The 113,668-nt window shown below is 63.7% G+C and carries 100 protein-coding genes, 1 pseudogene and 1 riboswitch (1 of these 102 only partly in view); of the genes and pseudogenes, 64 read left to right on the top strand and 37 right to left on the bottom strand.

Features of this window, described 5'->3' with window-relative positions:
- The first annotated feature begins 31 nt into the window (after nt 1–31).
- The 8 genes from C8C98_RS16145 (at nt 32) to C8C98_RS16110 (ending at nt 7,857) form a co-directional block, all read left to right on the top strand.
- Nucleotides 32–529 (top strand): DUF2938 domain-containing protein, encoded by a 498-nt coding sequence (locus tag C8C98_RS16145; RefSeq protein WP_121455111.1) that lies wholly within the window; start codon nt 32–34, stop codon nt 527–529.
- A 46-nt stretch (nt 530–575) separates the two neighbouring features.
- Nucleotides 576–1,175 (top strand): flavodoxin family protein, encoded by a 600-nt coding sequence (locus C8C98_RS16140; RefSeq protein WP_121455110.1) that lies wholly within the window; start codon nt 576–578, stop codon nt 1,173–1,175.
- Nucleotides 1,172–1,417: a DUF2798 domain-containing protein gene (locus C8C98_RS16135; protein ID WP_121455109.1), complete on the top strand. Its 246-nt coding sequence runs from the start codon at nt 1,172–1,174 to the stop codon at nt 1,415–1,417. The genes C8C98_RS16140 and C8C98_RS16135 overlap by 4 nt, the downstream gene beginning before the upstream one ends.
- Nucleotides 1,418–1,499: 82 nt before the next feature.
- Nucleotides 1,500–2,267 carry a molybdate ABC transporter substrate-binding protein gene (gene modA, locus C8C98_RS16130; RefSeq protein ID WP_121455108.1) on the top strand — a complete coding sequence of 256 codons (768 nt, stop codon included), beginning with the start codon at nt 1,500–1,502 and terminating at the stop codon, nt 2,265–2,267.
- Nucleotides 2,268–2,296: 29 nt separating this feature from the next.
- Nucleotides 2,297–2,977, top strand: coding sequence for a molybdate ABC transporter permease subunit (gene modB / locus C8C98_RS16125; RefSeq protein WP_121455107.1), 681 nt, complete (start codon nt 2,297–2,299; stop codon nt 2,975–2,977).
- Nucleotides 2,978–2,979: 2 nt separating this feature from the next.
- Nucleotides 2,980–4,107, top strand: coding sequence for a molybdenum ABC transporter ATP-binding protein (modC, locus tag C8C98_RS16120; protein ID WP_121455106.1), 1,128 nt, complete (start codon nt 2,980–2,982; stop codon nt 4,105–4,107).
- A 233-nt stretch (nt 4,108–4,340) separates the two neighbouring features.
- Entirely contained in the window at nt 4,341–6,050 is a 1,710-nt protein-coding gene (locus C8C98_RS16115; protein ID WP_233574570.1) for an EAL domain-containing protein, read from the top strand.
- 106 nt (nt 6,051–6,156) lie between these two features.
- The gene (locus C8C98_RS16110) at nt 6,157–7,857 is read left to right on the top strand and encodes an AarF/ABC1/UbiB kinase family protein (protein ID WP_121455105.1); all 1,701 of its coding nucleotides are present in this window, start codon (nt 6,157–6,159) and stop codon (nt 7,855–7,857) included.
- Between the two features lie 245 nt (nt 7,858–8,102).
- Here C8C98_RS16110 and C8C98_RS16105 read toward each other — a convergent pair whose 3' ends face one another.
- From C8C98_RS16105 to C8C98_RS16090, 4 genes are read right to left on the bottom strand one after another with little or no spacing between them, the layout of a single operon-like run.
- Entirely contained in the window at nt 8,103–8,963 is an 861-nt protein-coding gene (locus tag C8C98_RS16105; RefSeq protein ID WP_233574569.1) for a molybdate ABC transporter substrate-binding protein, read from the bottom strand.
- A gap of 6 nt (nt 8,964–8,969) precedes the next feature.
- Nucleotides 8,970–9,797 (bottom strand): extracellular solute-binding protein, encoded by an 828-nt coding sequence (locus C8C98_RS16100; protein ID WP_121455104.1) that lies wholly within the window; start codon nt 9,795–9,797, stop codon nt 8,970–8,972.
- A complete protein-coding gene (locus C8C98_RS16095) occupies nt 9,794–10,495 on the bottom strand; it encodes an ATP-binding cassette domain-containing protein (RefSeq protein ID WP_199726663.1) in 702 nt (233 codons plus the stop codon). Before C8C98_RS16095 ends, C8C98_RS16100 begins: the two co-directional genes overlap by 4 nt.
- A gap of 50 nt (nt 10,496–10,545) precedes the next feature.
- A complete protein-coding gene (locus C8C98_RS16090; protein ID WP_121455102.1) occupies nt 10,546–11,283 on the bottom strand; it encodes an ABC transporter permease in 738 nt (245 codons plus the stop codon).
- Between the two features lie 50 nt (nt 11,284–11,333).
- On the opposite strand from C8C98_RS16090, the gene C8C98_RS16085 reads away from it, so the two are divergent.
- From C8C98_RS16085 to C8C98_RS16075, 3 genes are all read left to right on the top strand, one after another.
- Complete coding sequence (locus tag C8C98_RS16085) at nt 11,334–12,461, top strand: substrate-binding domain-containing protein (protein WP_099655001.1); 1,128 nt, start codon at nt 11,334–11,336, stop codon at nt 12,459–12,461.
- Nucleotides 12,462–12,643: 182 nt separating this feature from the next.
- Nucleotides 12,644–13,264 carry a TRAP transporter small permease subunit gene (locus C8C98_RS16080; RefSeq protein ID WP_121455101.1) on the top strand — a complete coding sequence of 207 codons (621 nt, stop codon included), beginning with the start codon at nt 12,644–12,646 and terminating at the stop codon, nt 13,262–13,264.
- A 27-nt stretch (nt 13,265–13,291) separates the two neighbouring features.
- Nucleotides 13,292–15,070 carry a TRAP transporter large permease subunit gene (locus C8C98_RS16075; RefSeq protein ID WP_121455100.1) on the top strand — a complete coding sequence of 593 codons (1,779 nt, stop codon included), beginning with the start codon at nt 13,292–13,294 and terminating at the stop codon, nt 15,068–15,070.
- A gap of 449 nt (nt 15,071–15,519) precedes the next feature.
- On the opposite strand, the gene C8C98_RS16070 is transcribed toward C8C98_RS16075, so the two are convergent.
- From C8C98_RS16070 to xseB, 4 genes are all read right to left on the bottom strand, one after another.
- Nucleotides 15,520–16,602 (bottom strand): TRAP transporter substrate-binding protein, encoded by a 1,083-nt coding sequence (locus C8C98_RS16070; protein WP_099740753.1) that lies wholly within the window; start codon nt 16,600–16,602, stop codon nt 15,520–15,522.
- A 313-nt stretch (nt 16,603–16,915) separates the two neighbouring features.
- Entirely contained in the window at nt 16,916–18,796 is a 1,881-nt protein-coding gene (gene dxs / locus C8C98_RS16065; protein ID WP_121455099.1) for a 1-deoxy-D-xylulose-5-phosphate synthase, read from the bottom strand.
- Between the two features lie 103 nt (nt 18,797–18,899).
- Entirely contained in the window at nt 18,900–19,832 is a 933-nt protein-coding gene (locus C8C98_RS16060; RefSeq protein WP_121455098.1) for a polyprenyl synthetase family protein, read from the bottom strand.
- A complete protein-coding gene (xseB, locus tag C8C98_RS16055) occupies nt 19,829–20,071 on the bottom strand; it encodes an exodeoxyribonuclease VII small subunit (protein ID WP_121455097.1) in 243 nt (80 codons plus the stop codon). Before xseB ends, C8C98_RS16060 begins: the two co-directional genes overlap by 4 nt.
- A 298-nt stretch (nt 20,072–20,369) precedes the next feature.
- Between xseB and C8C98_RS16050 the strand changes: the two genes are divergently transcribed.
- From C8C98_RS16050 to flhC, 5 genes are all read left to right on the top strand, one after another.
- Nucleotides 20,370–21,500 carry an aromatic ring-hydroxylating dioxygenase subunit alpha gene (locus C8C98_RS16050; protein WP_121455096.1) on the top strand — a complete coding sequence of 377 codons (1,131 nt, stop codon included), beginning with the start codon at nt 20,370–20,372 and terminating at the stop codon, nt 21,498–21,500.
- Nucleotides 21,501–21,793: 293 nt separating this feature from the next.
- Nucleotides 21,794–22,705, top strand: a complete 912-nt coding sequence (locus tag C8C98_RS16045) for a DMT family transporter (protein WP_121455095.1) — start codon at nt 21,794–21,796, stop codon at nt 22,703–22,705.
- A 139-nt stretch (nt 22,706–22,844) separates the two neighbouring features.
- Nucleotides 22,845–23,744, top strand: a complete 900-nt coding sequence (locus tag C8C98_RS16040; protein ID WP_121455094.1) for a sulfurtransferase — start codon at nt 22,845–22,847, stop codon at nt 23,742–23,744.
- A gap of 244 nt (nt 23,745–23,988) precedes the next feature.
- Entirely contained in the window at nt 23,989–24,315 is a 327-nt protein-coding gene (gene flhD / locus C8C98_RS16035; protein WP_121455093.1) for a flagellar transcriptional regulator FlhD, read from the top strand.
- Nucleotides 24,316–24,363: 48 nt separating this feature from the next.
- The gene (gene flhC, locus C8C98_RS16030) at nt 24,364–24,912 is read left to right on the top strand and encodes a flagellar transcriptional regulator FlhC (protein WP_121455092.1); all 549 of its coding nucleotides are present in this window, start codon (nt 24,364–24,366) and stop codon (nt 24,910–24,912) included.
- 154 nt (nt 24,913–25,066) lie between these two features.
- Here the strand turns inward: flhC and C8C98_RS16025 are convergent, their stop codons facing one another.
- Nucleotides 25,067–25,636, bottom strand: coding sequence for a FlgO family outer membrane protein (locus tag C8C98_RS16025; RefSeq protein ID WP_121455091.1), 570 nt, complete (start codon nt 25,634–25,636; stop codon nt 25,067–25,069).
- Nucleotides 25,637–25,676: 40 nt separating this feature from the next.
- Entirely contained in the window at nt 25,677–26,438 is a 762-nt protein-coding gene (locus C8C98_RS16020; protein WP_121456317.1) for a hypothetical protein, read from the bottom strand.
- 171 nt (nt 26,439–26,609) lie between these two features.
- On the opposite strand from C8C98_RS16020, the gene C8C98_RS16015 reads away from it, so the two are divergent.
- Nucleotides 26,610–28,973, top strand: a complete 2,364-nt coding sequence (locus tag C8C98_RS16015; protein ID WP_158600175.1) for a bifunctional diguanylate cyclase/phosphodiesterase — start codon at nt 26,610–26,612, stop codon at nt 28,971–28,973.
- A 348-nt stretch (nt 28,974–29,321) separates the two neighbouring features.
- On the opposite strand, the gene C8C98_RS16010 is transcribed toward C8C98_RS16015, so the two are convergent.
- Together C8C98_RS16010 and ppc are read right to left on the bottom strand one after the other, a co-directional pair.
- Entirely contained in the window at nt 29,322–32,729 is a 3,408-nt protein-coding gene (locus tag C8C98_RS16010; RefSeq protein WP_121455089.1) for an IPTL-CTERM sorting domain-containing protein, read from the bottom strand.
- Between the two features lie 460 nt (nt 32,730–33,189).
- Entirely contained in the window at nt 33,190–35,979 is a 2,790-nt protein-coding gene (ppc, locus tag C8C98_RS16005; RefSeq protein ID WP_121455088.1) for a phosphoenolpyruvate carboxylase, read from the bottom strand.
- Nucleotides 35,980–36,227: 248 nt separating this feature from the next.
- Here ppc and hemC point away from each other — a divergent pair, with 248 nt between their 5' ends.
- From hemC to C8C98_RS15960, 9 genes are all read left to right on the top strand, one after another.
- Nucleotides 36,228–37,145: a hydroxymethylbilane synthase gene (gene hemC, locus C8C98_RS16000; protein ID WP_233574694.1), complete on the top strand. Its 918-nt coding sequence runs from the start codon at nt 36,228–36,230 to the stop codon at nt 37,143–37,145.
- Nucleotides 37,146–37,163: 18 nt separating this feature from the next.
- Nucleotides 37,164–37,979, top strand: a complete 816-nt coding sequence (locus C8C98_RS15995; RefSeq protein ID WP_121455087.1) for a uroporphyrinogen-III synthase — start codon at nt 37,164–37,166, stop codon at nt 37,977–37,979.
- On the top strand, nt 37,976–39,100 hold the full coding sequence (locus tag C8C98_RS15990) for a uroporphyrinogen-III C-methyltransferase (RefSeq protein WP_121455086.1): 1,125 nt from the start codon (nt 37,976–37,978) through the stop codon (nt 39,098–39,100). The genes C8C98_RS15995 and C8C98_RS15990 overlap by 4 nt, the downstream gene beginning before the upstream one ends.
- Before the next feature lie 62 nt (nt 39,101–39,162).
- A complete protein-coding gene (locus C8C98_RS15985; protein WP_121455085.1) occupies nt 39,163–40,440 on the top strand; it encodes a heme biosynthesis protein HemY in 1,278 nt (425 codons plus the stop codon).
- Nucleotides 40,441–40,816: 376 nt separating this feature from the next.
- Nucleotides 40,817–41,392, top strand: a complete 576-nt coding sequence (locus tag C8C98_RS15980) for a cytochrome b (RefSeq protein WP_199726603.1) — start codon at nt 40,817–40,819, stop codon at nt 41,390–41,392.
- Between the two features lie 59 nt (nt 41,393–41,451).
- Nucleotides 41,452–42,021 carry a YceI family protein gene (locus C8C98_RS15975; RefSeq protein WP_121455083.1) on the top strand — a complete coding sequence of 190 codons (570 nt, stop codon included), beginning with the start codon at nt 41,452–41,454 and terminating at the stop codon, nt 42,019–42,021.
- 78 nt (nt 42,022–42,099) lie between these two features.
- On the top strand, nt 42,100–42,675 hold the full coding sequence (locus C8C98_RS15970) for a YceI family protein (RefSeq protein ID WP_121455082.1): 576 nt from the start codon (nt 42,100–42,102) through the stop codon (nt 42,673–42,675).
- Nucleotides 42,676–42,815: 140 nt separating this feature from the next.
- On the top strand, nt 42,816–43,439 hold the full coding sequence (locus C8C98_RS15965; protein ID WP_121455081.1) for a VOC family protein: 624 nt from the start codon (nt 42,816–42,818) through the stop codon (nt 43,437–43,439).
- 99 nt (nt 43,440–43,538) lie between these two features.
- The gene (locus C8C98_RS15960) at nt 43,539–44,957 is read left to right on the top strand and encodes a delta-60 repeat domain-containing protein (protein WP_121455080.1); all 1,419 of its coding nucleotides are present in this window, start codon (nt 43,539–43,541) and stop codon (nt 44,955–44,957) included.
- A 38-nt stretch (nt 44,958–44,995) separates the two neighbouring features.
- Here the strand turns inward: C8C98_RS15960 and C8C98_RS15955 are convergent, their stop codons facing one another.
- On the bottom strand, nt 44,996–45,922 hold the full coding sequence (locus C8C98_RS15955; protein ID WP_121455079.1) for a LysR family transcriptional regulator: 927 nt from the start codon (nt 45,920–45,922) through the stop codon (nt 44,996–44,998).
- Between the two features lie 178 nt (nt 45,923–46,100).
- On the opposite strand from C8C98_RS15955, the gene C8C98_RS15950 reads away from it, so the two are divergent.
- From C8C98_RS15950 to C8C98_RS15935, 4 genes are all read left to right on the top strand, one after another.
- Nucleotides 46,101–47,297: an acyl-CoA dehydrogenase gene (locus tag C8C98_RS15950; protein WP_121455078.1), complete on the top strand. Its 1,197-nt coding sequence runs from the start codon at nt 46,101–46,103 to the stop codon at nt 47,295–47,297.
- Nucleotides 47,298–47,534: 237 nt separating this feature from the next.
- A complete protein-coding gene (locus C8C98_RS15945; RefSeq protein WP_121455077.1) occupies nt 47,535–48,806 on the top strand; it encodes a CaiB/BaiF CoA-transferase family protein in 1,272 nt (423 codons plus the stop codon).
- 194 nt (nt 48,807–49,000) lie between these two features.
- Nucleotides 49,001–49,987 carry a tripartite tricarboxylate transporter substrate binding protein BugE gene (locus C8C98_RS15940; RefSeq protein ID WP_121455076.1) on the top strand — a complete coding sequence of 329 codons (987 nt, stop codon included), beginning with the start codon at nt 49,001–49,003 and terminating at the stop codon, nt 49,985–49,987.
- A 267-nt stretch (nt 49,988–50,254) separates the two neighbouring features.
- Entirely contained in the window at nt 50,255–51,844 is a 1,590-nt protein-coding gene (locus C8C98_RS15935; protein WP_121456315.1) for a methyl-accepting chemotaxis protein, read from the top strand.
- 125 nt (nt 51,845–51,969) lie between these two features.
- Here the strand turns inward: C8C98_RS15935 and ppk2 (C8C98_RS15930) are convergent, their stop codons facing one another.
- The 4 genes from ppk2 (C8C98_RS15930) to C8C98_RS15910 form a co-directional block, all read right to left on the bottom strand.
- On the bottom strand, nt 51,970–53,223 hold the full coding sequence (gene ppk2 / locus C8C98_RS15930; protein ID WP_121455075.1) for a polyphosphate kinase 2: 1,254 nt from the start codon (nt 53,221–53,223) through the stop codon (nt 51,970–51,972).
- A gap of 321 nt (nt 53,224–53,544) precedes the next feature.
- Nucleotides 53,545–54,072: a 6,7-dimethyl-8-ribityllumazine synthase gene (locus tag C8C98_RS15920; protein WP_121455073.1), complete on the bottom strand. Its 528-nt coding sequence runs from the start codon at nt 54,070–54,072 to the stop codon at nt 53,545–53,547.
- A 201-nt stretch (nt 54,073–54,273) separates the two neighbouring features.
- Nucleotides 54,274–54,452, bottom strand: a riboswitch (FMN riboswitch).
- Between the two features lie 149 nt (nt 54,453–54,601).
- The gene (locus tag C8C98_RS15915; protein WP_121456314.1) at nt 54,602–55,084 is read right to left on the bottom strand and encodes a hypothetical protein; all 483 of its coding nucleotides are present in this window, start codon (nt 55,082–55,084) and stop codon (nt 54,602–54,604) included.
- A 180-nt stretch (nt 55,085–55,264) separates the two neighbouring features.
- On the bottom strand, nt 55,265–56,233 hold the full coding sequence (locus C8C98_RS15910) for a LysR family transcriptional regulator (RefSeq protein ID WP_121455072.1): 969 nt from the start codon (nt 56,231–56,233) through the stop codon (nt 55,265–55,267).
- Nucleotides 56,234–56,385: 152 nt separating this feature from the next.
- Between C8C98_RS15910 and C8C98_RS15905 the strand changes: the two genes are divergently transcribed.
- The 10 genes from C8C98_RS15905 to C8C98_RS15860 all read left to right on the top strand — a co-directional run bounded on the left by C8C98_RS15905 (nt 56,386) and on the right by C8C98_RS15860 (nt 67,251).
- Nucleotides 56,386–57,399 (top strand): TRAP transporter substrate-binding protein, encoded by a 1,014-nt coding sequence (locus tag C8C98_RS15905; RefSeq protein ID WP_121455071.1) that lies wholly within the window; start codon nt 56,386–56,388, stop codon nt 57,397–57,399.
- 87 nt (nt 57,400–57,486) lie between these two features.
- Nucleotides 57,487–59,268 carry an IlvD/Edd family dehydratase gene (locus C8C98_RS15900; RefSeq protein ID WP_121455070.1) on the top strand — a complete coding sequence of 594 codons (1,782 nt, stop codon included), beginning with the start codon at nt 57,487–57,489 and terminating at the stop codon, nt 59,266–59,268.
- Between the two features lie 88 nt (nt 59,269–59,356).
- Nucleotides 59,357–60,604 (top strand): fumarylacetoacetate hydrolase family protein, encoded by a 1,248-nt coding sequence (locus tag C8C98_RS15895; protein ID WP_233574566.1) that lies wholly within the window; start codon nt 59,357–59,359, stop codon nt 60,602–60,604.
- A 59-nt stretch (nt 60,605–60,663) separates the two neighbouring features.
- Nucleotides 60,664–61,224 (top strand): TRAP transporter small permease, encoded by a 561-nt coding sequence (locus tag C8C98_RS15890; RefSeq protein ID WP_121455069.1) that lies wholly within the window; start codon nt 60,664–60,666, stop codon nt 61,222–61,224.
- 21 nt (nt 61,225–61,245) lie between these two features.
- The gene (locus C8C98_RS15885) at nt 61,246–62,526 is read left to right on the top strand and encodes a TRAP transporter large permease subunit (protein ID WP_121455068.1); all 1,281 of its coding nucleotides are present in this window, start codon (nt 61,246–61,248) and stop codon (nt 62,524–62,526) included.
- A gap of 65 nt (nt 62,527–62,591) precedes the next feature.
- The gene (locus C8C98_RS15880) at nt 62,592–63,350 is read left to right on the top strand and encodes an SDR family oxidoreductase (protein ID WP_121455067.1); all 759 of its coding nucleotides are present in this window, start codon (nt 62,592–62,594) and stop codon (nt 63,348–63,350) included.
- 24 nt (nt 63,351–63,374) lie between these two features.
- Nucleotides 63,375–64,238, top strand: coding sequence for a fumarylacetoacetate hydrolase family protein (locus C8C98_RS15875; RefSeq protein WP_121455066.1), 864 nt, complete (start codon nt 63,375–63,377; stop codon nt 64,236–64,238).
- A gap of 315 nt (nt 64,239–64,553) precedes the next feature.
- Nucleotides 64,554–65,513: a chemotaxis protein gene (locus tag C8C98_RS15870; protein ID WP_099654962.1), complete on the top strand. Its 960-nt coding sequence runs from the start codon at nt 64,554–64,556 to the stop codon at nt 65,511–65,513.
- A 454-nt stretch (nt 65,514–65,967) separates the two neighbouring features.
- Nucleotides 65,968–66,489 (top strand): hypothetical protein, encoded by a 522-nt coding sequence (locus C8C98_RS21595; RefSeq protein ID WP_147436379.1) that lies wholly within the window; start codon nt 65,968–65,970, stop codon nt 66,487–66,489.
- Nucleotides 66,490–66,525: 36 nt separating this feature from the next.
- Nucleotides 66,526–67,251 carry a DUF4124 domain-containing protein gene (locus C8C98_RS15860; RefSeq protein ID WP_121455064.1) on the top strand — a complete coding sequence of 242 codons (726 nt, stop codon included), beginning with the start codon at nt 66,526–66,528 and terminating at the stop codon, nt 67,249–67,251.
- Nucleotides 67,252–67,285: 34 nt separating this feature from the next.
- On the opposite strand, the gene C8C98_RS15855 is transcribed toward C8C98_RS15860, so the two are convergent.
- On the bottom strand, nt 67,286–68,248 hold the full coding sequence (locus C8C98_RS15855; RefSeq protein ID WP_121455063.1) for an SDR family oxidoreductase: 963 nt from the start codon (nt 68,246–68,248) through the stop codon (nt 67,286–67,288).
- 197 nt (nt 68,249–68,445) lie between these two features.
- Between C8C98_RS15855 and C8C98_RS15850 the strand changes: the two genes are divergently transcribed.
- A complete protein-coding gene (locus tag C8C98_RS15850; RefSeq protein WP_121455062.1) occupies nt 68,446–69,516 on the top strand; it encodes a CDP-6-deoxy-delta-3,4-glucoseen reductase in 1,071 nt (356 codons plus the stop codon).
- A 107-nt stretch (nt 69,517–69,623) separates the two neighbouring features.
- Nucleotides 69,624–70,601: a tripartite tricarboxylate transporter substrate binding protein gene (locus tag C8C98_RS15845; RefSeq protein WP_121455061.1), complete on the top strand. Its 978-nt coding sequence runs from the start codon at nt 69,624–69,626 to the stop codon at nt 70,599–70,601.
- 41 nt (nt 70,602–70,642) lie between these two features.
- Here C8C98_RS15845 and folK read toward each other — a convergent pair whose 3' ends face one another.
- The 4 genes from folK to hda form a co-directional block, all read right to left on the bottom strand.
- Entirely contained in the window at nt 70,643–71,149 is a 507-nt protein-coding gene (gene folK / locus C8C98_RS15840; RefSeq protein ID WP_121455060.1) for a 2-amino-4-hydroxy-6-hydroxymethyldihydropteridine diphosphokinase, read from the bottom strand.
- Nucleotides 71,146–72,729, bottom strand: a complete 1,584-nt coding sequence (gene pcnB, locus C8C98_RS15835) for a polynucleotide adenylyltransferase PcnB (RefSeq protein WP_121455059.1) — start codon at nt 72,727–72,729, stop codon at nt 71,146–71,148. The genes folK and pcnB overlap by 4 nt, the downstream gene beginning before the upstream one ends.
- 42 nt (nt 72,730–72,771) lie before the next feature.
- Nucleotides 72,772–73,494, bottom strand: coding sequence for an HAD family hydrolase (locus C8C98_RS15830; protein ID WP_370450413.1), 723 nt, complete (start codon nt 73,492–73,494; stop codon nt 72,772–72,774).
- A gap of 203 nt (nt 73,495–73,697) precedes the next feature.
- Nucleotides 73,698–74,396 carry a DnaA regulatory inactivator Hda gene (gene hda / locus C8C98_RS15820; RefSeq protein ID WP_099654953.1) on the bottom strand — a complete coding sequence of 233 codons (699 nt, stop codon included), beginning with the start codon at nt 74,394–74,396 and terminating at the stop codon, nt 73,698–73,700.
- Between the two features lie 184 nt (nt 74,397–74,580).
- Here hda and purM point away from each other — a divergent pair, with 184 nt between their 5' ends.
- Together purM and C8C98_RS15810 are read left to right on the top strand one after the other, a co-directional pair.
- Nucleotides 74,581–75,633, top strand: coding sequence for a phosphoribosylformylglycinamidine cyclo-ligase (gene purM / locus C8C98_RS15815; RefSeq protein WP_121455056.1), 1,053 nt, complete (start codon nt 74,581–74,583; stop codon nt 75,631–75,633).
- A 25-nt stretch (nt 75,634–75,658) separates the two neighbouring features.
- Nucleotides 75,659–76,786 carry an AI-2E family transporter gene (locus tag C8C98_RS15810; RefSeq protein WP_121456312.1) on the top strand — a complete coding sequence of 376 codons (1,128 nt, stop codon included), beginning with the start codon at nt 75,659–75,661 and terminating at the stop codon, nt 76,784–76,786.
- An 87-nt stretch (nt 76,787–76,873) separates the two neighbouring features.
- On the opposite strand, the gene C8C98_RS15805 is transcribed toward C8C98_RS15810, so the two are convergent.
- A complete protein-coding gene (locus C8C98_RS15805; RefSeq protein ID WP_121455055.1) occupies nt 76,874–77,974 on the bottom strand; it encodes a PHB depolymerase family esterase in 1,101 nt (366 codons plus the stop codon).
- A gap of 272 nt (nt 77,975–78,246) precedes the next feature.
- Here C8C98_RS15805 and C8C98_RS15800 point away from each other — a divergent pair, with 272 nt between their 5' ends.
- The 3 genes from C8C98_RS15800 to C8C98_RS15790 all read left to right on the top strand — a co-directional run bounded on the left by C8C98_RS15800 (nt 78,247) and on the right by C8C98_RS15790 (nt 80,504).
- Nucleotides 78,247–78,831: a cysteine hydrolase family protein gene (locus C8C98_RS15800; protein ID WP_121455054.1), complete on the top strand. Its 585-nt coding sequence runs from the start codon at nt 78,247–78,249 to the stop codon at nt 78,829–78,831.
- A complete protein-coding gene (locus tag C8C98_RS15795; RefSeq protein ID WP_121455053.1) occupies nt 78,828–79,439 on the top strand; it encodes a DJ-1/PfpI family protein in 612 nt (203 codons plus the stop codon). The genes C8C98_RS15800 and C8C98_RS15795 overlap by 4 nt, the downstream gene beginning before the upstream one ends.
- 69 nt (nt 79,440–79,508) lie before the next feature.
- On the top strand, nt 79,509–80,504 hold the full coding sequence (locus C8C98_RS15790; RefSeq protein ID WP_121455052.1) for a GlxA family transcriptional regulator: 996 nt from the start codon (nt 79,509–79,511) through the stop codon (nt 80,502–80,504).
- Nucleotides 80,505–80,639: 135 nt separating this feature from the next.
- On the opposite strand, the gene ppk2 (C8C98_RS15785) is transcribed toward C8C98_RS15790, so the two are convergent.
- Nucleotides 80,640–81,554 carry a polyphosphate kinase 2 gene (ppk2, locus tag C8C98_RS15785; RefSeq protein ID WP_099743260.1) on the bottom strand — a complete coding sequence of 305 codons (915 nt, stop codon included), beginning with the start codon at nt 81,552–81,554 and terminating at the stop codon, nt 80,640–80,642.
- 157 nt (nt 81,555–81,711) lie between these two features.
- Here ppk2 (C8C98_RS15785) and C8C98_RS15780 point away from each other — a divergent pair, with 157 nt between their 5' ends.
- Together C8C98_RS15780 and C8C98_RS15775 are read left to right on the top strand one after the other, a co-directional pair.
- Nucleotides 81,712–82,791, top strand: coding sequence for a transporter (locus C8C98_RS15780; RefSeq protein ID WP_233574565.1), 1,080 nt, complete (start codon nt 81,712–81,714; stop codon nt 82,789–82,791).
- Nucleotides 82,792–82,881: 90 nt separating this feature from the next.
- On the top strand, nt 82,882–83,760 hold the full coding sequence (locus C8C98_RS15775; RefSeq protein ID WP_121455051.1) for a plasmid replication/partition related protein: 879 nt from the start codon (nt 82,882–82,884) through the stop codon (nt 83,758–83,760).
- Nucleotides 83,761–83,942: 182 nt separating this feature from the next.
- Here the strand turns inward: C8C98_RS15775 and C8C98_RS15770 are convergent, their stop codons facing one another.
- Together C8C98_RS15770 and murJ are read right to left on the bottom strand one after the other, a co-directional pair.
- Nucleotides 83,943–84,794 (bottom strand): SirB1 family protein, encoded by an 852-nt coding sequence (locus C8C98_RS15770; RefSeq protein WP_121455050.1) that lies wholly within the window; start codon nt 84,792–84,794, stop codon nt 83,943–83,945.
- 112 nt (nt 84,795–84,906) lie between these two features.
- On the bottom strand, nt 84,907–86,472 hold the full coding sequence (murJ, locus tag C8C98_RS15765; RefSeq protein WP_121455049.1) for a murein biosynthesis integral membrane protein MurJ: 1,566 nt from the start codon (nt 86,470–86,472) through the stop codon (nt 84,907–84,909).
- A gap of 244 nt (nt 86,473–86,716) precedes the next feature.
- Here murJ and rpsT point away from each other — a divergent pair, with 244 nt between their 5' ends.
- Nucleotides 86,717–87,016: a 30S ribosomal protein S20 gene (gene rpsT / locus C8C98_RS15760; RefSeq protein ID WP_044398144.1), complete on the top strand. Its 300-nt coding sequence runs from the start codon at nt 86,717–86,719 to the stop codon at nt 87,014–87,016.
- A 268-nt stretch (nt 87,017–87,284) separates the two neighbouring features.
- Here the strand turns inward: rpsT and C8C98_RS15755 are convergent, their stop codons facing one another.
- Nucleotides 87,285–87,608, bottom strand: coding sequence for a DUF3579 domain-containing protein (locus C8C98_RS15755; RefSeq protein WP_121455048.1), 324 nt, complete (start codon nt 87,606–87,608; stop codon nt 87,285–87,287).
- Between the two features lie 261 nt (nt 87,609–87,869).
- Between C8C98_RS15755 and C8C98_RS15750 the strand changes: the two genes are divergently transcribed.
- The 3 genes from C8C98_RS15750 to C8C98_RS15740 are packed head-to-tail and all read left to right on the top strand — an operon-like array spanning nt 87,870 to nt 90,715.
- Nucleotides 87,870–89,066, top strand: coding sequence for an aspartate aminotransferase family protein (locus C8C98_RS15750; protein WP_121455047.1), 1,197 nt, complete (start codon nt 87,870–87,872; stop codon nt 89,064–89,066).
- Between the two features lie 38 nt (nt 89,067–89,104).
- On the top strand, nt 89,105–90,025 hold the full coding sequence (argF, locus tag C8C98_RS15745; RefSeq protein WP_121455046.1) for an ornithine carbamoyltransferase: 921 nt from the start codon (nt 89,105–89,107) through the stop codon (nt 90,023–90,025).
- Between the two features lie 12 nt (nt 90,026–90,037).
- Nucleotides 90,038–90,715: a hypothetical protein gene (locus C8C98_RS15740; protein ID WP_121455045.1), complete on the top strand. Its 678-nt coding sequence runs from the start codon at nt 90,038–90,040 to the stop codon at nt 90,713–90,715.
- A gap of 95 nt (nt 90,716–90,810) precedes the next feature.
- On the opposite strand, the gene C8C98_RS15735 is transcribed toward C8C98_RS15740, so the two are convergent.
- The 5 genes from C8C98_RS15735 to C8C98_RS15715 all read right to left on the bottom strand — a co-directional run bounded on the left by C8C98_RS15735 (nt 90,811) and on the right by C8C98_RS15715 (nt 95,931).
- Nucleotides 90,811–91,080 (bottom strand): hypothetical protein, encoded by a 270-nt coding sequence (locus C8C98_RS15735; RefSeq protein WP_121455044.1) that lies wholly within the window; start codon nt 91,078–91,080, stop codon nt 90,811–90,813.
- The gene (gene feoB / locus C8C98_RS15730; RefSeq protein ID WP_370450412.1) at nt 91,080–93,017 is read right to left on the bottom strand and encodes a ferrous iron transport protein B; all 1,938 of its coding nucleotides are present in this window, start codon (nt 93,015–93,017) and stop codon (nt 91,080–91,082) included. Before feoB ends, C8C98_RS15735 begins: the two co-directional genes overlap by 1 nt.
- A complete protein-coding gene (locus C8C98_RS15725) occupies nt 93,014–93,352 on the bottom strand; it encodes a FeoA family protein (protein ID WP_121455043.1) in 339 nt (112 codons plus the stop codon). Before C8C98_RS15725 ends, feoB begins: the two co-directional genes overlap by 4 nt.
- Before the next feature lie 305 nt (nt 93,353–93,657).
- Nucleotides 93,658–94,179: a chemotaxis protein CheW gene (locus tag C8C98_RS15720; protein ID WP_121455042.1), complete on the bottom strand. Its 522-nt coding sequence runs from the start codon at nt 94,177–94,179 to the stop codon at nt 93,658–93,660.
- Between the two features lie 12 nt (nt 94,180–94,191).
- Complete coding sequence (locus C8C98_RS15715; protein ID WP_121455041.1) at nt 94,192–95,931, bottom strand: methyl-accepting chemotaxis protein; 1,740 nt, start codon at nt 95,929–95,931, stop codon at nt 94,192–94,194.
- Between the two features lie 363 nt (nt 95,932–96,294).
- On the opposite strand from C8C98_RS15715, the pseudogene C8C98_RS22080 reads away from it, so the two are divergent.
- From C8C98_RS22080 to kynA, 8 genes and pseudogenes are all read left to right on the top strand, one after another.
- Nucleotides 96,295–96,551 (top strand): annotated as a pseudogene (locus tag C8C98_RS22080) (kynurenine formamidase); the annotation flags it as partial.
- A 201-nt stretch (nt 96,552–96,752) separates the two neighbouring features.
- On the top strand, nt 96,753–97,568 hold the full coding sequence (locus C8C98_RS15705) for a MipA/OmpV family protein (protein WP_121455040.1): 816 nt from the start codon (nt 96,753–96,755) through the stop codon (nt 97,566–97,568).
- A 1-nt stretch (nt 97,569) separates the two neighbouring features.
- A complete protein-coding gene (locus C8C98_RS15700) occupies nt 97,570–98,124 on the top strand; it encodes a hypothetical protein (RefSeq protein WP_121455039.1) in 555 nt (184 codons plus the stop codon).
- A complete protein-coding gene (locus C8C98_RS15695; RefSeq protein WP_121455038.1) occupies nt 98,102–98,788 on the top strand; it encodes a response regulator transcription factor in 687 nt (228 codons plus the stop codon). The genes C8C98_RS15700 and C8C98_RS15695 overlap by 23 nt, the downstream gene beginning before the upstream one ends.
- A complete protein-coding gene (locus tag C8C98_RS15690; RefSeq protein ID WP_233574564.1) occupies nt 98,766–100,172 on the top strand; it encodes an ATP-binding protein in 1,407 nt (468 codons plus the stop codon). The genes C8C98_RS15695 and C8C98_RS15690 overlap by 23 nt, the downstream gene beginning before the upstream one ends.
- 140 nt (nt 100,173–100,312) lie before the next feature.
- Nucleotides 100,313–100,954 carry an arylformamidase gene (kynB, locus tag C8C98_RS15685; RefSeq protein WP_121455036.1) on the top strand — a complete coding sequence of 214 codons (642 nt, stop codon included), beginning with the start codon at nt 100,313–100,315 and terminating at the stop codon, nt 100,952–100,954.
- 104 nt (nt 100,955–101,058) lie between these two features.
- A complete protein-coding gene (gene kynU / locus C8C98_RS15680) occupies nt 101,059–102,369 on the top strand; it encodes a kynureninase (RefSeq protein WP_121455035.1) in 1,311 nt (436 codons plus the stop codon).
- 18 nt (nt 102,370–102,387) lie between these two features.
- Nucleotides 102,388–103,275: a tryptophan 2,3-dioxygenase gene (kynA, locus tag C8C98_RS15675; RefSeq protein WP_121455034.1), complete on the top strand. Its 888-nt coding sequence runs from the start codon at nt 102,388–102,390 to the stop codon at nt 103,273–103,275.
- Between the two features lie 142 nt (nt 103,276–103,417).
- Here the strand turns inward: kynA and C8C98_RS15670 are convergent, their stop codons facing one another.
- A complete protein-coding gene (locus C8C98_RS15670) occupies nt 103,418–104,017 on the bottom strand; it encodes a short chain dehydrogenase (RefSeq protein WP_121455033.1) in 600 nt (199 codons plus the stop codon).
- Between the two features lie 127 nt (nt 104,018–104,144).
- Between C8C98_RS15670 and C8C98_RS15665 the strand changes: the two genes are divergently transcribed.
- The gene (locus C8C98_RS15665) at nt 104,145–105,035 is read left to right on the top strand and encodes a LysR family transcriptional regulator (RefSeq protein ID WP_121455032.1); all 891 of its coding nucleotides are present in this window, start codon (nt 104,145–104,147) and stop codon (nt 105,033–105,035) included.
- Between the two features lie 640 nt (nt 105,036–105,675).
- Here C8C98_RS15665 and C8C98_RS21920 read toward each other — a convergent pair.
- Nucleotides 105,676–106,707 carry a hypothetical protein gene (locus C8C98_RS21920; protein WP_199726602.1) on the bottom strand — a complete coding sequence of 344 codons (1,032 nt, stop codon included), beginning with the start codon at nt 106,705–106,707 and terminating at the stop codon, nt 105,676–105,678.
- A 343-nt stretch (nt 106,708–107,050) separates the two neighbouring features.
- On the opposite strand from C8C98_RS21920, the gene C8C98_RS15655 reads away from it, so the two are divergent.
- The gene (locus tag C8C98_RS15655; RefSeq protein WP_233574563.1) at nt 107,051–108,307 is read left to right on the top strand and encodes a nitrate/nitrite transporter; all 1,257 of its coding nucleotides are present in this window, start codon (nt 107,051–107,053) and stop codon (nt 108,305–108,307) included.
- A 127-nt stretch (nt 108,308–108,434) separates the two neighbouring features.
- Nucleotides 108,435–109,304: an ornithine carbamoyltransferase gene (locus tag C8C98_RS15650; protein WP_121455031.1), complete on the top strand. Its 870-nt coding sequence runs from the start codon at nt 108,435–108,437 to the stop codon at nt 109,302–109,304.
- Between the two features lie 237 nt (nt 109,305–109,541).
- Here C8C98_RS15650 and C8C98_RS15645 read toward each other — a convergent pair whose 3' ends face one another.
- The 3 genes from C8C98_RS15645 to C8C98_RS15635 all read right to left on the bottom strand — a co-directional run.
- Nucleotides 109,542–111,173, bottom strand: coding sequence for a SpoVR family protein (locus tag C8C98_RS15645; protein WP_121455030.1), 1,632 nt, complete (start codon nt 111,171–111,173; stop codon nt 109,542–109,544).
- Nucleotides 111,170–112,441, bottom strand: coding sequence for a YeaH/YhbH family protein (locus tag C8C98_RS15640; protein WP_121456308.1), 1,272 nt, complete (start codon nt 112,439–112,441; stop codon nt 111,170–111,172). Before C8C98_RS15640 ends, C8C98_RS15645 begins: the two co-directional genes overlap by 4 nt.
- A 169-nt stretch (nt 112,442–112,610) precedes the next feature.
- On the bottom strand, nt 112,611–113,668 hold the 3' portion of the coding sequence (locus tag C8C98_RS15635; RefSeq protein ID WP_121455029.1) for a PrkA family serine protein kinase. Its footprint extends 865 nt past the window's final position; 1,058 of the gene's 1,923 nt are visible here — the last part of the coding sequence; the start codon falls outside the window, past its right edge — the gene reads right to left on this strand; its stop codon occupies nt 112,611–112,613.

Here is a 113,668-nt window from a genome sequence, read left to right as displayed (position 1 = left end):
GTTCCTGCGTCAACCGTTCAAGGGGTTATTTATGGCTTTTCATTGGCAAGACTTTCTGCTCGCCCTGCCCGTCGGCGTGGGCGCCACCGCCGTCATGGACGCCTGGCTGGTGCTGCTGCGGCACCTGGGCGTGCCCACCCTCAACTTCGCTTTCATCGGCCGTTGGGTCGGGCATCTGCTGCGGGGCCGCATCGCCCATGCGGCCATCGCCAAGGCGCCACCCATCTGGGGCGAGCTGGCCTGGGGCTGGCTCACGCACTACGCCGTGGGTGTGGGCTTTGCCGCCGTGCTGCTGAGCATGGTGGGCGCGGGCTGGGTGCATCACCCCACCTTGCTGCCCGCGCTGGCCATGGGCGTTGGCACTGTGGCCGCGCCGCTGCTGGTGATGCAACCGGCCATGGGCTCGGGCATTGCGGCATCGCGCACGCCCACACCACTCAAAAACTGCCTGCGCAGCCTGGCCAACCACACCGTGTTTGGCTTCGGCCTGTACCTGTCGGCGCTGGCCATCGGCCTGGTTTCACGATGACCGCCCTCACGCTCAACTCCCAGAAACCCTTCAAGGAAACCACACCATGCAAAACATAGCCATCATTTATCACAGCGCCCACGGCCACACCGCCCACATTGCGCAGCAGGTCTGCGAGGGTGCCCAAGGCGTTCCTGGCATCCAGGCCGAGTTGCTTCGGGCCGAAGACCTGGCCCTCAATCCAAATGCCCTGCTGCGCTACGACGGCCTCATCCTCGGCTCGCCCACCTACCTGGGCGGGGTGTCCGGGCCGTTCAAGACCTTCATGGACGCCACTGGCGGCCTGTGGAAAACGCAGCAGCTCAAAAGCCGGCTTGCGGCGGGCTTCACCGTGTCATCGCTGCCTGCGGGCGACAAGCAATCCACCTTGCTGTCGATGTTTGTGTTTGCCATGCAGCACGGCATGGTGTGGGTGGGCAACCCCATCCTGCCCGAGCAGCATGCGGGTGTGCCGTACGACGAAGCCGCTAACCGGCTGGGATCCTGGTCGGGCCTGATGGCGCAGGCAGGCCATGGCTCGCCCGCTGACGCGTTTGCACCGGGCGATGTGAAAACGGCCCGGATGTTTGGCCACCATTTCGCGCAAACCCTGCAGCGCCTGGGGGCTGCGGCCACCCAGCAGCCACAAGACAAGGTCGCCGCATGATCCCCGCCCGCTATGGCCCCGTGCTGTTCAGCCTGATCCTGTCTGGCACCATGTCGCTGCTGGTGTCGGGCATTGCCACCTATCGCACGCTGCCGCTGCACCCAGGCTTTGCAGGCCTGTGGATGAACGCCTGGCTGAGCGGGTGGTTGTTCGCCTTCCCAGCGGTGATGCTGGCCGCGCCGCTGGCCCGCCGGGTAGTGGCCTGGCTCACCCATCCGGATCCTACAAAACTCAGTCCATAGCAATGCGCCCAGAAGGTGATTGCAGGCCAGTGCCTATACTCTCGCTATTCCATTAATGAATAGCGTTTTACGCCGCCACACCATGCTCCATCGCGTCGCGCCCCTGACCCGCCACCTTTTGCTGACGGGGTTCGCCTTCTCTGTGCTTCAGGCCGCGCACGCCGACACCGTCTCGGTTGCCGTGGCGGCCAACTTCACTGCCCCCATGCAAAAGATTGCGGCCGCCTTTGAGGCCGACACCGGCCACAAAACCGAGCTGTCGTTCGGTGCCACGGGCAAGTTTTATGCGCAGATCACCAACGGTGCGCCGTTCCAGATCCTGCTGTCGGCCGACGACACCACCCCCGCCAAGCTGGAGAAGGATGGCAAGGCTTTGGCCAACACGCGCTTTACCTACGCCATTGGCACGCTGGTGCTGTGGAGTGCCCAGCCCGGCTATGTGGACGCCCAGGGCCAGGTCCTGCAGACCGGAGACTTCAAGCACCTGGCGCTGGCCAACCCCAAGCTGGCCCCCTACGGCCTGGCCGCCACGCAAGCCATGGACAAACTGGGGCTGACTGCCAAACTGCAACCGCGCTGGGTGCAGGGCGAGAACATTGCCCAGACCTACCAGTTTGTCGCCAGCGGCAATGCGCAGCTGGGCTTTGTGGCCTTGTCGCAGGTGATGGTGGACGGCAAGATCGCCCAGGGATCGGCCTGGCGGGTGCCAGCGCAACTGCACGACCCCATCCGCCAGGATGCCGCGCTGCTGCTGCCGGGCAAAGACAGTGCGGCTGCGGCTGCGCTGCTGAAGTACCTGCGTGGCGACAAGGCCCGCGCCATCATCCAGGCCTACGGCTATAGTTTCTAGCCCGCCCTCCCCAGCCACCGCCCCACTCCATGCCTTTTTCCAGCGCCGACCTTACAGCCATTGGCCTCACGCTGCGGCTGGCGGGCACCACCATGGCGCTGCTGTTGGTGCTGGGCACGCCCCTGGCCTGGTGGCTGGCGCACACGCCCTCGCGCTGGCGCGGCGCCGTGTCGGCGGTGGTGGCCTTGCCATTGGTGTTGCCGCCCACGGTCATCGGCTTTTACCTGCTGGTTTCGCTGGGGCCCAACGGGGCCCTCGGGCAGTTCACCCAATGGCTGGGGCTGGGCACCCTGCCCTTCACGTTTTGGGGCTTGGTGGTGGGCTCGCTCATCTATTCCCTGCCCTTTGCGGTGCAGCCACTGCAGCACGCGTTCGAGTCCATCGGCAAGAAGCCCCTGGAGGCCGCCGCCACGCTGGGTGCGGGGCCGCTCGACCGATTTTTTACCGTGGCGCTGCCGCTGGCACGGCAAGGGTTCATCACCGCCGCCATCCTGAGCTTTGCGCACACCGTGGGCGAGTTTGGGGTGGTGTTGATGCTGGGGGGCAATATCCCCGGCGTGACGCGCGTGGTGTCGGTGCAAATCTATGACCATGTAGAAGCGCTGGAATACGCCCAGGCCCATTGGCTGGCAGGGGGCATGGTGCTGTTTTCGTTCTTGGTGCTGCTGGGCCTGAACCTCACGCGACGCCAACCCGCCGCAGCGTTTTGACCATGGCCCACGCCCCCCGCCCTGCCCAGGCTGCGCCCGCCCCGCCCATTGAAGTGCGCCTGCAACTGCAGCGCAGCGGCTTTGTGCTGGATGTGGACATGCAACTGCCTGGGCGCGGAATCACGGCACTGTTTGGCCCCTCGGGCTGCGGCAAAACCACCTGCCTGCGCGCCATGGCAGGGCTGGAGCACGCCCCCCTGGGCTGGGTGCGGGTGCATGGCGAGGTGTGGCAAAACGATGGTGTGCAAGACGGCCCGCGCATCTGGCTCCCAGCGCACCAGCGCGCACTGGGCTACGTGTTTCAAGACTCGCAGCTGTTTGACCACCTGGACGTGCGCGACAACATTGCCTACGGCCTGCAGCGCACCCCAGCGGCGCAGCGGCGGGTGGCCGTGGAGCAGCTGGTGGAGCTGCTCGGCATTGGCGCACTGATGGAGCGCAAGCCCGCCACGCTGTCGGGCGGCGAGCGCCAGCGCGTGGCCATCGCACGGGCCCTGGCCACCAGCCCGCGCCTGCTGCTGATGGACGAGCCGCTGGCCGCGCTGGATGCCCAGCGCAAAGCCGAGGTGCTGCCCTACCTGGAGCGGCTGCACAGCGCGCTGGACATTCCCGTGGTGTACGTCAGCCATGCGCTGGACGAAGTGGCCCGGCTCGCCGAGCACATGGTGCTGCTGGAGGTAGGCCGCGTGCGCGCCAGTGGCCCCACCGCAGAGCTGATTGCCCGGCTGGACCTGCCGCTGGCCCAAGGCGACGCCGCAGCCACCGTGGTCACCGGCACCGTCGCGCACCATGCACCGCAGGACCACATCACCAGCGTGGCGTTTGCCGGGGGTGAGCTGCTGCTGGTCAGCCCCCAACCCCGTGCGCCAGGCCAAACCGTCAAGCTGCGCGTGCAGGCCCGTGATGTGAGCCTGGCACTCACCCCACCGCAGGACAGCAGCATTCTGAACATCGTGCCCGCCACCGTGGCCGAGCTGCGCGAAGACAGCCCCGGCCAATGGATGGTGGCCTTGCTCGCTGGCAACACCCGATTGCTGGCCCGGGTCACCCAGCGCTCGGCCCACGCGCTGCAACTGAAACCCGGGCTGCCTGTGTTTGCCCAGATCAAGGGCATTGCCATCGTGAATTGATCCGGGGCCATACATGGCCCCGCCGTCACAAGCCTAGCGCTTGCGGCCCCAACAGCAAAGCGCGCCTCCAGGCGCGACACTCAGCGCCCGTCCTGAACGCCAAGACCCAACCGCGCTGCCTGCAGCCAGGGGGTATTTTTGCGCACCGCTTAAAATGTCAACAAAATGTATCTTGAGCGTTGCGCAGGCACCTCAATTGAAAGTCAATTGCATTCCCGTTGTACCTCAACCGTATGATGGCCGCATCAAACGAAGGTGAACACAGGGTGGAAGTAGTTTCGATCTGGCAAGGCGCCACGCAGGCGTTTGGGGTGGGGTTTCCGCCACTCATGCACAGCCTGCTGTACTGGGGCTTTGCCTCACTGGTCGTTCATGTGTGCCAACGGCTGGTAGAGCACACTGCATTTTCCGTAGACCCGTCCAGCCGCCGCATCAGCGCATCGCATGCGGCGCTGTGCACTGGTTGCATCGTCTGGGCGCTGGATGTGGTGGGCCTGTTCATGTACTCCGAGCTGTCTCACCACGCCCTGGAACTGGGGCCTGCGCTGGGCTGCTTGCTGGTCATGGTCTTCAGCTCCCGACTCACTATCCCGGCGCTGAGCACCAGCACCAGCATCCGCAGCCTAATTCCTGCAGGCTTGGTGCTCGCACTGGGCATGTTGTCAGGGCACTTTTTGCTGGCCCGCAGCTATGTGGCCCATTTTTCCGAGGTCAATGGTTTGGCCATTGCACTGGCCTTCGCCACAGCCTTTGGCGTGGCCTGCTACACCGCCATCCGGCACCGAGCTGCAAAGATGAGCGCACTCACCCCCCGCTACACCCCGCAAAACTGGATGGACAAGCTCATCTGCGGCGGAGCCATCCTGGTACTGCACTGGCTGCTGCTCAACTGCTTTCCCTTGCAAAAGCCAGCCGCGGGTGACCCAGCCAATGGCCTGACATTGCTGGCGGTGCTGCTGGTCTTTACCCTCGCCTTGACTGTGGAGCAGCTTCGCAACATCCGCTCTGACCAGGTTCGCCAGCATCTGCAGCGGCTGGGGTTGTCGCTCATGCGTGTCATCCCGGCACAACAAAAGCCGCCAGCGCACGATATCCAGCTGTCGCTGATTGCCGACCACCTGCCCCGGCTGCTCAACCGCAACAGCCTCACGCTGCACTTTCAGCCCATCGTCAACCTGTATGGTCCCCAAGTTCATTACGAGGCGCTGCTGCGCCTGAATGACCCGCTGCTGGGCCCCCTGAGCCCCGACGCATTTTTTTTGGTGTGCGAATTGCAGGGAAAAACCAGCCAGGTGGACCGGCTGGTTCTGGCCAATGCACTGGATGCCGCCCAGGGTTGGCTAGCCCAGGGCATGCGCAGCAGCAAGGTGTGCGTGAATGTGGCACCCGTCACTCTGCTGGAGCCCGACTTTGCCCAATGGCTGGGCGCCAAGCTCCGACGGCGCGGGCTGCCTTGGGGCATGCTGCAGCTGGAGCTGACCGAGCACGCCATAATTGCCTGCGGCACACACATGGTGCAGGCCATCAACGACTTACGGACGCTGGGCGTTGGCGTGTTCATGGACGACTTCGGGGCCGGCTATTCATCGCTCGGTGTGCTGGCCGACCTGCCCATCAGTGGCATCAAGTGCGACCGGCTTTTTGTGCGACAGCTGCCCCAAGACCCGCGCCGCCAATCCCTGCTGCGCCATGTGGTGCGGCTGGCACGGGACCTGCACCTCGAGGTGGTGGTGGAAGGGGTGGAGACAGAGCAAGAACTGCAGTCGGTGCTGGAGAGCGGCATTGGCAATGTTCAGGGCTATTTTTTCAGCAAAGCCATGCCACCAGAGGCCGTGCCCCAGTGGCACCAGGCCTACCGCCCAGCGCAGATCACGGTACTGCCCCCACGCCCCGCGGTGGCTGCATCGCCGTTTTTGGCAAGCCCTGCACCCATGCCCTCCTGACCTACCCAGTTGGCTCACGGCAGCCCTGCTCCTTGCATGCCACCTAACTAACACCGGGCTGCCCCGGGACAAAGCACCCCCACCACCTGCGCACTATCATCCCGGCATGCTCATCGAGACTCTGGACACCGCGCGCGACCTGGGGCGCCTCAAGGAAATTCTGGGGGTGATGGTGCGCCACGGCTTTGGCGACACCGTGCGCCGCCTGGGCCTGGCCGACAAGCTCGAACGCGCGGGGCAAGCCCTGCACCGCCCCCACGCCGCAGACCTGGCCCGCATCGAGCCCCCGGTGCAGGTGCGTATGGCCCTGGAAGAGCTGGGCCCGACCTTCGTCAAGTTTGGGCAAATTCTGGCGGGCCGCGCTGACCTGTTTGGCCCCGAATTCATCACCGAACTGGAGAAACTGCACAGCCAGGTGCCCGCCGTGCCTTTTGAGGCGCTGCGCCCCCAACTGCGCGAAGACCTGGGCGGCGAGCCCGAAGCCGTGTTTGCCTGGTTCGACACGGTGCCTCTGGCCGCCGCCTCCATCGCCCAGGTGCACCGCGCACGGCTGCACGATGGCACCGAGGTCATCGTCAAGATCCGCAGGCCCGGCATTGCCGATACCATTGCCGCAGACCTGCGCCTGCTGCAGCGCCTGTCCGCCTTGGCCGAGGCCGAGCTGCCTGCCCTCAAGCCCTACCACCCGCAGCAACTGGTGCGCGAGTTTGCCCAGTCGCTGCGGCGCGAGCTGGACCTGGCAGGCGAATGCCGCCAGGCAGAGCGCATTGCCGCCAACCTGAAGACCCTGCCTTGGATCACCGTGCCCCGCGTGTACTGGCACCACACCAGCGAGCGGGTCAACGTGCAGGACTTCATCGCAGGCACGCCCGGGGGGGCGCTGGATGCGCTGACGCCAGAGGCCGGGTTCAATCGCACCGTGCTGGCCCAGCGGGGTGCGCAAGCCGTGCTCAAAATGATTGTGCAAGACGGGGTGTTCCACGCCGACCCGCACCCCGGCAATGTGTTTTACCTGCCGGGCAACCAGATCGCCTTCATCGACTTTGGCATGGTGGGGCGCTTGTCGCAGCGGCGGCGCGATGAGCTGCTGCAGCTGCTGCTGGGCTTGGTAGAGCAGCAGCCCCAAGCCGTGGCCGATGTGCTGCTGGACTGGACGGGCGATGGGCCGGGCACGCCACTGGGCCAGCTGGAAACCGAGATTGAAGCCTTTGTCGACCAGTACCACGGCGTGCCGCTGGCGCAATTGAGCCTGGGCCAGATGCTGGCCGACGTGACGGCCATCCTGCGCGAGCACCACCTGGGGCTGCCCTCTGACCTGGCCCTGCTCATCAAGGCCTTTATCTCACTGGAGGGCATGGGCCGCAACCTCGACCCGGGCTTTCACATGGCATCCGAGGCGCTGCCCCTGCTGCAGCAAGTGGTCAAGGCCCGCTACCAGCCCAAGGCCGTTGCCACGCGCACCTGGCAAACGCTGCGGCGCGCACTGGCCACGGTGGAGCAGCTGCCCGACGACATCTCGCGCCTGCTGCGCAACGCCCGGCGCGGGCACTTGCAGGTGGGCATTGAACTGGCCCACCTCAAACGCGTGGGCGACCAAATCGACCGATCGGCCAACCGCCTGGCGATGGCACTGGTGATTGCTGCGCTCATCATTGGCTCGTCCATCGTGATGACGGTGAAAGGCGGGCCCACTCTGTTCGGCTTGCCCGCCTTCGGCTTTCTCGGATTTTTTGGGGCCGTGGTGTGCGGGCTGTGGCTGGTGCGTGCCATCTGGCGCAGCAGCCACCACCGTGATGATGAGACTTGAAGCAGTCTTAGTGTGGCTAACAAAACTCAGCACAGCGGCCCTGGCTGGGCGTTACGCGGCAGGCGGTACGAGGAGTACGACAAGGCGGAACAACGACGCCAGGGGAGTTTTGTTAGCCGCTCTTGAAACGAAAAAGACACACGCTGCACCCCACCAGGCTGGTACAGCGTGTGCCGTGCAAACTGCCAACGCCAAGCTAAGGCAAGGCGATTGAATCGCCTCCACACGGGGCGATTCAGGACCGTTCAAGGTCGCTCAAAACCCAGCCGCTGCAGCACAGCCTGCGCCGCTGGCTCGGTGAGCGACTGCGCAAAGGCTTTGGCCTGCGCCGAGGCATCTGCGCGCACTGCCAGGCCATAGGCGGCCCCCACCTGCAGCGTTGCCGGCAAGGGCACCACGCGCAGCGAAGGCACCTCGGCCTGGGCCGACACAGCATTGGTGCAGTAGGTCAAAAACACATCGGCCTGGCGCTGCTCCATCACCCACGCGTAGGTGCCGCGCCCTGCAGGTGGCTTGGGCGAGTCGGCCGCCCCCGTGAGCTTGAGCGCCTTGGCATCGAGCACCGCGTAGGCCCCTGGCTGCACAGCGTCGGCCTTGCGAAACAAGGCCCAGGCATAGTCGCCCGAGGGGTCTGCCTTGGGGGTGGAGGTGCCCAGCCGCACATCACTGCGCAGCAGGGTGGGCAGCAAGGTGTCTGGCATGGCGTCGATATGAGGCCCCGTCAGCGCGCACAGGGCGTTGCGCGTGAAGACGACGACAGGCTGCCAGCCCCCTTGGGCGGCCAGGCGCTGTGGGTGCTCGGTGTCTGCTGAAGCGAACACTTGGGCGGGTTCACCCTGCTCAATGCGCTCGCGCAGCAAGCCAGAGGCACCGAACGTGAGCCGCACGGGCTGGCCCGTGCGTGCTTCGTGGTTCAGCGCAATTTCGGTGAGCGCTTCGCGCAAGCTGCCTGCGGCGTACACCGCAATGGGCGATGCGTCAGCCATGGGTGCCTTGGCAGCCGGTGCAGAGCACCCTGCCAACCCCATAGTCAAGGCGGCCATCGCAGCGCAGGCCGACCACGCCGTGGCCGTGCGGCGGCTGTGTAGGGGCGTGCATCCGGGCATGGCCGATCACTTGGCTGCGTTAGGGAAGAACAATTGCTCGCCACCGATCTTGTAGGCGGCAATCACGTTCTGCCCGGCGGGTGACACCACCCAGTCCACAAACTTCTGCGCGTCTTGCGCCTTGACGTGGGCATGCTTGGCGGGGTTCACCACCATCACGCCGTATTGGTTGAACAGGCGGGTATCGCCCTCCACCAGCACGGTCAGGTCCGCACGGTTCTTGAAGTTGAGCCAGGTGCCCCGGTCGGCCAGCACATAGGCACCGCTGGAGGCTGCGATGTTCAGCGCCGGGCCCATGCCACAGCCGCACTCCTTGTAGCCACTGCCCTTGCTGGCTTCGACGCCCGCCAGCTTCCAGTAGCGCAGCTCGGCCGCATGCGTGCCGCTCTTGTCACCGCGCGAGACGAATTCGCCGTTGGAGGTAGCCAGCTTCTTGAGCGCTTCAACAATGTCCTTGCCCTTGGTGCCCACTGGGTCGGCCTTAGGGCCCACCAAGATGAAGTCGTTGTACATGACCGGGTAGCGCTTGACGGCCCAGCCATCGGCCACGAACTTTTCTTCAGCGGCCTGGTCGTGCACGAAGAGCACGTCCGCATCCCCGCGGCGGGCGGTGTCCAGCGCCTGGCCGGTGCCCAAGGCCACCACCTTCACATCCAGGCCACTGGCCTTTTTGAACTCAGGCAACAGGTGCGAGAACAAGCCCGACTGCTCGGTCGAGGTGGTGGAGGCCATGGTGATAGACTGCGCCGACGCGGCACCACACGCTACCAAAACAATAGCTGCCAGCGCTTTATGGACGGGCGCTAGAGCACACAAAAGCTTGAAATTCTTCATACCAATTCTCCTTTGACAAACAAACGGGCGGCCTCTGGCAAGGGGCCGTTGAAAAAGTCATGCACCGGCAGATCGGCCACCAGGCGCCCATGCTCCAGGTACACCACCCGGCTGGCCAGGCGCTTGACCTGCCCCAGGTTGTGGCTGCTGAACACCATGGTCACGGGCTGCGCGCTGGCTAGCTCGGCGTGCCCCTCAGCAAACTCCGCCATCAACGCCTCCACCTCGCGCTTGGCATGCGGGTCGAGGCTGGAGGTGGGCTCGTCCAGCAGCAACACATCGGCGCGCAAGGCCCAGGCGCGGGCCAGTGCCACACGCTGCTGCTGGCCGCCCGACAAGGTGCGGGCGTTTTGCAAGGCAATGGCCTGCAAGCCCACGCGGTGCAGCGCAGCCAGTGCCTGTGCGCGCGCATCAGCCCAGCGGCTGCCGCGCAGCCACAGCGCCAGCGCCACGTTGTTTTGCGCACTGGTGCGCAGCATGTGGGGGCGCTGGAACAGCATGGCCTGCTGGCGCGCGGGCGCCGTGTGGCAGTGCACGGCGCTGGCGGGCACCAGGCCGTGCAGCACGCGCAGCAGCGTGCTCTTGCCGCTGCCATTGGCGCCCACCAGGGCCACACGCTCGCCAGGGGCAATGCGCAGCGTCACACCCGTCAGTGCATGTACACGGCCAAAGCGCACGTCCACCGCCTGCAAATCCATGAGGGACGCTGTCACAGGGGATGTCATGGCGTCCAGGGGCAGGTCGGCCATCATGCGGCCACCCCAACGGGCAGATCGGTGCTGGCACCGTCCACCCGCTCGCGCCAACGCCGCAGCAGCGCAATCACCACGTTCAGCGCCAGCACCACCGCCAGCAAAATCAAGCCCAGCGCCAGCGCCAGGGGCAGGTCACCCTTGCTGGTCTCCAGCGCAATGGCCGTGGTCATCACGCGGGTAAAGCCATCGATGTTTCCGCCCACAATCATCACGGCGCCCACTTCTGAAATAGCGCGGCCAAACGAGGCCAGCAGCACCGTGAGCAAGGCGTAGCGCTCGTCCCATGCCAGCAACAAGCTGCGCAACAGCGGCCCTGCGCCCAGCGATCGCAGTTGCTCACCATGCGCACGTTCGGCATCGTCCACCACCTGCCGCGTCAGGGCCGTGGCCACCGGCAGCACCAGCAGCGCCTGGGCCAGCACCATGGCTTTGAAGCTGAACAACCAGCCCCAGCTGCCCAGCGGCCCGCTGCGCGACAGCAGCAAATACACCACCAGCCCCACCACCACCGAGGGCACGGCCAGCAAGGTGTTGAGCACCGCCAACACCGCGCCGCGCCCGGCAAAGCGCGCCACACCCAGCCAGGCGCCCAGCACCAAGCCCGCACCACAAGCCAACAGGCAGGCGGTGGCGCTGACAGACAGAGATCGGCCGACGATGGTCCACAAAGCGGGGTCGGCAGAGAAAGTGAGTTGCAGCGCTGTGTTCGCGCTTTCGGTGAGGGTGGACATGGATTCGACTATCGTATGCACCCAGCCAATCTCCAGCGATATGAAATCCTGTGCATAGGATCCAACTCCACTACACCTTGAGCCGCGATGCGGGCGACGCCCAGATCCGCAACCCCCTGCCCGAAATGTTGGAAGCCGTGGCGCAGCAGGGGTCCATCTCTGCCGCAGCGCGCACGCTGGGCATGTCGTACCGCCATGTCTGGGGCGCCCTCAAGCGGTGGGAGGAACAACTGGGCGGCGAGCTGATCATCTGGGGCAAGGGCCAGTCCGCCCAGCTCAGCGAGTTCGGCACCAAGCTGCTGTGGGCCGAGCGCCAGGCCCAGGCCCGCCTGGCGCCGCAAATTGCCGCCCTGCACGCCGACCTGGAGCGCGCCTTTGCCGTGGCCTTTGACGACAGCGCCCATGTGCTGACCATGTACGCCAGCCACGACGACGCACTGGCCACCCTGCGTGCCCACGCGGCCACGCCCGGCGAGTCAGGGGCGCTGCATCTGGACATCCGCTTCACTGGCAGCGTGGACGCCATACGGGCGCTGAACGAGGGCCGCTGCACGCTGGCGGGTTTTCATACATTGGAGCAACCCGCAGCCAGCTCACTGGCCGCCCGCACCTACAAGCCGCTGCTGCAACCGGGCCTGCACAAGATCATTGGCTTTGCCAAGCGCACGCAGGGGCTGATCGTGGCCAAGGGCAATCCGCTGGGCCTGCAGTCGTTGGCCGATGTGGCCCGCACCGGCGCGCGCTTTGTGAATCGGCCCCTGGGCAGTGGCACCCGCGTGCTGCTGGAAGACCAACTGGCCCTGGCGGGCCTGACCGGGCAGCACATCACGGGCTTTGACCACGATGAGCCCTCGCACACCGCCGTGGCACAGGCGGTGGTGGCCGGGGCTGCGGACGCAGGCCTGGGCATCGAGATGGCGGCCCGCGCACGCGGGCTGGATTTTGTGCCGCTGGTGGACGAGCGCTACCACCTGGCCTGCCTCAAATCGAGCCTGGAGCAACCTGCGACACGGGCGCTGCGCGCATTGCTGCTGTCGCCCGCCTGGCAACTGCACATGGCCCAGCTGCCCGGCTACACGCCCATGCGCAGTGGCGAGGTTCTGGCGATGAGCAGCGTGCTGCCGTGGTGGCAATTTGCGGGTCCCAAACGCACTTCGACGCCTAGGAAGAAACCCTAATTGCTACACTTTTAGTAGCTAAAGAACCAATACAGCCATAGGGATAACACCGTCACGCAGCTGTCAGACTCGGCTTACAGTGCTCCGTAGAATCGCGCCGTTGTAAAAGTTCGTGCCCCCTTTCGCCCTACCGGGACGAAAGGCCAGCGCGATGTCGGCAAAGCATTTTTATTGGAGACACCATGCAGGCTCTATTGAAGTTATCCAGGGGGATCGACTGGCTTAACACCCAGGTCGGTAAATACGTGGTCTGGCTGATCTTGGCCTCCACGGTCATCAGCGGTGTGAACGCCGTGGTGCGCAAGGCGTTCAACATCAGCTCCAACGCGTTCCTGGAAGTGCAGTGGTATTTATTTGCTGCCTCGTTCCTGCTCGCTGCGGGCTACACCCTCTTGCAGGGCGAGCACGTCAAGGTGGACGTGGTCTCGAGCCGCTTCTCCAAGCGCACCCAGATCTGGATCGATGTGTTTGGCTACATCGCCTTCCTCACGCCCATGTGTTTTGCCGTGCTCTGGTATGGCATTCCCTTCTTCACACGCGCGCTGGCCTCGGGCGAGATGTCAAGCAACGCTGGCGGACTGATCCGCTGGCCCGTGTACCTGATGATCCCCATGGGCTTCAGCTTGCTGTGGCTGCAGGGCATGTCTGAGTTGATCAAGCGCCTAGCGTTCCTCAAGGGCGTGATCGAAGACCCCACCTCCAAGAAGGCAGAAAAGACAGCCGAAGAAGAGCTGGCCGAGTCCATCCGCAACCTGGCCGAAGCTGCCAAGGGCAACGGCAAGAACAAGGCCGAGGCCCACTGAGCGGCCCCATAAGCGGAGACACACACCATGGAATTCATTGCACACAACCTTGCCCCCATCATGTTTGCGGGGCTCATCTGTTTCTTGCTGGTGGGCTTTCCTGTGGCTTTCAGCCTGGGCGCCTGCGGCTTGTTCTTCGCCTTCATCGGCATTGAGCTGAATGTCTTGCCCGAAGCCCTGCTGCAAGCGGTGCCGCTGCGCATCTTCGGCATCATGCAAAACGACACGCTGCTGGCCATTCCGTTCTTCACGCTCATGGGATTGATCCTAGAGCGAAGCGGTATGGCCGAAGACTTGCTGGACACCATCGGCCAACTGTTTGGCCCCATCCGCGGTGGTCTGGCGCTGGCCGTGATCTTTGTGGGCGCACTGCTGGCCGCCACAACCGGGGTGGTGGCGGCGTCGGTGATCTCGATGGGCTTGATCTCTTTGCCCATCATGCTCAGATACGGCTACGACCGCCGCCTGGCAGCGGGGGTGATTGCCGCCTCCGGTACGCTGGCTCAGATCATTCCACCATCGTTGGTGCTCATCATCATTGCCGACCAACTGGGCCGCAGCGTGGGCGACATGTACAAGGGCGCGTTTGTGCCCGGCCTGATGCTCACGGGTTTTTACGCCCTCTATGTGATCTTGCTGGCGGTATTCAAGCCACAGTGGGTGCCTGCCCTTCCCCCCGAAGCGCGCACCCTGCGTGAAGACAATGGAAAGAACGGCCTGCCCTCGTTGCTGGCTCTGACCGTGGTCTGCACGGCAGCCTCTGTCTACGTGGCCAAAAACATGCCAGCCCTGCACACATGGTGGTCTGGCGAAGTGGTGGAAAAGGTTGCGCTGGATGAGACCATCGTGGTGTCCATGTGCTTTGGCGTGGCTTTGGCCTTCGTGGCCGCCAGCATCAACAAGATCACCCGACTGGGCCTGCTGTCGCGCGTTGCAGAACGTGTGACCTTTGTCCTGATTCCACCGCTGCTGCTGATCTTCCTGGTACTGGGCACCATCTTCCTGGGCGTAGCCACGCCGACCGAAGGCGGCGCCATGGGCGCACTGGGCGCCACCATCATGGCCATCCTGCGGGGCCGCTTGAGCATGAGCCTGCTGACCCAGGCAGTGCACACCACGACCAAGCTGTCGTGCTTTGTGGTGTTCATTCTGGTGGGCGCCACCATCTTTGGTCTGACCTTCCAGGGTGTGGACGGCCCGCTGTGGGTGGAGCATTTGCTGTCAGGCCTGCCAGGTGGCCAATTGGGCTTCCTGATCGTCGTGAACATCATGGTGTTCTTCCTGGCGTTCTTCCTGGACTTCTTTGAGTTGTCCTTCATCGTGGTGCCCTTGCTGGCCCCCGTGGCCCACAAGCTGGGGATTGACCTGATCTGGTTTGGCGTGCTGCTGGCCATCAACATGCAAACCTCGTTCATGCACCCACCGTTCGGGTTTGCGCTGTTCTACCTGCGCAGCGTGGCCCCTGCCAAAGAGTACATGGACAAGGTCACCAAGAAGATGATCGCCCCGGTGACCACGCCGCAGATCTACTGGGGTGCCATCCCCTTCCTGATCATTCAGCTGACCATGGTGGGATTGGTCATCGCCTTCCCAGGCATCGTCTCCAGCGGTTTGGACAAAGAAGAGGTCTATGACCTGGACAAGGTGCGCATGGAAATGGAAGCCACCATGCCTGACGCCATGCCCGAAGCCGCAGACCCCACTGCGGGTATGGAAGGCTCGACCAGCACTGAACCCGCAGCACCCGCAGCGGCAGATGACCCGCTGAAGGCCCTGCAAGACTCTCTGGAACAAGAGAAGAAGTAAGGCACAACGAAAGGAGGCGCTGCCAAAACACCAGCGCCTATTCAAGCCCCGAGCCCCGGCAGACGCTGCGTCTGCCGGGGCTTTTTTGTGTATGGCTCCCAACGGTGAGCTACTCAGCCCCAACAGAGCCCACAGGCAGCAACACCGCCATCCTGTGGGGCACCACCTGCAGACAAAAAGTGCTCAATACCACCAGCCCATGCTCTCCACGCCAGGGCAGGAGCCACCCTACTGACCCCACTGGCGGCACTGTTGCATTGCCCCATCCACCGACGACTCCTCAAGCGCCGCTCACGGCTTTCCCAAGTCAGCGCACGGACAGGCCATTGAGGCCATTGCGCCCACCTGGATCAGGACAACAGCACATAAAAAAACCCACTGGCACGGAGTGCCAGTGGGTTCGGGGGCCTCGGCATGCAGGGCACAAAGCCCTGCAGCGCCAGCAACCGTCAGATCTTTTGCGACGACATGAAGGTGTCGTAACGGGCTTCGGCGAAGCGGAACCAAAGGATCTGGTCACGCTGGAACGAGCGCATGGCAGCGTAGATTTTCTTCCACTCTGGGCTCTTGGCGTCGTTCTCGGCGAACACTTCCATCGAAGCCTTGAACGAAGCGTCCATCACGGCTTGCGAGAAAGGCAGCACCTTGGTCTTGGCAGCCACCAGTTGCTTGAGCGCGGTGGGGTTCAAGGCGTCGTACTTGGCCAGCATGTCGTTGTGGGCCACAGCCGATGCGGCTTCGATGATGGCCTGGAACTCAGACGACACGCCTTCAAAGGCCTTCTTGTTGATGAAGAAGTCCACCTCAGGGCCACCTTCCCACCAGCCAGGGTAGTAGTAGAAGGGGGCCACCTTGTTGAAGCCCAGCTTCTGGTCATCGTAGGGGCCGATCCACTCGGCGGCATCGATCGTGCCCTTTTCGAGCGATTGGTAAATTTCGCCGCCAGGAATGCTCTGGGGCACAGCACCCAGCTTCTGCATTACCTCGCCCACCAAGCCGCCACCCAGGCGCATCTTCAGGCCCTTGAAGTCGGCAGGGGTCTTGATTTCCTTACGGAACCAGCCACCCATCTGCGTGCCGGTGTTACCGCCCGCAAAGCTGACCATGTTGTAGCCGCCATAGAACTCGTTCATGAGCTTGCGGCCACCACCGTGCAACATCCACGCATCCATCTGGCGTGCATTGAAGCCAAAGGGAATCGCCGAGCCCAGCGCGAAGGCGGGGTTCTTGCCGTAGAAGTAGTAAGGCACCGAGTGGCACATTTCCACCGTGCCTTGCTGCACACCGTCCACCACGCCAAAGGGAGGCATCAGCTCGCCACCGGCGTGCACGGAGATTTCAAACTTGCCGCCAGACATGGCCTTGACGGCCTTGGCAAACACGTCAGCGCCACCGAAGATGGTGTCCAGCGACTTAGGGAAGCTGGAAGCCAGGCGCCAGCGAACGGCCGCTTGCGCGTGGACAGCGGGCGCAGCACCTGCGGCCAGCACGCCGGCAATGCCTGCGCGCTTGATGATGGAACGACGATCCATGAGGTTCTCTCCGATATTTGATTGCAAAACCCAGCATGCACGCGCGGTACGCAGCCGTGCCGAGGACTTGTTTCAGCCACATTCATTGTAGGAATATGGCCACCCCGGGCTTTGGGGGTTTTCCCGCGAAAAAGCCCCTGCTGCGAGGGGCTTTCAGGGTTCTGCAAGCAAGCTGGCGCCGCGCTGTCAGGGCACCATGAGAAGGGGGTGCAGCATGCGCATTTCAAGCAAGAAAAGGGGATTGATGAATGGCCTCTATCGATGCCCAAGGGTGCAAAGCAAGGCGCTCAGCCCCAGGGTCGCAAGACCCCCATCAGAGGAACCGCTTTTCGATCGCAGCGCGAATCCCGGCGGCATCCAGCCCTTGCAACGACAACAGCTTGACCGGGTCGCCGTGTTCGATGAACACATCGGGCAGGCCCAGTTGCAGCACGGGCAACGTGATGCCAGCGGCGTTGAGCGCCTCGGTCACGGCGCTGCCTGCGCCGCCCATGATGGCGCCCTCTTCCAGGGTGACGAGCGCATCGTGGCGCGAGGCCACGTCCAGCAGCAAGTCCACATCCACCGGCTTGGCCCAGCGCATGTTGACCACGGTGGCGTCCAGCACTTCGGCGGCTTCCAGAGCGGGGTACAGCAGGGTACCAAACGCCAGAATGGCAATGCGTGGTGGGTTGCCTGCAGCCAGACCCGAGCGCTCGCGGCGCACCTCGCCCTTGCCAAAGGGCAGCCCCTCCAGCGTGGCCAAGGGGACTACGCCCGCGCCGCTGCCACGCGGGTAGCGCACGGCCACCGGGTGGTCTTGCCCAAAGGCGCTGCTGAGCAGCTGGCGGCATTCGCGCTCGTCGGCCGGGCAGGCCATGCTCATGTTGGGAATGCAGCGCACAAACGGAATGTCGTAGGCGCCCGCATGCGTCGCGCCGTCGGCGCCCACCAGCCCGGCGCGGTCCAGCGCAAACACCACAGGCAGGTTTTGCAACGCCACGTCGTGGATAAGCTGGTCGTAGCCGCGCTGCAAGAAGGTGGAGTAGATGGCCACCACGGGCTTGACGCCTTCGCAGGCCATGCCTGCAGCAAAGGTCACCGCGTGCTGCTCGGCAATGCCAACGTCGTAGTAGCGATCGGGAAAGCGCTTTTCAAACTCGACCATGCCCGAGCCTTCGCGCATGGCGGGGGTGATGCCTACCAGGCGCTCATCTTGCGCGGCCATGTCGCACAGCCACTGGCCAAACACCTGCGTGAAGGTCTGCTTGGGTGCGGACGCGCTTTTGACCAAACCCACTGCGGGGTCGAACTTGCCAGGGCCGTGGTAGGCCACGGGGTCGGCCTCGGCCAGCTTGTAGCCCTGGCCCTTTTTGGTGACCACGTGCAGGAACTGTGGGCCTTTGAGACCCTTGATGTTCTCCAGCGTGGGGATGAGCGAGTCCAGGTCGTGCCCGTCGATGGGGCCGATGTAGTTGAAGCCGAATTTTTCAAACAGCGTGGCGGGCACCACCATGCCTTTGGCCTGCTGCTCAAAGCGCTTGGCCAGCTCCAAAAGGGGCGGCACGGGGCGCAGCACGGTCTTGCCCACGTTCTTGGCAGCGGCATAGAACTGGCCGCTCATCAATTGCGCCAAGTACCGGTTGAGCGCACCCACGGGCGGGCTGATGCTCATGTCGTTGTCGTTCAGGATGACGAGCAGGTTGGCATCGGTCACGCCACCGTTGTTCAGGGCTTCAAAGGCCATGCCCGCCGTCATGGCGCCGTCGCCAATGATGGCCACCGCGCGGCGGTTTTCGCCCTTGCGCTTGGCGGCCATGGCCATGCCCAGCGCAGCAGAAATGCTGGTGCTGGAGTGCGCGGTGCCGAAGGTGTCGTAGGGGCTTTCGGCCCGCTGCGGAAAGCCCGAGATGCCCCCCAGCTGGCGCAAGGTAGCCATGCGGTCGCGCCGCCCGGTCAGGATTTTGTGGGGGTAGGTCTGGTGGCCCACATCCCACACCAAGCGGTCGTCGGGGGTGTTGAACACATGGTGCAGGGCCACGGTGAGCTCTACGGTGCCCAGGTTGGAGCTGAGGTGCCCGCCGGTTTGCGACACGCTCTCCAGCACAAAGCCACGCAGTTCCGTGGCCAGCACCTTGAGGTCTGCCCGTGACAGCTTGCGCACATCCGCCGGGTCGTTGATGGTTTGCAGCAGGGGGAAGGAGGTCGTGGCCATTTACTATTATTTTGATAGCTACCAGCGCTCTATTGATAAGCGCCAGGGGCTGATTGAATACACATTCCAGGCAACATGCACGGTGGGCCGCAGCGTCGCCCGGTCAGTGCGATCGGCGCACCACCATGTCGGCCAGGGCCGCCAGGGCACGCACGTCGGGCAAACCACTGTCTGCCAGCGCTGCATGGGCGGCGGCCAGCAACTCGCTGGCATAGGCCTGCGCTGCGGCCAGCCCCAACAGCGACACATAGGTGGGCTTGTCGCTGGCAGCGTCCTTGCCTGCCGTTTTGCCCAGCGTGGCCGAGTCGGCAATCACGTCCAGAATATCGTCGACCACCTGAAACGCCAGCCCCACCGCAGCACCGTAGGTCTGCAAGGCTGTTTTGGCCTGCGGCGGTACGCTGGCACAGGCAGCGCCCATCATGACGCTGCACTCTAGCAAAGCGCCCGTTTTGAGGCGGTGCATCTCGCGCAGTTGGCTTTCGGTCAGTGCCAGCCCCACGCTGGCCAGGTCAATCGCCTGCCCACCGGCCATGCCGGCAGAGCCTGCCGCATGCGCCAGTTGGCGACACAGGCTGGCCTGCACGGCGCCCGGAATGCGTTCGTCGTCGGGAGTGAGCAATTCAAAAGCGAAGGCCTGCAGCGCATCGCCTGCCAAAAGAGCCTGGGCCTCGCCAAACTGCACATGCACGGTGGGCTTGCCACGGCGCAGCACGTCGTTGTCCATGCAGGGCATGTCGTCGTGCACCAGCGAGTAAGCGTGGATCAGCTCCACCGCGCAAGCTGCACGCAAGGCGGCTTCGTCAGCACCACTGCGCTCAGCAGCACCCCAAGTGCTCTGGCGGGCGCTGAGTGCAGCCTCGTACGCCGCCATCACCAGCAGCGGACGCAGGCGTTTGCCACCGTCCAGCACGGCGTAGCGCATGGCATCGCCCAGCCCGGCCGGGGCACCCTGCCCCACCCAGCGCGACAGGGCCTGCTCCACGCACTCCAGGTGTTCCCGGCTCCAGCTCCCCAGGTCCCACGCGGTGCTCATTCTTGCCCCCAAGCCTGCAAGCTGCCTTCGTCCAGCACCTTGATCTGGTCTTGCACCGCGTCCAGCCGTTTGCGGCAAAACGCCAGCAGCACGGCGCCGCGCTGGTAGCCCGCCAGCATCTGGTCCAGGGGCATCTGGCCCGATTCGATGCGGGTGACCAACTGCTCCAGTTCTTCCAGCGCGGCTTCGTAGCTGGCGGGCTCATGGGGCAGTTCGGTCTTGGGGGTGGCCTTGGGCATGGGCTTGTGGGCAGTGCGCGCAGATGAAAACGGGCGATTTTAGGCGCAGCCTCTGCACCGAGACTGATTGCAGGGCCGTTTATTGCAAATCACAGCCTGCCAAGCCATCGCAAAAACTGCAAAGACCCTGTCCTCGATCAATTCTCAATACACGTAAGGGGGCTGCGGGAATAACCCCACCGCCTATAATCCCATTCCCGCCAAGCCGGCTCATTCAGTGAGCCGGTTTCTTTTTTATGGATGCGCTGCGGCGCACCTCCCGCACTTCCCTGTGGGGAGTCTTTAGGTCAGGTCACCCATGTCTGATTTAAGTCTTCAACTGCAGCAGGCTGCAAGCCAACTACCAGTTTCAAGCTACTTTGACGATGCGCTGTTTCAGCGCGAGCTGGACACCATCTTCCAGCGCGGGCCCCGCTATGTGGGGCACCAATTGTCTGTGCCCCATGCGGGCGACTACTACGCACTGCCCCAAGAGGGCGAGGGCCGCGCGCTGGTGCGCAACGCCCAGGGCGGGGTCGAACTCATCTCCAACGTGTGCCGCCACCGCCAGGCGGTCATGCTCAAGGGTAAGGGCTCTTTGCACACGCAGCAAAAAGGCAGCGCGGGCGGCAACATCGTGTGCCCGCTGCACCGCTGGACCTACAGCCCCAAGGGCGAGTTGCTGGGCGCGCCGCATTTTGCGCACGACCCCTGCCTGAACCTCAACAATTACAAGCTGCGCGAATGGAACGGCCTTCTGTTTGAAGACAACGGCTACGACGTGGCCGCAGACCTGGCGCAAATGGGGCCGCAGGCCGACTTGAGCTTTGATGGCTATGTGCTCGACCATGTCGAACTGCACGAGTGCAACTACAACTGGAAGACCTTCATCGAGGTCTATCTGGAGGACTACCACGTCGGTCCCTTCCACCCCGGCCTGGGCAGCTTCGTCACCTGCGACGACCTGCGCTGGGAGTTTGGCAAGAACTACTCGGTGCAAACCGTGGGTGTGGCCAACCGCCTGGGCAAGGCCGGCAGTCCCGTGTACGAGCGCTGGCACGAAGCCCTGCTGGCCTACCGCAATGGCGAGCCACCCAAGCACGGCGCCATCTGGCTCACGCTGTACCCGCACATCATGGTGGAGTGGTACCCGCATGTGCTCACCGTGTCCACCCTGCACCCCATCAGCCCGACCAAGACGCTGAACATGGTGGAGTTCTACTACCCCGAAGAAATCGCGGCGTTCGAGCGCGAATTCGTCGAGGCACAGAAGGCCGCCTACATGGAGACCTGCATCGAGGACGACGAAATCGGTGAACGCATGGATGCGGGCCGCAAGGCTTTGCTGGCCCGTGGCGACAACGAGGTCGGCCCCTACCAGAGCCCCATGGAAGATGGTATGCAGCACTTTCACGAGTGGTACCGCAAAAGTATGGGAAGCCCCCCCTGAGTCGCTGCGCGCCTTCCCCCCAAGGGGGACGCCCCCGGCGCACGCAAGCGAAGCGCCGCATCCGCGGCTTGGCGGCCCTTGCGCGGGGCACTGGGCTGGGCTGGTTCGCGCCAGTGTTGGGGGCCATCACCATCTCGCACGTTCTTTGGCCACTGAAGCGACAAACTGCCCTGCGAATGCCTGCCGAATCGCCGTACTTGTTGTGCCTGCTCTCATTAGAATAGCTGTCAGCGCTGGTCCAACCAGCCTTGGCGGCTATTTTTATTTCAACCCTCTGAACAGGTTCCCCCTCGATGCAAGCCCTCTGGATGGTGTTGGCCGCTTTCCTTTTTGCCAGCATGGGGGTGTGCGTGAAGATGGCATCGGCCCACTTCAACGCTGCAGAGCTGGTCTGCTATCGGGGCTTCATCGGCATCGCCATCTTGTGGCTGCTGGCCCGCTCGCAACGGGTGTCACTGGCCACCCAATACCCTGGCATGCATGCATGGCGCAGCCTGGTGGGCGTGGTGTCTTTGGGTGCGTGGTTTTATGCCATTGGCCAATTGCCGCTGGCCACGGCCATGACGCTCAACTACATGAGCAGCGTGTGGATTGCCGCATTTCTGGTGGGCGGCGCGCTGATCGCCTGGCGCCCCTCAGCCACCGCTCCACGGCCGGCCTTCCAGGGCTCACTGGTGGTCACAGTGCTCACAGGTTTCGTCGGTGTGGTACTGATGTTGCGCCCCAGCCTCGATCAAAACCAGGCGTTTGCAGGGCTCATCGGGCTCATGTCGGGCATGACAGCCGCCTTCGCCTACATGCAGGTGATGGCGCTATCGCGCCTGGGCGAGCCTGAGTCGCGCACCGTGTTTTACTTTGCCGTGGGGTCGGCAGCCGCTGGGGGGCTGGCAATGCTCTTTACCGGCACCTCGGCCTGGCCTGGCTGGCCCGCACTGTGGCTGCTGCCGATTGGGGTGCTGGCGGCGGGCGGACAGCTGTGCATGACGCGCGCCTACGCCACCGCCAAGACCCCACGCGGCACGCTGGTGGTGGCCAACTTGCAGTATTCAGGCATTGTGTTTGCCGCCATCTACAGCGTGGTGCTGTTCAATGACCACATCCCGACCATTGGATGGGTGGGGATGGTGTTGATTGTGGGCAGCGGTATCGTGGCGACCGTGCTGCGCGCGCGTGCCGCCCCTGACAGCCCAGCGGAAGAACATTAGGAGCGGCTAACAAAACTCAGCGAAGCGGTTATGGCTAGGCGCTGCGTCGCAGGCAGTACGAGTAGTACGACAAGACGCACAACGACGCCAGAAGAGTTTTATTAGCCGCTTTAAAGTGCCACCCATGGAGCCTTTGCCAATGACCTACACCACCCTCATCGCCCCCACCGAACTGCAGGCCCTGCAGGCCAGCGGCCATCCCTTGATGGTGTTCGACTGCAGCTTTGAGCTGATGCAGCCCTCGGCCGGGGCGCAGGCGTTTGCGCAGGCACACATCCCCGGTGCGGTGTACGCAGACCTGGACAAGCATCTAAGCGCCAAGCACGGCGCACCGGGTGCCCACGGCACCCTGGTGGCCCAAGAGGCAGACCAGCCTGCTTCGGGCGGGCGCCACCCCCTGCCCAGCCGCGAACGCTTTGCGACGTGGCTGTCGAGCGTGGGCTTTGCCAACGGCATGCAGGCCGTGGTGTACGACCGCAACGGCGCCAACTACTGCGGGCGCCTGTGGTGGATGCTCAAGTGGGCGGGCCACGATGCCGTGGCCGTGCTCGACGGTGGGCTGCAAGCCTGGCAAGCCGAAGGCGGCCCGGTGGCCAGCGGCGATGAACCCAGCCATTTTCAAAGCAACTTCGTTTTGAAGGCACCGCTGCGCCGCTTGGTCACAGCCACTGAGGTGCTACAAAACCTGCAGCAACCTGGGCAAACCGTGGTGGATGCACGGGGTGCGCCGCGCTACCGGGGCGAGGTGGAACCGCTGGACCCGGTGGCGGGCCACATTCCGGGTGCGCTGAACCGGCCATTTGGCGACAACCTGGGGCCGGACGGCCGCTTCAAGCCTGCCGCCGTGTTGCGTGCGGAGTTTGAAACGCTGCTGGCAGGCCGCGCACCAGGCTCTGTCGTGCACCAGTGCGGCAGCGGCGTGAGCGCGGTGCCCAATGTGCTGGCGATGGAAGTCGCCGGGCTCGGAAAAACATCACTTTTTGCGGGCAGCTGGAGCGAGTGGTGCAGTGATTCGACGCGCCCCGTGGAACGTGGATGAACACGCCGGATACGATTGCAACAAGTTGTTAGCAGCATGCATTTACCTGGGGAGAAGGCCTTCTGGCCTTAGGTTCGTGTAAGGCAAATTCCTACAAAGCCCACCCCAAAACCAGACACGCAGCACAGTCAAAAACGGACTTAATTTTTGATTGGGGCGGTTTCACAATCCATTTCAACGGATCACGCAAAACATGCAAACCGCATGCAACGCAAGACCCGGGACTGGAAAAAAGGAAGCCGCCATGACCAACGAACAAATCCTCGCCGAAATCCGCGAAGCCAACCTCACTTACCTGATGCTGGCACAGAACCTGATTCGCCAGGACAAGGCCGAAGCCGTGTTCCGCTTGGGCATGAACGAAGAAGCCGCCGACCTTCTGGCCTCGCTGTCGGCAGCCCAGGTGCTCAAGCTGGCTTCACGCAACACGCTGCTGTGCAGCTTCCGTGTGGACGACAACCTGGTGTGGAGCTTGCTGACCAACCACACCGCCAAGAAGGTAGGCAACGAAGCCACCAACACCTTGCACGCCAACATCCTCATGGCCAGCCGCGTGTCGGAAGTGCTGTAAGCACCACCCTCCATCGCCCCTGCCTCCAGTCCTTCACGAAAGCCCACCATGTCCGCACCTGCCGCCACCGTCAAAAGCGTACTGAATGAATCCAAGCAGATCGAACGTGCTGCCATGCTCATCCAGATGGGTGCCCGCATGCAGGTGCTGGAATCTGAAACTACGCTGTCTTACGAGCGCCTGATCCGCCTGTACAAGGAAATTGCCGGCAAGTCGCCATCCAAGGGCCAGCTGCCCTTCTCCACCGACTGGTTCCTGACCTGGCAAGAGAACATCCACAGCTCGCTGTTCCTGAACATCTACGAATACCTGTCCAAGGGCGTGGACCTGGATTCGGTCGAGTTGCTGACCAAGGCCTATCGCCTGTACAACGAGCAAGTGGCCACCGCAGAGATCGAGCCCCTGCTGTCTTTCACCCGCGCCTGGCGCCTGGTGAAGTTTGTGGACGCAGGCATGCTGACGCGCACCAAGTGCAGCCAGTGCAGCGGCCAGTTTGTGACCGAGCTGTATGAAAACCGCCATTTCACCTGCGGCCTGTGCAACCCCCCTGCCCGCGCAGGCAAGAGCAAGACGGCTGGCGCCTTGATGCTGCACTGAAACGCACGCATTTTTTCAAACAAAAATAGCTGCTAGCGCTTTATTTACAAGCGATAGCAGCTATTATTTTTGTAGCACATCATTACACAAAGAGGCGCTCCAGGCGCTCCGCACGGCACCAGCGCCAGCAGCGCCGGGCCACCCATTCACCGCGTCAGTAGCGCAACGCCCCGTTGGCCAGCAGCACGCGCACGTTGTCTTCCATGGGCAGCGAATAATCGTGCGCAGCCACCACGGCATTGCCCGCCGGGGTGACCAGCTTCAGGCTGATGTACAGCGCGGTGGCAGACGCCGCGTAGGTGCCCACCACCACGGCCTGCGCATCATGGCTTTGGCTGACCTCTCTCACCTCGCGCGACAGCAGCAACTCGCCCTGCTCACGCTGCAGCGCCACGCTGTCGCGCAGCTTCAGCTCTACCACGCGCAGGCCCCGCTGGACCATGCGCCCCGCGATCTGTTCTGAAAAAATGCGCCCCAGGCGCGACGACTCTGTGACCCGGTCCACGTTGACCAAGGTGCCCACCATGATGGGGTGCTGCGCGTCCAGCGGCGCCTGCGCCAGCAAGGCATCCACCGCCCGGTGGTTGGCCTCGATCAGGTTGGTGGGAAACCACACCGCACCCGGCCTTTCGCCGTAGTAAAAGCTGCTGCATGCAGCCAAGCCCCCCACGGTGAGCACAGTGGCAGCCACCCGGGCGGTGCTGAGAAAGTTTCGGCGATTCATGGCTTGGCGCTCAGGGGTTGCTCAGAAGGTTACTCAGGGGTCAATACGGCGTCAGAGGCACCGCAGCATTGCTGGGCGCCACCACGCGCCAGCTCTTGAGCGGCACAGGCTGCGCGGGCGGAGTCGGCTCTTTGGCCTGGTACAGGGCCGCATCAGCATCTTCGATGTAGTAAACGTCGGCCGTGCGGGCCAGGTAGCGGTCGGCGTTCTCCAACGACGTGGTGATCAGCACCTCGGTGCGGGTCGGGCCTCCGCTGGCGCCCCCGTCCCTCAGGTAGCTGGTGGCGTCCGCCAAAAGCGCCATCGCCCCCAGGCTGCCCGCCACCGAGGCAGCGCCAGGCGGCGCGTGCACCAAGTCGCGCGCCACGGCAATGCCCAAGGCCAGCCGCGTGACCGGCATCGGGGCGTGGTTCAAATTCATCGTGGGCGCGGGATGCTGCACCACCTGTGTCTCCACCACCAGCTGCACGCCAGACGGCTGGGTCGACAGCGCCACCCCACGGTCCAGCAAGCGGGTGCTCAGCAGCTTGCGAAAACCTTGGTTAAAGGAGGCATCGCTCACGGTAGAGACATGGATGGGGTACTCCCCCGGTGGCCACTGGCGGATTTTGTCGGCAATGCGCCCCGCCACATCGTCGGCCAGCACATCCCAGTGGTGCACCGCCCGCGCCTTTTTCTGGTCGCTGGCAGGGTAGTTGTCGGCCCGTGGCACATCCAGCGAGGAACAGCCCGCCAGCGCCAAGGTGGCGGTAATTGCCAGCAAGGGGCGCCAGCTCCAGTGGTGTGCGCACAGGAAGTTCATAAAGCAGCAATCGTTCAAGTCAGGCCTGAGGGAATCGTAGCGCCAAGCCCCCAGGCCCATTGGCCGAATAAGGAGGGAGAAAGCCGCCAGACACGCCAGACGCACGTTGCGGTATCACATTGAGCGCAGCTTTCCGGAAGACAAATTTCGGCAAATATGATACAAATGGCAATGCTTTTCAAATTGCTCGCAGATTACAAACAGCTTTGGGCGGGCATCAGCAGCATGTACCAGGACGAGGATGCGCAGGCCGGGAAAATCCGGGCCGAGCACCTCAGCGCCGTGATGCGGCTCACCCCCTATGCCATGGCCGCTAATGTGGGCAGCGCGTTGCTGGTGTTGTGGGCACTGCACCGCCAGCATGGGCCCGGCCTGTACTTGTGGTTCCTGGCCCTGGTGGCCGTCGCTGTGGCCGCAGTTCACCGCTGGGCGCAGCACCAGGGCAAGCCTTTGCACACGGCTTCAGTGCACGCCGTCAGGCGTGCAACGCTGCAGGCCAGTGCGCTGGCCTGCCTGTGGTCTTTGCTGCCCATTTGTTGGTTCTCTACTGCATCCCCAGGCCAACAGCTTGTTATTGCCACGCTGTTCACGGGCATGTTGAGCGCTGGCACCTTTGTTCTGAACCCTCTGCCCAAGGCCAGCGTGGCCTACGCCTGCATCTTTTCAGCGGCGGCGTGGTGGGCCCTGTGGAGTTCCACCGACCCCATGATGGCGAGTGTTGCTGTGCTGCTCGGGTTTTACGCTCCCATGAACGTGGTGGGTGCGCTCTCAACCTGGCGCAAAGCCACGGCTTTGCTCATCTCACGCAGCGAGGCCCTTCGGCAAGAACAATTGCTCGCCGTGATGTTCCAAGACTTTGAGCAAAGCGCCAACGAGGCGCTGTGGGAAATCGGCGCCGATGGAAGACTGGCCCAAACATCCGCACGGCTGAGCAGCTTGCTGCGACTGCCAAACGGGCATGTGACAGACATCGCCTTGCCCCAGTGGATTGCGCAGCACTGTACGTCGGACCCAACAGCATTTGCCCAGGCCTTGCACAAGCAGGCCCCTTTCCACAGCTTGCCCATCGCCCTGAATGTGAACGGAGAGCCATTTCACCTGGCCTTCACTGGCAAACCCATCAAGGACGAATGGGGCCATATCTACGGCTGGCGGGGTGTGGCGGCGGACAAAACGTCCATCGTGCAGGCGCAAGAGCAACTGGAGAGATTGGCCCACAGCGACTCGCTGACCCAGTTGGCCAACCGCTTCTTCATGCACCACGCCATCGCCCAGGAGATGCGCGCCCACCGGCATGGAGCCCTGTTGCTGATTGATCTGGACTATTTCAAATCCATCAATGACAGCCTGGGACATTCTGTGGGCGACGCGGTGCTGCAGAAAGTGGCCCAGCGCCTGCAATCCATCACAGGGACAGAGCATCTGGTCGCTCGGCTCGGGGGTGACGAATTCGCTGTGCTGCTGCGGCACAGCCCTGAAGCAGCAGACTTTTTGCCCTATGTCCAAGAACAAGCGCACGCTTTGGTGAATGCACTGAACCAGCCACTGTCTGTGGATGGAAGGCGCCTGCGCATTGGCGCCAGCGTTGGCGTCGCACTTTTTGAGCCAGGCGCCACCGATGTCGATGCACTGCTGGTTCAAGCCGACACGGCGCTGTACGAAGCCAAAGACCAGGGACGCGGCAGGTATACGGCCTACACACTGCAAATGGGCGAGAGAACCCAGCGCAACGCCCGGCTGGAAAACGACCTGCGCGAGGCCATTCAACGACAGGAGCTGAGCCTGCATTGGCAGCCGCTGATCGATATCGAGTCAGGCCAGATCGCCGGCGTAGAGGCGTTGCTGCGCTGGCAACATCCGACGCTGGGGTCCATCTGCCCTGCAGAATTCATTGGGATCGCAGAGCAGTCAGGCGCCATTGACGCACTGGGCGACTGGGTGCTGCGCAACGCCTGCGATGCCGCAGTAAGAGAGCCTGCCCTGAAGGGGCTGGACGTTTCCATCAACGTGTCCACCCTGCAACTGCGCGAGGCCGACTTCGTTTCCCAGGTGCAGGCCACCCTTGAACGCTCGGGCCTTCCCCCACAGCGATTGGCACTGGAAATCACGGAATCCATCTTTATCGAGGATGCGCCCAGAGCACTGCAGCAGTTGCACGGACTGCAAGCGCTGGGTGTGCGCATTGCACTGGACGACTTTGGCACAGGCTACTCGTCCCTGAGCTACCTGAGCCAGTTCCCTTTTCACACCCTCAAGATCGATCGCAGCTTTGTCCAAAAAGCCGTTGAGCAGACCTGCGGCCAGACCATTGTGAGGAGCATCGTGCAAATGGCATCGGCACTGGGCATGCGCACAGTGGCCGAGGGCGTGGAGACGCAGGCCCAGTGGGACATGCTCAGCAGCATGGGCGCGACACAGGCCCAGGGCTATCTGCTCTCACGGCCTTGCACGCTGCAAGGGTTGCAGCAGTTCAGAGGTCAATGGCGAGCGAATGAACACCTAGGGATGTCCTGCATAACTCCCTGCGGACTGTGATAGCACGGCTTCGGGCGGTCCACTGCGTTGCTTTTCTTGCCAATAGCATGGCTATTGGCTGCAAAAAGACGCCTTGTGGCCCATCCTGACCCGCACTATCACCGCCTCGCGAGGGTTATGCAGGACATCCCTAGCTGCACCATCAGCCCCCACTTGAAGCACGCATAGCCACTATTCAAAGCCTATTGAATCCAATGCTTCACGCGCCATTCAAACCCCACCAAGTGCAGCACGCTAGGCCGAGCACAAAACAAGCAGCCCACGTGGGCCAAAGACCTACGTGGGCTGCAAGGTGCTAACGCATGGAATCAGGTGGGCTGTGCGCCGGCTCAACCGGCACCGCCTCACTCACTGGCGTCGCTGCGGCAGCTGGCGCATGGCCAGCAACCCCAACAAGGCTGCCATCACAATCAGTGCCCACTCAGACAAGGTTGGAATGCTCGCTGGTGTTGCAGCAACAATCGGTGTGCTGGCAGAGGCCGAGTTGTTGGTGGAGTCGGTATCACCCACGGCATCGATCACCGCCGTGTTGACCAGCGGACTGGCCCCCGTGTAGGGCGTGTTCAAACGCGCGTTGATGTTGAACACCACCGAAGCGCCCACGGCCAGCGTGCCGACGGGACAGGTCACCGTGCCCGAAGCCTCCAGGCAACCTGGCGCTGAGACAAAGGACAAGCCTGCGGGCAGCACGTCCTGCATCTGGGCACTAGTGCTGACCTGGGGGCCGTTGTTGCGCACGGTGATGATGTAGTTCACCAGATCACCCGCCTTCACGGGGCTGGTCGGCCCAGTCTTGGTGATGCCAAGGTCTGTGGGCAGGGCCGCCGCATTGCGTCGTGCCGTGGTCGACTCATCCACCGAGTTATTGAGCATCTGGGTTTCGGTTTCGTCCACAGACACCGTAGCGCGGTTGAAGGCCGTGCCGCTGGTGGCACCCACCTGGGTCAAGGTCTGGGCCCGCATCTTGTAGGTCACCGTCGCCGATTGCCCGGCATCCAGCCCCGCAAACGTGCAGCGCAGCACTCCACTGGTCACACCGACTGTGGGCTGGGTGCAGGAGCCCCCATTGCTCACCACGAGCGCGCCTTCGTAGCTGAAGGAGGCAGTGGGCGTGGAGCCGGGTGCCGGGAAGGTATCCACCACGACGGGATTCGTCGCATAGGACGGACCACTGTTGGTGATGGTGACCGTGTAGGTCGTTTCGTCACCCAGGTTCACCGGGTCTGAGCTGTCGGTCTTGTTGATCAACACGTCCAACTGCGCCGGAGTCACCGGGGTGGTGGTGGTGGCCGAGTTGTTGGCGGTGTTGTCTTCAGCGGTTGTGGTGGTTACCGCAACAGCGTTCACCAAATTGCCCCCGACGGCAGACAGCAGCGGACGCACTTTGTAGGTGACAGTTTGCTGAGAGCCCGAGTTAATGCTGCCCCAGGTGCAGTCAAGCGTTCCGCCCGCAGCCCCGACCGCTGGTGTCGTGCAGGTGCCTGTACCGGAAGCAGTGGCGCTGATGTAGGTCGCGTTGGCCGGCAAGGTGTCGACCAAGCGAACGCTTTGGGCGGTGGACGGGCCGTCGTTTGTCACCGTCGCTACATAGGTCAGCGGGGCACCTGCAGGAATAGAGGCAGGAGTGGCGGTCTTGGCCACCCGAATGTCCACCTTGGCGGTGACGGTGCTGGTGACCGAGTTGCTGTTGTTGTTGCGGTTTGGATCACCCACATCCAGCGAAGTCACGGACGCTGTGTTGGTGCGATTGCCGGTGGTGGCAATGCTGGGGCGAACCACCACCGTCACCGAGGCCGTTGCGCCGGAGGCCATGGCACCCAAATCACACACCAGGTTTTGCGAGGTGCCATTGCGGGGCGCCGTGGGCGTGCAAGAGCCTTGCGAAGCAACAATCGACTGCAAGCCCCCTGTGCTCACCAAGCTGCTCAACGTATCGGTTACACGCACATTGGTCGAAGTTGCCGGGCCGTTGTTGCGGACGGTGACCACGTAGGTGAGATCACTCCCCGCTTGCACGGTAGTGGGAGTTGCGGTTTTAGAGACGACTTCCAGATCAGCCTCTGTTGCCGTGGAGGAGACGGAAGCAGTGCTGCAGTTGTTGCCAGCAGCGTTGTCTACCGGGCCCGCGCCACTCAGTGCAACGCAAGCCGTGTTGGAACGTGCGCCCGCCGTGGGTTGGGTCGCGCTCAAAGTAATGGTCGGCGCGCTGGCATTCACAGACAAAGGCCCTGGACGCGTGCAAGTGACGGTTGCGCCATCCACAGGGAAACCGCTGCCAGGCGAGCAGGTCCAGCCTGAGCCCGAAGGCATCGCTGTGAGTGACACCCCTGCAGGCAGTGTGTCGGCCACGGTAATGGTCTGCCCCGCGGCGATGGCCAACGGCCCCAGGTTCTGTATCGCCAGCGAGTAGGTATAGCCTTGGTTGGGCACCACCGGGCTCAGGCTGGCCGTCTTGATCAAACGCAGGTCCGCGTCGTTGGTCGAGGTGATGTTGGCGCTAGAGGAGTTGTTAGCCGGATTGCTGTCCGTCTCAGGGATTGAGACCGTAGCGGTATTGCTGAACGCACCCACGGTCGTGGCCGTTGCCACCAGCGTAATCACAGGCATATTGGTGAAATTGCCGCCCGTGTAAGGGCCTGGGCGTGTGCAAGTCACTACTTGCCCTGCAGCACCGCAACTCCAACCAGTGCCAGTGGCAGAGACATAGTTCAAGCCAGCTGGCAGGGTGTCCGTCACCGTGATGATGCCGGTACCCGATGCACCCGGAGCCTCGCCCCCTTCATGGCGGGGTGTGATGGTGTACGTCACGTCGCTGCCCAGGGCCACATTGGTGGGCGATGCACTGATAGCGACCGACACGTCCGATCCCGACGCAGAGGTGACGGTGACGGTCGCAGTGTTGTTTGCCAAGTCGCTGTCGGGCATCGCGGACGCATCCGCCTTGGAGGCCGCAGCACTGAACGATGCAGTCACCGCGCCCGCCACGTTGGCCACGGCGAAGATGGTAAGGTTCCCGGAGGCTGCGCCGTTGGCCAGGCTGCCAGAGCGCGTGCAAGTGATAGAGCCCGAGCTGAGCGGATAGCCGCCAGAGGGCGTGCAGCTCCAGCCGGAACCGGTTGGCACGCTGGTAATGGAAGAGCCCGTGGGCACAGCGAACGTTACCGCGATGGCACCACCCGCAGGCACGTCGTCCGGCCCTTGGTTGGCCACCCCCACGGTGTAGCTGTAACCCTGACCTGCGGCCACATTGGCAGAGGAGGACGCAGCAGTCACGGCAAGGTTGGAAGCCGCCAGCGCCGTCGTATTCTGGACGCTGTTGGTGTTGTTGCTGCTGTTCGAATCCGCCGTCGTGGCACCTGACGTTACCCGGTTGGTGTACACGCCAGCGACCGGCAAGCGCACCCGAACCGTGACGGTTTCAGAGCTTGTAAAAGCAATGTCACCAATAGAGCAGTTGACAACCCCACCGGAGGGAGCGGCACAGCTGCCCTTCGTGGTATTCACATCGACAAAGGTGGAGCCCGAAGGAAGTGTGTCGGCCAGCGTCACACCTTGCGCAAGATTAGGGCCATTGTTGTCCAGACGCAGTGTGTAGGTGAAAACACCACCCGCTGGGCCTGGGTCTGGCGAATCCGAATGGTTGACAACGATGTCCGCCGATTGCGCCAACGCCAGCGCAGGCATCCACACCGCGCACAGCGCCAAGGCCTTGGCCCCGGAGCGCATTCGCGCCCAATTCCCTTGCAAATATGTCATGGGTTCCCTCTGAAGTCCAAACAACTCTCTTATGAGCGGCGGATTCTAGGGAGCCAAAAAAATTTGAATTGCAAACTAAAGTCAACAGGGAAAACGCAAAAGTCAACCCAACGTCAACTGAAACAACATACAAAATATTACAATTTTTTAGGCAGACAAAAAAGACTCTTAAGTCTCTCCTGCAAACACAAGTTTGCTATCTTTATTTAAGCAAATAACAAATAACAAATAGAAACAATATTGATCTACAAGATACAAATGTTTTCATGGGTTGCAGACGCTGCCCGCCCATCAGGCAAAACCAAAGTAGGCAGCAGCGCTGCACACCCATGCTGAATTCGCATGAATGTTGCCCCCACGACGCAATGCACATCCACACCATAAGGGGCAAAAAAAAGCGGGCTCGCAACCCGCTTTTTCAGGCCGTGCCTCACGGCACAGCCACCAGGACAAGCAACGCTCAGCCCGTATTACGCAGCCCTGCTGCAATGCCGTTGATGGAGATGTGGATCCCGGTCTGCACCCGCTCATCGCCCTGCCCTGCGCGCCAGCGGCGCACCAGCTCGACCTGCAAGTGGTGTAGTGGATCGATGTACGGGAAGCGGTGCTTGATGGAGCGGGCCAGCGCCGTGTTGTGCGTCAGGCGCTGCTTGTCGCCGGTGATGCGCGTGAGGGATTCGGCAGTGCGGTGCCATTCGGCCTCGATGCTGGTAAACACCTTTTTGCGCAGGCGGGCGTCGGTGACCAGCTCGCTGTAGCGCGAGGCCAAGGCCAGGTCGCTCTTGGCCAGCACCATGTCCATGTTGGACAGCAGGGTGCGGAAGAACGGCCACTGGCGGTACATCTTCTGCAGCAGGGCCAATTGCGCCTTGGGGTCCTTGCCCTCGGTGTTCACAAATGCTTCCACCGCCGAACCAAAACCGAACCAGCCTGGCAGCGTGAGGCGGCACTGGCCCCAGCTGAAGCCCCAGGGGATGGCGCGCAGGTCTTCGATCTTCTGGCTGGCCTTGCGACTGGCGGGACGCGAGCCAATGTTCAGCTCCGCGATCTCGCGGATAGGGGTGGAATTGAAGAAATACTCGGTGAAGCCCGGGGTTTCGTATACCAACGCGCGGTAGCTGCCCATGCTGGCCAGCGACAACTGTGCAGCCGCATCCAAAAACGCCTTGGTGGCCGGCTTGGTGGGCTGCAGCAAGGTCGCTTCGAGTGTGGCGGCCACCAGGGTTTCAAGGTTGCGGCGGCCGATCTCGGGGTTGGCGTATTTCGATGCGATGACCTCGCCCTGCTCCGTCAGGCGGATCTGGCCGCGCACGGTGCCGGGGGGTTGGGCCAGGATGGCCTGGTAGCTGGGGCCGCCGCCCCGGCCCACCGTGCCGCCCCGGCCGTGGAACATGCGCAGCTGGATGCCATGGCTGGTGGCGAGTTCGTCGAATAGTTCGACGAGGGCAATCTCGGCGCGGTACAGCTCCCAGTTGCTGGTGAAGATACCGCCGTCCTTGTTGCTGTCGCTGTAGCCGAGCATGATGTCCTGCTCGCCGCCACTGCGCTGCACCAGCGCGGCCACGCCGGGCAGGCTGTAGAACTCGCGCATGATGGGCGCGGCGTTGCGCAGGTCTTCGATGGTCTCGAACAGGGGGACCACGATGAGGTGGTTCTTCGACTCGGCATCGAGTGTGCCGCTCATCAGGCCCACTTCCTTTTGCAGCAGCAGCACTTCGAGCAGGTCGCTCACCGTTTCGGTGTGGCTGATGATGTAGTGGCGGATGGCCTCGTGGCCAAACCGCTCGCGCATCACGCGGGCGGTTTCGAAGATGGCCAGTTCGCCCTGGGCATGGGCCGAGTATTCGGCACCCACAACGCGCAGCGGGCGCGCGTCATTCAGCAGCTTGATCAGCAGGGCACGCTTGGCGGCTTCTTGCAGGCCCGCATAGTTCGGCTCGATGCGCGCCTTGGCCAGCAGCTCGGCCACCACCTCCTCGTGTTTGTCGGAGCTTTGGCGCAGGTCCACCGTGGCCAAGTGGAAGCCAAACACCTGCACGGCACGGATCAGCGGGTGCAGACGCTCAGCGGCCAGGGCTTCGCCGTGGTGAGCCTTCAACGAAGCCTCGATCACCCGCAGATCGGCCAAAAACTCTTCGGCGCTGGCATAGGCGTTCTGCGGCGCAACGGCATGGCGCGCGGCCTCGCCGCCAGTCAAGTCTTTGAGCGATGCCGCCAGGCGAGCATAGATGCCTGTGAGTGCGCGACGGTAAGGCTCATCCACGCGATGCTCGTTGGTGTCTGGGGAACGTTGAGCCAGGGCCTCCATGTCAGCCGATACCTGCACCAGGCGAGCCGACAGAGACAGCTCACCGCCCAGGTAGTGCACTTCGGTCAGGTAGTGGCGCAGGGCCACTTCAGCCTGGTGGCTCAGCGCATATTGCAGGGTCTGTGCGGTGACGTTGGGGTTACCGTCGCGGTCGCCACCAATCCACTGCCCCATGCGCAAAAAACTGTGCACGGGGTATTGGCCGAGTTCAGCTTCAAGGTCGGCATAGATCTTGGGGATCTCGCGCAAGAAGGTGGCTTCGTAATAAGAGAGCGCATTCTCGATCTCGTCGGCCACTGTGAGCTTGCTGTAGCGCAGCAGGCGCGTTTGCCACAACTGGGCCACGCGGGCGCGCAGCAAGGCTTCGTTGGCGGCCAGCTCGCGCGGGGTGAGCGCATCCTTGGCACTGTTGTAGAGCTGGGCGCGCACCTGGATATCGTCGCGTGTCGCGAGTAACTGGGCGATGTCGCGCTCGGCGTCGAGGATGCTCTTGCGCTGCACTTCGGTGGGATGGGCTGTGAGCACCGGCGCTACGTAGCTGCTGGCCAGAGTCTGTGCGATGGTCTTGGGCGCAATGCCTGCCCAGCGCAGACGCGACAAGGCCACTTCGATGCTGCCCTCTTGTGTATCGCCCGCACGCTCATGCACGGCGCGGCGGCGGATGTGATGGCGGTCTTCGGCCAGGTTGGCAAGGTGGCTGAAGTAAGTGAAGGCGCGGATCACGCTCACCGTCTGGTCGCCCGACAGGGACTTGAGCAGCTTCTTGAGCGCGCGGTCAGCCTCCTGGTCGGCGTCGCGGCGAAAGGCCACCGAGAGCTTGCGCACCTGCTCGACCAGCTCATAGGCATCGACCCCCTCTTGCTCGCGGATCACGTCGCCCAAAATACGCCCCAGCAGGCGAATATCGTCAATCAGGGGCTGGTCCTTGTCGGATCGTTTCATGCGCGAGGGTCTCCGGAGATTGAAAAGAGGCGCCTTGCCAGCGCCCCCCCACAGGGGACACGCGCCAGATCAAGGTCACCGATGCGGGCGCATGCTAGCATCGCCCGCCGCTGAATGATTACAAACAGGTTACGAACTTGAGCCTCCAAAAAGACGCCCCCCACGCTCCGCCGCTTCGCGGGTCGCTGCCCCCCCAAGGGGGGAGCCTTTCGCCTTGGGGGGGCCCGGCGGCGAAAGCCCCCTCCACCATCGTCATCGCAACCCGCGAAAGCCGCCTGGCGCTGTGGCAGGCAGAGCATGTTCAAGCCCTCTTGCGCGCACGAGGCCACCAGGTGGAGCTGCTGGGCATGACCACCAAGGGCGACCAAATTCTGGACCGATCGCTGTCCAAGGTGGGTGGCAAAGGCCTGTTTGTGAAAGAGCTGGAAGTGGCCCTCGAAGAAGGCCGCGCCCACATTGCCGTGCACTCGCTCAAGGACGTGCCCATGGAGCTGCCCGAGGGCTTTGCCCTGGCCTGCGTGATGGAGCGCGAAGACCCCCGCGATGCCTTCGTCTCGCCCCAATACGCCAGCCTGGACCAATTGCCCCAAGGGGCCGTGGTGGGCACCTCCAGCCTGCGCCGCCAGGTGCTGCTGCAGGCCCTTCGGCCCGACCTGAAGATTGAACCCCTGCGTGGCAACCTGGACACCCGCCTGCGCAAGCTGGACGAAGGCCAGTACGACGCCATTGTGCTGGCGGCAGCGGGTCTCAAGCGGCTGGAGCTGGGTGCGCGCATCCGCGCCACGTTTGAGCTCACCGCCATGCTGCCCGCAGCGGGCCAAGGCGCGCTGGGCATTGAAGTGCGCAGTGACCGACAAGACCTGATCGACGCCTTGGCCCCCTTGGCCCACCAGCCCACCTGGCTGACCGTGACCGCCGAGCGCGCAGTGAGCCGCGCCATGGGCGGCAGCTGCTCCATGCCCCTTGCAGCACATGGCACCCTGGTGGGTGACACCCTGCAACTGGATGCCGCCTGGGGCGACACCGAAGGCCAAGCGCCGCTGGTGCGCGCCAGCGCCACAGCCCGCGTGACCACGCTGGCCGAAGCCGATGCCCTGGGCCTGGCCATTGCTCAGCGGCTGCGCGACGGTGGCGCCCAAGGTGCCGCGCCCCATGCAACGGCCTGAAGCCCGCAGGCCACAGTCTTGACCGCTGCAGCCCCCCAGGTCATCGTCACCCGCCCCGCACGCGAGGCTGCGCACTGGGTACAGCAGTTCACCCAACGGGGCATCGCCGCTACAGCCCTGCCCCTGATCCATGTCGGCCCAGCCGCAGACCCGGTCCTTGTACAAGCGCTGCATCAAGCCCGTGCGCGCCTGGGCGACTACCGCGCCGCCATGTTCGTCAGCGGCAACGCGGCGCTGTACTTTTTTGAACAAAATATGGTCCTAGCGCTTTCTAATCAAGCGCTGGCAGCTATCAAAACAAGAGCATGGTCACCCGGCCCGGGGACTGCAAGGGCGCTGCTGGAGGCGGGGTTCCCGGCCGAGCGCATCGACGGCCCTGCACCCGATGCACCGCAATTTGACTCCGAAGCCCTGTGGCAACAAGTCCACCCCCAAGTGCAGGCGGGTGACCGCATCCTGATCGTGCGCGGGCGCTCTGCCGGGGTGCATGAGAGCCAGGGCTCGGGCCGCGACTGGCTGGCCCGCCAGATCGAAGCCGCAGGCGCCCAGGTGGACTTTGTGGTGGCTTACGAGCGCACAGCCCCCCACCTGTCAGCCCAAGACCTGGACCTGGCACGGCAAGCCGCCCACAGTGGATCGCTCTGGCTGCTCAGTAGCTCTGAAGCCGTGGCCCATCTCGCGGCCGCCCTGCCCCAGCAAAACTGGCACACGGCACGCGCACTGGCAACGCACCCGCGCATCGCCCAGGCTGCGCGCGACGCCGGGTTTGGCGAGGTGCGGGAATGCCGCCCCGCCTTGGCGGACGTGGTGGCATCGATAGAATCGGGCGCATGAGTTCTGTGCCCCCCACTGATCTGCCGCAGCCCCCTGCGCCCGCAGCTCCAGCCGCATCCCATCCAGGCCAGGCAGCGCCCCCTGTTGCTGCCCCCACACGCCCCAGCGGCACGGCGGGCATGGGCTTGGCCAACCTGCTGCTGGGGGCCGTGGCCGCTGCTGCACTGACCAGCAGCGTCCTGCTGTGGCAAAAACTCAGCAGCATTCAAGAGCAACTGGCCCGGCAATCGGCCGACTCGGGCACGCTGGCCATCGAGGCCCGCACCATTGCCCGTCAGGCAGAAGACCAGGTGCGCGAGACCGCCGCCCGCCTCTCGGTGGCCGAAGCCCGGGTGAGCGAAGTCGCCCTGCAACGCAGCCAACTGGAAGAGCTGATGCAAAGCCTGTCGCGCTCACGCGACGAAAACCTGGTGGTGGACATTGAATCGGCCATTCGACTGGCGCAGCAACAGGCCCAGCTCACCGGCGGCCTGGAGCCCCTGGTCGCCACCCTGAAAACCGCCCACCAACGCATTGACCGGGCTGCCCAGCCCCGCCTGGCCCCCCTGCAAAGGGCCATTGCGCGCGACCTGGATCGGCTGACCCGCGCCACCGTGACCGACACCGCAGGCCTGCTGGGCCGCCTGGACGACTTGGTGCGCCAAGTGGATGAACTGCCCGTGCTCAACGCCGTGGCACAAGCCCCTGGCACCCGCAAAGCAGCAACCCCAGCCAGTAGCACGGGCACCGCCGAAGACCCAGCCATGCCGTGGTGGCAAGCTGCACTGCAGCGCAGCTGGGAAGTCGTGCGCGACGAAGCCCGTGGGCTGGTGCGCGTCAGCCGCATCGACCAGCCCGAGGCCATTTTGCTGGCACCCGAGCAAACTTTTTTCCTGCGCGAAAACCTCAAACTCAAGCTACTCAACGCCCGACTGGGCGTGCTGGCCCGGCAGTTTGACTCTGCCCGCGCGGACCTGACGGCTGCCACGGCCGCACTGAACAAGTACTTCGACCCCGCATCGCGCCGCACCCAAAACGCAGCCACCATGCTGCAACAAGCCCAGCAGCACATGAAGGACGCCGAGCTACCCCGGCTGGACGAAACCCTGTCTGCACTGGCTACGGCCGCAGCGGGACGATGAGATGATGCACCCTGAGTCGCTTTTGAAGGTCCAGGACGCTCGCGGAGCATTGGAAAACTAATATGCGTGCAGCTCTTTGGCTTTTGGCTCTGTTTGGTGTTGCCGTAGCGGCCGCGCTGTTTGCAGGAAACAACCAGGGCACCATCACCCTGTATTGGCCCCCCTACCGCGTCGACCTGTCGCTCAACTTGGTCGTGTTGCTGCTGGTGGGCGGGTTCACCACCGTGTACGCCGCGCTGCGGGCGCTGGCAGCGCTGCTGGAGTTGCCGCACCAGGCACGCCGCTGGCGCGTGCAGCAAAAAGAGCGCGCCATGCACCACGCGTTGCTCGATGCCCTCACACACATGCTGGCGGGGCGTTTTCTGCGCTCTCGCAAATCGGCGCTGGCATCCATCTCCCAAGAAAGCGCCCTGCAGGCGGCGGGTGAGCCCGTTCCACACGGCAAACAACTGCGCGCCTTGGCGCACCTGATCGCCGCCGAATCGTCCCACGCCCTGCAAGACCGTGCCACCCGCGAAAGCCATCTGCAAAACGCCCTGGAAGAAGCTCCCGTGCGCGGCAATGGCCAAGAGCAAGAAATGCGTGAAGGTGCCCAAATCCGAGCGGCGCGCTGGAGCCTGGACGACCGCGACCCCCAAGTCACCCTGGAGCGCCTAGCCGCCCTGCCCCAAGGCGCCGCCCGCCGCACACTGGCCTTGCGCATCAAGCTCAAGGCCACGCGCCAGGCTCGCCAAACCAGCGAGGCACTCGACACAGCCCGCTTGCTAGGCAAGCACCGCGCCTTCTCGGCGGGAGCGGCGCAAAGCATTGTGCGGGGCCTGGCCACAGAGCTGATCCAGTCGGCGCACGACCCAGTGCAACTGGTGCAAATCTGGACCTCGCTGGAAAACACCGAGCGCAATATGCCCGAGCTGGCCGTGCAGGCCGCCCAGCGCCTGGCCCATCTGGGTGGAGACGCCAACCAGGTGCGCGCCTGGCTGCTGCCCGTGTGGGAGCGCATGGTGGACCTGCCAGAGGGCTTGCCCGAGGGGTTGGCACTCAAGCTGATCCGCTCGCTGGAAGACGGACTGGACACCATCGATGCAGCCTGGCTGGCCCGCATCGAATCGGCACAGCAATCCAACCCGCGCGATGCCCGCCTGCAATACCTCGCAGGCATGGCCTGCCTGAAGCGGCAGCTGTGGGGCAAAGCCCAGCAATTGCTGGCCCAGGCCAGTTCCCACCTGCATGACGCCCCCCTGCGCGCCAGCGCATGGCGGCATTTGGCCGAGCTGGCAGAACAGCGTGGCGATGCAGACGCCGCCGCCCAAGCCTGGAAAGCAGCGGCGCTGCAGCACTGAGACGCAGCCCTGCGCCGGGGGCTAGCAGCACCCCAGGCCTCCAAGCCAACCCATCCAGAGCCCACCGCACGCGCAGCGGTGGTGCTCAACATCCAGAGCAATAGGGTTTGAACCGCTCTTTGTGCATACCTCTGCCTCCATGGCGTCGTGACCCGCGTCAAGACGAGACGGCGACAGCAAGTCGCATGCGCCCCTCAAACATTGGGGAACTTTGAGCGCAAAAGCCTTATCAATTCAGTTTTTTTGAATCAAGGCATCAATCCACCTGAAACTGCCACAGGGGCGCTCTTCCTAAACTGCAGGCATTGCACCCAGTGCACCGGCTGCAGCACCCAACGGGCGGCCCCGTTCAATAACCCCTTCGACCCAACTGCCCATGTCTTCCACCCCTCACCCTGTGAGCCCTCGCCCCGCCCGGTATTCCGGCGTCGCCATCCTGCTGCACTGGGTGCTTGGCATTGCACTGATTGCCATCTTCGGTCTGGGCCTGTACATGACCGGCTTGCCCTTCTCGCCCCAGCGCCTGAAGCTCTACAACTGGCACAAATGGGCCGGGGTGACCATTCTGGCCCTGTCGCTGCTGCGCCTCGTGTGGCGCGCCACCCATCGCCCCCCCGCACTGCCACGCGCCATGGAGCAGGCCATGCCCAGTTGGCAAAAAATGGCCCACCATGCCACTCACCATCTGCTGTATCTGCTGTTCTTTGCCGTGCCGTTGATCGGCTGGGCCTATAGCTCGGCCGCAGGGTTTCCCATCGTGTTCCTGGGCCTTTGGCAACTGCCTGACTTTGTGCCCGTAAGCAAGGAACTGGCAGAAGCCATCAAGCCCTGGCACGAGATCTCAGCGTTTGCCATGGCGGGCCTCGTGCTGCTGCATGTCGCTGCCGCCCTCAAGCACCAGATCATTGACCGCGACGGTCTGCTGCAGCGCATGCTGCCCGGCCCACGCTGAGCCCCCACACCCCTGCAGCCCCACTGCGCTGCTCACCTTTTCCGCACCAAGGAGTTTTCATGAAGATTGCAAGCATCGTGTCCGCCATCACCCTGGGCACCGCCTTGTTGACACCCACCGCCTGGGCCCAGCAAAAACTGGACACCGCCCGCAGCGAAGTCCAATTCACAGCCCGCCAGATGGGTGTGCCCCTGGACGGCCAGTTCAAGAAATTTGACGCCCAGGTTGCCTTCGACCCCGCCAAGCTGGCCACCAGCAAGATCACCTTCACCGTGGACACCGGCAGCGCCACCCTGGGCTCGAAAGAGACGGACGCTGAACTGCCCAAGGCCGTGTGGTTCAACGTGCCGAAGTTCCCGCAGGCCACCTTTGAATCGAGCAGCATCAAGGCCCTGGGCGGCGGCAAGTTTGAAGTGGCTGGCAAGCTCACCATCAAGGGCAATGCGGTCAACGTAGTGGCCCCCGTCACGCTCACCCAAAACGGTGCAGTGACCACAGCCACCGGCACTCTGCCCATCAAACGCCTCGCATTCAAGATTGGCGAAAACGAATGGGCTGACACCTCCATGGTGGCCGACGACGTTCAAGTCAAGTTCAAGCTGGCGCTGACCGGCGTGGCCAAGCTCTGAGGCGCAAGCGCCTTTAGAGCCGTCCTTTTCTCTCCCTGCGATCTTTTCTTTCAACCTCTGGTTTTTTAGGAGCCTTTCATGCGCAAATCCCTCTTCGCCCTGGCCGCCGTCGCCGCTTTGTTTGCCGGTGCTGCACAGGCCGAATCCGCCAACTACGCGATCGATCCCACCCACACCTTTGTGACGTTCGAGATCAACCACTTCGGCGCCTCGGTCAACCGCGCCCGCTTCGACAAGAAGGAAGGTTCTGTGCAACTGGACCGCGCCGGCAAGAGCGGCAAGGTAGAGATCACTTTTGACGCAACCTCCATCAGCTCCGGCACCCCCGCATTCGACAAGCACCTGCAAAGCGCTGACCTGTTCAACGCAGCCGCCCACCCCACCATCAAATTCGTCTCTGACAAGTTCAGTTTCAAAGGCGACAACGTGAGCGAAGTGACTGGCCAGCTGACCCTTCTGGGCAAGACAGCCCCCATCACACTGAAGGCCAACCAATTCGCCTGCTACCAAAGCCCCATGCTCAAGCGCGAAGTGTGCGGCGGCGACTTCGAGGCCACCATCGACCGCACCCAGTGGGGCATGAACTACGGCGTGGATTGGGGCTTTGCCAAGAACGTGCGCCTGGTCGTGCAAGTGGAAGCCGTGAAGCAGTAATTCACGCCCCAGCATTCATCCGAAGCCACCGCTGCGCACGCCGCAGCGGTGGCTTTTTTACGCCTACCGCTTCTCTGAAATTATTTTTAAGTAAATTAATTATGAATAGTAGAATTTGATCCACATTCAGGAGACGCCAGATGACCGCCCCCAGCACCCCAGCGCCAACCACCGCCTTGCCCCCACCAGCCGCCGTCCAGCAGCTGCACCACTACGCCTACAAGGCCCGTGATGCCGAGGAAACCCGCCACTTCTACGAAGACATCCTGGGCCTGCCGCTGTACCACATCATCCAAAGCGACTACGTGCCCAGCACGGGCGAGTACTGCCCCTACACGCACTTCTTCTTTCGCCTGCAGGACGGCTCGTTCATCGCGTTCTTTGACCTTGGTGACGATGTCAAGCCTGACCCCTCGCCCAATACCCCTTTGTGGGTGAACCACATCGCCTTTCGAGTTAACACCGTGCAGGAGCTGGAGAACACCAAGGCCCGCCTGCAAGCCCACGGCATCGAAGTGCTGGGCGTAACCGACCACCATATTTTCAAAAGCATTTACTTCTTCGACCCCAACGGCATCCGCCTGGAACTGGCGGCGCAGGTAGCCAACGAAGAGCAGATGGCCAAGGACAGCACCGTGGCACATGCCCGATTGAACGAGTGGACTGCCCGCAAGGAGCAATGGCGCAAGGAGAGAGCGGAAGGCAAGGCGGCGGTGCCGTTGAAGCCGCAGCAGAACGACCGACCGGAGTTTGTGCAAGGCTGACTTTCGAAATTGGCATGGGGAGCGCGCAAAGTCCTATCGAGACAGCAAATTCACAATGATTCACAATCCAACGATCACGAACCATTTACCAAACTGCCCATGCCACCTACCGCCAACCCTTTCGCCTTACCGATCCGAGTTATTCTTTGGACCACCTGCCTGCTTGCAGCGCTGGCAGGCTGCGGCGGTGGCTCCAACACCTCACTGTTGCCTGTCGATCCGCTGAAGGTAGACACCAGCTACGGCGTGGAAGGCACGGCAAAAATGCGCTTGCCCGCACCGTCTGCAGCAGCGCTCCAGCCTGATGGCAAACTGCTGCTCGCGGGATCACGACAAACAGGGTCACTCCCGGCAGGGAACTATGGTGGCGCGCCTGCGCAGGAAGTTTATGTACGCCGGCTAACAACGAACGGAGCCCTAGACCCTAGCTTTGGGAACAATGGAGAGGTGAAGTTCAACGTCAAAGGCAGCGACTCACTTGGGGATATCAAACTGCAAAAGAACGGGCGCATCGTCGTTGCAGTGCTCGCAGGGGAGCCATGCGTAGTCACCATTCTCAGTATCTCTGCCCCGTGCGTAACTGCTTCTGGAACCTCTGCGGTGCGCAGCAGCAACCTGGTGGCCTTGACGCCAGATGGTGTGCTGGACAAAACTTTCGGTCAAAACGGAGTGGCGGAAACAGGTGCGAGCCAGAACCCACAGCGCCTCTCGCTGGCTGTGAAAAGCGATCAAAGTCTTCTTTTGCTGCGATCTACAGGGATCGCCCGTTTCCAAATCTACGGACGCAGCCTGGACCGTTTCTCGGCTAACGGCACCCCGGAAGCATCCCCCCCACAACCGACCTCACCAGAGGCTTGTGAAGCCAGCGGTGAGTCGTTGCTGGTTCAAAACAATGGGCGCATTGTTTCAGCAGGGGGGCAAGGCTATGTGACGTATGCTGAGCCTGCCGCGCACCCTGGTGTATGCGTTGCGACACATGACCTCCAGTCAGGTTTACAAACATCGGGCGCATGGACCCGTTTTGGCGGTAACTACACCTTTTTAGGACTGATACCGACTACGGATGACGGGTTCTCTGCCGTGGGTACAAGCTGTGCGCTCAAAAATTGCCAGTTAGGCGTCGCACGTTATGGATTGGACGGAGCAATCCTGACCTCGTACGGCCAACAAGGCATAGCGCGCATGTCCATTCCCGAAAATACATACCTTGCATCTGCACTGTCCCTGCCCGATCACAGCCTGATGGTTCTTGCGAGCAAGCTTGTCTACGACGCGGACTTCAGCAACCCCAGAGTCGGCGGTGTCTGGATGCGCATGGGCCCCAATGGAGAACCCATCACGGAGTTCGGCACGCAAGGCATACTGAGCACAGCACTGTCCACCATTGCCCCCATTCAATTCCTGCCAGATGCTCAAGGCCGATGGCTAGTGGTCAACGTGGACCGAGACCCTGCGGCCACTAACACGGACAACGATACCGTTTTGATTCAACGCGTGGTGGGGCACAGCAAGCCCTGACTTGAAGGTTCTTGCCATTCAGGTTCCGCTCACAGGTACTAGTCTGCACTCGCCATTTTCCCAATCCATTGAGAAAAAACTTTGAGAACGGGCGATTGCAACGGCGTAGGACTGACCAAGTAATACCCCCGCTCCCCCCGCAGCGGGCGGTTGCATGCCACCACCAAGTCACCGCTGGCCAACTCGGCCTCGATCAGCATGGGTGGCATGAGCGCCACGCCCATGCCGTGGGTGGCGGCCACGGCGAGCATAGAGAACAGTTCATAGCGCGGGCCGTCTAAGGCGCGGGGCGCGTCCACTGCCATCGCATCGAACCACTGCCGCCAGGCATAAGGGCGTGTGCTTTGTTGCAGCAAGGGCAAGTCGGCCAGTGCCGCTGCGGCTACAGGCTGGTGGGCGCGGCCCCGCCCCCTGGGCGCGGCAGATTCGAGCAGGCGCGGACTGCACACGGGCACGACCTCTTCGTGCATCAGCAACTGCGCCTGCACACCAGGCCAATTGGCCACCTGCTCGGGTGTGCCTGCGTACAGCGCGGCATCAAACGTGGTGTCAGCAAACAAAAAAGGCCGCGTCTGCGTGTCAATGTGGACCACGATGTCGGGATGCACCTGGGCCAGCTGCGGCAAGCGCGGGATGAGCCAACGCGTGGCAAACGTAGGAACCGCAGCAAGCGAAATAGTGCCACCCTCGCCCTGGTGCGCCATCACATCGAGCGTGTCGCGCTCCAGCCCCTGCAGCCAGCGCGCCACCTGGCGGCCGTAGTGCGCGCCCGCAGTCGTCAGCACCACGCCGTGGCGTGTGCGGCGAAAGAGCTGCACGCCCAAAAATTCCTCCAACGCCTGGATCTGGCGCGAAACGGCGCTTTGGGTGAGCGACAGCTCCTGCGCGGCGCGGGTGTAGCTTTCGTGGCGGGCGGCGACTTCAAAACAGGCCAGGGCCTGGGTCGATGGAATGTTGCGGCGCATGATGAACAGGAATTTGTGAAGAGGCAACCACCCCTTGATTCTGGTTGCGGCAAGTATTCCATACATTCCATAAACGCATGTCTGGATGAAAAGAACTCGCTTGCGGGGCGCCACGCCACAACCTACGATGCACCCCAGACCCGTTTCTTTTCACGCTTTTTTCGACTTGGAGATACACATGGCCCACGCCGCTTTTCAATGGGATGACCCTTTCCTGCTCAGCCAGCAACTGACCGACGACGAGCGTGCCATCCAGGCCGCCGCCGCCGCCTACTGCCAGAACAAGCTGGCCCCCCGCGTGCTCGACGCCTTCCGCCACGAAAAGATGGACGTGAGCATCTTCCGCGAGATGGGCGAAGTGGGCCTGCTGGGCCCCACCATCCCTGAGCAGTACGGCGGCCCCGGCCTGTCGTACGTGGCCTACGGCCTGATCGCTCGCGAGGTCGAGCGCGTGGATTCGGGCTACCGCTCGATGGCCAGCGTGCAGTCGTCGCTGGTGATGGTGCCCATCCATGAATTCGGCACTGAAGCGCAAAAGCAGAAGTACCTGCCCAAGCTCGCCACCGGCGAGTGGATCGGCTGCTTTGGCCTGACCGAGCCCGACCACGGCTCCGACCCAGGCAGCATGGCCACGCGCGCCTACAAGGTCGATGGCGGCTACAAGCTCAAGGGCAGCAAGATGTGGATCACCAACAGCCCCGTGGCCGACGTGTTCGTGGTCTGGGCCAAGGAAGTGTCCGAAGGCGGTGCCGTAGGCCCGATTCGCGGCTTTGTGCTGGAGAAGGGCTGGAAGGGCCTGACCGCTCCTGCCATCCACGGCAAGGTGGGCCTGCGCGCCTCCATCACCGGCGAGATCGTGATGGACGATGTGTTCGTGCCCGAAGAAAACGCCTTCCCTGAAGTGCAGGGCCTCAAGGGCCCCTTCACCTGCCTGAACAGCGCCCGCTACGGCATCGCCTGGGGCGCGCTGGGTGCGGCCGAGTTCTGCTGGCACACCGCCCGCCAGTACACGCTGGACCGTAAACAATTCGGCCGCCCCCTGGCCGCCAACCAGCTCATCCAGAAAAAGCTGGCCGACATGCAGACCGAGATCGCCATCGGCCTGCAGGCCTGCCTGCAGTTTGGCCGCATGAAGGACGCCGGCACCGCCAGCCTGGAAGGCACCTCCATCATCAAGCGCAACAGCTGCGGCAAGGCCTTGGACATCGCCCGCCTGGCCCGCGACATGATGGGCGGCAACGGCATCAGCGACGAGTTTGGCGTGGCGCGCCATCTGGTGAACCTGGAAGTGGTGAACACCTACGAAGGCACGCACGATGTGCATGCGCTGATTCTGGGCCGCGCCCAGACGGGTATCGCGGCGTTCGCCAACTGAGGCCCGGCCTCTCTGCTGCCCACTGCGGCAGTGAGAACTCCCCTCGCCCCTCGCGGGAGAGGGGCCGGGGGAGAGGGGGTAGCGGCGCATACGTTGTAACTGATCGCCCCCTCGCCCCCACCCTCTCCCGCGAGGGGAGAGGGAGTTAAACGGTGCCCTCCTACGCGAATTTCAAGTGTTTTAGGCCTCTAGCGCTTGATAGAAAAGCGCTAGCAGCTATCAATTTAATAGTCCCCCATGACCACCCCCTCCCCTAACGCTGGCGCCCTCGCAGGCATCAAGGTGCTCGACCTCTCCCGCGTGCTCGCAGGCCCCTGGTGTACGCAGATCCTGGCCGACCTGGGTGCGGATGTGGTGAAGGTGGAGCGCCCCGGCGTGGGCGACGACACACGCCAGTGGGGCCCGCCCTTCTTGAAGGACGCTGAGGGCAACGACACGAACCAGGCCAGCTACTACACGGCCTGCAATCGCAACAAGCGTTCCGTCACCATCGATATGGCCTCGCCCGACGGGCAGGCGCTCATCCGGCAGATGGCGCAAGAGGCCGACATCGTGGTGGAGAACTTCAAGGTCGGCGGCCTCAAGCAATACGGCCTGGACCACGAGAGCCTGCGCGCGCTCAACCCGCGCCTCATCTACTGCTCCGTCACCGGCTTCGGGCAAGACGGGCCCTATGCCGAGCGCGCGGGCTACGACCTGATGGTGCAGGCCATGACGGGCCTCATGAGCATCACCGGCCAGGCCGACAGCCAGCCCGGCGGCGGCCCGATGCGCGTGGGTGTGGCCGTCATTGACCTGTTCACCGGCCTGTACGCCAGCAATGCCATCCTGGCCGCGCTGCATGTGCGCGACAACGCCACCAATGGCACAGGCCAGGGCCAACACATCGACATGGCGCTGCTCGACGTGGGCATGGCCGTGCTGGCCAACCAGGCCTCGGGCTTCCTCGCCACCGGCAAGGCGCCTGGCCGCATGGGCAACAGCCACCCGAGCCTCGCGCCCTACCAGGACTTTGCGACCGCCGACGGCAACATGCTGCTGGCCATCGGCAACGACGGGCAGTTCCAGCGCTTTTGCGCCGCCGCAGGCCAGCCCCAGTGGGCCAGCGACCCGCGCTATGCCACCAACACGCTGCGCGTGCAAAACCGCACCGTACTGATCCCCGCCATGGAGGCCGTGACGCGCACACGCACCACGGCCGACTGGATCGCCCTGCTGGAAGACAAGGCCGTGCCCTGCGGCCCCATCAACACGATTGCCCAAGCGTTTGACGACGCGCAAGTGCAGGCGCGCGGCCTGGCCGTATCGTTGCCACGGTGGAAGGACGGCGAGACAGGCGATGGCGTGCAACAGATCACCGGTGTGGCCAGCCCGCTGCGCCTGTCGGCCACGCCTCCTGTGTTGCGCAATGCGCCTCCGGCCCTGGGCCAGCACACCGACGAGGTGCTGCGTGAGCTGGGACTGGACGACGCGCGCATTGCAGCGCTGCGGGCCGCCAAAGCCATTTGACCTCTTCCGCTTCAACGCTTGACGGCTTGAGGCAACGCCAACGCTCAAGTCGACTCATCCCACCCAGCGGCGCTGCCACAGCGCCCGCCAAGTGGTGTGGGCCAGCTTGACACCCCAGGGCGCACAGGCGCCCTTTGCTGCGATTCCACGCGCCAGCCTGTGCTGCCCGCCACCTATAACAAGGAGACAACACCATGATCCGTCGCACCGCCCTGTCCCTGGGCGTCCTCGCACTCACTTGCACAGCTACCGTTGTCGGCACCACTGCCCACGCCCAAACAGCGTGGCCCACCAAGCCGATTCGCCTGCTGGTGCCCTTTGCCGCAGGGGGCACCACAGACCTGATCGCCCGCGTCATCGCCGAGCCCCTGGGCCGCGAGTTGGGCCAGCCCGTGGTGGTGGAAAACCGCGGTGGTGGCGGCGGCAGCATTGGCGCCGCAGAAACCGCGCGCGCCACACCAGACGGCTACAACCTGGGCGTGGCCACCGTGTCCACCACCGCCACCAACCCGGCCATCAACCCCAAGATTCCGTACAACGTGGCCACCGATTTCACGCCTATCGTGAACATCGCCGCCACGCCCAACGTGATCGCGGCCTACCCCAAGCTGCCGTTTCAGGACTACAAGGGCATGCTGGCCGCGGTGAAGAGGGAGCCTGGCAAATACTCGTACGCATCGCCCGGCAACGGCAGCATCACCCACCTGATGATGGAGATGTACAAGCTGGGCACCCAAACCTTCATGGTGCACGTGCCCTACCGGGGGTCTGGCCCCGCACTGACCGATGCAGTGGCAGGCCAGGTGCCGCTGATTTTTGACAACCTGCCCTCTGCCCTGCCCTTCATCAAGGAAAAGCGCTTGGTGGCCCTGGTGGTGGCGGCGCCGCAGCGCGTGCCCGCTCTGCCCGACGTACCCACCTTCAAGGAAGTGGGCCTGGAGCAGGTGAACCGCATGGCTTACTACGGCGTAGTAGGCCCCAAGGGCCTGCCCAAAGACATCGTGGACAAAGTGAACGCCGCCGTGCGCAAAGTGGTGCAAGACCCGGCCATCCGCAAACGCATTGAGGAGACCGGCTCCATCATCATGGCCGACACCCCGGACGCCTTTGCCAAGCAAATGCGCGAAGAACTGGCTGTGTACAAAGACGTGGTGGCCAAGCAAAAGCTGACCATGGACTGAGCCCCGCGCACAGGAAATACCTCTCAAAGCCCCGCCTGTGCGGGGCTTTTTCATAGACCAGCTACGGCACACCGCAGTACCCTCCCGCGATCACGGCACACACCACCGTCTTTTTGTTTAGCGCATCGCAAAACTCCTCAAAATTTCAATAACTATGATATTGATGATATTTTTGCTAAACTGCGGGACACGCCGAGCCGGTGCTTAACGACTGCGCGGCCTTTCCATGACCCAACCGGGCTCCGTGTCCACAGAAGGATGTTCGCCATGAAACTCAGCGTCAAGCTCCCACTCGCATTCATGGCTGCACTGATGCTGCTCATGATGGCCGCGCTGTTCGGCATCCAGCAACTCAACCAAGCACTGAACGTGTACGAAACCACGGTGGCCCACAACTACGAGCACGAGCGGCGTGCCGCCACCATGCTGCAAGACTTCAAGGTGCAGGTGCAAGAGTGGAAGAACGTGCTGCTGCGCGGCAAGGACGCCGCCCAACGCGACCGTTACTGGGCGGCCTTTCAAAAGCAGGAAAAAGCCGTGGCCCAGGCCGCCAGCCAGTTGCAAAGCGACCTGCCCAGTGGCCCGGCGCTGGACAAAGTGCGGGCCTTCAGCCAAGCGCACGAACGCATGGGTGCGGCCTACCGCAAGGGCTACGAGGCCTTTCAGGCCGCAGACAACGATGCCCAGGCGGGCGACAAAGCCGTGCAGGGCATGGACCGGGAACCCTCGCAACTGCTGGACCAGGCGGGCGACCTGATTGCCCAGGCCAGCGCCGACGTGGCCAAATCGGCCGGTCAGCGGGCCAACCAGGCCAACACCATCAGCCTGCTGGTGATGCTGGTGGTGTGCGCGGCCAGCGTGGTGGGTGCACTGGCGTTCAGCCGCTCGGTGGTGCGCCCCATTGGGCAGGCGGTGCAGGTGTCACAGGCTGTGGCCAAGGGCGACCTGACGGCAGCCAACCCATCGCGCGGCAAGGATGAGATCGCGCAATTGCTCAACGCCCTGCACGATATGCAAGGCAGCCTGGCCCAGGTGGTGCAGCGTGTGCGCACCAACGCCCACAGCGTGGCTGGGGCCAGCACCGAAATTGCCATGGGCAACAACGACCTGTCCATGCGTACCGAGCAGCAAGCCAGCGCGCTGGAGGAAACCTCGGCCTCCATGGAGGAACTCAACTCCACCGTGCAGGCCAACGCCGACAACGCGCGCCAGGCCAGCCAGCTGGCGGTGAATGCATCGTCCGTAGCGGTGCAAGGCGGCAACGTGGTGGCCGAGGTGGTCAGCACCATGCGTGGCATCAACGACAGCAGCAAGAAGATTGCCGACATCATTGGCGTGATTGACGGCATCGCCTTCCAAACCAACATTCTGGCCCTGAACGCGGCCGTGGAAGCCGCCCGCGCGGGCGAGCAAGGCCGGGGCTTTGCAGTGGTGGCCAGCGAGGTGCGCAATCTGGCCCAGCGCAGCGCCCAGGCCGCCAAAGAGATCAAGGGGCTCATCCACACCAGCGTGGAGCGGGTGGAGCAAGGCTCGGCACTGGTCGATCAGGCGGGCACCACCATGACCGAGGTGGTGGCCTCGATTCGCCGCGTGACGGACATCGTGGCCGAGATCAGTGCCGCCAGCAGCGAGCAAAGCCAGGGCGTGAGCCAGGTGGGCGAGGCCATCACCCAGATGGACCAGGTCACCCAGCAGAACGCCGCCTTGGTCGAAGAAAGCGCTGCCGCAGCCGACAGCCTCAGGCTGCAGGCACAGCAACTGGTGGAGGCGGTGGCGGTGTTCCGCCTGTCAGCGTGCGATGCCGACGCGCACGCACTGGCAGGCACCACAGGCAACCTGCGGTTGGCCGGGGGCTGACCACACGCTGCAACCACAGTATCCCGGGGCCGTCATGGCGGCCTCTGGATCCGTCACCCATGAGTTTCATGGCTTCGGCTGCAGAGCCGCCCTGGACCATGAAAGCTATTTCACATTAAGGCAACTCACAAAATAGCACCTGGCTGCTCCCCGCGTTCGTACACCACATGGGCGCGGCCCACGATCAAAGGGTCAAGGGCCCCCAGGCGTGCCAAGTCTTTCGCGGCATAGGGCAGCTTGTGCAGCACGTAGCGCATCGCGTTCAGGCGTGCGCGCTTTTTGCAGTCGCTCTTGATCACCGTCCAGGGCGCGTCGGCCGTGTCGGTGTCGCAAAACATGGCTTCTTTGGCCCGGGTGTAGTCGTCCCATTTATCGAGCGATGCGGTGTCGATGGGGCTGAGCTTCCACTGCTTGAGCGGGTGCGCCTCGCGCTCCTTGAAGCGGCGGCGCTGCTCCTTTTGGCTGACCGAGAACCAGAACTTGATCACATGCACGCCGCTGCGCACCAGGTGGCGCTCAAACTCGGGCGCCTGGCGCATGAATTCGGCGTACTCGGCATCCGAGCAAAAACCCATCACACGCTCCACCCCGGCGCGGTTGTACCAGCTGCGGTCAAACATCACGATCTCGCCCTGCGTGGGCAAGTGCTGCACGTAGCGCTGGAAGTACCACTGACCGCGCTCGGTCTCGGTGGGTTTTTGCAGCGCCACCACGCGCGCGCCACGGGGGTTGAGGTGCTCCATAAAGCGCTTGATGGCGCCGCCCTTGCCCGCAGCGTCTCGGCCCTCGAACAAGATCACCACGCGCTGGCCTGTCTCCTTGACCCAGGCCTGGAGCTTGAGCAACTCCACTTGCAGGCGGAATTTTTCGCGCTCATAGGTGGAACGGCGCAGCAGGTTGCGGTAAGGGTAGGCCCCCCGGCGCCACTCGCGGGCCAGCTCCTCGTCGGGGTTCACACCGTCGGCATCCTGATCGCCGTTGGCCCCCGTGCCCGCGTGCTGGCGCAGGGCTTCATGCAGCGCCTCCAGGTCATCTTGCGATGCACCCTCCAGCAGCGCCCGCAGGCTGGCAATGCGCTGCGGGGTGGATTGGGTGGCGTCATCGCTGCTGAGCAAGGACAACACCGCCGCCGTCTGCTGCCCCTGCGCGGCCTGCACCGCTTGCTGCGCCACGTGCCGGGCCAAAGTGCCAGACTGCAAGCTGGGCGACACATCCCCACGGGCCACGGTGCGCACCGTGCGTGGCGAGGCCTTCACAGCGCCCCCTGCAGCACCCGCCACAGCGGGTGCGCGGCGGCGCGAGGCAGTCGCAGCGCCCCCAGCAGGGCTGGGAGCGCTGAGGGAAGAGACAGGGGTGGCGGGCGCGCGGCGTTGGGTCATGGCAAGGTCTCCGGTGGGGGGCGCCCACGCATGCAGCGTTGCAGGCTACGCTGGCGTGCATGGGCATCGACAAAGGCTCTCCCCAGGCCGCTGAAGCAGGCCTCACGGTACACCTGGGGGTACGTCACAAAATCGTCAAAAGCACCATTCTTGCGCGCAGGGCCCACAGCGGTTTGACAGACATCAAGACGGTTTGCAATATCCGGCAGCGCCCTGGCCAGCCACTTCGCCGAGGCGGCCATCCGCTGAGAATCCAAATAAAAATACACTTCAGCGCTTGATACACCAGCGCTAGCAGCTATATTTTTAATAGCAAATCAATCACTGACTGTCTGGCTCCACCAGGGCGCTCAGATTGTCCAGCGTGGCCAGGCAGGCCTGGGCCACTTCAACGCCCTTCTTCACGAAGTGCTCGCGGTAAAAGCGCAGATGGTCCTCGTGCTCGTGAAAGTCGCGGGGGGTGAGAACGGCAGACAACACGGGCACTTCGGTGTCCAGTTGCACACGCATCATCCCGTCGATCACGGCAGAGGTCACAAACTCGTGGCGGTAGATGCCACCGTTCACCACCAGCGCGCAAGCCACGATGGCGTCGTAGCGCCCGCTGCGCGCCAGCTTTTTGGCCAGCAGCGGTATCTCGAAGGCTCCAGGCACCTCGTAGTGCACCACCTGGCTGGGCGACAAGCCACTGCGAGCGAACTCTGCCACCGCAGCATCGCGGGCCTGGTGAACGATGTCCCGATGCCAGTTGGCGCAGAGAATGGCCACGCGCTCGTTGCGGGGCACTGCGCTGGTGCGGCCCAACTCGGCGTTGGCGGCTGCGGCATGGGAGTGGAAGGACTGATTCATGGACTTATCTCGTTGCGAAGAAAGGGTTACCAGAATCAGGGCGCGCGAACAAGGGCACCCGTGCCACAAAAGGCACCCGCGCACAGCACCACGCACATTGCGCAGCCCACCTGCTCTGCCACAACAAGGGACAGCAAGCCAGCCGCCGCTACACGCGCAGCACCACACACAGGCACCCCACTGAACGGGAGGCCCATGGTTTCGCGATCTCTTTCATCCGGACTGTGACCGTCGGCTCTGGCATCGCACCAGATCTGCTGACCCTGCGGGGTGGTTCTTCCACAAGAAGGAACGGCCCTGCAGGCGCTCGCGGGCTCCTGCAACCTTGTGAGGCCACAGATACCGCCGGTGGGGAATTTCACCCCGCCCTGAGAACGCTGCCGGGCGTGAAAAAGCTCCAAGCCCGACGCAAGCGATTCTAGGTCCGCCCAGGCGTGCAGTGATAGGCAGCTGCTTTGCCCGCTCTGGCAGTGCGATTCTCAGGGGCTAAGTTCCAGGGGCTGCGTGGTCAAGCGCTGCTGTGCATGCCTTACCGGGGCCGCTCAAAGCCGCCCTCGGCCCAGGCGGCAGCACTGGCAACCGTGAGCTTGAAGGTGGGCGGCACACGCACGCGCCCCAGCTCTTCCCCCAGTTCGTCCTGCGCGCTCAAGGTGGCCGTGGCGCCCTCCTCGTCCGGCACGATGGCCAGGGCCACCCGCAGGCGCTGGCCTTGCACGGTGATGTGCACACTCTTGTTGAGCTGGGCATGCAACTGCTGCTCGTGGCGGCGAATCACCTCGCTGGCGGTTTTGACCAGGGTATTGAAAGCCGACACATCCAGGGGCTTGGGGTTCTTCTTGTCGCGCCCCATGGTCCACGGGCCCACCAGGGCGGGCTCGGCCTCACCCTGCAGGGTCATCGCCACGGCCCAACCGTCGTCGTCTTCATTTTTGACGACACGCGCCGTCCAGCGGCCGTCGCTCCAAAGGCGTGGTTCCTGAATAGCGTCGGTCGTGTCGTGGGTGTCTTGCATGGGCGGGGCGAAAAAAGCCAAGGAGGCGAAGAAGGGGCGCAGAGCATAACGGCTCGGGGCGCCTTGCACTGAAAGCTGCGATTCAGAGCCACCTCGCAGGGCCATTGCCCCGTGAGGCGCAGCGCTGGCCTGCAGCCATCAACCTGTTTTTCAATAACTGTTCGTTATGGATCGGGGCGATCAAAAACCGTCCATTGGACGACTGGCCGCCTCGCGCAGCACGTCCATGAAGGCCTGCGCGGCCGGTGTCGGCGGCTCGCCCAGCCGGGTGATCAGGCCGTAGTCGGGCATGCGGTCCGGCAGCTCCACCGGGATGCGGGCCAGCAGGCCTTTGTTCACGTATTTTTCGACCAGCGCAGCGGGCTGCAGCGACAGCATGTCGGTGGCGTGCATCAACTCCAGTGCAAATAAAAAAGAAGGCGTCTCCACCACCCCGGAGGTGGGCGCCAGCCCGGCGCTGCCAAAGATATCGTCAGACACCTTGCGCACGGCGGTAGAGGCGGGGTACAGAATCCAGGGCCAGTGGGCCAGCTCGGTCAAGGCCAGGTCCACCGTGCCGCGCAAAGGGTGGTGCAGCCCGGCCACCACCTGCAGTGGCTCGGCAGACAAACGCTCGTAATGGAACTGGCTGCGCTGCGCATCTTCGGTGAAGCGACCAATCATCAGGTCGATCTTGCGCTCTGCCAGCCATAGCACCAACTGGTCGCTGCTCTGCTCCAGAATTTTGAGCACCAGCAAAGGTCGCAAACGCTGGATTTCAGCCACAGACGCCACCAGCAAATGGGCCGCGGAGCCGGTGATGGCGCCAATCGATAAGTGGCCATGCCCGCCTTGCTTGAGGGCATTGAACTCGTCCACAAACTGGCGCTGGCCGTCGAGCACAGCGCTGGCGTAGCGCAGGGTAAAAAGCCCCAGTTCGTTGGGCCGCATGCCGCGAGACAAGCGGTCGAACAAACGAGCCTCCAGGATCTCCTCTATGTCCATGAGGATCTTGGTGGCCGCAGGCTGGGTAACGTGCATCTGCTCGGCTGTCAAACGCAGGTTGCGGGTGCGCCCGAGGATGTCCAGAAACTGCAAATGCCGAAACCGCAGCCGCGCACAGGCCTGCGCCAAAGACAAGGGTTTACCCGGAAAAATGTCTGCACCCATAACCATTTGGAATGGATCGTAGCAAAAAATTCAGTAGACCCATACAGGGGCCAGACCTACCCTTCGGCCTGCGTCACTGACGGGCCTACAAAGGAACCGCAGGGCGTGGGCGGCACACCTGCCGCGACACAGCCATACCAACGGAGACAGACATGAAGTTCAAATCCCTCGCCCTGGCCGCCACGGTGCTGGCCGCTTTGGCCGCCCCGGTGTCCGCGCAAATCAAAGAGCATGTGTTCAAGGTAGGCATCGGCCTGAGCGAAGACCACCCCCAGGCACTGGCGGTCAAGCACTTTGCCGAAAGGCTCCAAGCCAAGAGCGGCGGCAAGATGAACGCCAAGCTGTTTGCCAGCGGCTCACTGGGCAACGACGTGAGCATGACATCGGCCTTGCGTGGCGGCACGCTGGAGATGACGGTGCCGGATTCCTCCACGCTGATGTCGCTGATCAAACCCTTTGGCGTGCTGAACCTGCCGCTCACCTTCAACAACGAGCAAGAAGCCGACGCCGTGCTGGATGGCCCCTTCGGCCAGAAGCTGCTGGCCATGCTGCCCGACAAGGGCCTCATCGGCCTGGGCTACTGGGAGAACGGCTTTCGCCACGTGACCAACTCGCGACGCCCTATCAACAAAGCGGATGATCTGGCAGGCCTGAAACTGCGCGTAATCCAGAGCCCCCTGTTCCTGGACACCTTCAACGCACTGGGCACCAATGCCACGCCCATGCCGTTTACCGAGCTGTACACCGCCATGGAGCAAGCTGCCGTGGACGGGCAGGAGAACCCACCGGCCACCATCCTGGCCAGCAAGTTCTACGAAGTGCAAAAGCACCTGGTGCTGTCGCGCCACATATACAGCGCGTGGGTGCTGCTGATGTCCAAGAAGACCTGGGATGGCCTGTCGGCCGAAGAGCAAAAGATCGTGCAGGAGGCCGCACGCGAAGCCACGCTGTTTGAGCGCAAGACCATCCGCGCCTTCAGCGAAACTGCGCTGGGCGAACTGAAGAAGGCAGGCATGCAGATCACCGAGCTGCCTGCCGCAGAGCAGGCCAAGCTGCGCACCAAACTGCAGCCAGTGTTGACCAAATACGGGCGTGAGTTTGGAGAGGCAACGACCAGCGAACTGATGGGCGAACTGGCCAAAGCGCGCGGCACCCCCGCCAAGTAAACCTGTATCACCACTTGAACCGCGCGGTGTGATGCCGCGCGTGGGCCAACGCCGCCAACCCCTCATACCTGCGCCACTGGTAGCCCCATGCAAAAGACACCTCGCCGCCCCTTTCGCTCCCGCGACTGGTTTGCCGACCCTGCGCGCTCGGACATGACTGCGCTGTACCTAGAGCGGTTCATGAACTATGGACTCACACCCGAAGAACTGCGCTCAGGCCGCCCCATCATCGGCATCGCACAAACAGGCAGTGACTTGTCGCCCTGCAACCGCATCCATGTCGATCTGGCACGCCGTGTGCGCGAGGGCATCCGCGACGCAGGGGGCATTCCCATGGAATTCCCCGTGCATCCCATTTTTGAGAACTGCCGTCGCCCCACTGCGGCACTGGACCGCAACCTGGCCTACCTGGGCCTGGTAGAGACGCTGTACGGCTACCCCATCGACGCCGTGGTGCTGACCACGGGCTGCGACAAAACGACCCCTGCGGGCGTGATGGCGGCCAGCACAGTGGACATTCCGGCGATCGTGCTCTCCGGCGGCCCCATGCTGGACGGCTGGCACAACGGTGAGTTGGTGGGCTCAGGCACCGTCATCTGGCGCAGCCGCCGCCAGTTGGCCGCTGGTGAGATTGACGAAGAGGAATTTTTGCAACGCGCCTGCAGCAGTGCGCCCTCTGCCGGGCACTGCAACACCATGGGCACGGCATCGACCATGAACGCCGTGGCCGAAGCCCTGGGCCTGTCGCTGCCCGGCTGCGCGGCCATTCCGGCGCCTTACCGAGAGCGGGGCCAGATGGCCTATGAAACCGGGCGCCGCATCGTCGAGATGGCCTATGAAGACCTGCGCCCCTCCCGCATCCTGACGCGCGAGAGCTTTCTCAACGCGCTGTCGGTGGTGAGCGTGGCCGGGGGATCAAGCAACGCACAGGTGCACATCATGGCCATGGCGCGCCACGCTGGCGTGGTGCTAGAAGCCAAGGACTGGACCGAACACGCCTACGACCTGCCTCTGCTGCTGAACATGCAGCCCGCAGGCCAGTTCCTGGGCGAGCGCTTTTTCCGCGCCGGTGGGGTGCCCGCACTGATGTGGGAGTTGCAGCAAGCCGGGCGCCTGCACAACGACTGCGCCAGCGTGACGGGCCGCACAGTGGGCGACAACCTGCAAGGCCGCGAAACCCGCGACCGCGAGGTGATTCGCCCATTTGATCGGCCGTTGCTGCAAAAGGCAGGCTTCCTGGTGCTCAGCGGCAACCTGTTTGACTTTGGTATTTTGAAGACCTCGGTGATCTCCGAGGCCTTCCGCGCCCGCTACCTGAGCCGCCCAGGCCAGGAGGGCACTTTTGAAGCCCGCGCCGTGGTGTTTGAAGGCGCGGACGACTACCACGCCCGCATCAACGACCCCGCACTGAACATCGACGAAGGCTGCATTCTGGTGATGCGCGGCGCGGGGCCCATTGGCTGGCCGGGATCGGCCGAAGTGGTCAACATGCAGCCGCCCGATGCACTGATCCAGCGCGGCATCAACACCCTGCCCACCCTGGGCGATGGTCGACAGTCCGGCACGGCCGATAGCCCCTCCATCCTGAACGTATCGCCAGAGAGTGCCGTGGGCGGAGGCCTAAGCTGGCTGCAAAGCGGCGACACCATCCGCATTGACCTGAACACGGGCCGCTGCAATGCGCTGGTGGTGCCCGAAGAGATCGCACGCCGCCGCCGCGAGCTACCCGCGCCCCCGATCCCCAAGAGCCAGTCTCCGTGGGAAGCGCTTTACCGCGAAAAGACGGGCCAACTGGTGGATGGCGCGACGCTGGACTTCGCGCTGCAGTTCCAGCGCATCTCTGAAAACACCCCACGCCACAACCACTGAGCCCGGCCCTGCAGCGCGCCACCACGGCACCACGCCGACCATGGCGTGCGTTGCGCAAGCTGCAGCCGGGCAACTTAAAGGACATTCCATGACCCCCACAACAGCGGCCACTAAGGCCGGTGCGGACAAGCACGCCCCTGCCTCAGCCCACCCAAGCCCATCCACCGCCCAGGTGCTGCCCACAGACGGCCTGCAAGGCGCCTTGGTGGGCCGTGTGTGGGCCCCCGGAGCCATCCCCGGGCCCGCCGTGGTCGCACTGCGGCCCGAAGGTGTGTTCGACCTGACCGAACACTACCCCACCATGAGCACCCTGCTGGACCAAGCCCAACCCGCACAGGCGGTGCAAGGCACGCAGGGCCAGTGGTTGTGCAGTGTGGAAGACCTCATTCAGAACAGCCTGCCCGGCCAACGCAACGCAGGCGCGCCATGGCTGTTGGCACCCTGCGATCTGCAGGTGGTCAAAGCCGCTGGCGTCACCTTTGCCGCGAGCCTGATTGAGCGGGTGATCGAGGAACAGGCACGGGGCGACGCCAGCCGCGCACAGGGGCTCAGAAGCCAGGTGATCGGGCTGATTGGCGAGAGCCTGGCCGACATCCACCCCGGCTCGCCCCAAGCCATGGCGCTGAAAGCGCTGCTGCAGGAAAAAGGCCTGTGGTCGCAGTACCTGGAGGTAGGCATTGGTCCCGACGCGGAAGTGTTCACCAAGGCGCCCGTGCTGGCCTCAGTGGGCTGCGGCCAGGACATCGGCATACGCGCCGATTCGGCCTGGAACAACCCCGAGCCCGAGGTGGTGCTGGCAGTGAATGGACGCGGTGACATCGTGGGCGCCACGCTGGGCAACGACGTGAACCTGCGCGACATCGAAGGCCGCAGCGCGCTGCTGCTGGGCAAAGCCAAGGACAACAACGCATCGTGCGCATTGGGGCCATTCATCCGCCTGTTCGATGCGGGTTTTGGCCTGGACCAGGTGCGCAACGAAACCGTGCACTTGCGCGTGGCCGGGGTGGACGGCTTTGAGCTGCGTGGCATCAACACCATGGCCAGCATCAGCCGCGACCCGGCCGACCTGGTGGCGCAGACGCTGGCGGCACACCAGTACCCCGACGGGTTCATGCTGTTTCTCGGCACGCTGTTTGCACCCATTGAAGACCGCGACCAGCCGGGCAGCGGCTTCACCCACAAACTGGGCGACGTGGTCACCATCCACAGCGCATGGCTGGGCGGCCTGCACAACCGCGTGACGCACAGTGAAACGGCAGCGCCCTGGCAGTTTGGTCTGCGCGCTTTCATCAACAACCTGGCACAGCGCGGCCTGTTGCGCAACGCCCGCTTGTGAGTCGGCATCACGCGCCTCCAACCCCCAATGAATGGCCCCGCCATCACGGAGACATACGCATGCTGACCTCTTTCATTGACCGGTGCTGCCGCTGCATCAACCTGCTGATCGCCCTGGCCCTTGCGGTGATGGTGCTGCTGGTATTTGGCAACGTGGTGTTGCGCTACGCCTTCAACTCCGGCATTTCGGTCAGCGAAGAGCTGTCGCGCTGGCTGTTCGTGTGGATCACGTTCCTCGGGGCCATCGTGGCGGTCCGCGAGCATGGCCACCTGGGCACCGACATGCTGCTCACCAAGCTACCACCCTTCGTCCAGCGCATCTGCCTGGTGGCCAGCTACGGGCTGATGCTGTTTTGCACCTGGCTGCTGTTCAGCGGGGCCCTGGCCCAGGCGCGCATCAACCTGGATGTGGAGGCGCCGGTGACGGGAGCCTCCATGGCCATCTTCTATGCATCAGGCGTAGTGTTTGCCGTGGCGTCCGGTCTCTTGCTGCTGATGGACCTCTGGCGCCTTCTGTCGGGCCAGATCAGAGACGACGAGCTGGTGCAAGTCACCGAATCGGAAGACCTGGCCTCGGTCGAGGACCTGCACCTCGATCGCACCGGCGCACCCCACAAGTAATCCGCCCAGGAGACCTGCAACATGACTGTTTTCATCTTCCTTGGCTCTCTGCTGGCCGCCATGGCCATTGGCGTGCCCATCGCTTACGCTCTGCTGGTGTCTGGAGCGGCACTGATGTGGCACCTGGACCTGTTTGACGCCCAAATCCTTGCACAGAACGTCATCAACGGGGCGGACTCGTTTCCGCTGCTGGCGGTGCCGTTCTTCATGCTGGCGGGCGAGATCATGAACGTGGGCGGCTTGTCCCAACGCATCGTCAAGCTCGCGCTGACGCTGGTGGGGCACAAGCGCGGCGGGCTGGGGTTTGTGGCCATTTTGGCGGCCTGCATGCTGGCCGCACTGTCGGGCTCTGCCGTGGCCGACACGGCGGCACTGGCGGCCCTGCTGCTGCCCATGATGGTGAAGGCCGGGCACGACAAGGCGCGCGCCGGGGGGCTGATTGCCTCGGCGGGCATCATCGCACCCGTCATCCCGCCGTCCATCGGGTTCGTGGTGTTTGGCGTGGCCGCCAACGTGTCGATCAGCAAGCTGTTTCTAGCGGGCATCGTGCCGGGCTTGATGATGGGGCTGGCCATCGCAGTGGCCTGGTATTGGGTATCGCAGCGCGAGAACATCACACCGCCACCCAAAGCATCCACCGCAGAAATGCTGCAGGCACTCAAGGATTCCACCTGGGCGCTGGTTCTTCCCGTGATAGTGATCGTGGGCTTAAAGATGGGCGTTTTCACACCCACCGAAGCAGCGGCCGTGGCGGCGGTGTACGCCCTGTTGGTGGCCACGCTGGTCTACCGAGAACTGCACTGGCGCGAGCTCACAGCTGTGTTTGTGAGCGCTGCCAAGACCACGGCGGTGATCATGTTCCTGGTGGCTGCAGCCATGGTGAGCGCCTGGCTCATCACGGTGGCCGACATCCCCCGGCAGCTGATTGCGCTACTGCGCCCCTTCATGGACAGCCCTACGCTGCTCATGATCGCCATCATGCTGCTGGTGATGGCCGTGGGCACCGCCATGGACATGACCCCCACCATCCTGATCATGACGCCAGTGCTGATGCCCGTGGTCAAGGCCGCGGGCATCGACCCCGTGTACTTCGGCGTGCTGTTCATCATCAACAACGCCATCGGGCTGATCACGCCCCCCGTGGGCACGGTGCTGAACGTGGTGGCTGGGGTCGGAAAGATGCGGATGGACGAGGTCACCCGGGGCGTCATCCCCTTCATGGCGGCCCAGTTCGCCGTGATGTTTTTGATGGTGCTGTTTCCCTCCATCGTGCTGGTGCCTATGCGCTGGTTCATCGGCTAGGGGCTGCAGCGCTCCCCGCATCTGAGCCCCTCCATCGCCATCACCCTTGCTCCCTCTCCAAAACCATGCCCACCCTTCGACTTGCCAACAAAACCGCTTTTGTCACCGCTGCAGGCCAAGGCATAGGCCGCGCCACCGCCGTCGCTTTTGCGGCCCAGGGCGCACGCGTGATCGCCACCGACATCAATGCCCAAGCGCTCGCCACGCTCCAGGACGACATTGGCTGCGCAGTGCACACCCTGGATGTCACCGACCCACTGGCCATCGCCGCGGTGGCGCAGTCTGCGGGCCCCATCCAGGTGCTGTTTAACGGTGCCGGGTTTGTGCATGCAGGCAGCGTGCTGGACTGCACCGAAGACGAATGGGCGTTTGCGTTCGAGCTGAACGTGCGCTCGCAATTTCGCACCATCAAGGCGTTTCTGCCCGGCATGCTGGCCCAAGGTGGCGGCTCCATCATCAACGTGGCGTCGGTCGCAGGCAGCATCAAAGGGGCGCCCAACCGGTTTGTCTACGGCACCACCAAGGCGGCCATCGTCGGCCTGACCAAATCCGTGGCCGCAGACTTTGTGGCCCAAGGCATTCGCTGCAATGCCATTTGCCCCGGCACCGTGCTGTCGCCCTCGCTGCAAGAGCGCATCAGTGCCCAGGCCCTGGCTACGGGCCAAAGCTTGGCGCAGGTAGAGTCAGGCTTTGTCGAACGCCAGCCCATGGGCCGCCTGGGGCGCGCCGAAGAAATTGCGGCGCTGGCCGTGTACCTCGCCAGCGATGAATCGTCCTTCACCACAGGCACCACCCAGATCATCGACGGCGGTTGGTCCAACTGAACCGACTTACCAAGGAGACATGAAGTGAAACTGCTACGCCACGGCCCCAAGGGGCAAGAAAAGCCCGCCCTGCTGCACATCGATGGCACGGTGCGCGATCTCAGCGCCGTGCTGCCGGACATCGGCCCCAGCACCCTGTCTCCCACGGGCATGGCCGCACTGGCCAGTCTGGACGCATCCACCCTGCCGGTGGTGGCGCCTGGTCGCCTGGCCGTGCCCTGGACAGGCATGCGCAAATTCATTGCCATTGGCCTGAACTACGCAGACCACGCCGCCGAGGCCAACATGCCCATCCCACAAGAGCCCATCGTTTTCACCAAGACTGTGGATTGCGCCGTGGGCTGCAACCACCCGGTGGTGCTGCCGCAGGGCTCCGTCAAGACAGACTGGGAAGTGGAGTTGGGCGTCGTCATCGGCACCCGTGCGCGCTATGTGAGTGAAGCTGATGCGTTAAAGCATGTGGCGGGCTACTGCACCATCAACGATATTTCCGAACGCGAGTACCAGCTCGAGCGCGGTGGCACCTGGGACAAGGGCAAGGGCTGCGACACCTTTGGCCCCATTGGCCCTTGGCTGGTCAGTGCCGACGAGGTAGGTGATCCGCAAAACTTGGCGATGTGGCTGGATGTGAATGGCGAACGCCAGCAAACCGGCAATACCCGCACCATGATTTTTACGGTGGCTCAGCTCGTCAGCTACCTCAGCCGCTTCATGACCCTGGAGCCGGGAGACCTCATCACCACAGGTACCCCGCCAGGTGTGGGCATGGGCAAAAAGCCCGCACCCCAGTTTTTGAAGCCAGGCGATGTCATCACCCTGGGCATCGAAAAGCTGGGCGACCAACGCCAGACGGTCTTCGCCTGGGACCCTCAGCTCATTGATGGCTGAGAACCCCGCAGAATGACAACCCGGCGCTGGCACCGGCGTTGGGTGCATCGAACCGGTCTGCGCGCACGGGCTTTTGCCCCTGACGCGCAGGGGGTCGAGAGCGGAAACTGCGCAAAATGATGCGTAAACGCTACGCCCTCACGCATTGACAATGCATTTTCAGGACGCTGCCACGGCCTTGTAGCCCCCGAGATACAGGGGCAGTGCCAGCCAAACGCAGGTTATTGGGGTTAAGCCTGAAAAATTCCCCCCCAACGCACCCCGAACTGCTTCTAGAATTTGTAAACGTGCGTATCAGCGCGAAGGACATCGACCATGAAAGCAGTTCAGCAAGAAATCGACGAACGGACCAACCTCACCAGCACGAACAAGTTCGAGCTGCTGTTGTTCCGACTGGGTATTGACAGTGCGCTGGGCAAATCAGAGCTGTTCGGGATCAATGTGTTCAAGATCCGCGAGATCGTGGCCATGCCCAGCATCACGCCCATCGCCGGAACCACGGCCCATTCATTGGGGGTGGTCAACCTGCGCGGCCAGGTGATCCCGGTGCTGGACTTGCCCTCCATCGTGGGCTGCAAGCCCCAAACGGGGCTCAACATCATGTTGGTGACTGAATACGCGCGCACTACGCAAGCCTTTGCAGTCGAATCGGTGGAGGACATCGTTCGCCTCGACTGGAAACAAGTGCTGTCGGCTGAAACCAGCGGCGCTGCAGGCAAGCTGGTCACCAGCATTGCACGCCTGGATGGCAACACCGATGAGTCCCGCCTGGCCCAGGTGCTGGACGTGGAAGCCATTTTGCAAATGGTCTCGCCCTCCGACGGCCATGAAGTCACGGAAGAGAAAGTGGGCGCCAAGCTCAAGCTCAAGCCCGGCACCATCATCCTCGCAGCGGATGACTCCTTTGTGGCCCGCTCACTCATCGAGCAGGAACTGAAGGTCCTCCAAGCTCCGTACGAGATGGTCAAGTCCGGCAAAGAAGCCTGGGACCGGCTGAATGCCATTGCCAAGGCCGCAGAAGCCGAGGGCAAGTCTGTTACAGACCGTGTGGCCATGGTGTTGACCGACCTGGAAATGCCCGAGATGGACGGGTTCACCCTCACCCGCAACATCAAGCAAGACGCTCGCTTCAGTGGCCTGCCTGTGGTGATTCACTCCTCACTGTCTGGCTCGGCCAACGAAGACCACGTCCGCAGTGTGGGCGCGGACGGCTACGTCGCCAAGTTTGTGGCCGAAGACTTGGCCGAAACCATTCGACGCGTTCTCCCCCGCTGATGACTTACCCCGTCCCTGGCAATGCCAGGGATGGAAAGACACTGCTGCGTCCGTCCACAAGCATTAGCAGCTTGTGGACCAGGATGAAGAGCGGCTGGCAAAACGAAGCGAAGCGGCCCTGGCCAGACGCCACGTCGAAGGCAGTACAAGCAGTGCGCCAGGACGAGACAACGACGCCAGGGAGTTTGGTGAACCGATGTAAGCCTGCCTGGGTGCGTGCTTTCACCTCCTGACACGGACAACACCGTCGCTCACGACAGCGCCCCGACGGCATGGCGCTGAGAGCCTCTACCGCACAGCCGAAAGGCTCAGCGCGCTCAAAACCCCAGCCCCGTCAACCAAAACAGGGCCCCAGGCGTCATGGTGTGATGCACCGCCACTGCAAGCCACCGCACCAGTCGCGGCCTAGACTCAGGCACACGGGGCACGCAGCCTGCCCCAAAGGGATCCACCCATGAAACCATCCATCAGCCGATTCGCAGGTGCTTTTGCGCTGTGCGCAGGGCTGGCCGCCTGCACCACCGTGCCCGGAGACCCCTATTACGAGGCCCCTTACTACCCGGCGTACCAACCCCAACCGGTGTATATATACAACCAGCCTCCGCTGATTCGCCCCTACCCGGTGGCGCCGCCCCCGCCTGTTTACTATGGGCGCCCCTACGACGATGACCGCCGGGGCTGGAACCACCCGCCTGCAGCCAACGACCGCTGGCGCGACCGAGACAATGGCCGTGATCGAGACAACGCCCGCGACAGAGACCGCGCCGATCGCGACCGCAGAGACCGGGAAGACAGAGAGCGCCACGACCGAGAGGCCCAGCGAGGACGCCCCCCTGAACGCGTTCAGCCGCCCCCCCCACCGCCTGCGCAAAGCCCGGACAGGGTCTGGCGCGATGCCCGGCCACCGAGCCAAGGCCAGTCTGCAGAGGACAATCGCGGCCGAGGCGCCAGGCCTTCAGACCCGACAAACCGCTGACCGCCTGCGCCGCCCACTCCAACCCGGAACAATGCCATGCCTTACCGCCTGAAGCCCCTGTGGAAATGGCCCGCCGCAGTGGTACTTTGTGCCTGCAGTGCCCTGCCTGCGTTCAGCCAAGTCATTCGCTGCACCGACGCCAAGACCGGACAAGTCACCTACACCGACGGCAAGTGCGCAACGGGTGCCGCTGCCCACGAGGTGGAAGCCAAACGCACAGCGGAGGAAATTGAGCAGGAGCGACGCTCTGCCGAGCGGGCGCTGGAACTCAAACAACAGCGGCAGCAAGCCGAAAGTGCAGCAGCCAGTGCGCAAAGCCAGCGCGAGGTGGAACAAGAGCGCCTGCGCGCCGCACGGGCCGCCGCCGCAGCCCCCTTGCCCAAAGACTACGCCAGCTCACCCGAATGCGCCAAATCGCGCAGAAACCTGGAACTGGTGTCGACCGGTCTGTCTCGCTCCAACTACGACCAGGAGATGCGCATTGAAGCGGCACAACGGCAAATGGACCTGGACTGCCTGGGGCCGCAAGGCTATGCGGAGCTAGAGCGCGCCCGGGCCGCTCAACCCCGCGTCGTGGTCACTCCGCAGCGACGCCCGGTCTATCCCACGCCGGCTCCGGTACCCCAGCAGCCTTACCTGACGACCTGCAGCAACTTCCACTGCATCGACAACACCGGGGCACGCTACCCACGGTCAGGCCCCGGCCAGTTTCCAGGCAATGGCGGCGTGTGCAAATCCAAAGGCGGGCAGGCCCCCTGCTGACAATCCCCCAGCGGCCAAGCCCCGAGATGTGACCTCAAGCGGCGGGGCGAGCCGACAACCCCGTTGCAACGTCTGGAAACTGCAGCCGCAAGCCCAGCTCCTGCACCATGCGCTGGTTGTCCAAGCGGCGCGATTCGCTCATAAAGCTCAGCAGCACCAGAGGCAATTGCTCCTTGGCGGCGCTGCGCGCAATACGGGGTGGGCGGGGGAGCCCGTACAGGTCCGCAGCCAAATCAAAATAGTCACCCATTCGCAGGTGGTGCCCGTCGCTCACGTTGTACACCCGCTGGGCACGCCCTCGCCACAGCGCCGCCAGGCAGGCCCGGGCCAAGTCATCGGCATGGATGTGGTTGGTGAAGACATCATCAGCGGCCTCCAGCACGGGTGTGCCTTTGAGCAACCGGGCCCGGGGCGTCCCCCCCTCACGGTCTGGCGCATAAATGCCGGGAATGCGCAAAATGCTGGCACGCACGCCCGCACGCCCCAGGTGGCGCACAGCCGCCTCGGCATCCACCCGCCGCTGGGCACGGGGTGTGGCGGGCGCCAGCAGACGCTCCTCACGCACCAGCGCTCCGGCGCAGTCGCCGTACACGCCACTGGTTGATGCGTACACCAGCGATGCGGGCAAGCGGCGCATGCGCAGCACGCGGCCCAGGGCCTGGGTGCGTGGGTCACGCCACCAGGCATCGCGCCCCCCGCCTTCTCCAGGCGGTGGTGCCAGATGCAACACCCGCGTGGCAACGCCCGCCAAGCGCCGCAAGCTCGCTGCGTCGTCCAGATTGCCCAGCACCGGGGTTGCCCCCAACTGACGCAGTGCGGCGCGGCGGTCTGGGCTGGAGGTCAGGGCCAGAACCCGCATGCGCCCCGCCCCGGCCCCCTGCGCCAAGTTGCGGGCCACACGGCTGCCAACATCGCCACAGCCCACGATCAACAATCGCTCACGGCGAAAACGGGCAGGCAAGGCGCCCAGGGCACTGGACAAAGCCACGGTACTCATGATTTCTTTCGGGTGAACAAGCGGAGAAATTCAATGGTCAAACAGGCTACCCACAGGCTCTGAAGCCCACAGCGCCAAGGCCAACCCCCTGCGGCGCGCTGAACAAACGCAATGCAAAGCCGTGCGGCTCAGCACACCTTCAGTTTCTGCGGGCAAAATTGACGCCATTTGCATAAGCCCCCGAGGATACCCACAACATGACGCGACCCGACGACGCTGCTGGCGCCGCATTCCAGATCTCCGTAACGCCCAGCGGGCGCACCTTCCAAAGCCAAGGCGATGAAACCATCCTGGCCGCAGCCATCCGCAGCGGCGTAGGCCTGCCCTACGGCTGCAAAGACGGCGCCTGTGGCTCCTGCAAGTGCAAAAAGACCAGCGGCTCCGTCACCCATACCGATCATCAGGCCAAGGCGCTGAGCGCGGAAGAAGAGGCTGCCGGTTTTGTGCTGACCTGCTGTGCACGGCCACTGTCCGATGTGGTGCTGGAGTCGCGCCAGGTGACCGATGAAAGCGCCTACCCCATCAAGAAAATGCCGGTGCGTGTCTCCTCGCTGGAGAAACAGTCCCACGACGTGATGCGGATTCGCCTGCAACTGCCTGCGGCAGACACCTTCCGCTACCACGCAGGGCAATACGTGGAGTTCATCCTGCGCGACGGGGCCCGCCGGGCCTATTCCATGGCCAATGCGCCACATACGCAAGAGGCTGCCGCAGGCATTGAGCTGCACATCCGCCACCTGCCGGGCGGTAAGTTCACCGACCATGTGTTCGGAGCAATGAAAGAGAAAGAAATCCTGCGGATCGAGGGCCCCTTTGGCAGCTTCTTCCTGCGCGAAGACTCTGACAAACCCATCGTGCTGCTGGCTTCTGGAACGGGCTTTGCGCCCATCAAGGCCTTGATCGAGCACATGCAAGCCAAGGCCATCACCCGCCCCACCACGCTGTACTGGGGCGGGCGCCGCCCCGAAGACCTGTACATGCACCAGTGGGTGCTGGAACAAGCAGCACACATGCCACACCTGCGCTATGTGCCCGTGGTGTCTGACGCCCAGCCGCAAGACGGGTGGACTGGCCGCACAGGCTTTGTGCACCAGGCCGTGCTGGATGATTTTGCCGACCTCTCTGGCCACCAGGTGTACGCCTGCGGTGCTCCCATCGTGGTGGAGTCCGCACGCACGGCGTACAGCGCCCAGCGGGGGCTGCCTACTGACGAGTTTTACGCAGACTCTTTCACCTCCGAAGCTGACAAGCACGGCCCTTCTGCGTGACGAGGGCACTGCGTTGGCAGCCCCACGCAGCATGAAGGGCTGCCTTTGGCCCTGTATGAAAAGGTTCTCAGCACCAAGGCAGTTTTCTTTTTTGCAACAATCACACCATGAACCGCAGAAACCTCCTCATTGCCAGTGCGGCAGTCACCGCCGCCTTTTCCACCCCGCTGACCTTGGCGCAAGACGCCGGGCAGCCCATTCGGCTGATCGTGCCTTATGCGCCGGGTGGCCCGATCGATGTGACGGCGCGGGCACTGGCAGAGCGTGTGCGCGACTCGCTGGGCACCGTGATCATCGATAACAAGGGGGGCGCGGGCGGCAACATCGGCGCAGACGCCATTGCCAAAGCCGCACCCGACGGGCTGACCATCGGCATTGCCGCCACGGCCACCCACGCCGTCAACCCCTGGCTCTACACCCGGATGCCCTTTGACGCGGGCAAAGACTTCACGGCCATCACGCAGATGGTGCGCGTGCCCAATGTGCTGGTGATGAACGCAGCCAAAGCGGAACAACTCAAGATCCACACCCTGGCAGACCTCATCGCCTACGCCAAGGCCAATCCCGCTAAGCTCAACTACGGCAGCGGTGGCAACGGCAGCGCGGGCCATCTGGCCGGAGAAATGTTCAAGCAGCGCGCCAACATCTTTGCGCTGCACATCCCCTACCGTGGGGCCAACCCCGCACAGCTGGCGCTTTTGGCAGGCGAGGTGGACTTCAACATCGACAACCTGGCTGCGGCTGCGCCCAACATCCGCTCAGGCAAGCTCAAGGCGCTGGCCGTGACATCACTGGAGGCCTCTTCGGCACTGCCCGGAGTGCCCCCCATGGCCAACACCTTCAAGGGGTTCTCCATCGACACCTGGTGGGGCCTGGTGGCCCCCAAGGGCACGCCCAAACCCGTGATCGACAAACTCAACAAGGCCTTTGTGGCTGCGCTGCAGGCCCCTGAGACCAAAACCCGTTTTGGCGCCCTGCTGGCCGAGCCTGTGCCCACCACACCGCAACAGTTTGAGAGCTTCATGGCCAGCGAGCGCGCCAGGTACCAGGAAGTGGTCAAGCTCTCGGGCGCCAAGGTCGATTAAGAGAAAATAGGCTGCAGCGCTTATCCATCAAGCGCCAGCAGCTACTTTTTTGATAGCAAATCAGCCACCCAGGCTTTTGGCAGTCGCTCAATGCGCTGGTCTGCCACGGCCTGCAAGGCGGCCTCGCTCACCAGCGCGGGCGAGACTTCGGCCATCGGCAGCAGCACAAAGGCGCGCTCGGCCATGCGGGGGTGCGGCACGGTGAGAGTGGGTGTGTCCAGCTCCGCGTTGCCATAGCGCAGGATGTCCAAGTCCAGCGTGCGCGGAGCGTTGCGGTAGGGCCGCTCGCGGCCAGCGCCCTGCTCTATCGATTGCAGGCGCTGCAGCACATCCAGCGCAGGCAACGTGGTGCGCAGCAAGGCCACCGCATTCAAATAGTCCGGGCCACCCGCATCGATTGGCGAGCTGGCGTACAAGGCCGAAACATTGACCAGCCGCGTGTCTGGCCAACGGGCCATAGCCTGCAAGGCCTCGCGCAGCGCCTGCTCGCGCTCGCCCAGGTTGGCGCCCAGGCCCACCCAGACATCCACAGGCACCGCCGCGCTCATTCGCTGGTGGCTGGGGATACATCCCCGCCAGCGCCACCCGGCTTGCGGCGACGGCGGCGGCGTTTTTTGGGGGCTGCCCCGTCTTCAGCAGACTCCGGCAGTTCGGCTGCGGCGGCATCGGCCGTGGCAGCGGCTCCAGCAGCGGGCTTTTTGGGCACGCGGCGCACCACGGGTTGTTGTGCTTGCTGCTGGGCTTTAAGGCGCGCCTTTTGCTCTTCGCGGGCCTGGTCCAGCAGGTCTTCACGGCGCTCATCGTCTGCCGTCTGAAAGTCTTGCCACCATTCGGCCAGCGCCTCTTCCACCTCGCCAATGTCGGCGCGCAAACGCATGAAGTCAAAGCCTGCGCGGAAGCGGGGCTGCATCACCATGCCAAACGGCGTGTTACCCACGCGCTTTTCAAAGCGGGGTTGCATGACCCAGATTTCGCGCATGTCGGCGGCCAGCTTGCCGCGGCCAGACACATCGCCAATGCGCCGCTCAAACACCTCATCAATGGAGTCTTGCAGCGCAGGCAAAGCGTGCTCGCGACGGCCCATGCGGACTTCCCAGCCCTTGCGTACGTCTTCCCACAGCACACAGGCCAGCAAGAAGCTGGGCGCCACGGGTTTGCCTTCGTTCACGCGGCGGTCGGTATCCACCAATGCGGCTTTGACAAACGGGCTGTCGGCACGCTCCACCGCCACGTCCAGCAGCGGGTAGATGCCCTTGGACATGCCCAGCTTGCGCAACTGCTCGATGGTGGCAATGGCGTGGCCGGTTTGCAGCAGCTTGAGCATTTCGTCAAACATGCGGCTTTGCGGCACCTCGGCCAGCAGAGCCTGCGACTGCACTAGGGGCGCTGCCGACTTGGCGTCGATGCTGAAGCCCAGCGGGCTGAGCTTGGCGGCAAACCGCACCGCGCGGATGATGCGCACCGGGTCTTCGCGGTAGCGCGTGGCCGGGTCGCCAATCATGCGCAGCGTCTTCTTCTTGGCGTCTTGCAAGCCCTTGTGATAGTCGACCACGATCTGACTGACTGGGTCGTAATACATGGCGTTCACCGTGAAGTCGCGGCGGGTGGCGTCTTCGTCTTGCGGGCCCCACACGTTGTCGCGCAGCACACGGCCGCTGGCGTCCACCGCATGCTGCATGCCCGACAGTTGGGCCTTGCTGGTCTTTTCATTGCCGCTGACCTGGCCTGCAGCCGAGTTGTCGAGGTAGGCGCGGAAGGTGGAGACCTCGATCACCTCATGCTCACGCCCCCGGCCATGCACCACGTGCACGATGCGAAAGCGCTTGCCAATAATGAATGCGCGGCGAAACAGCGCCTTGACCTGCTCAGGCGTGGCGTTGGTTGCCACGTCAAAGTCCTTGGGGCGCAGGCCCAGCAGCAAGTCCCGCACCGCGCCGCCCACGATGTAGGCCTCAAAGCCCGCGTCCTTGAGGGTGTGCACCACATCGGCCGCCCGTCGGTCCACCAGCTCGGGGTTGATGCCGTGCACGGACGCTGGCACCTCTTCGCGCTTGCCAAAATGTGGCTTGCCGCCAGAGGTGCCGGGCGTCGATTTGCCCAGCAGTTTGTCGATGAACTTCTTGATCATGGGTATGCAGTAAACAGGTGAATGGGCGCTGTGGGGCAGCCTTCAGGCAGCGGCAGGGGCGCCTGTAGCGGCAGCGGATGCGTCTGCCGAAAACAGGTCCAGTATGCGCCAGCCGCGCTCTTGCGCCAGGGCGCGCAGGCGCGGGTCGGGGTTGGTGGGCACGGGGTGATTGACTTTTTCCAGCAGCGGCACGTCGTTCATCGAATCGCTGTAGAAGGTGCTGTCCACATCGGCCCAAGTGAGCTGGCGCGCAGCCAGCCATTGTTCCATGCGCAGCACCTTGCCCTCGCGCATGGTCGGGATGCCGTCAATTTCGCCGGTGTACCAGCCGTTGGCGTCGCGGGCCAGTTGCACGGCCAGCAACTCTGGCACGCCCAGAGCCTGGGCGATGGGGCGGGTCACGAACTCGTTGGTGGCCGTGACGATGACCACTTGGTCGCCTGCGGCCTCGTGCTGGCGGATCAAATCAAGCGCCTGGGGGCGAATGGCCGGGCCAATCACCTCACGCATGAATTGCTGGTGCGCCGTGGCCGCCGCATCGGCACCCCGAAGGCGCACGGCTTCGGTGGCAAAGCGCACGTAGTCGTGCACATTGAGCGTTCCAGCCTGGTAGTGGGCGTAAAACTCATCGTTGCGACGTGCAAACTCCACCGGGTCGTTCCAGCCGATGCGGATGGTGAACTCGCCCCACTCGTAGTCCGAGTCGAGCGGCAGCAGCGTGTGGTCCAAGTCAAAAAGTGCCAAGCGAAGGCGGCTTCTTTGCATTTCAATCATTCAATAAGTTGCGTTGCGCGAGCGGTTGCAAAAACTGTCACTGCCTAAACCCAGCGGCCGCCGCGCAAGGGCCGCCCCGCCACGCTGGCGGCGCTTCGCTGGCGTGCGCTGGCGGCGTCCTCCTTCCCGCAGTGCACAGCACAGCGAGAGAAGGGGGAAGCGGCGAAGCCGCTCAGGGGGTTGTCCCTCATTCTTCATTCCGATTCGAGCATGGCCTTGAGCAGCGGAATGGTGATGGCGCGCTGGGTGCGCAGCGCAAAGGCGTCCAACTGGTCAAGCAATTGCATCAGGCTGCCCAGATCCCGAGAGAAGCGCTTGAGCATGAAGTCCATGACCTCGTCGCCCAGGAACACGCCCCGGGCGTCGGCCTCTTGGCGCAGCACCGCGCGGCGGGCGGTTTCATCGAGCAACTGCAGCTGAAAAACGTGGCCCCAACCCATGCGGCTGCGCAGATCGTCGCGCAGCGGCAAGTCGGCCGGGGGTAAATCGCCAGCCGCAAGCACCCAGCGCTGACCGCCCGTGGCCGGGTTGATGGCATTCACAAACCAGTTAAAGGCACTGGCCTGCTGTGCGGTGTTGTAAAGATGCACTTCGTCCATCACCACGGCCGCCCAGCGTTCGTCAAAGTCTGGCGGGTTGGCCACGGAGGCGTCCATCCAGCCCACGCTGGCGCCCTGCTCGTGCAGGGCTTCACACACGGCCTTGAGCAAATGGGTTTTGCCGCTGCCCGCCTCGCCCCACAAATAGGTGGGCACCGGTGAGCGCGTGCTCTGGCTGCTGCCCTCACCCGCCCACAGGCGCAGGTGTTGCAAAGCAGCATCATTGGGGCCTGCATAGAAGCTCGACAGCGTCGGCCCGGTGACCAGGCCGATATCCAGCGCCAGCTGCTTCATGGCAGCAGCCTGCTGGGCGACATGCTGGAGCGAGAAGAAAAAGCGTAGAACTGCATGGGCTCCAGAGAGATCAGAGAGAAAACAGGACAGTATGGAAGGGTTGCGGCGGGGTGGTCAGCGCGCAGCCCGTAAAATCTGGGCAAATTTTAGTCTGCTGCGCACGCTGGTCCGTGCTTACCCTGCCATGAGCAACTCTGCCGCTACCCCTACCCCCCTGTCCTACAAAGACGCTGGCGTTGACATCGACGCTGGTGACGCCCTTGTCGAGCGCATCAAGCCCCTGGCCAAAAAAACCATGCGCGAAGGCGTGCTGGCAGGCATTGGCGGCTTTGGTGCCCTGTTTGAAGTGCCCAAGCGCTACAAGGAACCCGTGCTGGTCAGCGGCACCGACGGTGTGGGCACCAAGCTCAAGCTGGCGTTTGAATGGAACATGCACGACACCGTGGGCATCGACCTGGTGGCCATGAGCGTGAACGACGTGCTGGTGCAAGGCGCCGAGCCCCTGTTCTTCCTCGACTACTTTGCCTGCGGCAAGCTGGACGTGGACACGGCTGCGGCCGTGGTGGGCGGCATTGCAAAGGGCTGCGAGCTGTCTGGCTGCGCACTGATTGGCGGCGAAACCGCTGAAATGCCCGGCATGTACCCCGCTGGCGAATACGACCTGGCCGGTTTTGCCGTCGGCGCGGTCGAAAAATCCAAAATCCTGACCGGCCAAACCGTGCAGCCCGGCGACGTGGTACTGGGGCTGGCCAGCCACGGCGTGCATTCCAACGGTTTCAGCCTGGTGCGCAAGTGCATTGACCGCGCCGAAGCCGCAGGCAATGTGCCCGCCACGCTGGACGGCAAGCCCTTCAAGCAAGCCATCATGGAGCCCACGCGCCTGTACGTGAAGAACGTGCTGGCCGCGCTGGCCCAGCACCCCATCAAGGCCCTGGCCCACATCACCGGTGGCGGCCTGCTGGAGAACATTCCCCGCGTGCTGCCCGAAGGCACTGCAGCCCACCTGACCAAGGGCAGCTGGCCCCAGACCGAACTGTTTGCCTGGCTGCAAAAGACGGCAGGCATCGACGACATCGAGATGAACCGCACCTTCAACAACGGCATTGGCATGGTGGTGGTGGTTGATGCCGCCAACGCTGAAGCCACGGCCGCCACGCTGCGCGCTGCAGGCGAGCAGGTCTACACCATCGGCGCCATTGCGCCGCGCGGCGAAGGTGCCGCCGTGGTCGTCGGCTAACCCCAACCGCCGTACCCACACGCGCATGGCGCAGCACCAGCCCCCAGCCCTCCCGCCTGAAGCGCCCTCGGCAGCGCTGACCAGCTACAACGCCCCCACACAGCCGACGCAGCCCCTGTGGGCTGCGCGCTCGGGCGTTGTGCTGGCCAGCTACCTGCTGATGGCCTCTGCATTGCTGCTGGTGATGTGGCGCGGGCTGCTGCCCGGGCTGCTGTGCGTGTGCCTGGGCTTCCTGCTCACCCGCGCCCTCACTAGCTGGCTCACGGCCGGGTTGCGCCGCCTGCAAGGCGCTAAGGCGGCGCAGCGCGCCACGCCCCGCGCAGCCCAGGTGGTGGCCGCCGCCGTGGTCATGCTCATGCCACTGGCATTGCTGGCAGCCGGGCTTACCCACTCGCGGGGGTACCTGGTCGATGCACCCCAGCAGTACCGCGAGCTGCTCACCTACATGGCCCGCACGGTGCTAGAGCTGCGCCTGAAGCTGCCGGCCGACATGGCCGCCCACCTGCCCGAGGGCGCGGCAGAAATCCAACGCATCATCGCCAGCTACCTGGGCGCCAAGGCTGGCGCGTTGGCCATGGCCGGGCGGGCCTGGCTGGGTAGCGTGCTATTTGCCTATGTGGGCCTGCTCATCGGCTCCCTGGCGGCGGTACGCACTTCCAACGCATCCCTAGGCCCCCTGGCCCAGCAACTGGGCCAGCGCATCACGCTGTTTGGCGAGGCATTCCGGCAAATCGTGGCAGCACAATTTTGGATTGCGGCGTTTAACACGCTGCTGACCGCGCTGTTCCTGCTGTTTGTGCTGCCGTTCTGGGGCATGGCCCTGCCCTATACCCCGGTGCTCATCACCCTCACCTTTGTCGCAGGCCTGGTGCCCATCGTGGGTAATTTGCTGTGTAACGTGGTGATGACCATCGTAGGCCTGTCGGTGTCGCCCATGGCAGCAGCCGCCTGCCTGGGCTTTCTGATCCTGATCCACAAAGCAGAGTACGTCATCAACGCCAAGGTGGTGGGCCAGCGCACACAGATGGGCGTGTGGGAGCTGCTGAGCGTGATGTTTGTGGCCGAAGCCGTTTTTGGCCCGGCCGGGCTGGTGGCTGCACCCTTGTTTTATGCGTACCTCAAGAAAGAGCTGGTCGCTGCACGGCTGGTTTGATTTGCCCGCCGATTCTATTCAAAATTGATAGCGCCTTGCGCTTATCCATCGGGCGATAGAGGCATATTTCGCATCTATCTCCTACCCCTAAGCCAGGCGGCCGAACTGCCTTACAACAAAAGCCCAGGCCAACGCCGAAGCATCAGGCCCCGCCGGATCGCTGTGGGGCAAGCCTGGTGCCCCGCCGCTCCAGGCGTGGCCCAGCCCCGTGATCTCTCGCACCGACACCACCACCTGGCCGTGGGCCTTGAACTCCATGGCCTGCATGGGGTAACGCTGGCCTCGGCGCAGGGTGCGCGATGCCGTCGCCCGTGCGCCCGCAGCATCGGCCCACAGCACCGCCGTGGCGGCGGCATTGCGCACCGAGACCACGCCATCGGCATCGCCATGCAGGATGAGCAGCGGCGGCAAGGTCTGGCGATCTGCCGCAGCCCCATCGCCAGTGCCCCCCAGGCCGCCCGCAGGCAACGGAGCCTGTGCGATGGGCAAATGCGCATCGCGGCTGCCACGCATGGCCGCTACGGCGGTGGCGGCCGATTCAGCCGTGCCCGGGGCCACCCCGGAGTGCATGACCACCGCGCAAAAGCGCGATGGGTAGCGCGCCCCCAGCAGCGCAGCCATGCTGCCGCCAGCAGACAAGCCCGCCACAGCCACACGCCCCAGATCCACCGGATGGCGACGCGCAACCTGGTCCACAGCGGCCAGCAAGGTGGCAGCCTCGGCATCGGCCTTGCCACTGCGGCGGTCGTACCAATTCCAGCAACCATGGGCATTGGCCACACGCTCTTGCTCGGGGTACAGCACCAAAAAACGCTTGCGTGCCGCTAGGCGGTTCATGCGCGAGCTGGCCGCCAGGTCGCGCCCCGTTTGCCCGCAGCCATGCAACATGACCAGCAACGGAAACAACTCCCCCGGGGCTGGCGCCAACCCCGCAGGCACAAAAAGATGGAAGCGCCGCGCCCCTGCCGGGCCGGGGGCAATCCCCGCCAACCACTCGGAAGACGTACCTGCCAGCGGGGTGGTGCGCCTGGGCGCCGCCCGCGCCGCTTTGCGGGCCACAGCGCTACTCTGCACCGGCGCGCGTTTCTTGCCCTTCACAGGCTTGGCCACGCGCACCAACGCCGCCAGATTGCGTCGGTACGCGCGGGTGAGCGCCGCCAACGAAAACAGACTGCTTTTATGAGGCATGGGGGCAATGGCTCCAGAAAATAAGGGAAAACCCTGATCACCATAGCAGGTATTGGCCCAAGCCTTGATTTACGGCAGGTTGCAAACCACGCTGGCAAGGCGCGGGCCCGGCGCAGGGCCCCCACATGGCCCACAAAAGCCCAGAAAAGACTGCGCACAGATTTCTCAACGCATGTCCTGATTTGATCGAAACTCGTCCAACTCCGAACTGACGGAAGGCTGTAGCGCTTTCAAAATGGGCGCATATTCACTCGATTGCAAAAGGCCACCTCATGAAAACTTGTCTGATAGTGATTGATGTCCAAGAATCATTTCGGCACCGCCCGTTTTTCACAGAAACAGGCCTGCCCGCCTACCTGGCCGCACAAAATGCCTTGATCGAGGGCTGCATCGCCCAGAGCATTCCGGTGGTGCGGGTATTTCATGCCGATGGGCCAGAGACGGTCGCCAATCCCTTCTCGCACACCTCCGGCCACGTCAGCCCCCTCAAGGGACTCACGGACTTTGATGCCGCAGCCACCTTCACCAAGTCGCGCCACAGCGCGCTGGTGGGCACAGGGCTCGACGTATGGCTGACACGCCATGGGGTTCAGCGACTCATCATCAGCGGCATTCGCACCGAACAATGCTGCGAGACCACCACACGCCACGCCTCAGACCTGGGCTGGGAGGTGGACTACGTGCTAGATGCCACCCACACCTGGGACATGGTGCAACCCGACGGCCAGGTGCTGCCAGCCGCCGACATCAAGACCCGCACCGCGACCGTGCTGCAAGGCCGCTTTGCCACGCTGTGCACGGTGGATGAAGCACTTGCACGGGTACAGTCTGCCGCCTTGACCGGGGTGCGCTCATGAGCTGCACCCTGAACATCGCCATCTTGGTGTTTGACGATGTGGAAGCCCTGGACCTGGGCGGCCCGTATGAAGTCTTCACCACCGCCACCCGCATGCACCAGCGCGCGCAGCCCGGTGCAGCCCCGGCCTTCAGCGTGCAATGCGTGGCCCGCACCCTGGATGCCATACGAGCCCGCGCTGGGCTGCGGGTGCTGCCGGATGCCGACTTTGCCAGCGCGGCACCACCCGATGTGCTGGTCGTGCCCGGCGGCGTGGTCGATTCCGCCGCTGCCTGCGCCGCTACACGCCAGTGGGTGGCACAGGCCGCCCAGGGCGCCAGCATCACAGCATCTGTGTGCACCGGGGCGTTCATTCTGGCGGCGGCCGGTGTGCTGCGTGAGGGCCCCGTCACCACCCATTGGGAAGATATTGGCGATCTGCGCTCGCAGTTTCCGCAACTCACCGTGCAAGAGCATGTGCGCTGGGTCGATCAGGGGCGGCTGGTCACCTCGGCGGGCATCAGCGCGGGCATCGACATGAGCCTGCACCTGGTCAGCCGCCTGCTGAGCCCTGCCCTGGCCGAGCGCACAGCCCGCCAAATGGACACGCCCTGGAACCCCGCGCCTTAAACCACCCACGGGCCATGCAGCCCACCGCCAGGCGGCGCCAGCTGCATGGCGGGTGGGCCAAAATAAGCGATGCCAGCAACACACCCCATCCACGTCTACTTTGCCCTGTTGCCGGGCAGCCTGGTGCTTGACTGGGCAGGCCCTGCCGAGGCACTGCGCATTGCCAACCAGGCGCTGGTGGCACAAGGGCAGGCTGCGCGGTTTGTGCAGCACTTCGTCAGCCCCACGCCGCAGTCTGTGACCTCGGTGGGGGCCATGCTGACCGGCTTGGCGCCGCTACCCGCCACCCTGGCGCAACCCGCCTGGGTGGTGCTGGTGGGCTTGGCGGGGCAGCGCATTGACGTGGACAACCCAGAGGCACGCGCCTTGCTGCACTGGCTGCGCGGCCTGCGACTGGCGGCGGGGCAGCTGGAGCTGGTGACCGTGTGCGCTGGTGCCGTGCTGGCGGCGCACGCGGGCTTGCTCAGCGGCCGCCGTGCCACCACGCACCACCTGCACCTGGGCGAGCTGGCACAAGTGGACCCGCGCTGCGACGTGGCCGCCAACCGCGTGTTTGTGGCCGATGGCCCGGTGCACAGCAGCGCCGGGGTGACCACAGGCATCGACCTGCTGCTGCACCGCATCAGCGAAACCTGCAGCCCCGCGCTGGCCGCCCAGGTGGCGCAGGCCATGGTGGTGGCCCTGCGCCGTGGGCCCAACGACCCGGAGTTCTCGCCCTTTCTGCACCACCGCAACCACTTGCACCCCGCCCTGCACCGCGTGCAGGACGCCATCGGGCAGCAGCCCCAGTCGCCGTGGAATGTGCCCGCCATGGCCGAGGTGGCCCACACCTCGCCCAGGCACCTGACCCGGTTGTTTCTGGAGCATGCGGGCATTGCGCCGCTGCAGTACCTGCGCCGCATCCGCCTGGCCACCGCCGAAGCAGCCCTGCAGTCGGGTCGCAACGTCACCCAGGCTGCAGAGTTGGCAGGGTTCAGTTCAGACACGCAATTGCGGCGGGCCTGGCACCAGTTTGGCCGCAGCGGCACGCCATCGCAGGCCGGCGGCAATGCGCACGGGCACTGATGCGAACCTTTGCCCGGCCAGGTGGGATAGGTGCCATTTCAGCCCCTAGCGCTCGATAAATAAGCGCTAGCAGCTACCAAAACAGGAGCAAAACCACCCTACAGACTGGCTCACACCTTCGCCCACACCCTCTCGTCAGTACATCTCTGGCACGTACATCGAGGCAGGCACCGGCTGGCGCAGGTATTCGGGGTTGCGCACCCGGTCTGGCAGCACCACGGGTGCGTGGGGCACCTCCTGGTATGGCAACTGGCCCAGCAGGTGGGCAATGCAGTTGAGGCGGGCCTTTTTCTTGTCGACCGCCTGCACCACCCACCAAGGCGCTTCGGGGATGTGGGTGCGCTCCAGCATCGTTTCTTTGGCCTTGGTGTAGGCCTCCCAGCGCACACGGCTTTCCAGGTCCATGGGGCTGAGCTTCCACTGCTTGAGCGGGTCATGGATGCGCCCCAGAAAGCGCAGGTGCTGCTCTTCGTCGGTGATGGAGAACCAGTATTTGACCAGCGTGATACCCGAGCGCACGAGCATTCTTTCAAAGTCAGGCACGGTGCGGAAAAACTCTTCGTACTCGTCGTCAGAGCAAAAGCCCATCACCCGCTCGACGCCTGCGCGGTTGTACCAGCTGCGGTCGAACAGCACCATCTCACCGGCCGCAGGCAGGTGCGCCACATAGCGCTGAAAGTACCACTGCGTGCGCTCACGGTCGTTGGGCGCAGGCAGCGCCGCCACGCGGGCTACGCGCGGGTTCAGCCGCTGGGTGATGCGCTTGATGACGCCGCCCTTGCCCGCCGCGTCGCGGCCTTCAAACAAGATCACCACCTTCTGGCGGCTGTGCTGCACCCAGTCTTGCAGTTTGACCAGCTCACCCTGCAGGCGAAACAGCTCTTTGAAGTAACGCTGGCGCTCCAGCTTGTCGGTGGCAACCAGGTCGCCCTCTTCGTCCACGTTGCGGTCCTCAATCTCCAGCTCCAACTCTTCGTCGTAGCTGTCGATCAGATCGTTGGCGATGCGCTGCATCAGGTCCTGGGCGTCGAACGGGGCGTTCTGGAGCATGGTGGTCAGAAGTGCAAAAAAGATGGCGCCGATGCTGCCAAGCCCCAGTGACAAAGTGATGACAGCCACGGAAAAGTCATGAAAAAGTCACACAACCGCCGCAACATTGCACGCTGGCATCAGCACCTCCGCTCTTCGTTTTCGCCCTCTCCTCTTCATGACTGCACCCCTTGCCAGCACGGCACCCCATGGCGGCTACGGAGGCGATACCGCAGGCCTGATCTGTGGCTATCTGATGCAAGACGGCGGCCACCACGCCCGCCCACTGGACAGTACCGAAGCCGTGCAGTGGCTGGACGCCCATCGGCTGCAAGGCGCAGCACCAGACACCGCGACGCCGCAGGACCCCGCCCAGACTGCCGCCTTTGTGTGGCTGCATTTCAACCTGGCCCACGCGCAAGCCGTGCGCTGGATGCAGCGCCACGCCGACCTGCCTGACGCTTTTTTTGAAGCCCTCAAAGACGGCTCTTACTCCACACGCATTGAGCGCGACGACGACGCCTTGATGGGCGTGCTCAACGATGCGCACTTTGACTTTGCATTCGAGCCGTCCGACATTGCCACGCTGTGGATTTGCGTGCTGCCCCACCTGGTGATTACCGCGCGGGCGCACCCGCTGCGATCGGTGGATGCCCTGCGCACGGCGGTGCGCCAAGGGCACACACCGCGCTCCAGCGTGGCCCTGCTGGAGCAGCTGATGCGCACCCAGGCCGCAGGGCTGGTGGACATCGTGCGAGGCGTGACGCAGCGCATCGACGGCATTGAAGACGAGCTGCTGGCGGGCAGACTCAACCACAAGCGCGCGCGCCTGGGCGTGCTGCGCAGGCTGCTGGTGCGGCTGCAGCGCCTGCTGGCGCCCGAGCCCGCCGCCCTGTTCCGGCTGCTGGCGCACCCGCCGCAGTGGATGGGCGCCGAAGATGTGCAAGAGCTGCGCGACTCCACCGAAGAATTCTCTGTGGTGCTGCGCGACATGCAGGGGCTGCAAGAGCGTATCAAACTGCTGCAAGAAGAGCTGGCTGCCAGCGTGCAAGAGGCCAACAGCCGCAGCCTGTTTGTGCTGACGGTGGTGACGGTGCTGGCGCTGCCCATCAACATCCTCACCGGGCTGCTGGGCATGAATGTGGGCGGCATCCCGCTGGCAAGCAGCGAGCACGGCTTTTGGGTGATCGTGTGCATCCTGGTGGTCTTTACAGCTGTGGCAGGCTGGCTGGCGCTCAGGGGCAACCGCGACAACTGAGGCGTCTGAGGCGTCTGAGGCCTGCACCGCAGCAGCGTGCAACTACAATGCCGCCCCTGCCCTGTAGACCCGGCCCCGCGCCCGCACACCATGAACATCGTTGTCAACGAAGAACTCAAAGCCTATATCGACCCCCTGACCCCTGACGAGCACGATGCGCTAGAGCGCAGCATCTTGGCCGAGGGCTGCCGGGACGCCCTGGTGCTATGGGGCGATGTGCTGGTGGACGGACACAACCGCTACGGCATTTGCCAAAAGCACAGTCTGCCTTTCCAAACCGTGCAAAACACCCACTTCCAGTCGATGGAAGACGTGCACCTGTGGATGATTGACCAGCACCTGGGCCGCCGCAGCGTATCCGACTTCCAGCGCGGCGTGCTGGCACTGCGCAAGCGCGAAATCGTGGCCGACCGCCGTGCGCGCGCTGCGGCCGCCTTTGTGGCCAGCGCCCCGTCAGAAGAATCCCAAACCGAGGCGGCGCCTTCGACAGATGTGGCCACCGCAACGACCAACGCAGCCCCAGCAGACGACCTGAGCAGCCGCGAAGCCATTGCCCGCGCTGCGCGCCTGAGCAGCAGCCAGGTGGTCATGATCGAGAAAATCCAGAAGCAGGCAGCGCCCGAGCTGGTGGCCGCCGTCAAATCAGGCACCATCTCGCTCAACGCTGCTGCCGCTGTGGCAACGCTGCCCGCCGAAGAGCAAGTGGCCGCCGCCGTGGCAGGCAAGGACGAACTCAAGCAAGCCGCCAAGCGCGTGCGTGAAGCCAAGCGCAAAACACGTGAAGAGACGCCTGTGAAGGCCGCCGATGAAGCCGTGGGCCCCACTGACGCCCCCGCCGCAGATGAGCTGCAAACCCTGAGGGCCCGCGTGGCCGAACTGACCGCGGAGAACGAAGCACTGCGCCAGCAACTGGCCCAACTGCGCGGGTCTGATGCGCCCTCCTCAGGGGACGACGGGCAACCGTTTTGAGGCGAAGCCCGGTTGATTCTTTAGACAACTGGGCCAGCTGCAGGGCACGGCCCTCAACCGGTATCCATTCAAACCTCTAAATCCGTTCACTGAGCGCGGTCGAAGCGCTGCGCAAGGCTTCGACAAGCTCAGCCCGAACGGTTTGGATTCCAATGACCTGAGCGCGGATTCGTACCAGACACCTAGCTCAGCGAGCGCCGCAGCGCGCTGAGCCGGTCTGCCACCATGTCCACATCCAGCCCATCTTCAGCGTGGGCCAGGTAGGCCTCCAGGTCCACCACGGCCTCTTTGGCGTGGCCCAGCTCGGCGTGGGCCAGACCCCGGTCCCGCCGCTCGCCCCAGGTCTGGGGGGACAGCACGATCAAGCGGTCCAGCACCGCCGTCAGGCGCTGCCAGTCTTGCTGGGACCGGTGCACTTCCTTGAGGTTGCGCAGCATGCGGGCAATGATGTCGCGCGGTGTGGCGGCTTGCAAATACAGGCCCAGCGGCACATCGTAGTCGTCCACCAGTCCGCTTTGGCGCTTGTAGGGCTCCAGCCGCTCTGACAGGTCTTCGCGGCTGAGCGATTGGCCATTGGTGGGGTCCATCACCACCTGCCCTTTGGGCAGCAGCACCTTCACCATGAAGTGCCCCGGGAAGCCCACCCCGCGCACATGCAGGCCCAGCCCCTGGGCCAGCTCCATCCACAGCACGGCCAGACTGATAGGAATACCCCGGCGCATGCGCAGCACCGCATTCAGGTAGCTGTTTTCGGGGTCGTAGTAGTTGTTGACGTTGCCCGCAAAGCCGAGGTCCGAAAAAAAGAACTGGTTGAGCATGTGCAGCCGCTGCAGCGCGGGTGCATCGACCGCCAGGCGCCTGCCGATGCGGGCCTGCATCTGGTCCACATCGCCCAGCAGTTGTTGCACGTCCAGCTCGGGGTATTCATCCTGGGCAATGCTGGCGGCCGCTTCGAGCAGGGGGAAGTGCTCATCGCTTTGCACCAGGCAGGCGAAATATTCCAAGGACGAGGGGACGGTGTAGCTCAGGGACATGGCAGATTTTGAGAACGAGCGGGCCGCAACGTCAAGGCGCAAAACCCATGGATTCACCCGGCATTTCGGCGGTCATGGCCTGGGCCCTGGCAGCCCCACCTGCCAGGGGCCATCAGCGCCGCAGCATTTGCCGCAGCTTGAGGCCTGCAGCCCACAGCGCGCCAAAGTACAAAGCCGCCGCTGCCGCCATCAACCCCGCCAGCAACAGCACCCGCTGGGCACTGTGGGCACGCAAGGCCACCCAGTCGAAATAGTGCGAGCCCCAGGCCAACAAAATGGCCAGCAAGGCGCTGGCGGCCACCACCTGCAAGGCAAAGCGTGCCCAGCCCGGCTGCGGCTGGTAGCTGCCCTTGCGGATCAAGCCGATCAACAGCCACAAGGCGTTGACCAAGGCACCCAGGCCAATCGACAGCGCCAGTCCGGCATGGTCAATGAGCGGCACCAGGACAGCGTTCAGAATTTGGGTAATGACCAGCACCGCGATGGCGATCTTGACCGGCGTGCGCACATCCTGGCTGGCGTAGTAGCCCGGCGCCAGCACCTTGATGGCCACCAGCCCCAACAGGCCAGCGCCATACCCCGCCAGTGCCACGGCGATCTGCCCCACGTCTCCGTCGGCCAACTTGCCGTAATGGAACAAAGTGGCCACCAGCGGCTTGGAGAATGTGAGCAACGCCACCGCACAGGGCACGGCCAACAGCACCACAATGCGCAGGCCCCAGTCCATCATGGCCGAATACTTGGCGCCATCGCCCGCCGCTTTGGCCGCCGTGAGCTGCGGCGTCAGCACCACCCCCAGCGCCACGCCCAGCAGCGCCGTCGGGAACTCCATCAGCCGGTCGGCATAAAACAGCCAGGTGACACTGCCCGGAGCCAGGTACGAGGCGATCTGGGTGTTGATCATCAATGACACCTGCGCCACCCCCACGCCCAGCAAGATGGGCGCCATCAGCGCCAGCACGCGGCGCACGCCCGGCTCTGCCCAGGCCGCCCGAATGGAGCCCCAAGTCAGACCAATGCGCGGCATGAGCCCCATGCGCAGCAGCACCGGGATCTGCATCCCCAGTTGCAGAATGCCACCCAGCATCACCCCACCGGCCATCGCAAAGATGGGCTCGATGCCACGCGCCTCTAGCTGGGGCGCCCCCAACCAGGCGGCAGCGATCATGCTGACATTGAGCAGCACCGGCGAAGCTGCGGGCACCGCAAAGTGCTTCCAGGTATTGAGGATGCCAGCAGCCAGCGCCACCATGGACATGAAGCCGATGTAGGGGAACATCCAGCGCGTCATCAACACAGCGGCGTCAAAGGCCTCGGGGCTTTGGCGCATGCCACTGGCCAGCGCCCACACCAGCAGTGGTGCGCCCAGCACACCCACCACACAGGTCAGCAGCAGCACCCAGGCCAGCACGGTGGCCACGGCGGCCATCAGGCGGCGGGTGGCTTCTTCGCCCTCTTTGGCCTTGGTGGTGGCCAGCACAGGCACAAAGGCCTGCGCAAACGCGCCCTCAGCAAACAAGCGGCGAAACAGGTTGGGAATGCGGAAGGCGACGTTGAAGGCGTCCGTGAGGGCGCTGGCACCAAACATGGATGCCATCAAAAGGTCGCGCGCCAGGCCCGTTACGCGGGAGGCCAGGGTCAGCAGGGATACGGTGGAGGCGGCTTTGAACAGTGACACCGCCGGGAGTGTATTCGCTGCGCGCAGTACGAGCCGAGCAGCGGGGCCCCTTGTTGCGCTCGCTTACGTCCACCAGGCTATTGCCTCCCTGGCGTCCCACAGGACCGGGCGATGGTGAAAGCCCAAGGCAGGGCCCGCAGCGGCTCACCGCCAGGCGGCGAAACAGGGACTAGCCCCTTGCGCCCCGGGTGGGCTATAATCATCGGCTTTGCTGGCATCATCCTCAGACTCAAGGAATTAAATAATGGCATCCGCTAAACCAAAGAAAAAGAACCCACGCCTGGCGTCGGGCCGCAAGCGCGTCCGTCAGGACGTCAAGATCAACGCAGCCAACACATCGCTGCGTTCCAAATACCGCACCGCTGTCAAGAACGTCGAAAAGGCTGTTTTGGCTGGCGACAAGGTGAAGGCTGCTGAAGCTTTCGCCAAGGCACAAAGCGTGGTCGATACCGTTGCAGACAAGGGCATCTTCCACAAGAACAAGGCAGCTCGCGATAAGAGCCGCCTGGCAGCCAAGGTGAAAGCCCTGGCACTGGCCGCCTGACCCACTTCAGGCAAACAGCACGGGTAGCCTCCGCTGCCCGCCGTTTGTAACGGGTGCGCTGTCAGCAAACATCAAAACCGCCTTCGGGCGGTTTTTTTGTGCCCGCAATGCATGCACACTCAGCCAGCGCCACGCCGCAAGCACACGACATCACAGCGCCCGGCTTGTGGAGCGTGACCGGCCTGGGCGCAAACCCGCCTCACCCAAGCAATGGGCAAAGCAATTCAAGCCAAGGTGCGAGAAAACAGAGGGCGAAAAAAAAGGCCTGTCAGGCCTTCGGGGTGGGGGCATCAGGCAGCAAGCACGCTTCAGCCACCTGCAAGCTGTTGTCCCTGGCGAAGTTGAGCACAAAGTCCCAAGCCATGGGCTCATGGTCGCGCAGGTCGCGGTGCACCACCACACACTTGATGCCATTGAGCGTGGTCGGGATGCACCAGGGTGAATAGCTCAGGTGGCTGCCCGGCCGCGAACCGCCGGGGCGGAACTGGCTCATGACGCCAGCCAACCGCTCGGCCCAGTCACTGGGCCTGAAGGTTTTCCCGTCGTGGGTAATGCCCTGGATGAAGACTTCTTTTGTGGAGGGGGAAACCATCGGGGTCGCTTGGGTAAGTGGCAGCTCACCGCAGTGTTGCTACGGCCCCGCATTCTAACTCTTATATAAGAGCTAACCCGGTATTCCCAGTGGGTCGTCGGGTAACGCATTGCAGTGATGCGCAATTGTCAACAGCCAGCCATGGCTCTCCCCCTAGAATCGTGCTTCGTTTTTCGGGTTGAAGACCCTGTATCTGGTCTATCACCGACCTATTGCGGGCCACAAGCCCAACCCTTTTTTGCACCGTCTGGAGATCTCTGCATGACCGCTTTCATTGAGGCAGCCTCGCCCCACGTAATGAACACCTATGGCCGCGTACCGATTGCGCTGGCTCGCGGTCAGGGCTGCCGAGTCTGGGATGTGAACGGCAAGGAGTACCTGGACGCGCTGGGCGGCATCGCCGTGAACACGCTGGGCCACAACCACCCCAAGCTGGTGCCTGCGCTGCAAGACCAGATCACCAAGCTCATCCACACCTCCAACTACTACCACTCACCGCTACAAGAGGCGCTGGCAGCCAAGCTGGTGGAGCGCTCGGGCATGACCAACGTGTTCTTCTGCAACTCGGGCCTGGAGGCCAACGAGGCCGCCATCAAGATCGCGCGCAAGTACGGCGTGGACAAGGGCATCGCCAAGCCCGAGATCGTGGTCTACGAAAAAGCCTTCCACGGCCGCTCCATCGCCACCATGTCGGCCACTGGCAACCCCAAGATCTACAGCGGCTTTGGCCCGCTGGTCGAAGGTTTTGTGCGCGTGCCGCTCAACGACATCGAAGCCATCAAGAAGGCCACCGAAGGCAACCCCAATGTGGTCGCCGTGTTCTTTGAAACCATCCAGGGCGAAGGCGGCGTGAACCCTACCCGCGTGGAATATTTGCAGCAACTGCGCGCCCTGTGCGACGAGCGCGGCTGGCTGATGATGATTGACGAAGTGCAGTGCGGCATGGGCCGCACTGGCAAGTGGTTTGCCCACCAGTGGGCAGGCATCGTGCCTGACGTGATGCCTCTGGCCAAGGGCCTGGGCTCGGGCGTGCCGATTGGCGCGGTGGTGGCAGGCCCCAAGGCCGCCAATGTGCTGCAGCCCGGCAACCATGGCACCACCTTTGGCGGCAACCAGCTGGCCATGCGCGCAGGCAACGAGACCATCCGCATCATGGAAGAAGACGGCTTGCTCGACAACGCAGCCGCCGTGGGCGCGCACCTGAAGGCCGCGCTGGAGCGCGAGCTGGGCAGCCTGAGCGGCGTGAAGGAAATCCGTGGCCAGGGCCTGATGCTGGGCATTGAGCTGAACAAGCCCTGCGGCGCCCTCACCGGCCGCGCCGCCGAAGCGGGCCTGCTGATCAGCGTGACGGCCGACAGCGTTATCCGCCTGGTGCCCTCGCTGATCCTTACCGTGGCCGAGGCCGACGAAATCGTGGCCAAGCTCACCCCTCTGGTCAAAGCCATCCTGGCCGAATAAACCTTGCAGGGCACGCCACGGCGGGCCCTTTTTTGCCCATGAAACACTATCTGCAGTTCACCGACCTCACCGCTGACGAATACGCTTACCTGTTCGAGCGCGCTGCGATCATCAAGAAAAAGTTCAAGTCGTACGAGAAACACCACCCGCTGGTCGACCGCACGCTGGCCATGATTTTTGAAAAGGCCAGCACCCGCACCCGCGTGAGCTTTGAAGCGGGCATGTACCAGCTGGGTGGCAGCGTGGTGCACCTGACCACCGGCGACAGCCAACTGGGCCGCGCGGAGCCTATTGAAGACAGCGCCAAGGTCATCAGCCGCATGACCGATCTGGTGATGATCCGCACCTACGAGCAGACCAAGCTAGAGCGCTTTGCCGCGCACTCGCGCGTGCCGGTCATCAATGGGCTGACCAACGAATACCACCCCTGCCAGATCCTGGCCGACATCTTCACGTACATCGAGCACCGTGGTTCCATCGCGGGCAAGACAGTGGCCTGGGTGGGTGATGGCAACAACATGGCCAACACCTGGCTGCAGGCCGCTGCGCTACTGGGCTTCAAGGTCAACGTGAGCACGCCTCGCGGCTACGAAATTGATGAAAAATTGGCCTCTGGCGCTCACGGAGTAAGCGCAAGCAGCTATCAGTTTTATAGCAACCCCCTTGAAGCCTGCAAGGACGCTGACCTGGTCACCACCGATGTGTGGACCAGCATGGGCTACGAGGCCGAAAACGAGGCCCGCAAAAAGGCCTTTGCCGACTGGTGCGTAGATGCCGAAATGATGGCTGCCGCCCAGCCCGACGCCCTCTTCATGCACTGCCTGCCCGCGCACCGGGGCGAAGAGGTGGAAGCTGATGTCATCGACGGCCCCCAATCCGTAGTGTGGGATGAAGCAGAAAACAGGATGCACGTGCAAAAGGCACTCATGGAGTACCTTCTGCTCGGCCGCGTGGCATAAATCTGCGCACCGATGTTCCACCGCAGTAGCCCAGACACCGAAGCGCTACTGGGGCAATGGGAAGCCCTGGGCACAGCACTGGGCTGCCCTGACAACGCGTGGATGAAAGAAGGCCAGCGCCTGCTGCGCAGCTGGCAACGCTGGCCCCGGGCGTACCACAACGCATCGCACCTGCAGGCCTGCCTGGGCCATTGGCACACAGTGCAAAACGAACTGCCCGGCGCGCTAGAGCAACCCCAAGCCGTGGCGCTGGCCCTGTGGTTTCACGACGCGGTGTATTGGCCCTGGAGTGCCCACAACGAGGCACGCAGCGCACAGTGGGCGTCACGCTTCCTCAACGGCCAGCCCTTGCCACCCAGCCTGGCGCGCACCGTGCACGAACACATCATGGCCACCTGCCACAACCCGGGCGTGCTGCAGGGCGACGCCACTTGGGTGGTAGACATCGACCTGGCCGTGCTGGGCCAAAGCGATGCGGTGTACCGCCAGTTTGAGCGCAACGTGCGCCGTGAGTATTTCTTTGTGCGCTGGCCACGCTATATGGCAGGGCGCAGCAAGGTGCTGCAGGGCTTTCTGAGCCGCCCACGCATCTACCACAACGAGTGGTTTTTCTACCGCTACGAGGCTCAGGCCCGCACCAACCTGGCTCAGGCCCTCGCCGCGCTGCAGTCGGGCACGATTTACGCCTGACCGGATTGCAGGCGCTGCGTTGTGGGCGCCGTCAACGATGCGGCCCCGCAAGATCGCGAGGCCCACCCCAGTCACCCGGCAAAGCCAACACGCCCTCAAAAGCGCTCTTTGCCCTCGGCGGCCCAAGGGCCGTGCACCGACTGAGGAGCGTTACCAGCCGAACCGGAAGACGCACAACTGCCGCAACTACTGCAGCCGCCTCCGCCTCCGCCTCCGCCTCCGCCTCCACTGCCACACCCCGCACTCTGCGCCATGGCCGGGTGCACCCGGCCCAGCTTTTTGCGCAGCCCGGCGGGCAGCCAGCGCCACACCATGTAGGCGGCGGCCAGCGCCACGATCAAGCCGGTGATCCATTGTTGCCACATCACGCGCCACCTCCCAGGGCCAAGGCGATTCGGTAGGTCACAAAGCTGGCCGCATAGGCTAGGCCGAACAGGTACACCACCATCACCAGCGGATAGCGCCAGCTGTTGGTCTCGCGCCGCACGGCGGCGATGGTGGAGATGCACTGCGGCGCAAACACAAACCACACCAGCAACGACAGCGCCGTGGCCAAGGACCAGCTCTGCGCAATCAGCGGCCCCAGCTCGCTGGCCACCTCTTCGCCTGTCACGGACAAGGCATACACCGTGCCCAGCGCGCCCACTGCCACCTCGCGCGCGGCCATGCCGGGCACCAAGGCGATGGCGATCTGCCAGTTAAAGCCAATCGGAGCCACCAGCACCTCCAGCAATCGCCCCAGCTGGCCTGCAAAGCTGTAGGTGATGGCCGCCTCGGTGGCGCCTTCGGGTGGCGCCGGGTAGGTGGACAAGAACCACAGCAGCACCGTGACGGCCAGGATGATGCCGCCCACGCGCTTGATGAAAATCATCGCCCGCTCGAACAGGCCGTGCGCCAAGCTGCGCACGCTGGGCCAGCGGTAGGCAGGCAGCTCCATCAGCAACTGGGGGGCGCGCTGGTCAGAGCGCGCCAGCTTGGCCACACCCGCCACCGCCATAGCGCTGGCAATGCCGCCCACGTACAGCGCAAACAACACCACGCCTTGCAGGTTAAACAGGCCCGCCACCGTGCGCTCAGGGATGAAGGCACCGATCAGCAGCGCATACACCGGCAACCGGGCCGAGCAGGTCATGAGCGGCGCAATCATGATGGTGACCAGGCGATCGCGCCAGTGGGTGATGGAGCGCGTGGCCATCACGCCTGGCACGGCGCAGGCAAAGCTCGACAACAGCGGAATGAACGAACGGCCCGAAAGCCCCACGGTGCCCATCACGCGGTCCAGCAAGAAGGCGGCACGCGGCAGGTAGCCTGAATCTTCAAGCGCCAGGATGAACAGGAACAGCGTCAGGATTTGCGGCAAGAAGACCAGCACGCCCCCGGCCCCTGCCACCACACCGTCCACCAACAGGCTGCGCAGCGGTCCATCGGCCATGTGCTCCTGGATCAGGCCCGAAGTCCACTCGATTCCCGCCTTGATCCCATCGGTCGGCACCGTCGCCCAGGTGAACACGGCCTGGAACATCAAGAAAAGCGTGGTCAAGAGCAGCAGCATGCCCCACACCGGGTGCAGCACCACGGCATCGATGCGGTCGTCCGCCCGCAGGCTGGCCGCCGGGGCGCGCACCGCCAACTCCATCAGCCGGTGCACCTGCTGGTGGGTGCGGATGACCTGGGTCTGCGCATCCAGCGCAGAGGCATCTAGCGCCACCGCCTCCTGGGCGGGCACCTGCGGCGCCTTCAGCGCCTGCGCAGCGGGCGAATCCAGCCAGGCCAGCAGCTCGCTGGCGCCATCGCCGCGCACGCCCACGGTGGCCAGCACAGGCATGCCCAACTCGCGGGCCAGCACCTCGCGGTCGATCTGGATGCCCTGGCGCTCGGCCATGTCGCTCATGTTCAGTACCAGCACCATAGGCAGGCCCAGGGCCCGCGCCTCCAGCACCAGGCGCAGGTTCAGCCGCAGGTGGGTGGCGTCCGTCACGCACACCAGCAGGTCGGGCAAGGCTTCGCCAGGGCGGCGACCCCGCACGATGTCGCGGGTGATGGCTTCGTCCAGGCTGTGCGCGTGCAAGCTGTAGGCGCCGGGCAAGTCCAGCACCCGCACCTTGCGGCCGGTGGCGGTGTGCAGCACGCCCTCTTTGCGCTCCACCGTCACACCCGCGTAATTGGCCACCTTTTGGCGGGCACCGGTCAGCAGGTTGAACAATGCTGTCTTGCCGCAGTTGGGGTTGCCCAGCAGGGCCACACGCATCAGCTCGCCCGCCGGGGTGGCTGCGCCTGCGCCCATAGTCACCGCCGCGTTCATGCCAACACCTGCACTTGCACCATGGCGGCCTCTTGCTGGCGCAGGGCAAACGTGGCCTGCCCCACCCGCACGGCCAGCGGGTCGCCCCCCCAGGCGCCACGGGCCAGCACTTGCACCGCCTCGCCGGGCACAAAGCCAATCTCTAGCAAGCGCAGCAAGGTGCTGTGCTCGCGCCCATCGCTAGCGGGCACCAGCCCGGTCACCAACGCAGGCGTGCGGGCCTTCAGGCTGTCCAGGCCCAAGGCCATAGAGGCAGGTGCCGGTGCCACAGCCGGTGTCACAACCGATGGGCTGGGGTGCAAGGCGGCGGCAGCACCCTCGTGCATTGTTTTCATGCGGTTTATCTTTGTGCAAATGAGTTTGGTTCTCATTTTACAAAAGTAGTTCCGCAGGCCCTTGATTCAAATCAGGGCTGAGGAGCGCGGCGCTGCGGTCCCTAGGCCAGTGTGCAAGGGATGGCCGCTGGGGTTGTGTGCTGCCGCCCTCCCCCCGACACGGGCGATGGGGCGTGAGGGGCTGCAGTAAATGCAGCCAGTCATTCGCGATCAGCCCTGCCTATGACTGCCGGGGTAGACACCAGGTAGCTGCAGGGCGGCACCGTCTCGCCCTGGCGCGGTCCGCTGAGAGAGGCGTTGGCGTGCTAATGGGCTGTGGCAGCCATCTCGCCGAACACGGTATCGGCCAGGAATTTCTCGATGTCCAGCAAGATGAGCATGCGCTCGTCCACCGAACCAATCGCCAGCAGGTGCTCGCGGTCGAAGTTCGAGTCGAGTGACGGCACAGGGCGCAGTTGCGATGGCTCCAATGTCAGCACGTCCGACACGCTGTCCACCACCGCCCCGACCACGCGCTGGCCGATACTCAGCACGATCACCACGGTCAGATGGTCGTATTGAACTTCTGCCACGCCCAGCTTGATGCGCAGGTCGATGATGGGAACGATGACGCCGCGCAGATTCACCACCCCCTTGAGGTGCTCGGGGGCATTGGCGATGGTGGTGGGCTTTTCGTAAGAGCGTATTTCCTGCACGCGCAAGATGTCCACCCCGTATTCCTCGTTGGCAATCTTGAATGCCAGAAATTCTCGAATGTCGGTCAGTGCGCCCGTGCTTGCAGAGGATGCAGCAAAGGACGATGGTGTGGTGGTGGCGGCATTGAGCATTGGGTTCCCCAATCAGAAGTTTTCCCAATCACCGCCGCCAGCGGCTGCGGGGACTGCGGTAGGTTTGTTGCTAGCCATTGCAATCTTCTGACTGGTTGCCTTAGCAGCCAAAGGACGCGATGCAGGCGACGCTGCTGGACGCGCAAGTGTCGAGGCATGTGCAGCAAACGAGGTGTTGTGGCGGGCAGCGCCGTGGGCGGCATCACCGGCGAGCTTGAACACCGCCACCGCGTGCTGCAGTTGCTGCGCCTGCGTGCTCAGGCTGCTGGCTGCGGCCGCGCTCTCTTCCACCAGCGCAGCGTTCTGCTGCGTGACCTGGTCCATCTGCGACACCGCCTCGCCCACCTGGGCCACGCCTTGGCTTTGCTCGTTGCTCGCGGCACTCACCTCCGCAATCAGGTCCGTGACGCGGCGAATGGCAGAGACCACCTCGGTCATGGTCGTGCCCGCCTGGTCCGCCAAGGTGGTTCCCCGCGCCACTTCGGTCACGCTGTTGTCGATCAGTATCTTGATGTCCTTGGCCGCACTGGCGCTGCGCTGGGCCAGGTTGCGCACTTCGCTGGCCACCACGGCAAAACCTCGGCCTTGCTCGCCCGCACGGGCGGCTTCCACAGCAGCGTTCAGCGCCAAGATGTTGGTCTGGAAGGCGATGCCGTCAATGACGCTGATGATGTCCGCGATCTTCTTGGAGCTTTCGTTGATGACCTTCATGGTATTGACCACCTGGCCCACCACGTCGCCGCCCTGCACCGCCACGGTGGAGGCGTTCACAGCCAGCTGATTGGCTTGGCGGGCGCTGTCTGCGTTTTGCTTGACGGTGCTGGCCAGCTCTTCCATCGACGCTGCCGTTTCTTCCAGCGCGCTCGCTTGCTGCTCCGTGCGGCTGGACAGGTCGCTGTTGCCTTGTGCAATCTCGGAGCTGGCTGTGGCAACGCCATCGGCCCCGCTGCGCACGGTAGCCACCACACCCGTCAGCGCTTTTTGCATGGCGCTCATGGCCGCCATCACGCTGACCTCGTCACCGCTGCGGGTGTGCAGCTCCACGCTCAGGTCACCGGCTGCAACGCGTTGGGCAGCATCGGCCAACTCTGCGGGCTCTGCACCCAAGGCCTTGGACAAGTCACGCACAATGACCCAGCCCACCAGCAGGCTCAGCACCAGCATGGAAGCGCCCATGGAGGCCATCAGCAATGTAGAGGTGGCTGCTGATTTGGCAGCCTCACTTGCAAGCTTGTCTGCGATTTCTTTTTGCATGGCGCGAGAGTCGTCTACCGCCTTGAAGACCACGTTCTGCAGAGTGCGCACCTCGCCCACTAACAAGGCCCCAGCGGCAGCTTTGTCGCCTTGCTCTGCTGTTTCTATCGCACGGTCTATGGCCTTGTTGTAGATGCCACGGTTTTTGTGGATGGTCTCAAGCTGCTCTTTGGCTTTAGGCAAAACGATTGTCTTGTCCAACGCCGCCAAGAGCTCGCTATTGGCCTTGCGCAACTCTGCGATCTTTTGCTTTTCTTGGTTGCGAAACGCGGGGTCGTCAGAAATCAGGACGTTGCGAGCAAAGCGCCCAATCGCATTGAGGTTGTCTTTGATCTCAGTGAACTGCGCCACTTTGACCATGCGGTTCTCAGAGACCTCTTGAAGGTCTTGGGCCATGGAGCGCATGTTCAATGCGCCGATCACAGCGATCACGATGCCGATCAGTGCCAGCAATCCAAAGCCCAGAATCAGGCGGGTAGAGACTTTCAAGCGGTTCATGAGGTCCTCTCCTTACATCCAAATGAGCAGAGCCTGCTGGTCGGGGTGACCCCCATGACAAAAGCCAGCGGACTCAAAGGTCTGGCAAACGAAGCCTCTGGTTGCCCACTTGCCCCAGCTTGTCGTGGGCATCAGCGCAAAAGTTGAGGAATCGATCTCCATCGATGTGGATTGTTGGGCAACAATGATAAAAATGCAACCAAAATTCGAAAAGTGTCATATTTATCTTTTAGGGGTTAATACTTAGATCGGCCAGCACGACTCAGCGAAGCGGCCCTGGCTTGGCGTTCCGTCGCAGGCAATACAGGGGTCCAACCAGGCGGGGCAACGACGCCAGGGGGTTGTGTTTGCCGCTCTTGTGGGCAGCGGGACGGCCAGCTCAGCGCCTATGCGCTCGCCCCCATCGAGCGGCTGGCCGACCGGGGCGTGCAGCTGATGGGCATTGACACCACCAGCATCGCCCCCCGCCGACAGCAAGACGCTCGAAAAGCCACCAGGTCATCCGCCCCAAGGGCCTGCGGGTGCTGAAGAATCTGGTGCTCGACGGCGCGCCCGAGGGCGACTGCGAAGTGATCGCGCTGCCGCTGAAGCGGACCACGGCAGATGCCTCGCCGGTGCGGCCAGCGGGTCGCCCCCCCAGGCGCCCCGGGCCAGCATTTGCACCGCCTCGCCGGGCACAAAGGAGATCATCAGGGCCAGGACGCTGCCCGCAGGCGAACACAACGCTCGGCCCATCCAGTCCCCTTGGAAGGCCAGCACGGTAAGTCGCCAGTAAGCCCAGGCAGCGGACCATCAGCGCCTTCCCATTCAGGATTCCATCCATGCAACAGCCCAAAAAACGCACCTCCCACACAGCCCGGCTTTCCTATTGCGCCATAGCGGCTTTCGCGGGTCTGGCACTGTCGGGCCACGCTGCCGCGCAATCCGAAGTCACTGCACCAGACTCATCGGCGCCGCAATGGGGTCTGGGCATTGGCGTCGGGGTGTTTCAAAGCCCCTACCTGGGCGCTGACAACAAAACGCGGGCGCTGCCCTTGCTGCACTACGAAAATGCCTGGTTGCGCGTGGCGGGCACCGGGGCCGATCTCAAGCTGGGCCAATGGCCTGTAGGCGCCAACAGCTCGATCGCCCTGACTGGCCGCCTCAAGTACGAGGGCATGGGTTACGAAGCCGACGATGCGCCCATCCTGGCGGGCATGGACGAACGCAAGGGCGGTTTCTGGGCCGGGGGCACAGCCACCTGGATGCACCCCTTCGTGCGCGCCACCGCAGAATGGACCGCCGACGCATCAGGCCACAGCAAGGGGCAAAAGGCGATGCTGCAACTGGACCGGCGTTTCAACGTCGGCCCACTCGGCATCACCCCACGGGTGCAAGCCCAGTGGCTCGACAAGAAATACGTGGACTACTACTTTGGCGTGAAGGCGAGCGAAGCCCTGCCCAACCGCCCCCAATACACCGGCAAGGCCGCCACGGCGCTGGAGCTGGGTTTGCGGCTGGACTACCCTATCCAGCCCAAGCAAACCATCTTCCTGGACATCAGCAGCACCCAGTTGCCTGACGAAATCAAACGCAGTCCCATCGTGGGCCGGTCGAGCCTGTCACGCGCCACCATCGGCTACCTGTACCGTTTCTGAGATGAGGCACCTGGGCCCGTTTGTGTGCACGCTGGAGGCGCCCGCACCCCAGGCGCTCCAAGGGTGGCATGACCACGCCTTGCGAGGCCATCCACGCATTGCAAGGCGGCTGCACAGCGCCCAGGCCCATCACCGCGCGCGGCTGGACGCGCTCTTCGAGCGCACCGTGCGGGCTTTTCGCCAGGCCATGGTGGTGGCGCTGGCCACCGAGCCACCGGGTGCCGCTCGGCACCTGAGGGCTTACCTGCGCTGCCTCTGCGACAACGCGCGGCACCAACCGAAGGGGCAGCGTGCGGCCGCAGCATTGATGGCGCATGGCCGCTACCAGGCCATCTGGACCGATTTCATCGGCGAGGCCTGCGCCTATGATGCTTGCGATGTGTCGCTGTCGCTCCATTGCAGGGCTGCGGCACAAGCCCTGTGGATGCAGCAGGCCCTGCTGCGCCACGCTGACACCCAGCGCATTGCCCAGATGAAAGACCACCTGCTGGCGCTGACCGAGCGCCCCCAGCATTCGCTTGCACATTGGCCCCATGAACCGCATTGCACTCATTGAAGACCACAGCAGGCTGGCGGATCTGGTACGCCAGGCCTTGGGCCATGCAGGCATTGAAACCGACGTGTTTCATGCCATGGAACCCGCTTGGCTGGCTTTGCGAGACATCACCTACGGTGTGGTGGTCATCGACAGAGGCTTGCCAGACGGCGATGGCCTGCACCTGGTCAAACGCCTGCGCGCCGCCGGTCGCCCCACCCCCTGCTTGATGCTGACAGCCCGCGATGCACTCCATGACCGCATCGAAGGCCTGGACTCGGGCGCGGACGATTACCTCACCAAGCCCTTTCCGATGGAAGAGCTGGTGGCCAGGGTGCGTGCACTGCTGCGGCGCCCAGCCCAGGTGCAAGAGTTTGCGCCGGCCCACGGTGATGTCCAGATCAGCCCAGAGCACGGCCACATGGTCTGCGCAGGCACCGCCGTGCCCCTGCCCGCCACCGAGCTGCAAATCATGCTGTGCCTGGCCCGCAAAGCGGGGCAAACCGTCAAACGGTCCACTCTGGAGGCAGCAGCCTGGGGCCTGACAGAGGCGGTCACGCCCAACGCACTGGACGTGGCGCTGCACCGGCTGCGTCGCAAACTGGCCGCAGCAGGCTCGCGCATGCAGATCGTCAACCTCCGCACCCAAGGCTATGCCCTCCGTGAAGTTTCAGTGGCCTCGTAGCCTGCGCACCCGCCTGCTGGTGGTCTACAGCATTGGCATGTTGACCAGCGCCCTGCTGGTCGGATTGATGGCTTTTTTCCTGGCAAAGCCCTTTAACCGCTACATGCTGCAGTATGGTGCGGAGCACTTTGCACAAGGCTTGGCCAAACGGGCCCAGTTTGCTGCCGACGGCACCCCCATCGGGTTTGATGAGGAAAAAATCGACAAGTGGCTGTTTCATAGTTTCCGAGAAGATGTGTTCGTGCGCATCACGGCAGCCGATGGCAGGGTGATCTTCTCGCCCACCAGCGAAGAAGCCACTGCACTGGCCCCGCCCGGCGCCGCGTTTGACCCCCACCTCAAACGGTTTGCGCTGCAGCACGATGGCGTGCCAATGCACGCGGCCACCACGCCCATTGAGCATGGCGGCACCACTTGGTATGTCCAATTTGCAGCCAGCGACCGATTGGTCCTCAAATTGCGCCAATCGTTTGGCACCCCGGGGTTGCACCAAGGCATTCTGGCCACTTGCCTGACCTTCCTGGCGGTCTTTCTGATAGCCACACACCTGACACTGCAGCGCATGCTGCATCCGCTGCGCGCTGCATCCATCGAGGCCCAGAACATCTCCCCCCAAACGCTGGACGCACGCCTGCAAGCTCGCGACCTGCCAGAAGAGCTGACGCCACTGGTCGAAGCCTTCAACCGCGCACTGGACCGGCTGCAGGCGGGCTTTCGCACGCAACAAGAATTCTTGGCCAATGCGGCCCATGAACTGAAGACGCCACTGGCCCTCATCCGCGCGCAGATCGAAATGGTGCACCCCACCCAGCGCAACCCCTTCTTGCTACAGGACGTGGACCAGATGGCCCGCCAAGTGCAGCAACTGCTGCTGCTGGCCGAGGCCAGCGAGCCCCGCAACTACCGCATGGAAGAGGTGTCGGCCCAAGCCGCCCTCGCTGAGGCCTGCGACTACATGGCCCGCGTTGCCGAACGCAGTGGAGTGCACATCAACTACAGCACAGCCACGGACGAACCGCACACCACCCCGTGCTGGCAGGCAGATCGGGGAGCGCTGTTCACCTTGCTCAAGAACCTGCTCGAAAACGCCATCCAGCACAGCCCACAGGGAACCACCGTCACGGTGCAAGCGGACCCTACGGGCTTCAGCGTCAAAGACCAAGGCCCGGGGGTGCCCCCCGCAGACCTGGGCAAATTGTTTGAGCGTTTCTGGCGTGGCCCCACGCGGCGCGACGAAGGCGCGGGCCTGGGCCTGTCTATCTGCCAGGAAATTGCCCGCGCGCACCAGTGGCAAATCACTGCACGCCCATGCCATCCAGGCCTGGAGATCAAGGTCCGATGCCAGCCCACGGACCTGCCCCAGGAAATTCGAGGCAACGGCTGATTTGCCCGATGCAGAGGGCTGAGGGACAACCACGCGCCTGAACCCCGGTCAACCGAACCAGACAAACCCGGCGCCAAAAATAAGTGACTGTTGGAAATAACCGACACCACAAAAAATCCAGGCCATTACCTTCACGTCCCATGCAAAAGCTTTGGGACATTTCCCCCCCCATCCACGCAGGCAGCCCGGTGTTTCCGGGCGATACGCCCTACAGCCAGCAGTGGTGCGCCACCATCGGCCCCGGCTGCCCGGTCAATGTCAGCGCCATCACGATGTCGCCCCACGTGGGCGCGCATGCCGATGCGCCGCTGCACTATGACGCCAGCGGTGCCAGCATTGGGGCCGTGTCGCTCGATGCGTTTTTGGGCCCATGCCGCGTCATCCACGCCATCGGCTGCGGGCCGCTGATTGAGTGGGCGCACATTGCCCACGCCCTCTCCCCTGCCCTTCCCACCCTGCCCGCCCGCGTGCTGGTGCGCACCTATGCCCAGGCCCCCGCGCAGTGGGACGGCCAGCTCAGCGCCTACGCGCCCGCCACCATCGAGCGGCTGGCCGACCTGGGCGTGCTGCTGGTGGGCATCGACACCGCCAGCATTGACCCCGCCGACAGCAAGACGCTCGACAGCCACCAGGTCATCCGCCGCCGGGGCCTGCGGGTGCTGGAGAACCTAGTGCTGGACGATGTGCCCGAGGGCGACTACGAGCTGATCGCTCTGCCGCTGAAGCTGACTACGGCTGATGCCTCGCCCGTGCGGGCGGTGCTCCGGTCATTGCCCGGCTGAACCGCAAGGCTCTGCAACACAATTTCAAACGATTTTGGCTGCCAGCGCTTATACAAAAAGCGCTGGCAGCTATCAAAAAAGAAGCAAACCCTGAGTTAACCACCATGACCATCACCCTGCAAGACTGCCGCGCCAGCGACGCCCAAGACCCCCTGCGCTCTTTGCGCGACCACTTTGCCCTGCCACCGGGCGTGATCTACCTGGACGGCAATTCGCTGGGCGTGCTGCCCAAGGCCGCGCCCGCCCGCATTGCCGATGTGGTGCAGCGCGAATGGGGCACCGACCTCATCAAGTCCTGGAACACCGCCAGCTGGTTTGACCTGCCCCAGCGCCTGGGCAACCAGCTGGCCCCGCTGATTGGCGCGGGCAAAGATGAAGTGGTGTGTACCGACAGCACCTCGATCAATCTCTACAAGGTGCTGAGCGCGGCGCTGAACATCGCCCGCGAAGACAACCCCCAGCGCAAGCACATCGTGAGCGAGCGCAGCAACTTCCCCACCGACCTCTACATTGCCGAAGGCCTGTGCAAGGAGCGCGGGCTGGAGCTGGTGCTGGTGGAGCCCGAAGACATTGCTGCTTCCCTGACCAGCGACGTGGCTGTGCTGATGCTGACGCATGTGAACTACCGCACCGGCGCCATGCACGACATGGCCGCCATTACGGCTGCCGCGCAGGCCCAGGGCATTTTGTGCGTGTGGGACCTGGCCCACAGTGCAGGCGCTGTGCCGGTAGATCTGCTGGGTGCCAACGCCGATTTTTCGATTGGCTGTGGCTATAAGTATTTGAACGGCGGCCCCGGCGCGCCGGCCTTTGTGTGGGTGCACCCGCGCCATGCCAACCGCTTCTGGCAACCCTTGTCGGGCTGGTGGGGCCACGCATCGCCCTTCCAGTTCACGCCCGACTACCAGCCTGCCCCCGGCATCACCCGCTACCTGTGCGGCACGCAGCCCATGATCAGCCTGTCGGCCCTGCAATGCGGGCTGGACGTGTTCACCGCCGCGCAAAGCCTGGGCGGCATGGCGGCGCTGCGCACCAAGTCGCTGGCGCTCACCGATCTGTTCATTCAGCTGGTGGAAGAGCGCTGCGCGGGCTACGGGCTGGGCTTGGCCACGCCGCGCGAGCACGCCCAACGCGGCTCGCAGGTGTGCCTGACGCGTGACGAGGGCGCGGGTGTGAACGGCCAGGGCAGCGGAGCTTACGCCATCGTGCAGGCGCTGATTGCACGCGGCGTGATTGGCGACTTCCGCAAAGGCGATGGCGGCAAGGGCCCGCACAAAGACATCTTGCGCTTTGGCTTCACGCCGTTGTACATCGGGTTTGAAGACGTGTGGAACGCGGTAGAGCACCTGCGCCTGACGCTGGAGAGCGGCGAATGGCAAAAGCCTGAGTTCAACCAGACGCATGCGGTGACCTGAACGGAGAGGCAAAACACCATGTGCCCTTTCTCACAAAACCCTGCGCCCGCCAGTGAAGCAACGGGCGCCGCCCTGCCTGAATCCATCGTGCACGAAGAGCGCGCCCAGCTCGACTTCAGCAAATCCATGAGCTACGGCGACTACCTGCAGCTCGACGCCACCCTCACCGCGCAAAAGCCGCTGTCGCCCGCGCACGATGAGATGCTGTTCATCGTGCAGCACCAGACCAGCGAGCTGTGGATGAAACTGATGCTGCACGAGCTGCGCGCCGCCATCGGCCACATTGCGCGCGATGAGCTGCCACCCGCCTTCAAGATGCTGGCGCGGGTGAGCAAAATCATGGAGCAGCTGGTGCACGCCTGGGATGTGCTGGCCACCATGACGCCGCCCGAGTACAGCGCCATGCGCCCGTACCTGGGCCAGTCCAGTGGCTTTCAAAGCTACCAGTACCGCAGCATTGAATTTGCCATGGGCAACAAGAACCGCGCCATGCTGCGCCCCCACGAGCATCGCGCCGACTTGCTAGCCCAAGTGCAGGCCGCGTACGAAGCGCCGTCGCTGTACGACGAGGCCCTGCGACTGCTGGCGCGGCGAGGCATTGCGGTGCCCACCAGCCACACCGAGCGCGACTGGACACAGCCGTACGCCGCAAGCGACGCGGTGGAACAAGCCTGGCTGACCGTGTACCGCAACCCCGAGCAGCACTGGGAGCTGTACCAGTTGGGCGAGGAGCTGACGGACCTGGAAGACGCCTTTCGCCTGTGGCGCTTTCGCCATGTGACGACGGTGGAGCGGGTGATTGGTTTTAAGCGCGGCACCGGCGGCACGGGCGGCGTGAGCTACCTGCGCAAGATGCTGGACGTGGTGCTGTTCCCTGAGATCTGGACGCTGCGGACTGCGCTGTAGGCGATTACAAGTAAAAATAGCTGCCAGCGCATATGAAATGAGCGCTGGCAGCTATTTATTTGATAGCAAAATTAAACACACCGGTGATTCAAAAAAGCGGGTCTGCGCGCAGCCGCCGATTTCAAGGATTCAGTGGACCAGATCACCAGACGCGGAAGACTTCGCCATTGCCAGCGCCGTCCACGCTGCGTGCATAGGCCAATGCAACGCGGGCAGCGGACACCGATTCAAACCCCACAAAGTACGGGCCGTAGACGGGCAAAGATTCAGTCAACACGGTGGGGCTCACGATGTTGATGCGCTGTCCGTGACCTAACTCCAGGGCCGCCCCCCTGACAAAACCTTCCAATGCGCAGTTCACCGAGGAAGCGTTGACGACCTGGCGTATGAGTGCATCCACCGCAATGCCGCTGGTGAGTGTGAACGAGCCCCCTTCGTTGAGGTATTTCTGGCCTTGCAAGACCAGCTCCACCTGTCCCATGAGTTTGCTGTTGAGCCCGAGCCGGAACTGCTCGCCGGTCATTTCTGCCAGTGGACCGAAATGGATGTCTCCAACCGCAGCCACGATGGCATCCACTGGGCCAACTTTTTTAAGCAAAGCGGCAATGCTCTGGGGCTGAGAAATGTCCACCGGATGCGTGCTGTTGCTGCGACTGGCCTGGATCACGTCGTGACGCGAAGACAGCTCTTGGACGACGGCACGCCCGATGGTACCGCTGGCACCGACAACGAGAACTTTCATAGATTTCCTTCCATTCATGGATGCCAACATGGCATGGAGGGCATTGTTGATTGCAATCTATTTTTGGATAAATAAGACTATATTTACTTTATATAAAACCAATAGTTTTGAATAAAAGGAAGCCCAGATGGACCGATTGGAAAGCATGGCGGTCTTTGTGGCCACGGTGGATCGCGGCAGCCTGAGCGCTGCCGCCGAGGTGTTCAACATCTCGCCACCGATGGCGGGCAAACACATTCGGCATTTGGAAGAGCGTTTGGGCGCGCGCCTGCTCACCCGGACGACACGCCGCCAAAGTTTGACCGAAATGGGGCGCGTGTACCTGGAGCAATGCCGGCAGATTCTGGAGCAGGTACAAGCGGCCGAATCCGGGGCGGCACAGTTGCGCAGCAACGCTAAAGGGCTGCTGCGCATCAATGCCCCGGTATCGTTGGGCACGGTCATGCTGGCACCGGCTGTCACACGCTTTTTGGAGCAACAGCCCGAAGTGCAGGTGGAATTGATTCTGAACGACCGGGTGGTCAACATCGTCGAAGAAGGCTTTGATGTGGCGTTTCGCATCGGCGCGCTGGCAGACTCTGGCTTGGTCGCGCGGCGCCTGAAGGACTACGGTGTGATGATTTGTGCATCCCCGAGTTACTTACAACGCTATGGCACGCCGCAGCATCCCGATGAACTGAGCCATCACCAATGCCTGGGCTTCACGCATTGGTCCAAGAAAGGCGGATGGGCTCTGGGCCGCCATGAAACACCCCCGAACGGCTGGCCCCAGAGCCGCTTCCAGTCCAACAACAGCCTGGCTCTGCGCATGGCTGCGCTAGAGGGCTTCGGCATCCTGATGCAGCACTCCGTCATGCTGGCGGGGGATGTGGCAGAAGGTCGCCTCGTGGAGCTGCTGAGCGACTATTGCCCGCCACCGCGCCAAGTGCATTTGGTCTACCCCCGAGACAGGCAACCCATGCCCAAACTGAGCCGGTTCATAGAGTTTGTTCTGGCGGAGTTTGGGGCCGCCGCATGAGGCGTTGCGATGGGAATGGCTTGGTTGCACAAACCATCGCCAGGGCGCTGGTCGCCTGGGCGCATGAGTGAGCGCCAAGGGTCAAAGACCCGCTACAGCACCGCCCACGGGGCACAGGACAACGCAGCGCTCAAGAGCGGCTGACACGACTCAGCGAAGCGGCCCTGGCCAGGCGCTGCGTCGCAGGCAATACAGGGGTACGACGGGTACGGGGTACGACAAGACGGAACAACGACGCCTGGGACACGTCAATGCCGACAACGATCCACTCATTGGCGTCTGCCATCACCCCTCCTTGCAAGTACGCAGTCTGCGCGGCTTACGTCTTGCGCAGCCCACCAGCAACGGCTCGGGCTCGCAACAAACGGCCAGCTATTCACGCCAAATGCTGTCCCACGGACTCCCATCCCAGAGGGCCTAAGAACCTGTTCAAAGGGCTGTGGAGAACCGTCCGCACCCATTTCCCGAAACAACGCAAACGAAAGAGACAAGGGACTGAGAACCCTCTGAGATACATACCTTGTCAAGCAAAAAGAGCTGCCAGCGCCGAATAATCAAGCGCTGGCAGCTCTTATTTTTATAGCACTGAAAAATCCCCAGCGGTCGTGCTTACCGCCGGGGGGCCGTCAGGCCGGGCACGTCAGGGCAGGCTCAGGTACTCGCCTTCGCGCACGCTCACGCGCTGCTCGCGGCCACCCATGGTGTAGGTCACCCACAGCACCTTGGGCACGTTAGGGGCGGGGTCGTAGCCCGCCAGTTCGTTGCCCACGCGGGTGCTCAGGCGATCGCCCTGGGCCATGGAGCGCAGGCGCTCGGTCAGGTTCACCATCTGGCCGCCGGCGCCGTACACGGCGTTGAGGATGACCAGTTGATTGCGAGGCTGGTTGTTGCCATAGCCGCCTTGGTTGCCACCTTGATAGCCCCCCTGGTACCCGCCCTGGTTGCCACCGCCCTGCCAGCCGCCGTTCCAGCCTTCATTGCCCCAGTTGCCACCGCCCCAGCCCGTAAAGCGGGCGCCATCGATGGTGCTGCCTTCGGGGTATTCGAACATGCGCTCTTGACCGCCGCGGGTGCGCACATAAATGCGCAGGGTCTTGCTGCGGCCCCGGTGGGGGTCCACGCCAAAGGTGTCGTTGGTCAGCGCAATGGCGCGGTCGTCGCGTGCCAGGTCGCGCAGGCGGCGGGTCACGTCCACGTGGTGCTCTTGCGTGCCATACAGGGCCTGCAGGATGCGGAACTCGCCGTCATCGCGGCCATCGTTGCCCTGGCCGCCGCCCTGGTTGCCGTGCCAGCCGCCGTTGTGCCCGCCCTGCCCCCAGTTGCCGCTGCTCCAGGCGGTGAACTGGTTGCCGTCCACAATGCTGTCTTCGCGGTATTCAAAAGTGCGGGTGGCGCCATTGGGGCCACGGGCGTAAATGCGCAGCACCTTGACGCGACCCCGGTCAGGGTCTGTGCCAAAGACATCGTTGCTGACGCGAATGGGCTGGTCCATGGCGGCGAGTTGCTTGAGCCGCTCGGTCACGTCCACGTTGCGCTCTGCGGTGCCGTAGCGGGCGCTCAGCACCTGGTAGGCACCACTGTCGCCCCCGCGCTGGGCAGCCGCAGGGGCCAGCAATCCAAAGAACAACAATAAAGCGGCCCAAAAGCCGTACAAGGGGTTGCGAAGCAACATGAAAACCTCCTGAGGTGTTGGAATCATCGCGGCAGCGATATTGATTTTGTAAGGATGAGGAGCCAAAGCAAACAGCTCCAGGGCGCCTCCCTCTAACGGGCGCCGGGGCTGCCCGTTGACCGCGCAAACCCGGGGGCGATTATCGGTGCGGAAAAATGCCGCTCCAACGCTTTTTGGCGCACGCCGCGCGGCGTGGGCGGCGTACCCAATGACCGCAAATGGGCGCAGAGTGGTCGATGCAAGGCTGCGAATGGTTGCCACACGCCTGGACTGTCGGCCCTACGCCATCGCGGCGGCACCCGAGAGACAGGTGTCGGCCACACCAAGCGTTACGCTTGTTGCCATGGCTACTCCAACCACCCCACTCAGCACGCCGCACTTCACCCGTCCGTTGGGGCTGCAGCCCCGGCAGGCCTGGGCCATGCTGCTGGCACTGGTGAGCGGCTTTGCGCTCAGCCAGGCGTTTCGCACCATCACTGCCATCATGGCCACAGGCCTGCGGGCAGAGTTCGGCCTGTCGGCGCAGGCGCTGGGGGTGTTTGCCGGGGCATTTGCTTTTGCCTTCGGCACCATGCAGCTCTTCATGGGCATTGGCATCGACCTCTATGGCGTGCGGCGCACGCTGCTGGTGGCGTTTCCGCTGGCGATTGCGGGCTCGGTGCTGTCGGCGCTGGCACCGGGCTATGGCGCGGTGCTGCTGGGGCAGGTGCTGATCGGCGTGGGCTGCGCACCTGCATTTTTGGTCTGCACGGTGTTCATTGCGCGCTACTTTCCGGCCAGCCGGTTTGCGATGGTCTCGGGCGTGGCCATGGGTGTGGGTGGGCTGGGCATGTTGTTCACCGGCACGCCGCTGGCGTGGCTGGTGCAGCTGTCGTCCTGGCGCATGGGTTTTGCGGTGCTGGCGGGTTTTGCGACACTGGCCTGGCTGCTGATCTTCTGGAAGGTGCACGAGCCCGCGCAGCCCGCGCACAACGCGCCCCCGCGCGAATCGGTGCTGCAGGCGGTGCGCGGGTTTGGCGCGCTGTTCTTGCTGCCGCACACCGCAGGGATCATGCTGCTGGCGCTGACGACGTATGCGTCATTTCTCACGCTGCGCGGGCTGTGGCTGGGGCCGCTGCTCATCGAGCGGCATGGCTACTCGCTGGTGGCCAGCGGCAATGTGGCCATGCTGTCGTCGCTGGTGTCGCTGTTCACACCGGCACTGTTCGGACGGCTCGACCCGGGGCCGGGCCCACGCCGCCGCTGGATCACGGGCTTCACGGTGCTGCTGGCCACCCTCTTCGGTGCCATCGGCCTGCTGCACGCCGAGTGGCTGGACGTGGCGGGTTCCATCGCGGTGGGCCTGCTGTCGGGCTACATGGTGCTGCAGTATTCGGACGTGCGCTCGGCCTACGCACCCGCCGTCACGGGGCGCGCCATGGCGGTGTTCACCATGGCGCTGTTTCTGGGCGTGGCGCTGATGCAGTGGGTGACCGGCGTGGCGGCCTCCATCGCCGCCGCACAGGGTGCGGACCCCTATGTGGCCGTGATGCTGACCATTGCGGCCATGCTGGCGGCAGGCGCCCTGGCGTTCAGGTGCCTGCCGGCGCCTGCGCACTGATCCGCGTGAGGGATGCGCCCGCCCAATCACACTGGGGCGGGCCGGGGGTACGCTTCGTGACCCAGCCATTTTCAGGGTGGCGCGCTTCATTCACCCAAAGTATCGGAATCATCGAAAGTCCCTCCGCATGAACCTCATCCAGCTGACAGACCTGCAGCCCGCAGACATCCATCGCATCTGGTCGCTCGTCAACATGCCCGCCGGGGCCGCGCTGCAAGGCACGGTGGCGTGGTCGTTCGAGGGCAACGGCATCCGCACCCGCACGACGTTCATTGAGGCTTTCCGGCAACTCGGACTGGTATTCACCGAACTGCCCAACCTGCTCAAAACGGGCGAACGCGCCTGTGATCTAGCAGGGTACCTAGACCCGTTCTACGACTTGTATGTGGTGCGCGAATCCAACCATGCCCGGCTTGCTGAATTTGCAGCCGCATCCCGGCGCCCCGTGATCAACGCCATGTCTGCCCAGGGCCACCCCTGCGAGGTGCTGACCGACGCGTACTACATCGACACACAGATCAAACCCCTGGCGCAAGCGCGCGTCTGTCTGTGGGGGCCCAGCACCAACGTGTTCCGCTCCTGGCACGCGCTGGCGCAGGCGCAGGTGCTGGGGTTGGGGCTGGTGCAGGTGTGCCACCGGCGCTTTCATGAGGCGCTGCCGCAGGTGGAGTTTGTGGACGCCGCCACACTGCAAGGCCCGGTGGATGTGGTCATCACCGACAGCTGGCCCGCAGGCGCCGAAGCGGGTGCAGGCACACCAACCGACATGACACCGCTGACCGAGGAACACCTGGCCGCCTTGGGCCACCCCGCCCTGCTGCCCACGCCCCCCTTCACCCTGGGCCGCGAGCTGGCCGTAGACCCAGTGGAGTACCCGGGGTTTGTGGGTTATGCGCAAAAAGAACTGTTGCTGCCTGTGCAAGCGGCCATCATCCGTTGGGCACTGGGCGCGGCCACCGATACACCGCACGCAGAAGGCGGCCAGGCGGGTGGGTGAACCTGCCATCGAATGGCGCAATGGCTCCGGCCTCGGAGCAACCTCTTCAAAATCAGAATCAAAATGGCGTCTAGCGCTTACCTACCAAGCGCAAACAGCTATAAATTCAATAGCGATTCGCTAGCATGCGGTGCGAGGGACTCCACGTTGTGCCGTTGTGCCGTTGTGCGGAACATGCGCTAGCACGCCACCGCTCGCCGCGCGCTCTACAACAGCCCCCCACGTCCGTCGTCCCCATCACCCTGCAGATGCCGCCACCGAGTGCAGCCGCAAGGGATTGCCTCCGTCGGCGTCCGCACTCTCGATGTGCACGCCAAAACCCCACAGGCGCGCCACGTGCTTGAGCACCTCCTGCGTGTCATCGGCCAGCGGGCGGCCCTGGTACTGGGTGTGCCGCAGGGTCAGGCTGCGGTCGCCGCGCAGGTTCACATTCCACACCTGGATGTTGGGCTCACGCGTGCCCAGGTCGTATTGCTTGGACAGCATCTGGCGCAGGTTGCGGTAGCCGTTTTCGTCGTGGATCTCGCTGACCACTATGTCGCGTGCGTTCGCATCATCGTGCAGCGCAAACAGTCGCAGCTCGCGCATCAGGTGCGGGCTGAGGTATTGGCCAATGAAGCTCTCGTCCTTGAAGTTGCGCATGGCGTGGTCCAGCGCGGGCAGCCAGGGTGTGCCTGCGATGTCTGGGAACCAGTGGCGGTCTTCTTCCGTCGGGTTCTGGCAGATGCGCTGGATGTCGCGGTACATGGCGAACCCCAGCGCATAGGGGTTGATGCCGCTGTAGGCGCGGTGCCCCACGGGTGGCTGGTAGACCACGTTGGTGTGCGAGCCCAGCCATTCCATCATCACGCCGTCGCTCAGGTAGCCATCGTCGTACAGGGTGTTGAGCAGTGTGTAGTGCCAGAACGTGGCCCAGCCTTCGTTCATGACCTGAGTCTGGCGCTGCGGGTAGAAGTACTGCGCGATCTTGCGCACGATGCGAACGATCTCGCGCTGCCAGGGCTCCAGCAAAGGCGCGTGTTTTTCGATGAAGTACAGGATGTTTTCTTGCGGTTCCCTGGGGAAGCGGTCGGTCTCCTGCGCCGCATCTTCCTTGCCGGGGCGCGTGGGCAGGGTGCGCCACAGCTCGTTGACCTGCTGCTGGGCATAGGCCTCGCGCTGCGCGCGCTCCAGATGCTCGCGCGCCAGGTTCTTCTTGGAGGGGCGGCGATACCGGTCCACGCCAAAATTGGCCAGTGCATGGGATGAATCCATGAGCCGCTCCACCTCGTCCATGCCATAGCGCTCCTCGCACTGCGCCACATAGTCCTTGGCATACACCAGGTAGTCGATGATGCTGGACGCATCCGTCCACATGCGAAACAGGTAGTTGCCCTTGAAGAAGCTGTTGTGGCCGTAGGCGGCGTGGGCAATCACCAGCGCCTGCATGGCGGTGGTGTTCTCCTCCATCAGGTAGCTGATGCAGGGGTTGGCGTTGATGACGATCTCATACGCCAACCCCATATGCCCGCGCCGGTAGCGCCGCTCGGTGGCCAGAAACTCCTTGCCGTAGCTCCAGTGCCGGTAGTTCACCGGCATGCCCACGCTGGAGTACGCGTCCATCATCTGCTCGGCGGTGATGATCTCCAGCTGGTTGGGGTAGGTGTCGAGGCCAAAGCGCTCGGCCGTGGCGGCAATGGCGGCGTGGTAGCGCTCGATCAGCTCAAAGGTCCAATCGCTCGGGTCGGGCAACGGCTCGGCAGGCCGCGCGCCCGCAGGCAGGGGCTGGCCGGGCACGGCGCGGTGGCGGCGCTCACCCACGGCAGCAGCCTTCCAAGGGTTGTCGCTGACGCGGCGCTCCAGCACGGGGTACTGCACAACGTTGTTCATGCGGCCACCCCCTCTTTCTTGAACAGGTCGCGGAACACGGGATAGATGTCGCCAGGCGCGGAGACCTTGCGCATCGCAAAGTGAGGGAACTGCGGCTGCAACTGGCTGTACTCGTCCCACAGGTTCTGCTCTTCCTCAGCCACCTGCACATAGGCAAAGTGGCGCACCAGCGGCAGGATTTTGTCTACCAGCAGGTTGCGGCAGATGCCGCTGTCGTTATTGAAGTTGTCGCCATCGCTGGCCTGGGCCACGTAGATGTTCCAGTCGCCCTGCGGGTAGCGCGCACGGATGATCTGGTCCAGCAGGACCAGCGCGCTGCTGACCACGGTGCCGCCGCTTTCGGTGGAGTGAAAGAACTGCTCCTCGCTCACCTCGGCCGCCTGGGTGTGGTGGCGGATGAATACGATGTCGATGGTTTCGTAGTGCCGCGTGAGAAACAGGTACAGCAGGATAAAAAACCGCTTGGCCAGGTCCTTGCGTGTCTCGTCCATCGAGCCCGACACGTCCATCACGCAGAACATCACCGCTTGGCTGCTGGGCACCGGCACGGGCGTGCGGGCACGAAAGCGCAGGTCGATGGGGTCGAGGTAGGGAATCCTGTCAATGCGCGCCGTGAGCGCATCAATGCGGCGCTGCAGCTCTGCCACCGCCTCGCTCGCGCTGTCGTCCTGCGCCAGCAACGCATCGAGCTCGGCCTGCAGCGCCAACAGTTCACGGTGCGACGACTTGCCCAGCGCGATGCGCCGGCCCAAAGCGCCGCGCATGGTGCGCACCACGGCCAGGTTGTTGGGGATGCCATCCTGGCTGTAGCCCGCGCGGCGCGACTTCCACTGCGGGTTCTCGCCGATGTGGGTGCGCAGCAGGTGCGGCAGCGCCAGGTCTTCAAAAAAGAGCTGCATGAACTCTTCCTTGGTCAGCGTGAAGGTGAAGTCGTCCTCGCCCTCTCCATTGTCGCTGGCCTGCGAACCACCGCCGCCGCCCCCGCCTTTCTGGGGCCGCTCAATGCGGTCGCCACGCACATGCTCTGCGTTGCCGGGGTGCACCGTGTCGCGAATGCCGCCCCGGCCATGGTGGAACATGGGCTCGCTGATGTCCTTCTTGGGAATGGTGATGCTCTCGGCCTGCTCCATATCGCGGATGCCGCGCTGCGAGACGGCACGGCGCACCGCATCCGCGATCTGCTCCTTGTAGCGGCGAACAAATCGCTCACGGTTGCCCACCGACTTGTTCTTGCCAGCGAGCCTGCGGTCGATGATTTGCAATGCCATTTTCAGCCCCCGTGCGGCCACCACCCTCTGCCACCGCTAGCCCCCTGCCCCCGCGCGGGCAGCCGCGCAAGGGCCGCCCCGCTGCGCTGGCTGCGTCTCCCTTCCCGAATGGCGCAGACATTCGAGAGAAGGGGGAAGGCGCGCAGCGACTCAGGGGGTTGCACCATATCTAGCTACTCTTGCGCACGCGCAGGTACCACTCGCACAACAGCCGCACCTGCTTGGGCGTGTAGCCCTTGTTCACCATGCGAGTGACAAAGTCCTCGTGCTTGCGGGCCTCTTCGGCGCTGGCCTTGGCGTTGAAGCTGATCACCGGGAGCAGCTCTTCGGTGTTCGAGAACATCTTCTTCTCGATCACCAAGCGCAGCTTTTCGTAGCTCGTCCAGCTCGGGTTCTTGCCCTGGTTGTTGGCGCGCGCCCGCAGCACAAAGTTGACGATCTCGTTGCGGAAGTCCTTGGGGTTGGCGATGCCAGCAGGCTTCTCGATCTTCTCCAGCTCGGCGTTGAGTGCGCCCCGGTCAAACACCTCGCCGGTGTCGGTGTCGCGGTACTCGTTGTCCTGGATCCAGTAGTCCGCATAGGTCACGTAACGGTCAAAGATGTTCTGCCCATATTCGCTGTAGCTTTCGAGATACGCAGTCTGGATCTCTTTACCGATGAATTCGGCATAGCGTGGCGACAGGAACTCCTTGATGTAACCGGTGTATTTGGTCTCCAACTCGGCAGGGAACTGCTCGCGCTCGATCTGCTGCTCCAGCACGTACATCAGGTGCACCGGGTTGGCCGCCACCTCAGCGCTGTCAAAGTTGAACACCTTCGACAAAATCTTGAACGCAAAGCGGGTGGAGATGCCTGTCATACCCTCGTCCACGCCCGCGTAGTCACGGTACTCCTGGTAGCTCTTGGCGCGCGGGTCGGTGTCCTTCAGGCTCTCGCCGTCGTACACCTGCATCTTGCTGAAGATGCTGGAGTTCTCAGGCTCCTTCAGCCGCGTAAGGATGCCGAATTGCGCCATCATCTTGAGCGTACCGGGCGCGCACACGGCGTTGCCCAGCGATGATTCGCGGATGAGCTTTTCGTAGATGCGGATCTCCTCGCTCACGCGCAAGCAGTACGGCACCTTGACGATGTAGATGCGATCAAGAAACGCCTCGTTGTTCTTGTTGTTGCGAAACGCCTTCCACTCGCTCTCGTTGCTGTGGGCCAGCACCACGCCGTCAAACGGAA

Source organism: Acidovorax sp. 106 (genome assembly GCF_003663825.1).
Lineage (GTDB): Bacteria > Pseudomonadota > Gammaproteobacteria > Burkholderiales > Burkholderiaceae_C > Acidovorax.
Note: the sequence above shows the minus strand (reverse complement) of the source record. Positions and strands in the feature narration are given on the sequence as shown.

Excerpts from the sequence above, each read along its gene's own strand:
- C8C98_RS16145 (WP_121455111.1), top strand. The coding sequence starts at position 32 with ATGGCTTTTCATTGGCAAGACTTTCTGCTCGCCCTGCCCGTCGGCGTG.
- C8C98_RS16140 (WP_121455110.1), top strand. The coding sequence starts at position 576 with ATGCAAAACATAGCCATCATTTATCACAGCGCCCACGGCCACACCGCC.
- C8C98_RS16135 (WP_121455109.1), top strand. The coding sequence starts at position 1,172 with ATGATCCCCGCCCGCTATGGCCCCGTGCTGTTCAGCCTGATCCTGTCT.
- modA (WP_121455108.1), top strand. The coding sequence starts at position 1,500 with ATGCTCCATCGCGTCGCGCCCCTGACCCGCCACCTTTTGCTGACGGGG.
- modB (WP_121455107.1), top strand. The coding sequence starts at position 2,297 with ATGCCTTTTTCCAGCGCCGACCTTACAGCCATTGGCCTCACGCTGCGG.
- modC (WP_121455106.1), top strand. The coding sequence starts at position 2,980 with ATGGCCCACGCCCCCCGCCCTGCCCAGGCTGCGCCCGCCCCGCCCATT.
- C8C98_RS16115 (WP_233574570.1), top strand. The coding sequence starts at position 4,341 with ATGATGGCCGCATCAAACGAAGGTGAACACAGGGTGGAAGTAGTTTCG.
- C8C98_RS16110 (WP_121455105.1), top strand. The coding sequence starts at position 6,157 with ATGCTCATCGAGACTCTGGACACCGCGCGCGACCTGGGGCGCCTCAAG.
- C8C98_RS16105 (WP_233574569.1), bottom strand. The coding sequence starts at position 8,963 with ATGCCCGGATGCACGCCCCTACACAGCCGCCGCACGGCCACGGCGTGG.
- C8C98_RS16100 (WP_121455104.1), bottom strand. The coding sequence starts at position 9,797 with ATGAAGAATTTCAAGCTTTTGTGTGCTCTAGCGCCCGTCCATAAAGCG.
- C8C98_RS16095 (WP_199726663.1), bottom strand. The coding sequence starts at position 10,495 with ATGGATTTGCAGGCGGTGGACGTGCGCTTTGGCCGTGTACATGCACTG.
- C8C98_RS16090 (WP_121455102.1), bottom strand. The coding sequence starts at position 11,283 with ATGTCCACCCTCACCGAAAGCGCGAACACAGCGCTGCAACTCACTTTC.
- C8C98_RS16080 (WP_121455101.1), top strand. The coding sequence starts at position 12,644 with ATGCAGGCTCTATTGAAGTTATCCAGGGGGATCGACTGGCTTAACACC.
- C8C98_RS16075 (WP_121455100.1), top strand. The coding sequence starts at position 13,292 with ATGGAATTCATTGCACACAACCTTGCCCCCATCATGTTTGCGGGGCTC.
- C8C98_RS16070 (WP_099740753.1), bottom strand. The coding sequence starts at position 16,602 with ATGGATCGTCGTTCCATCATCAAGCGCGCAGGCATTGCCGGCGTGCTG.
- dxs (WP_121455099.1), bottom strand. The coding sequence starts at position 18,796 with ATGGCCACGACCTCCTTCCCCCTGCTGCAAACCATCAACGACCCGGCG.
- C8C98_RS16060 (WP_121455098.1), bottom strand. The coding sequence starts at position 19,832 with ATGAGCACCGCGTGGGACCTGGGGAGCTGGAGCCGGGAACACCTGGAG.
- xseB (WP_121455097.1), bottom strand. The coding sequence starts at position 20,071 with ATGCCCAAGGCCACCCCCAAGACCGAACTGCCCCATGAGCCCGCCAGC.
- C8C98_RS16050 (WP_121455096.1), top strand. The coding sequence starts at position 20,370 with ATGTCTGATTTAAGTCTTCAACTGCAGCAGGCTGCAAGCCAACTACCA.
- C8C98_RS16045 (WP_121455095.1), top strand. The coding sequence starts at position 21,794 with ATGCAAGCCCTCTGGATGGTGTTGGCCGCTTTCCTTTTTGCCAGCATG.
- C8C98_RS16040 (WP_121455094.1), top strand. The coding sequence starts at position 22,845 with ATGACCTACACCACCCTCATCGCCCCCACCGAACTGCAGGCCCTGCAG.
- flhD (WP_121455093.1), top strand. The coding sequence starts at position 23,989 with ATGACCAACGAACAAATCCTCGCCGAAATCCGCGAAGCCAACCTCACT.
- flhC (WP_121455092.1), top strand. The coding sequence starts at position 24,364 with ATGTCCGCACCTGCCGCCACCGTCAAAAGCGTACTGAATGAATCCAAG.
- C8C98_RS16025 (WP_121455091.1), bottom strand. The coding sequence starts at position 25,636 with ATGAATCGCCGAAACTTTCTCAGCACCGCCCGGGTGGCTGCCACTGTG.
- C8C98_RS16020 (WP_121456317.1), bottom strand. The coding sequence starts at position 26,438 with ATGAACTTCCTGTGCGCACACCACTGGAGCTGGCGCCCCTTGCTGGCA.
- C8C98_RS16015 (WP_158600175.1), top strand. The coding sequence starts at position 26,610 with ATGCTTTTCAAATTGCTCGCAGATTACAAACAGCTTTGGGCGGGCATC.
- C8C98_RS16010 (WP_121455089.1), bottom strand. The coding sequence starts at position 32,729 with ATGACATATTTGCAAGGGAATTGGGCGCGAATGCGCTCCGGGGCCAAG.
- ppc (WP_121455088.1), bottom strand. The coding sequence starts at position 35,979 with ATGAAACGATCCGACAAGGACCAGCCCCTGATTGACGATATTCGCCTG.
- C8C98_RS15990 (WP_121455086.1), top strand. The coding sequence starts at position 37,976 with ATGAGTTCTGTGCCCCCCACTGATCTGCCGCAGCCCCCTGCGCCCGCA.
- C8C98_RS15985 (WP_121455085.1), top strand. The coding sequence starts at position 39,163 with ATGCGTGCAGCTCTTTGGCTTTTGGCTCTGTTTGGTGTTGCCGTAGCG.
- C8C98_RS15980 (WP_199726603.1), top strand. The coding sequence starts at position 40,817 with ATGTCTTCCACCCCTCACCCTGTGAGCCCTCGCCCCGCCCGGTATTCC.
- C8C98_RS15975 (WP_121455083.1), top strand. The coding sequence starts at position 41,452 with ATGAAGATTGCAAGCATCGTGTCCGCCATCACCCTGGGCACCGCCTTG.
- C8C98_RS15970 (WP_121455082.1), top strand. The coding sequence starts at position 42,100 with ATGCGCAAATCCCTCTTCGCCCTGGCCGCCGTCGCCGCTTTGTTTGCC.
- C8C98_RS15965 (WP_121455081.1), top strand. The coding sequence starts at position 42,816 with ATGACCGCCCCCAGCACCCCAGCGCCAACCACCGCCTTGCCCCCACCA.
- C8C98_RS15960 (WP_121455080.1), top strand. The coding sequence starts at position 43,539 with ATGCCACCTACCGCCAACCCTTTCGCCTTACCGATCCGAGTTATTCTT.
- C8C98_RS15955 (WP_121455079.1), bottom strand. The coding sequence starts at position 45,922 with ATGCGCCGCAACATTCCATCGACCCAGGCCCTGGCCTGTTTTGAAGTC.
- C8C98_RS15950 (WP_121455078.1), top strand. The coding sequence starts at position 46,101 with ATGGCCCACGCCGCTTTTCAATGGGATGACCCTTTCCTGCTCAGCCAG.
- C8C98_RS15945 (WP_121455077.1), top strand. The coding sequence starts at position 47,535 with ATGACCACCCCCTCCCCTAACGCTGGCGCCCTCGCAGGCATCAAGGTG.
- C8C98_RS15940 (WP_121455076.1), top strand. The coding sequence starts at position 49,001 with ATGATCCGTCGCACCGCCCTGTCCCTGGGCGTCCTCGCACTCACTTGC.
- C8C98_RS15935 (WP_121456315.1), top strand. The coding sequence starts at position 50,255 with ATGAAACTCAGCGTCAAGCTCCCACTCGCATTCATGGCTGCACTGATG.
- ppk2 (WP_121455075.1), bottom strand. The coding sequence starts at position 53,223 with ATGACCCAACGCCGCGCGCCCGCCACCCCTGTCTCTTCCCTCAGCGCT.
- C8C98_RS15920 (WP_121455073.1), bottom strand. The coding sequence starts at position 54,072 with ATGAATCAGTCCTTCCACTCCCATGCCGCAGCCGCCAACGCCGAGTTG.
- C8C98_RS15915 (WP_121456314.1), bottom strand. The coding sequence starts at position 55,084 with ATGCAAGACACCCACGACACGACCGACGCTATTCAGGAACCACGCCTT.
- C8C98_RS15910 (WP_121455072.1), bottom strand. The coding sequence starts at position 56,233 with ATGGGTGCAGACATTTTTCCGGGTAAACCCTTGTCTTTGGCGCAGGCC.
- C8C98_RS15905 (WP_121455071.1), top strand. The coding sequence starts at position 56,386 with ATGAAGTTCAAATCCCTCGCCCTGGCCGCCACGGTGCTGGCCGCTTTG.
- C8C98_RS15900 (WP_121455070.1), top strand. The coding sequence starts at position 57,487 with ATGCAAAAGACACCTCGCCGCCCCTTTCGCTCCCGCGACTGGTTTGCC.
- C8C98_RS15895 (WP_233574566.1), top strand. The coding sequence starts at position 59,357 with ATGACCCCCACAACAGCGGCCACTAAGGCCGGTGCGGACAAGCACGCC.
- C8C98_RS15890 (WP_121455069.1), top strand. The coding sequence starts at position 60,664 with ATGCTGACCTCTTTCATTGACCGGTGCTGCCGCTGCATCAACCTGCTG.
- C8C98_RS15885 (WP_121455068.1), top strand. The coding sequence starts at position 61,246 with ATGACTGTTTTCATCTTCCTTGGCTCTCTGCTGGCCGCCATGGCCATT.
- C8C98_RS15880 (WP_121455067.1), top strand. The coding sequence starts at position 62,592 with ATGCCCACCCTTCGACTTGCCAACAAAACCGCTTTTGTCACCGCTGCA.
- C8C98_RS15870 (WP_099654962.1), top strand. The coding sequence starts at position 64,554 with ATGAAAGCAGTTCAGCAAGAAATCGACGAACGGACCAACCTCACCAGC.
- C8C98_RS21595 (WP_147436379.1), top strand. The coding sequence starts at position 65,968 with ATGAAACCATCCATCAGCCGATTCGCAGGTGCTTTTGCGCTGTGCGCA.
- C8C98_RS15860 (WP_121455064.1), top strand. The coding sequence starts at position 66,526 with ATGCCTTACCGCCTGAAGCCCCTGTGGAAATGGCCCGCCGCAGTGGTA.
- C8C98_RS15855 (WP_121455063.1), bottom strand. The coding sequence starts at position 68,248 with ATGAGTACCGTGGCTTTGTCCAGTGCCCTGGGCGCCTTGCCTGCCCGT.
- C8C98_RS15850 (WP_121455062.1), top strand. The coding sequence starts at position 68,446 with ATGACGCGACCCGACGACGCTGCTGGCGCCGCATTCCAGATCTCCGTA.
- C8C98_RS15845 (WP_121455061.1), top strand. The coding sequence starts at position 69,624 with ATGAACCGCAGAAACCTCCTCATTGCCAGTGCGGCAGTCACCGCCGCC.
- folK (WP_121455060.1), bottom strand. The coding sequence starts at position 71,149 with ATGAGCGCGGCGGTGCCTGTGGATGTCTGGGTGGGCCTGGGCGCCAAC.
- pcnB (WP_121455059.1), bottom strand. The coding sequence starts at position 72,729 with ATGATCAAGAAGTTCATCGACAAACTGCTGGGCAAATCGACGCCCGGC.
- C8C98_RS15830 (WP_370450413.1), bottom strand. The coding sequence starts at position 73,494 with ATGCAAAGAAGCCGCCTTCGCTTGGCACTTTTTGACTTGGACCACACG.
- hda (WP_099654953.1), bottom strand. The coding sequence starts at position 74,396 with ATGAAGCAGCTGGCGCTGGATATCGGCCTGGTCACCGGGCCGACGCTG.
- purM (WP_121455056.1), top strand. The coding sequence starts at position 74,581 with ATGAGCAACTCTGCCGCTACCCCTACCCCCCTGTCCTACAAAGACGCT.
- C8C98_RS15810 (WP_121456312.1), top strand. The coding sequence starts at position 75,659 with ATGGCGCAGCACCAGCCCCCAGCCCTCCCGCCTGAAGCGCCCTCGGCA.
- C8C98_RS15805 (WP_121455055.1), bottom strand. The coding sequence starts at position 77,974 with ATGCCTCATAAAAGCAGTCTGTTTTCGTTGGCGGCGCTCACCCGCGCG.
- C8C98_RS15800 (WP_121455054.1), top strand. The coding sequence starts at position 78,247 with ATGAAAACTTGTCTGATAGTGATTGATGTCCAAGAATCATTTCGGCAC.
- C8C98_RS15795 (WP_121455053.1), top strand. The coding sequence starts at position 78,828 with ATGAGCTGCACCCTGAACATCGCCATCTTGGTGTTTGACGATGTGGAA.
- C8C98_RS15790 (WP_121455052.1), top strand. The coding sequence starts at position 79,509 with ATGCCAGCAACACACCCCATCCACGTCTACTTTGCCCTGTTGCCGGGC.
- ppk2 (WP_099743260.1), bottom strand. The coding sequence starts at position 81,554 with ATGCTCCAGAACGCCCCGTTCGACGCCCAGGACCTGATGCAGCGCATC.
- C8C98_RS15780 (WP_233574565.1), top strand. The coding sequence starts at position 81,712 with ATGACTGCACCCCTTGCCAGCACGGCACCCCATGGCGGCTACGGAGGC.
- C8C98_RS15775 (WP_121455051.1), top strand. The coding sequence starts at position 82,882 with ATGAACATCGTTGTCAACGAAGAACTCAAAGCCTATATCGACCCCCTG.
- C8C98_RS15770 (WP_121455050.1), bottom strand. The coding sequence starts at position 84,794 with ATGTCCCTGAGCTACACCGTCCCCTCGTCCTTGGAATATTTCGCCTGC.
- rpsT (WP_044398144.1), top strand. The coding sequence starts at position 86,717 with ATGGCATCCGCTAAACCAAAGAAAAAGAACCCACGCCTGGCGTCGGGC.
- C8C98_RS15755 (WP_121455048.1), bottom strand. The coding sequence starts at position 87,608 with ATGGTTTCCCCCTCCACAAAAGAAGTCTTCATCCAGGGCATTACCCAC.
- C8C98_RS15750 (WP_121455047.1), top strand. The coding sequence starts at position 87,870 with ATGACCGCTTTCATTGAGGCAGCCTCGCCCCACGTAATGAACACCTAT.
- argF (WP_121455046.1), top strand. The coding sequence starts at position 89,105 with ATGAAACACTATCTGCAGTTCACCGACCTCACCGCTGACGAATACGCT.
- C8C98_RS15740 (WP_121455045.1), top strand. The coding sequence starts at position 90,038 with ATGTTCCACCGCAGTAGCCCAGACACCGAAGCGCTACTGGGGCAATGG.
- C8C98_RS15735 (WP_121455044.1), bottom strand. The coding sequence starts at position 91,080 with ATGTGGCAACAATGGATCACCGGCTTGATCGTGGCGCTGGCCGCCGCC.
- feoB (WP_370450412.1), bottom strand. The coding sequence starts at position 93,017 with ATGAACGCGGCGGTGACTATGGGCGCAGGCGCAGCCACCCCGGCGGGC.
- C8C98_RS15725 (WP_121455043.1), bottom strand. The coding sequence starts at position 93,352 with ATGAAAACAATGCACGAGGGTGCTGCCGCCGCCTTGCACCCCAGCCCA.
- C8C98_RS15720 (WP_121455042.1), bottom strand. The coding sequence starts at position 94,179 with ATGCTCAATGCCGCCACCACCACACCATCGTCCTTTGCTGCATCCTCT.
- C8C98_RS15715 (WP_121455041.1), bottom strand. The coding sequence starts at position 95,931 with ATGAACCGCTTGAAAGTCTCTACCCGCCTGATTCTGGGCTTTGGATTG.
- C8C98_RS15705 (WP_121455040.1), top strand. The coding sequence starts at position 96,753 with ATGCAACAGCCCAAAAAACGCACCTCCCACACAGCCCGGCTTTCCTAT.
- C8C98_RS15700 (WP_121455039.1), top strand. The coding sequence starts at position 97,570 with ATGAGGCACCTGGGCCCGTTTGTGTGCACGCTGGAGGCGCCCGCACCC.
- C8C98_RS15695 (WP_121455038.1), top strand. The coding sequence starts at position 98,102 with ATGAACCGCATTGCACTCATTGAAGACCACAGCAGGCTGGCGGATCTG.
- kynB (WP_121455036.1), top strand. The coding sequence starts at position 100,313 with ATGCAAAAGCTTTGGGACATTTCCCCCCCCATCCACGCAGGCAGCCCG.
- kynU (WP_121455035.1), top strand. The coding sequence starts at position 101,059 with ATGACCATCACCCTGCAAGACTGCCGCGCCAGCGACGCCCAAGACCCC.
- kynA (WP_121455034.1), top strand. The coding sequence starts at position 102,388 with ATGTGCCCTTTCTCACAAAACCCTGCGCCCGCCAGTGAAGCAACGGGC.
- C8C98_RS15670 (WP_121455033.1), bottom strand. The coding sequence starts at position 104,017 with ATGAAAGTTCTCGTTGTCGGTGCCAGCGGTACCATCGGGCGTGCCGTC.
- C8C98_RS15665 (WP_121455032.1), top strand. The coding sequence starts at position 104,145 with ATGGACCGATTGGAAAGCATGGCGGTCTTTGTGGCCACGGTGGATCGC.
- C8C98_RS21920 (WP_199726602.1), bottom strand. The coding sequence starts at position 106,707 with ATGTTGCTTCGCAACCCCTTGTACGGCTTTTGGGCCGCTTTATTGTTG.
- C8C98_RS15655 (WP_233574563.1), top strand. The coding sequence starts at position 107,051 with ATGGCTACTCCAACCACCCCACTCAGCACGCCGCACTTCACCCGTCCG.
- C8C98_RS15650 (WP_121455031.1), top strand. The coding sequence starts at position 108,435 with ATGAACCTCATCCAGCTGACAGACCTGCAGCCCGCAGACATCCATCGC.
- C8C98_RS15645 (WP_121455030.1), bottom strand. The coding sequence starts at position 111,173 with ATGAACAACGTTGTGCAGTACCCCGTGCTGGAGCGCCGCGTCAGCGAC.
- C8C98_RS15640 (WP_121456308.1), bottom strand. The coding sequence starts at position 112,441 with ATGGCATTGCAAATCATCGACCGCAGGCTCGCTGGCAAGAACAAGTCG.